Origin of the sequence: Streptomyces sp. NBC_00388, assembly GCF_036061255.1 — a bacterium.
Classification (GTDB): domain Bacteria; phylum Actinomycetota; class Actinomycetes; order Streptomycetales; family Streptomycetaceae; genus Streptomyces.
In genome coordinates this window covers 3,600,001-3,715,343 of the sequence record NZ_CP107948.1, presented here as the reverse complement: position 1 = coordinate 3,715,343, position 115,343 = coordinate 3,600,001, and the positions used below count along the sequence as shown (strand labels likewise).

The 115,343-nt window shown below is 70.8% G+C and carries 94 protein-coding genes, 11 tRNA genes, 1 other RNA gene, 2 pseudogenes and 1 riboswitch (1 of these 109 running past the window's edge); of the genes and pseudogenes, 45 read left to right on the top strand and 63 right to left on the bottom strand.

Features of this window, described 5'->3' with window-relative positions; genetic code table 11:
* Window positions 1-299 precede the first annotated feature (299 nt).
* The 4 genes from OG917_RS16815 to OG917_RS16800 are packed head-to-tail and all read left to right on the top strand — an operon-like array spanning window position 300 to window position 6,107.
* A complete protein-coding gene (locus OG917_RS16815; RefSeq protein WP_328318407.1) occupies window positions 300-1,037 on the top strand; it encodes a response regulator transcription factor in 738 nt (245 codons plus the stop codon).
* 3 nt (window positions 1,038-1,040) lie between these two features.
* A complete protein-coding gene (locus OG917_RS16810) occupies window positions 1,041-2,627 on the top strand; it encodes a sensor histidine kinase (protein WP_328318406.1) in 1,587 nt (528 codons plus the stop codon).
* Between the two features lie 40 nt (window positions 2,628-2,667).
* Window positions 2,668-3,933 (top strand): bifunctional glycosyltransferase family 2/GtrA family protein, encoded by a 1,266-nt coding sequence (locus tag OG917_RS16805; protein WP_328318405.1) that lies wholly within the window; start codon window positions 2,668-2,670, stop codon window positions 3,931-3,933.
* Window positions 3,930-6,107, top strand: a complete 2,178-nt coding sequence (locus tag OG917_RS16800) for a glycosyltransferase family 39 protein (protein ID WP_328318404.1) — start codon at window positions 3,930-3,932, stop codon at window positions 6,105-6,107. Before OG917_RS16805 ends, OG917_RS16800 begins: the two co-directional genes overlap by 4 nt.
* A 273-nt stretch (window positions 6,108-6,380) precedes the next feature.
* On the opposite strand, the gene OG917_RS16795 is transcribed toward OG917_RS16800, so the two are convergent.
* Window positions 6,381-7,223: an endonuclease/exonuclease/phosphatase family protein gene (locus OG917_RS16795; RefSeq protein ID WP_328318403.1), complete on the bottom strand. Its 843-nt coding sequence runs from the start codon at window positions 7,221-7,223 to the stop codon at window positions 6,381-6,383.
* A gap of 164 nt (window positions 7,224-7,387) precedes the next feature.
* On the opposite strand from OG917_RS16795, the gene OG917_RS16790 reads away from it, so the two are divergent.
* Window positions 7,388-8,893: an MFS transporter gene (locus OG917_RS16790; protein WP_328318402.1), complete on the top strand. Its 1,506-nt coding sequence runs from the start codon at window positions 7,388-7,390 to the stop codon at window positions 8,891-8,893.
* Between the two features lie 48 nt (window positions 8,894-8,941).
* The gene (locus tag OG917_RS16785) at window positions 8,942-9,811 is read left to right on the top strand and encodes a TetR/AcrR family transcriptional regulator (RefSeq protein ID WP_328318401.1); all 870 of its coding nucleotides are present in this window, start codon (window positions 8,942-8,944) and stop codon (window positions 9,809-9,811) included.
* Window positions 9,812-9,928: 117 nt separating this feature from the next.
* On the opposite strand, the gene OG917_RS16780 is transcribed toward OG917_RS16785, so the two are convergent.
* From OG917_RS16780 to OG917_RS16765, 4 genes are all read right to left on the bottom strand, one after another.
* Window positions 9,929-10,399, bottom strand: a complete 471-nt coding sequence (locus OG917_RS16780) for a PPOX class F420-dependent oxidoreductase (protein WP_328318400.1) — start codon at window positions 10,397-10,399, stop codon at window positions 9,929-9,931.
* A 175-nt stretch (window positions 10,400-10,574) separates the two neighbouring features.
* On the bottom strand, window positions 10,575-11,393 hold the full coding sequence (locus tag OG917_RS16775; RefSeq protein WP_328318399.1) for a YceI family protein: 819 nt from the start codon (window positions 11,391-11,393) through the stop codon (window positions 10,575-10,577).
* A 144-nt stretch (window positions 11,394-11,537) separates the two neighbouring features.
* A complete protein-coding gene (locus OG917_RS16770) occupies window positions 11,538-14,042 on the bottom strand; it encodes an MFS transporter (protein WP_328318398.1) in 2,505 nt (834 codons plus the stop codon).
* 19 nt (window positions 14,043-14,061) lie between these two features.
* A complete protein-coding gene (locus OG917_RS16765) occupies window positions 14,062-14,553 on the bottom strand; it encodes a MarR family winged helix-turn-helix transcriptional regulator (protein WP_328318397.1) in 492 nt (163 codons plus the stop codon).
* A gap of 222 nt (window positions 14,554-14,775) precedes the next feature.
* On the opposite strand from OG917_RS16765, the gene OG917_RS16760 reads away from it, so the two are divergent.
* Window positions 14,776-14,997 carry a hypothetical protein gene (locus OG917_RS16760; protein ID WP_328318396.1) on the top strand — a complete coding sequence of 74 codons (222 nt, stop codon included), beginning with the start codon at window positions 14,776-14,778 and terminating at the stop codon, window positions 14,995-14,997.
* Between the two features lie 63 nt (window positions 14,998-15,060).
* Here OG917_RS16760 and OG917_RS16755 read toward each other — a convergent pair whose 3' ends face one another.
* The 10 genes from OG917_RS16755 to OG917_RS16710 all read right to left on the bottom strand — a co-directional run bounded on the left by OG917_RS16755 (window position 15,061) and on the right by OG917_RS16710 (window position 21,768).
* Window positions 15,061-15,888 (bottom strand): hypothetical protein, encoded by an 828-nt coding sequence (locus tag OG917_RS16755; protein WP_328318395.1) that lies wholly within the window; start codon window positions 15,886-15,888, stop codon window positions 15,061-15,063.
* 203 nt (window positions 15,889-16,091) lie between these two features.
* Window positions 16,092-16,943: an RNA polymerase sigma factor SigF gene (locus OG917_RS16750; RefSeq protein ID WP_328318394.1), complete on the bottom strand. Its 852-nt coding sequence runs from the start codon at window positions 16,941-16,943 to the stop codon at window positions 16,092-16,094.
* Between the two features lie 211 nt (window positions 16,944-17,154).
* Entirely contained in the window at window positions 17,155-18,114 is a 960-nt protein-coding gene (locus OG917_RS16745) for an RNA polymerase sigma factor SigF (RefSeq protein WP_328318393.1), read from the bottom strand.
* A gap of 225 nt (window positions 18,115-18,339) precedes the next feature.
* The gene (locus OG917_RS16740; protein WP_328318392.1) at window positions 18,340-18,633 is read right to left on the bottom strand and encodes a Dabb family protein; all 294 of its coding nucleotides are present in this window, start codon (window positions 18,631-18,633) and stop codon (window positions 18,340-18,342) included.
* 33 nt (window positions 18,634-18,666) lie between these two features.
* Complete coding sequence (locus OG917_RS16735) at window positions 18,667-18,822, bottom strand: hypothetical protein (protein ID WP_164262696.1); 156 nt, start codon at window positions 18,820-18,822, stop codon at window positions 18,667-18,669.
* A gap of 335 nt (window positions 18,823-19,157) precedes the next feature.
* On the bottom strand, window positions 19,158-19,778 hold the full coding sequence (locus tag OG917_RS16730) for a DUF4232 domain-containing protein (protein WP_328318390.1): 621 nt from the start codon (window positions 19,776-19,778) through the stop codon (window positions 19,158-19,160).
* A 356-nt stretch (window positions 19,779-20,134) separates the two neighbouring features.
* A tRNA-Ser gene (locus tag OG917_RS16725) sits at window positions 20,135-20,219 on the bottom strand.
* A gap of 68 nt (window positions 20,220-20,287) precedes the next feature.
* On the bottom strand, window positions 20,288-20,752 hold the full coding sequence (gene tadA, locus OG917_RS16720; RefSeq protein ID WP_328318389.1) for a tRNA adenosine(34) deaminase TadA: 465 nt from the start codon (window positions 20,750-20,752) through the stop codon (window positions 20,288-20,290).
* Window positions 20,753-20,830: 78 nt separating this feature from the next.
* Entirely contained in the window at window positions 20,831-21,358 is a 528-nt protein-coding gene (locus tag OG917_RS16715; RefSeq protein ID WP_328318388.1) for a tRNA adenosine deaminase-associated protein, read from the bottom strand.
* Between the two features lie 155 nt (window positions 21,359-21,513).
* A complete protein-coding gene (locus OG917_RS16710) occupies window positions 21,514-21,768 on the bottom strand; it encodes a hypothetical protein (RefSeq protein WP_443059083.1) in 255 nt (84 codons plus the stop codon).
* A 164-nt stretch (window positions 21,769-21,932) separates the two neighbouring features.
* Here OG917_RS16710 and upp point away from each other — a divergent pair, with 164 nt between their 5' ends.
* Window positions 21,933-22,568, top strand: coding sequence for a uracil phosphoribosyltransferase (gene upp, locus OG917_RS16705; protein WP_328318386.1), 636 nt, complete (start codon window positions 21,933-21,935; stop codon window positions 22,566-22,568).
* Window positions 22,569-22,765: 197 nt separating this feature from the next.
* On the opposite strand, the gene OG917_RS16700 is transcribed toward upp, so the two are convergent.
* The 4 genes from OG917_RS16700 to OG917_RS16685 all read right to left on the bottom strand — a co-directional run bounded on the left by OG917_RS16700 (window position 22,766) and on the right by OG917_RS16685 (window position 26,520).
* Window positions 22,766-23,398, bottom strand: a complete 633-nt coding sequence (locus OG917_RS16700) for a LytR C-terminal domain-containing protein (protein ID WP_328318385.1) — start codon at window positions 23,396-23,398, stop codon at window positions 22,766-22,768.
* A 267-nt stretch (window positions 23,399-23,665) separates the two neighbouring features.
* Window positions 23,666-23,962, bottom strand: coding sequence for a type II toxin-antitoxin system VapB family antitoxin (locus tag OG917_RS16695; RefSeq protein ID WP_164262735.1), 297 nt, complete (start codon window positions 23,960-23,962; stop codon window positions 23,666-23,668).
* Between the two features lie 188 nt (window positions 23,963-24,150).
* The gene (locus OG917_RS16690) at window positions 24,151-25,740 is read right to left on the bottom strand and encodes a M28 family peptidase (RefSeq protein WP_443058974.1); all 1,590 of its coding nucleotides are present in this window, start codon (window positions 25,738-25,740) and stop codon (window positions 24,151-24,153) included.
* Window positions 25,741-25,875: 135 nt separating this feature from the next.
* The gene (locus OG917_RS16685; RefSeq protein ID WP_328318384.1) at window positions 25,876-26,520 is read right to left on the bottom strand and encodes a TetR/AcrR family transcriptional regulator; all 645 of its coding nucleotides are present in this window, start codon (window positions 26,518-26,520) and stop codon (window positions 25,876-25,878) included.
* A 538-nt stretch (window positions 26,521-27,058) separates the two neighbouring features.
* On the opposite strand from OG917_RS16685, the gene OG917_RS16680 reads away from it, so the two are divergent.
* Entirely contained in the window at window positions 27,059-27,514 is a 456-nt protein-coding gene (locus OG917_RS16680; RefSeq protein WP_328318383.1) for a VOC family protein, read from the top strand.
* 66 nt (window positions 27,515-27,580) lie between these two features.
* Here the strand turns inward: OG917_RS16680 and OG917_RS16675 are convergent, their stop codons facing one another.
* From OG917_RS16675 to OG917_RS16665, 3 genes are all read right to left on the bottom strand, one after another.
* The gene (locus tag OG917_RS16675) at window positions 27,581-28,333 is read right to left on the bottom strand and encodes a sensor domain-containing protein (RefSeq protein WP_328318382.1); all 753 of its coding nucleotides are present in this window, start codon (window positions 28,331-28,333) and stop codon (window positions 27,581-27,583) included.
* A gap of 159 nt (window positions 28,334-28,492) precedes the next feature.
* On the bottom strand, window positions 28,493-29,302 hold the full coding sequence (locus OG917_RS16670; protein ID WP_328318381.1) for an isocitrate lyase/PEP mutase family protein: 810 nt from the start codon (window positions 29,300-29,302) through the stop codon (window positions 28,493-28,495).
* A gap of 228 nt (window positions 29,303-29,530) precedes the next feature.
* Complete coding sequence (locus tag OG917_RS16665; RefSeq protein ID WP_328318380.1) at window positions 29,531-30,091, bottom strand: MarR family winged helix-turn-helix transcriptional regulator; 561 nt, start codon at window positions 30,089-30,091, stop codon at window positions 29,531-29,533.
* 251 nt (window positions 30,092-30,342) lie between these two features.
* On the opposite strand from OG917_RS16665, the gene OG917_RS16660 reads away from it, so the two are divergent.
* The gene (locus OG917_RS16660; RefSeq protein ID WP_328318379.1) at window positions 30,343-31,779 is read left to right on the top strand and encodes an MFS transporter; all 1,437 of its coding nucleotides are present in this window, start codon (window positions 30,343-30,345) and stop codon (window positions 31,777-31,779) included.
* Between the two features lie 231 nt (window positions 31,780-32,010).
* Here OG917_RS16660 and OG917_RS16655 read toward each other — a convergent pair whose 3' ends face one another.
* Window positions 32,011-32,904, bottom strand: a complete 894-nt coding sequence (locus OG917_RS16655; protein ID WP_328318378.1) for a phosphorothioated DNA-binding restriction endonuclease — start codon at window positions 32,902-32,904, stop codon at window positions 32,011-32,013.
* Complete coding sequence (locus OG917_RS16650) at window positions 32,891-34,096, bottom strand: metallophosphoesterase (RefSeq protein WP_443059082.1); 1,206 nt, start codon at window positions 34,094-34,096, stop codon at window positions 32,891-32,893. The genes OG917_RS16655 and OG917_RS16650 overlap by 14 nt, the downstream gene beginning before the upstream one ends.
* 377 nt (window positions 34,097-34,473) lie before the next feature.
* Here OG917_RS16650 and OG917_RS16645 point away from each other — a divergent pair, with 377 nt between their 5' ends.
* Complete coding sequence (locus tag OG917_RS16645; RefSeq protein WP_328318377.1) at window positions 34,474-35,067, top strand: snapalysin family zinc-dependent metalloprotease; 594 nt, start codon at window positions 34,474-34,476, stop codon at window positions 35,065-35,067.
* Window positions 35,068-35,168: 101 nt separating this feature from the next.
* Here the strand turns inward: OG917_RS16645 and OG917_RS16640 are convergent, their stop codons facing one another.
* From OG917_RS16640 to OG917_RS16590, 11 genes and pseudogenes are all read right to left on the bottom strand, one after another.
* Window positions 35,169-35,384, bottom strand: coding sequence for a DUF6243 family protein (locus OG917_RS16640; protein WP_328318376.1), 216 nt, complete (start codon window positions 35,382-35,384; stop codon window positions 35,169-35,171).
* 347 nt (window positions 35,385-35,731) lie between these two features.
* Window positions 35,732-36,829, bottom strand: a complete 1,098-nt coding sequence (locus tag OG917_RS16635) for a hypothetical protein (RefSeq protein ID WP_328318375.1) — start codon at window positions 36,827-36,829, stop codon at window positions 35,732-35,734.
* Between the two features lie 5 nt (window positions 36,830-36,834).
* Window positions 36,835-38,055: an ABC transporter permease gene (locus tag OG917_RS16630; RefSeq protein ID WP_328318374.1), complete on the bottom strand. Its 1,221-nt coding sequence runs from the start codon at window positions 38,053-38,055 to the stop codon at window positions 36,835-36,837.
* The gene (locus OG917_RS16625; protein WP_328318373.1) at window positions 38,052-38,831 is read right to left on the bottom strand and encodes an ABC transporter ATP-binding protein; all 780 of its coding nucleotides are present in this window, start codon (window positions 38,829-38,831) and stop codon (window positions 38,052-38,054) included. The genes OG917_RS16630 and OG917_RS16625 overlap by 4 nt, the downstream gene beginning before the upstream one ends.
* Window positions 38,828-39,247, bottom strand: a complete 420-nt coding sequence (locus OG917_RS16620; RefSeq protein WP_328318372.1) for a hypothetical protein — start codon at window positions 39,245-39,247, stop codon at window positions 38,828-38,830. The genes OG917_RS16625 and OG917_RS16620 overlap by 4 nt, the downstream gene beginning before the upstream one ends.
* A gap of 1,212 nt (window positions 39,248-40,459) precedes the next feature.
* On the bottom strand, window positions 40,460-41,413 hold the full coding sequence (locus OG917_RS16615; protein WP_328318371.1) for a hypothetical protein: 954 nt from the start codon (window positions 41,411-41,413) through the stop codon (window positions 40,460-40,462).
* Window positions 41,414-41,724: 311 nt separating this feature from the next.
* Window positions 41,725-42,603: a hypothetical protein gene (locus OG917_RS16610; RefSeq protein WP_328318370.1), complete on the bottom strand. Its 879-nt coding sequence runs from the start codon at window positions 42,601-42,603 to the stop codon at window positions 41,725-41,727.
* Window positions 42,600-44,660 carry a hypothetical protein gene (locus OG917_RS16605; RefSeq protein ID WP_328318369.1) on the bottom strand — a complete coding sequence of 687 codons (2,061 nt, stop codon included), beginning with the start codon at window positions 44,658-44,660 and terminating at the stop codon, window positions 42,600-42,602. The genes OG917_RS16610 and OG917_RS16605 overlap by 4 nt, the downstream gene beginning before the upstream one ends.
* Entirely contained in the window at window positions 44,657-45,562 is a 906-nt protein-coding gene (locus tag OG917_RS16600) for a hypothetical protein (RefSeq protein WP_328318368.1), read from the bottom strand. The genes OG917_RS16605 and OG917_RS16600 overlap by 4 nt, the downstream gene beginning before the upstream one ends.
* Window positions 45,563-45,695: 133 nt before the next feature.
* Window positions 45,696-46,382, bottom strand: coding sequence for a Crp/Fnr family transcriptional regulator (locus OG917_RS16595; protein WP_328318367.1), 687 nt, complete (start codon window positions 46,380-46,382; stop codon window positions 45,696-45,698).
* A 203-nt stretch (window positions 46,383-46,585) separates the two neighbouring features.
* A pseudogene (locus OG917_RS16590) lies at window positions 46,586-47,105 on the bottom strand (phosphorothioated DNA-binding restriction endonuclease); the annotation flags it as partial.
* Between the two features lie 657 nt (window positions 47,106-47,762).
* Here OG917_RS16590 and OG917_RS16585 point away from each other — a divergent pair.
* The 5 genes and pseudogenes from OG917_RS16585 to OG917_RS16565 all read left to right on the top strand — a co-directional run.
* Window positions 47,763-48,179, top strand: coding sequence for a hypothetical protein (locus tag OG917_RS16585; protein WP_328318366.1), 417 nt, complete (start codon window positions 47,763-47,765; stop codon window positions 48,177-48,179).
* An 89-nt stretch (window positions 48,180-48,268) separates the two neighbouring features.
* Window positions 48,269-49,012: an ATP-binding cassette domain-containing protein gene (locus OG917_RS16580; protein ID WP_328318365.1), complete on the top strand. Its 744-nt coding sequence runs from the start codon at window positions 48,269-48,271 to the stop codon at window positions 49,010-49,012.
* 3 nt (window positions 49,013-49,015) lie between these two features.
* Window positions 49,016-50,272 (top strand): DUF7224 domain-containing protein, encoded by a 1,257-nt coding sequence (locus tag OG917_RS16575; protein ID WP_328318364.1) that lies wholly within the window; start codon window positions 49,016-49,018, stop codon window positions 50,270-50,272.
* A 20-nt stretch (window positions 50,273-50,292) separates the two neighbouring features.
* Window positions 50,293-50,877, top strand: coding sequence for a hypothetical protein (locus OG917_RS16570; protein ID WP_328318363.1), 585 nt, complete (start codon window positions 50,293-50,295; stop codon window positions 50,875-50,877).
* 55 nt (window positions 50,878-50,932) lie between these two features.
* Window positions 50,933-51,553: pseudogene (locus OG917_RS16565) on the top strand (tyrosine-type recombinase/integrase); the annotation flags it as partial.
* 79 nt (window positions 51,554-51,632) lie between these two features.
* On the opposite strand, the gene OG917_RS16560 reads toward OG917_RS16565, so the two are convergent.
* Window positions 51,633-51,717, bottom strand: a tRNA-Ser gene (locus OG917_RS16560).
* Between the two features lie 74 nt (window positions 51,718-51,791).
* Between OG917_RS16560 and ffs the strand changes: the two genes are divergently transcribed.
* The 6 genes from ffs to OG917_RS16530 all read left to right on the top strand — a co-directional run bounded on the left by ffs (window position 51,792) and on the right by OG917_RS16530 (window position 60,650).
* Window positions 51,792-51,886, top strand: an RNA gene (gene ffs / locus OG917_RS16555) — signal recognition particle sRNA small type.
* 47 nt (window positions 51,887-51,933) lie between these two features.
* The gene (locus OG917_RS16550) at window positions 51,934-54,243 is read left to right on the top strand and encodes a DNA polymerase III subunit gamma and tau (RefSeq protein WP_328318362.1); all 2,310 of its coding nucleotides are present in this window, start codon (window positions 51,934-51,936) and stop codon (window positions 54,241-54,243) included.
* Between the two features lie 125 nt (window positions 54,244-54,368).
* On the top strand, window positions 54,369-55,619 hold the full coding sequence (purD, locus tag OG917_RS16545; protein WP_328318361.1) for a phosphoribosylamine--glycine ligase: 1,251 nt from the start codon (window positions 54,369-54,371) through the stop codon (window positions 55,617-55,619).
* 233 nt (window positions 55,620-55,852) lie between these two features.
* The gene (locus tag OG917_RS16540; protein WP_328318360.1) at window positions 55,853-57,619 is read left to right on the top strand and encodes a hypothetical protein; all 1,767 of its coding nucleotides are present in this window, start codon (window positions 55,853-55,855) and stop codon (window positions 57,617-57,619) included.
* A 556-nt stretch (window positions 57,620-58,175) separates the two neighbouring features.
* Window positions 58,176-59,636, top strand: coding sequence for a N,N-dimethylformamidase beta subunit family domain-containing protein (locus OG917_RS16535; protein ID WP_328318359.1), 1,461 nt, complete (start codon window positions 58,176-58,178; stop codon window positions 59,634-59,636).
* Between the two features lie 114 nt (window positions 59,637-59,750).
* The gene (locus OG917_RS16530) at window positions 59,751-60,650 is read left to right on the top strand and encodes a phosphoribosylaminoimidazolesuccinocarboxamide synthase (protein ID WP_328318358.1); all 900 of its coding nucleotides are present in this window, start codon (window positions 59,751-59,753) and stop codon (window positions 60,648-60,650) included.
* Between the two features lie 176 nt (window positions 60,651-60,826).
* On the opposite strand, the gene OG917_RS16525 is transcribed toward OG917_RS16530, so the two are convergent.
* From OG917_RS16525 to OG917_RS16490, 8 genes are all read right to left on the bottom strand, one after another.
* Window positions 60,827-60,899, bottom strand: a tRNA-Gly gene (locus OG917_RS16525).
* Window positions 60,900-60,921: 22 nt separating this feature from the next.
* Window positions 60,922-61,524 carry a response regulator transcription factor gene (locus OG917_RS16520; protein WP_328321952.1) on the bottom strand — a complete coding sequence of 201 codons (603 nt, stop codon included), beginning with the start codon at window positions 61,522-61,524 and terminating at the stop codon, window positions 60,922-60,924.
* 161 nt (window positions 61,525-61,685) lie between these two features.
* Window positions 61,686-63,005, bottom strand: a complete 1,320-nt coding sequence (locus OG917_RS16515) for a sensor histidine kinase (RefSeq protein WP_328318357.1) — start codon at window positions 63,003-63,005, stop codon at window positions 61,686-61,688.
* Window positions 63,006-63,066: 61 nt separating this feature from the next.
* The gene (locus tag OG917_RS16510; protein ID WP_328321950.1) at window positions 63,067-63,810 is read right to left on the bottom strand and encodes an ABC transporter permease; all 744 of its coding nucleotides are present in this window, start codon (window positions 63,808-63,810) and stop codon (window positions 63,067-63,069) included.
* Window positions 63,811-63,980: 170 nt separating this feature from the next.
* Window positions 63,981-64,889 (bottom strand): ABC transporter ATP-binding protein, encoded by a 909-nt coding sequence (locus tag OG917_RS16505; RefSeq protein WP_328318356.1) that lies wholly within the window; start codon window positions 64,887-64,889, stop codon window positions 63,981-63,983.
* Window positions 64,890-65,003: 114 nt separating this feature from the next.
* Window positions 65,004-65,076, bottom strand: a tRNA-Gly gene (locus OG917_RS16500).
* An 86-nt stretch (window positions 65,077-65,162) separates the two neighbouring features.
* A tRNA-Gly gene (locus OG917_RS16495) sits at window positions 65,163-65,234 on the bottom strand.
* A 133-nt stretch (window positions 65,235-65,367) separates the two neighbouring features.
* Window positions 65,368-65,685, bottom strand: coding sequence for a histone-like nucleoid-structuring protein Lsr2 (locus OG917_RS16490; RefSeq protein WP_328318355.1), 318 nt, complete (start codon window positions 65,683-65,685; stop codon window positions 65,368-65,370).
* A gap of 330 nt (window positions 65,686-66,015) precedes the next feature.
* Here OG917_RS16490 and purS point away from each other — a divergent pair, with 330 nt between their 5' ends.
* The 3 genes from purS to purL are packed head-to-tail and all read left to right on the top strand — an operon-like array spanning window position 66,016 to window position 69,223.
* Window positions 66,016-66,267, top strand: a complete 252-nt coding sequence (gene purS, locus OG917_RS16485; protein ID WP_328318354.1) for a phosphoribosylformylglycinamidine synthase subunit PurS — start codon at window positions 66,016-66,018, stop codon at window positions 66,265-66,267.
* Window positions 66,264-66,944 carry a phosphoribosylformylglycinamidine synthase subunit PurQ gene (gene purQ / locus OG917_RS16480; protein WP_328318353.1) on the top strand — a complete coding sequence of 227 codons (681 nt, stop codon included), beginning with the start codon at window positions 66,264-66,266 and terminating at the stop codon, window positions 66,942-66,944. Before purS ends, purQ begins: the two co-directional genes overlap by 4 nt.
* Window positions 66,941-69,223, top strand: a complete 2,283-nt coding sequence (gene purL, locus OG917_RS16475) for a phosphoribosylformylglycinamidine synthase subunit PurL (protein WP_328318352.1) — start codon at window positions 66,941-66,943, stop codon at window positions 69,221-69,223. Before purQ ends, purL begins: the two co-directional genes overlap by 4 nt.
* Window positions 69,224-69,515: 292 nt before the next feature.
* Here the strand turns inward: purL and OG917_RS16470 are convergent, their stop codons facing one another.
* On the bottom strand, window positions 69,516-69,872 hold the full coding sequence (locus tag OG917_RS16470) for a DUF805 domain-containing protein (RefSeq protein ID WP_328318351.1): 357 nt from the start codon (window positions 69,870-69,872) through the stop codon (window positions 69,516-69,518).
* A gap of 207 nt (window positions 69,873-70,079) precedes the next feature.
* Between OG917_RS16470 and OG917_RS16465 the strand changes: the two genes are divergently transcribed.
* The 4 genes from OG917_RS16465 to purM all read left to right on the top strand — a co-directional run bounded on the left by OG917_RS16465 (window position 70,080) and on the right by purM (window position 74,485).
* Window positions 70,080-70,871, top strand: coding sequence for a maleylpyruvate isomerase family mycothiol-dependent enzyme (locus tag OG917_RS16465; RefSeq protein ID WP_328318350.1), 792 nt, complete (start codon window positions 70,080-70,082; stop codon window positions 70,869-70,871).
* A gap of 83 nt (window positions 70,872-70,954) precedes the next feature.
* Entirely contained in the window at window positions 70,955-71,746 is a 792-nt protein-coding gene (locus OG917_RS16460) for an META domain-containing protein (protein WP_328318349.1), read from the top strand.
* Window positions 71,747-71,825: 79 nt separating this feature from the next.
* Window positions 71,826-73,352, top strand: coding sequence for an amidophosphoribosyltransferase (gene purF / locus OG917_RS16455; RefSeq protein ID WP_328318348.1), 1,527 nt, complete (start codon window positions 71,826-71,828; stop codon window positions 73,350-73,352).
* A 32-nt stretch (window positions 73,353-73,384) separates the two neighbouring features.
* Window positions 73,385-74,485 (top strand): phosphoribosylformylglycinamidine cyclo-ligase, encoded by a 1,101-nt coding sequence (gene purM, locus OG917_RS16450; RefSeq protein ID WP_328318347.1) that lies wholly within the window; start codon window positions 73,385-73,387, stop codon window positions 74,483-74,485.
* 207 nt (window positions 74,486-74,692) lie between these two features.
* On the opposite strand, the gene OG917_RS16445 is transcribed toward purM, so the two are convergent.
* Both OG917_RS16445 and OG917_RS16440 read right to left on the bottom strand, forming a co-directional pair.
* The gene (locus OG917_RS16445; RefSeq protein ID WP_164263978.1) at window positions 74,693-74,944 is read right to left on the bottom strand and encodes a DUF3073 domain-containing protein; all 252 of its coding nucleotides are present in this window, start codon (window positions 74,942-74,944) and stop codon (window positions 74,693-74,695) included.
* Window positions 74,945-75,223: 279 nt separating this feature from the next.
* Entirely contained in the window at window positions 75,224-76,360 is a 1,137-nt protein-coding gene (locus tag OG917_RS16440; protein WP_328321948.1) for a Leu/Phe/Val dehydrogenase, read from the bottom strand.
* Between the two features lie 154 nt (window positions 76,361-76,514).
* On the opposite strand from OG917_RS16440, the gene OG917_RS16435 reads away from it, so the two are divergent.
* A complete protein-coding gene (locus tag OG917_RS16435) occupies window positions 76,515-77,375 on the top strand; it encodes a hypothetical protein (RefSeq protein WP_328318346.1) in 861 nt (286 codons plus the stop codon).
* A gap of 491 nt (window positions 77,376-77,866) precedes the next feature.
* Window positions 77,867-78,073 carry a developmental transcriptional regulator BldC gene (bldC, locus tag OG917_RS16430; RefSeq protein ID WP_003949541.1) on the top strand — a complete coding sequence of 69 codons (207 nt, stop codon included), beginning with the start codon at window positions 77,867-77,869 and terminating at the stop codon, window positions 78,071-78,073.
* A 473-nt stretch (window positions 78,074-78,546) separates the two neighbouring features.
* Here bldC and OG917_RS16425 read toward each other — a convergent pair whose 3' ends face one another.
* From OG917_RS16425 to hrpA, 3 genes are all read right to left on the bottom strand, one after another.
* Window positions 78,547-78,714 (bottom strand): DUF6274 family protein, encoded by a 168-nt coding sequence (locus OG917_RS16425; RefSeq protein ID WP_328318345.1) that lies wholly within the window; start codon window positions 78,712-78,714, stop codon window positions 78,547-78,549.
* A 164-nt stretch (window positions 78,715-78,878) separates the two neighbouring features.
* Window positions 78,879-78,953: transfer RNA gene (locus OG917_RS16420), tRNA-Asp, on the bottom strand.
* Window positions 78,954-79,063: 110 nt separating this feature from the next.
* Window positions 79,064-82,999 carry an ATP-dependent RNA helicase HrpA gene (gene hrpA, locus OG917_RS16415; RefSeq protein WP_328318344.1) on the bottom strand — a complete coding sequence of 1,312 codons (3,936 nt, stop codon included), beginning with the start codon at window positions 82,997-82,999 and terminating at the stop codon, window positions 79,064-79,066.
* A 100-nt stretch (window positions 83,000-83,099) separates the two neighbouring features.
* Here hrpA and OG917_RS16410 point away from each other — a divergent pair, with 100 nt between their 5' ends.
* The gene (locus OG917_RS16410; RefSeq protein ID WP_328318343.1) at window positions 83,100-84,176 is read left to right on the top strand and encodes an ABC transporter permease; all 1,077 of its coding nucleotides are present in this window, start codon (window positions 83,100-83,102) and stop codon (window positions 84,174-84,176) included.
* A gap of 75 nt (window positions 84,177-84,251) precedes the next feature.
* On the opposite strand, the gene OG917_RS16405 is transcribed toward OG917_RS16410, so the two are convergent.
* The 4 genes from OG917_RS16405 to OG917_RS16390 form a co-directional block, all read right to left on the bottom strand.
* Window positions 84,252-84,325 (bottom strand) — tRNA-Phe (locus OG917_RS16405).
* 49 nt (window positions 84,326-84,374) lie between these two features.
* Window positions 84,375-84,449, bottom strand: a tRNA-Asp gene (locus OG917_RS16400).
* Between the two features lie 39 nt (window positions 84,450-84,488).
* Window positions 84,489-84,561, bottom strand: a tRNA-Glu gene (locus OG917_RS16395).
* 79 nt (window positions 84,562-84,640) lie between these two features.
* Window positions 84,641-86,230, bottom strand: coding sequence for a metallophosphoesterase family protein (locus OG917_RS16390; RefSeq protein ID WP_328318342.1), 1,590 nt, complete (start codon window positions 86,228-86,230; stop codon window positions 84,641-84,643).
* A gap of 75 nt (window positions 86,231-86,305) precedes the next feature.
* Here OG917_RS16390 and OG917_RS16385 point away from each other — a divergent pair, with 75 nt between their 5' ends.
* From OG917_RS16385 to OG917_RS16365, 5 genes are all read left to right on the top strand, one after another.
* Entirely contained in the window at window positions 86,306-86,656 is a 351-nt protein-coding gene (locus OG917_RS16385) for a metallopeptidase family protein (protein ID WP_328318341.1), read from the top strand.
* Between the two features lie 166 nt (window positions 86,657-86,822).
* Entirely contained in the window at window positions 86,823-87,446 is a 624-nt protein-coding gene (locus OG917_RS16380) for a hypothetical protein (RefSeq protein ID WP_328318340.1), read from the top strand.
* Window positions 87,447-87,630: 184 nt separating this feature from the next.
* Entirely contained in the window at window positions 87,631-89,883 is a 2,253-nt protein-coding gene (locus tag OG917_RS16375; RefSeq protein WP_328318339.1) for a DEAD/DEAH box helicase, read from the top strand.
* Window positions 89,884-90,128: 245 nt separating this feature from the next.
* A complete protein-coding gene (locus OG917_RS16370; protein WP_328318338.1) occupies window positions 90,129-93,098 on the top strand; it encodes an FG-GAP-like repeat-containing protein in 2,970 nt (989 codons plus the stop codon).
* A gap of 148 nt (window positions 93,099-93,246) precedes the next feature.
* A tRNA-Lys gene (locus OG917_RS16365) sits at window positions 93,247-93,319 on the top strand.
* Window positions 93,320-93,505: 186 nt separating this feature from the next.
* Here OG917_RS16365 and OG917_RS16360 read toward each other — a convergent pair.
* Together OG917_RS16360 and OG917_RS16355 are read right to left on the bottom strand one after the other, a co-directional pair.
* Window positions 93,506-94,282: a hypothetical protein gene (locus OG917_RS16360; RefSeq protein ID WP_328318337.1), complete on the bottom strand. Its 777-nt coding sequence runs from the start codon at window positions 94,280-94,282 to the stop codon at window positions 93,506-93,508.
* Window positions 94,279-94,554 carry a hypothetical protein gene (locus OG917_RS16355; RefSeq protein WP_328318336.1) on the bottom strand — a complete coding sequence of 92 codons (276 nt, stop codon included), beginning with the start codon at window positions 94,552-94,554 and terminating at the stop codon, window positions 94,279-94,281. Before OG917_RS16355 ends, OG917_RS16360 begins: the two co-directional genes overlap by 4 nt.
* 167 nt (window positions 94,555-94,721) lie before the next feature.
* Here OG917_RS16355 and OG917_RS16350 point away from each other — a divergent pair, with 167 nt between their 5' ends.
* The 5 genes from OG917_RS16350 (at window position 94,722) to OG917_RS16330 (ending at window position 99,799) form a co-directional block, all read left to right on the top strand.
* Window positions 94,722-95,480, top strand: coding sequence for an MmyB family transcriptional regulator (locus OG917_RS16350; RefSeq protein ID WP_328318335.1), 759 nt, complete (start codon window positions 94,722-94,724; stop codon window positions 95,478-95,480).
* Between the two features lie 175 nt (window positions 95,481-95,655).
* Window positions 95,656-95,729, top strand: a tRNA-Met gene (locus OG917_RS16345).
* Window positions 95,730-95,956: 227 nt separating this feature from the next.
* Complete coding sequence (locus tag OG917_RS16340) at window positions 95,957-97,102, top strand: PP2C family protein-serine/threonine phosphatase (RefSeq protein ID WP_328318334.1); 1,146 nt, start codon at window positions 95,957-95,959, stop codon at window positions 97,100-97,102.
* Between the two features lie 225 nt (window positions 97,103-97,327).
* Window positions 97,328-97,468: riboswitch (cyclic di-AMP (ydaO/yuaA leader) on the top strand.
* Window positions 97,469-97,479: 11 nt separating this feature from the next.
* Complete coding sequence (locus OG917_RS16335; protein WP_328318333.1) at window positions 97,480-98,541, top strand: M23 family metallopeptidase; 1,062 nt, start codon at window positions 97,480-97,482, stop codon at window positions 98,539-98,541.
* Between the two features lie 313 nt (window positions 98,542-98,854).
* The gene (locus OG917_RS16330; protein WP_328318332.1) at window positions 98,855-99,799 is read left to right on the top strand and encodes an aldo/keto reductase; all 945 of its coding nucleotides are present in this window, start codon (window positions 98,855-98,857) and stop codon (window positions 99,797-99,799) included.
* Between the two features lie 81 nt (window positions 99,800-99,880).
* On the opposite strand, the gene OG917_RS16325 is transcribed toward OG917_RS16330, so the two are convergent.
* The 4 genes from OG917_RS16325 to OG917_RS16310 form a co-directional block, all read right to left on the bottom strand.
* A complete protein-coding gene (locus OG917_RS16325) occupies window positions 99,881-101,365 on the bottom strand; it encodes a PrsW family intramembrane metalloprotease (RefSeq protein ID WP_443058973.1) in 1,485 nt (494 codons plus the stop codon).
* Between the two features lie 136 nt (window positions 101,366-101,501).
* Window positions 101,502-102,299 carry a tRNA (guanosine(46)-N7)-methyltransferase TrmB gene (gene trmB, locus OG917_RS16320; RefSeq protein ID WP_328318331.1) on the bottom strand — a complete coding sequence of 266 codons (798 nt, stop codon included), beginning with the start codon at window positions 102,297-102,299 and terminating at the stop codon, window positions 101,502-101,504.
* A gap of 111 nt (window positions 102,300-102,410) precedes the next feature.
* A complete protein-coding gene (gene lhgO, locus OG917_RS16315; protein WP_328318330.1) occupies window positions 102,411-103,733 on the bottom strand; it encodes an L-2-hydroxyglutarate oxidase in 1,323 nt (440 codons plus the stop codon).
* A gap of 166 nt (window positions 103,734-103,899) precedes the next feature.
* Entirely contained in the window at window positions 103,900-105,321 is a 1,422-nt protein-coding gene (locus OG917_RS16310; protein WP_328318329.1) for an MFS transporter, read from the bottom strand.
* A gap of 554 nt (window positions 105,322-105,875) precedes the next feature.
* Here OG917_RS16310 and OG917_RS16305 point away from each other — a divergent pair.
* A complete protein-coding gene (locus OG917_RS16305) occupies window positions 105,876-107,957 on the top strand; it encodes an asparagine synthase-related protein (RefSeq protein ID WP_328318328.1) in 2,082 nt (693 codons plus the stop codon).
* Window positions 107,958-108,036: 79 nt separating this feature from the next.
* Here OG917_RS16305 and OG917_RS16300 read toward each other — a convergent pair whose 3' ends face one another.
* Both OG917_RS16300 and OG917_RS16295 read right to left on the bottom strand, forming a co-directional pair.
* Window positions 108,037-109,992 (bottom strand): sigma-70 family RNA polymerase sigma factor, encoded by a 1,956-nt coding sequence (locus tag OG917_RS16300; RefSeq protein ID WP_328318327.1) that lies wholly within the window; start codon window positions 109,990-109,992, stop codon window positions 108,037-108,039.
* A 275-nt stretch (window positions 109,993-110,267) separates the two neighbouring features.
* Entirely contained in the window at window positions 110,268-111,056 is a 789-nt protein-coding gene (locus tag OG917_RS16295; RefSeq protein ID WP_328318326.1) for a TetR/AcrR family transcriptional regulator, read from the bottom strand.
* A gap of 393 nt (window positions 111,057-111,449) precedes the next feature.
* Here OG917_RS16295 and OG917_RS16290 point away from each other — a divergent pair, with 393 nt between their 5' ends.
* Entirely contained in the window at window positions 111,450-112,772 is a 1,323-nt protein-coding gene (locus OG917_RS16290; RefSeq protein ID WP_328321944.1) for an NAD(P)/FAD-dependent oxidoreductase, read from the top strand.
* A 144-nt stretch (window positions 112,773-112,916) separates the two neighbouring features.
* Window positions 112,917-114,596 carry an ATP-binding SpoIIE family protein phosphatase gene (locus tag OG917_RS16285; RefSeq protein ID WP_328318325.1) on the top strand — a complete coding sequence of 560 codons (1,680 nt, stop codon included), beginning with the start codon at window positions 112,917-112,919 and terminating at the stop codon, window positions 114,594-114,596.
* A gap of 9 nt (window positions 114,597-114,605) precedes the next feature.
* Here the strand turns inward: OG917_RS16285 and OG917_RS16280 are convergent, their stop codons facing one another.
* Window positions 114,606-115,343: the 3' portion of an MFS transporter gene (locus OG917_RS16280; protein WP_328321942.1), read on the bottom strand. Its footprint extends 531 nt past the window's final position; 738 of the gene's 1,269 nt are visible here — the last part of the coding sequence; its start codon lies off the right edge, out of view; the stop codon is at window positions 114,606-114,608.

Below are 115,343 nucleotides of genomic sequence, written 5' to 3'. Positions count from 1 at the left end.
GGGCTTCCGCTGAGGCCGATACGGGAGCCGGGCCACGACGCCCTCGCCATCCGTCGGGATTCCGGATGGAAGCGGGGCAGGCCGCCCAGGCCCGCTGTGGTGACGGCAGCTCCGCCGCCACCCGTCGGGATCCGGATGGGAGCGGGGCAGGCCGCCGAGGCCGGCTGTGGTGACGGCAGCCCCGCCGTCGTACCCACTGTGGGCAGGGCGCCGGGTGCGCGCCCCTGGCGACGGCGATTCTCAGGGATTTCACAGGTTGGGGAAAGAGGTCTCTCAGAGGTCGCCCGGAGGGTGGCCCCATGACTACGACCTCGCCCCAGGGGCGTACCGAGATGTGCAGGCCCGACGGCAGCGCGGTGCGCGTCCTCGTCGTGGACGACGAGGCGTCGCTCGCGGAGCTGCTGTCCATGGCGCTGCGCTATGAGGGCTGGCAGGTGCGCAGCGCAGGTGACGGGGCCGGAGCCGTGCGGACCGCGCGGGAATTCCGGCCCGATGCCGTGGTGCTCGACGTGATGCTCCCCGACATGGACGGTATCGCCGTGCTCGGCCGGATGCGCCGTGAGCTGCCGGATGTGCCGGTCCTCTTCCTGACCGCCAAGGACGCGGTGGAGGACCGGATCGCCGGTCTGACGGCGGGCGGTGACGACTACGTGACCAAGCCGTTCAGCCTGGAGGAGGTCGTGGCCAGACTGCGCGGGCTGATCCGGCGGTCCGGCACGGGGGCTCAGCGCAGTGCTTCGCTGCTCGCGCTCGGCGATCTGACCCTGGACGAGGACAGCCACGACGTGACCAGGGGCGGAACGAACATCCATCTGACCGCGACCGAGTTCGAGCTGCTGCGCTTCCTGATGCGCAACCCGCGCCGCGTGCTCTCCAAGGCGCAGATCCTCGACCGGGTGTGGTCGTACGACTTCGGCGGCCAGGCGAACGTCGTCGAGCTCTACATCTCCTACCTGCGGCGCAAGATCGACGCGGGGCGTACGCCGATGATCCACACCCGGCGCGGGGCCGGATATCTGATCAAGCCCGGGGAGTAGCCGGTGTCGGCGCGACGGCGCTGGTCGCTGCGGACGCGGCTGGTCGTCTCGGCCGTGGCGCTGATCGCAGTGGTGGTGGCCGTGATCGGTACGGTCACCACGATCGCCATGCACTCCAACCTGGAGCAGCAGCTCGACAAACAGCTGACGGCGGCGGCCCAGCGCCCCGACCACGACCCGATGGGCGGCGACCGCTCCATCGTGCAGCAGCCGGGGCTGCCGATCGGGGCTGTCGGCGGGCGCACCGTCGCCGGCGGCGACGGCCTGGTCGACGGGGTGAAGAGCGTCGCAGCGCCGGGCGCGCGGCCCGACAGCGCGCCACTGGCCGCCGATCAGCTCGATGCGCTGAAGTCCGTTCCCAGGGACGGGTATCCGCACACGGTCTCCCTTCCCGGTCTCGGGGATTTCCGGGCGACCTTCTCCCACAACGGCACCTTCGTCCTCGGTTTTCCGCTGACCGGCGTCCAGTCCACCGTCAACACCCTGGTCGTGGTCGAGGTCTGTGTCACGGCTGCCGGGCTTCTCGCGGCCGCCATCGTCGGGACCGCACTGGTCGGGATAGCCCTGCGTCCCCTCAGACGGGTCGCGGCGACCGCGACCAGGGTCTCGGAACTCCCGCTGCACAGCGGCGAGGTGGCCCCGCTGGAGCGGATCCCGGACGCCGAGGCCGATCCGCGGACGGAGGTCGGCCAGGTCGGTGCCGCGCTCAACCGGATGCTGGGGCACGTCGGTTCGGCGCTGGCCGCCCGGCAGGAGAGCGAGACACGGGTCAGGCAGTTCGTCGCCGACGCCAGCCACGAGCTGCGGACCCCGCTCGCCTCCATCCGCGGATACGCCGAACTGACCAGGCGCGGCCGGGAGGAGACCGGCCCGGACACCCGTCACGCGCTGGGCCGTATCGAGTCGGAGGCCCAGCGGATGACCGGCCTGGTGGAGGATCTGCTGCTGCTCGCCCGGCTGGACGCGGGGCGCCCGCTCGCGTACGAGAACACCGATCTCTCCCCGCTGGTCGTCGACGCGGTGAGCGATGCGCGCGCGGTGGGCCGGGAGCACACCTGGCGCCTCGAACTGCCGGACGACCCGGCCGTGGTGCGGGCCGACGGAGCCCGTCTCCAGCAGGTCCTGGTCAATCTGCTGGCCAACGCGCGCACGCACACGCCTCCGGGCAGCACGGTCACGGCCCGGGTACGGCGGGACGGCGGCTGGATGGTGGTGGATGTGGTGGACGACGGTCCGGGTATTCCGCCCGCTCTCCTCCCGTACGTCTTCGAACGGTTCGCCCGCGGGGACGCCTCACGGTCGCGCAACGCCGGTTCGACCGGGCTCGGCCTCGCGATCGTGCAGGCGGTCGTGGCGGCGCACGGCGGCGCGGTGAGCGTAAGGAGTGTGCCGGGGCGCACGGAGTTCGAGGTCCGGCTGCCGTCGGCGCCCGCGCATCCCCCGACCGGCTCCCGCGCTCCCGGGCTCACGGCCGGTTCGCCGGCACAGCCCCCCGGCCCGCCCGGCCCGACCGGCCCGCCCGGCCCGCCCGGCGCGCACCCGGGCCCCCGGCTCACAGCTCCACCGACTCACAGCTCCACCACAGGGTGACCACACAGGGGTGACAGCGCCACTGGCGAGTGTCGTCGGTATGCGAACCGACACTTCTCCGGGCACCCTGCCGGCGCGGGAGCCTCTCCCCGTGACAGCGGCCGACGCCCCCGTGCTCGATGTGGTGATCCCCGTGTACAACGAGGAGAAGGACCTCGAACCCTGTGTGGTGCGGCTCCGTGACCACCTCGCCCGGACGTTCCCGTACAGCTTCCGGATCACGATCGCCGACAACGCGAGCACCGACCGGACGCCCGAGGTCTCCGCGGGACTCGAAGCGATGCTGGACGAGGTGCGGGCCGTCCGGCTCGACCAGAAGGGCCGGGGGCGGGCGCTGCGGAGCGTGTGGTCCGCGTCCGACTCCCCGGTTCTCGCCTATATGGACGTCGACCTGTCCACCGGCCTCAACGCGCTGCTGCCGCTGGTGGCCCCGCTGATCTCGGGCCACTCCGATCTCGCCATCGGCTCCCGGCTCACGCGGAGTTCGCGCGTGGTGCGCGGCCCCAAGCGCGAGTTCATCTCGCGCGCGTACAACCTGATCCTGCGCTCGTCGCTCTCCGCCCGCTTCACCGATGCCCAGTGCGGATTCAAAGCGATCCGCAGGGATGTCGCGCAGCGGCTCCTGCCGATGGTCGAGGACACCGGGTGGTTCTTCGACACCGAGATGCTGGTGGTCGCGGAACGGGCCGGGCTGCGGATCCATGAGGTGCCGGTCGACTGGGTCGACGACCCGGAGTCCACCGTGCACCTGGTGCGGACCGCCGTCGACGACCTCAAGGGCGTCTGGCGGGTGGGGCGTGCGCTGGGTGTCGGCGCGCTCCCGCTCGACCGGCTCGCGCGCCCCTTCGGGGAGGATCCGCGCGACCGCGAACTGCCCGGCGTCCCCGGCGGGCTGGCCCGCCAGCTGGTCGGCTTCTGTGTCGTCGGGGCGCTCTCCACCCTGCTCTATCTGCTGCTGTACTCCCTGTTCCGTACGGGGGTGAGCCCCCAGCTCGCCAACGCGGGCGCCCTGCTGGTCTCGGCGCTGATCAACACCGCCGCCAACCGGAGGCTCACCTTCGGGGTGAGCGGCCGGGACAGCGCCGTACGCCATCAGGCCCAGGGGCTGGTCGTGTTCGCGATCGGCCTCGCTCTCACCAGTGGGTCCCTCGCCGCGCTCGGCGCGGCGTCCGACGACCCCTCGCACGGCACCGAGCTCGCGGTGCTGATCGCGGCCAACCTCGCAGCGACGGTGCTGCGCTTCCTGCTCTTCCGCGCCTGGGTGTTCCCCGAGCGGCGCACCGACGACCCGAGGACTGCACGATGACCACCGCCGACATCCACCAGATCCCAGCCACCGCCGCACCGCCGTCGGGGCGTCCGCGTCCCGCCCGGCTGTGGCGCGGACGCGCCGAGGACCCCCGCTGGGCGCGGCCCGCTCTCCTCGCGCTGCTGCTGCTCACCCTCGTCGCGTACCTCTGGGACCTGAGTGCCTCCGGATACGCCAACTCCTTCTACTCGGCGGCGGCCCAGGCCGGCGGAGCGAGCTGGAAGGCCCTCTTCTTCGGCTCGCTCGACTCGGCCAACGCCATCACCGTCGACAAGCCCCCGGCCGCCCTCTGGCCGATGGCGCTCTCGGTGCGGATCTTCGGGCTGAGCTCCTGGGCGGTCCTCGTCCCGCAGGTGCTGATGGGCACCGGCACGGTCGCGGTGCTGTACGCGGCGGTGCGGCGCCGGTTCAGTGCGGCGGCAGGCCTCATCGCGGCCGGTGTGCTGGCGACCACGCCGGTCGCGGCGCTGATGTTCCGCTTCAACAACCCCGACGCGCTGCTCGCGCTGCTGATGACGGTCACCGTCTACCTGGTGCTGCGGGCTCTGGAGGACGGGCGGACCAAGTGGCTGGTGTGGGCGGGTGTCGCGATCGGGTTCGCCTTTCTGACCAAGACGCTCCAGGCCTTCCTGATCCTGCCGCCGCTGGCCGTGGTGTACGCGGTGTTCGCGCCGGTGCCGGTGCGCAGGCGGCTGGCCCAGATCGGCCTCTCCGCGGGGGCGATGGTCGTCGCGGGCGGCTGGTGGACGGCGATCGTCGAGCTGTGGCCCGCGTCCTCCCGCCCGTACATCGGCGGCTCGCAGAACAACTCGTTCCTGGAGCTCACCTTCGGCTACAACGGTCTGGGCCGGATCAGCGGTGACGAGACCGGCAGCGTCGGAGGCGGTGGCGGTGGCGGCGGTGGCGGCATGGGCGGCGGCTGGGGAGCGACCGGCCTCGGCCGGATGTTCAACTCCGAGATCGGGAGCCAGATTTCGTGGCTGCTGCCCGCCGCGCTGATCCTGCTGGCCGCGGGGGTGGCCATCACCTGGCGGGCCAGGCGTACGGAGACCGCGCGCGGCGCGTTCCTGGTGTGGGGCGGCTCGCTGCTGATGACCGCGGTGATCTTCAGCTTCATGGCCGGGATCTTCCACCAGTACTACACGGTGGCGCTGGCCCCTTACGTCGCAGCCCTCGTCGGCATGGGCGTCACGGTCCTCTGGGAGGAACGCGGCCGATTCGTCTGGTCCGCGGTGCTCGGCGTCACGGTCGCGGCGACCGCGGTCTGGGCGTACGTGCTGCTGGGGCGGACACCTGACTACCTGCCCTGGCTGCGGTGGACCGTGCTGGTCGTGGGTCTCCTGGCGGCGGTCTGCCTCGCGGTGGCGGGCCGGCTCAGCCGACGGCTCGCGCTGGGCGCAGCGGGCGTGGGAATGGTGGCCTCGCTGGCTGCGCCGTTCGCGTACACGGTGTCCACGCTGAACAGCGCGCACACCGGCTCGATCGTGACGGCGGGCCCCGCCGGAGCGAGCCGGATGGGCGGCCCGGGCGGCGGCCCCGGCGGAGGCGGCCGGGGCGGCCCGCGGGCGGGCCAGGCGCCCAACGGGAAGAACGGCAGGACCGGGCTCCCCGGCCGGCCGGGGCAGACCGGCACGAACGGCCCGGCGGGGGCGGCCGGGCAGGCCCCTGGCAACGGCCCCGGCGGGCAGCAGGGGCAGGGCCGGGGGCAGGGCGGCCGGGGCGGGTTCGGTGGCGGGCCGGGCGGCGCGATGGCCGAGGGCGGGTTCGGAGGCGGTGGCGGCATGGGCGGTCTGCTCGACGGCCAGCAGGTCAGCGCCGCGGTGAGGACCAAGGTCAGTGCCCATGCCGACGATTACACCTGGATGGCCGCGGCCATCGGGTCGCAGAACGCCGCGAGTTACCAGCTCGCGACCGAGAAGCCGGTGATGGCGATCGGCGGCTTCAACGGCAGCGATCCCTCGCCCACGCTCGCGCAGTTCAAGCGGTACGTGGCTGCCGGGAAGATCCACTACTTCGTCTCCGGCGGGGGAATGGGCGGCGGTACGGGTCCCGGTGGTTCCGGCAGCGGTTCCGCTTCGAAGATCACGTCCTGGATCGAGGGGCGGTTCGTGAAGGTGACGGTGGGATCGGTGACGCTGTACGACCTGACGCAGGTGAAGAGCGCCGACTGAAGGCGCAGGGCCGGAGGGGCCGGAGGGGCCGGGCTCGGACAGCCGGACCCCTCCGGCAGCGCGGGCCCGGAGAGGCGGGGCGGGGAGCCGGACTCCCCGCCCCGCTTCTTCCGTACCGCCTCTTCCGTACTGCCACGGGCCGGCCCCGGCCCGCCCGGCAGCACGATCCGCCGGAGCCCCGAGCTGTCCGGCCCCGCGAGCCGCGCCCGGCGTCTGCCGCTCAGCCCCGAGCCGCCCGCTGTCTGCCGTCCGGCGCGCTTCCGCGCCCGGCACCTACCGGGTCAGCGACAGATCCGCCACGATCGGCCGGTGGTCGGACGCGAGAGTGTCGGCCACCCCGGCGCCGCGCACCGCGATGCCCCGGGACACCGCCACGTAGTCGATCCGCCGGGCCGGATTCAGGGCGGGGAACGTCGGCCCGCCCGGCTCCACGTCCGTCAGCTCGCGCCACAGCGGCGCCAGCTCCGGTGCGTCCGGGTTCGCGTTGAAGTCGCCCAGCAGGATCTTCCGGTTCGGGTCCTGCCCCATGATGCGGCGGGTGTCGGCGACCTGACTCACCCGTACGGAGGGGTCGGTGCGGTAGTCCAGGTGCGTCACGTACACGTGGAGCGGCACGCCCTTCACCCGCAGCTCGACCTCACCGAAGCCGGGCGCCGGTGCGGGAACCGGGTTCGGGTCCTGGGTGGAGAGGCGGGTGATCTTGTGATTCACGGCTTTCAGGATGCGGTACTTCGAGAGCACGGCCACCCCGAATTCCCGCCCGTCGACGCTGTATATCGGGGCGAAGGACACCTGCATCCCGAGCCGTTCCGCCAGCTCGCCCGCCACATCGCGCCACTCGCTGCGCGCGTCCCAGTGGACGTCGACCTCCTCCAGCCCGATCACATCCGCGTGCAGCCCGCGCAGGGCGGCCGCCTGCCGGTCGAGGTCGAAGACGTTGTCCATGCCGGCGCCCGCATGGATGTTGTACGAGGCGACCCGCAGCGGGACATCACGGCCGTGGGCGCCGGCAGCAGGCTCCTGCACCCGCGCCCGCGCCTGGGCCTGGGGCACGGCAAGCGCCGCCAGGAGACCGGAGACCAGAAGCACTTCAGCAACACGACCAGTCAGCTTCATCGGACGTAACTACCCGCAAGCGGTTCGGCGCAAAACGGCTTTACGCCGTAGAAGGATTTCCTTTACGGTGTAGAACTCCACGGTCGGTCCCGCACCGCCCCGACCGTACGAACGACCACCGAGCCACGAGCCCACGCCCCCGCACCCATGAACCAGGAGCCGGCATGACGGCCACCGCCGCCGAGCACGAGAGCGCCACCACCCGGCACCCCCAGCGCTGGGTGATCCTCGGCGTGATCTGCCTCGCCGAGCTGACTGTGCTGCTCGACAACACCGTCCTCAACGTCGCGATCCCCTCGCTCACCACAGACCTGCACGCGTCCACCGCCGACATCCAGTGGATGATCAACGCGTACTCGCTGGTGCAGTCCGGTCTGCTGCTCACGGCGGGCAGTTCGGCGGACCGCTACGGCCGGAAGAAGATGCTGATCGCGGGCCTCGCGCTCTTCGGGGCCGGGTCGCTCGTCGCCGGGCTCGCCCAGTCCACCGGACAGCTGATCGCCGCCCGTGCGGGCATGGGCATCGGCGGCGCCCTGCTGATGACCACCACCCTCGCCGTCGTCGTCCAGATCTTCGACAACACCGAGCGCGTCAAGGCCATCGGTCTCTGGTCCACGGTCAACTCGCTCGGCTTCGCCGTCGGACCGCTCATCGGCGGCGTGCTGCTCGACCACTTCTGGTGGGGCGCGATCTTCCTGGTCAACATCCCCGTGGCCGTCGTCGCGCTCGGCGCCGTCGTCGCCCTCGTACCGGAGTCCAAGAACCCGTCGGGTGACCGCCCCGACCTGCTCGGCGCACTGCTCTCCACCGTCGGCATGACCGCGGTCGTGTACGCGATCATCTCGGGCCCCGCGCACGGCTGGACCTCCACCCATGTCACCGTCTCCGCCGTCACCGGCGTCGTCTTCCTGGCCGTCTTCGTCGCCTGGGAACTGCACATCCCCTTCCCCATGCTGGATATGCACTTCTTCCGCAACCAGCGCTTCGTCGGCGCGGTCGCCGGCGCGATCCTGGTCGCCTTCGGGATGGGCGGCTCACTCTTCCTGCTCACCCAGCACCTGCAGTTCGTGCTGGGCTACGGGCCCCTGGCCGCGGGCCTGCGGACCGCACCGCTGGCGCTCACCATCGTGGCCCTGAACCTCACGGGGGTCTCCGCCAAGCTGCTGCCCCGGATCGGGACGCCGGGCACCATCGCCGCCGGGATGACCGCGCTCGCCGCCGGTCTCGCGGCCATCGCCCTGCTCGGCGGGCACAGTTACCCCGGCATGCTGCTGGGGCTGGTCGTCATGGGCGCCGGAATCGCGTTCGCCATGCCCGCGATGGCCAACGCGATCATGAGCGCGATCCCGCCGGAGAAGGCCGGGGTCGGTGCGGGGGTCAACGGCACCCTCGCCGAGTTCGGCAACGGCCTCGGTGTCGCCGTGCTCGGTGCCGTCCTCAACTCCCGCTTCGGGTCCCTCCTGCCCGCGGCGCTGGGCGCCGCCTCGCTGCCCGCCGCTCTCGCCGCCGCCGACGGTCCGGGCGAGCGTGGCCGGGTCGCGGACGCTTTCGCCTCGGGGGTGCAGACCAGCCAACTGGTGGGCGCAGCGGCGGTACTGGTCGGCGGGCTCCTCGCTGCCGTACTCCTCCGGCGGGCCGAGCGGGGAGATGCAGGGGTGACAGCGGCCTAACATCGATATCGGTACCGGTGGATCCACATGTTCCGGAGGAGGCGCGCCATGGTGACCGCAGCCGACCGTGCGAAGGGTCCCGCGCGGACCAGTGTCTGGCTGGGCGAGAGGGTGACGCGCACCCGCAGAACGGACCAGCCTGCCGGGCTCGACCTGGGCAAGATCACAGCGGCGACGGTGCGGTTGCTGGACTCCGAGGGCCTGGCGAAGTTCTCGATGCGCCGTCTCGCCGCCGAGCTCGGTGTCACCGCCATGTCGGTCTACTGGTACGTGGACACCAAGGACGACCTCCTCGAACTGGCCCTGGACGCGGTGATGGGCGAGCTGGAACTGCCCGGGACCGGGGCGGATGCGGATGCGGATACGCACAGTGGACCCGACGGCCGGTCCGAAGACGGCCGGTCCGACGACGGCCGGCCCGCGGGGGACGGCGCGGACTGGCGCACCCGGCTGCGCGGCCTCGCCGCCGGGTACCGGAGTCTCCTGGTGCGCCACCCCTGGGTGTCCCCGCTCGTCGGCGTGTTCCTCAACATCGGCCCGAACGCGGTGGAGTTCGCCGCGGCCTCCCATGACGTGATGCGCAGCGCCGACCTCCCGCTGCGCGGCCAGACCGGCGGACTCGCGGCGGTCTTCCAGTTCGTCTACGGGTTCGGCACCGTCGAGGGCCACTTCAGGGACCGCTGCGCACGGGCCGGGATGACCCAGGACGAGTACCACCGGCACGCCATGGGACACATCAGCGAACAGCCTTCACTGCGGCGGACGTTCGAGCAGGCACAGGACGTGATGGCGGCCCGGGGTGGTGACACGGTCGAGGAGATGCGGGAGCGTGACTTCGATTTCGCACTGGATCTGCTCATCGCGGGCATCGAGGCCAAGCGCGGCGAGGGCACGGCCGGGGAGCCCGGCGGCGGGTGACGCGCGCGGCGGCCGTCGCGCGGCGGCTCGCTGCTGCCCGGGCGGGCGGCAGCGCTGCGGCCCGCACCGCGGGTGCCCCGGGGCCCGTGGCGGCCCCGGGTACCGGAGCCACCCGTCTCAGCCGTCCTCGGCCAGCCGCGCCGGGAAGCCGCCGGTCGCGATCGGGCTCCACCGCTCCGGGGTGATCCGGATGATCGACTTGCCCTGCTTGACCATGGCAGCGCGGTACTCGTCCCAGTCGGGGTGCTCACCGGAGATGGTGCGGAAGTACTCGACCAGGGGCTCCACCGATTCCGGGGAGTCGATGACCTCGCCCGCACCGTCGATCTGGACCCACGGACCGTTCCACTCGTCCGACAGCACGATGACGCTCACCCGCGCGTCGCGGCGGACGTTGCGGGTCTTGGCCCGCTCGGGGTAGGTCGACAGGACGATCCGCCCCGCGTCGTCCACTCCGCAGGTCAGCGGGGAGCCCTGGGGGCGGCCGTCGGAGCGGGTGGTGAGCAGGATCGCGCGGTGCCTGGGGCGTACGAAGTCCAGCAGCCCGGGCAGTTCCACGGGGGTGTTGGTCGCGATGTTGGGTGCCATGGCTGCACGATACGTCGCACCGCGACCGGCGGGGGCGGCCGACGCGAGCACGCCGGAGCGGCTCCCGGAGGCCCGGCACACCCGGCTGCGCACAGCAGAACGCCCGGTCCTCGCAGCGCGGAACGCGGCGCTGCGAGGACCGGGCGCGGTGGTCCGCGGGGGACCGTGCGGCAGGTCAGGCGGTCGGCAGGGAGTCGCCCTGGACGGCCTGGATGTCCAGAGAGACCTTGAGCGTGGTGCCGATGGCGGAGATGCCCGCCTGGACGACCTGGTTGTAGTTCATCGCGAAGTCCTCGCGGCGCAGTTCGGCCGTCGCGTGGAAGGCCGCGCGCACGCCGCCCCACGGGTCCGGCCCCGTACCCAGGTAGCTCAGGTCCAGGTCGACCTCGCGGGCGACACCGTGCAGCGCCAGTTCGCCGTGCACCGTCCAGCGGTCCGGTCCAGCGGGGGTGATCCCGGTGCTGCTGTAGGTGATCTGGGGGTAGCTCTCGACGTCCAGGAAGTCCGCGGACTTCAGGTGGCCGTCGCGCATACCGTTGCCCGTGTCGATCGAGGCCGCAGCGATGACCGCCTCGACCCGCGACTTCTCGACGTCCTCGGCGATCTCGATGCGTCCGACGAACTCGGTGAACCGGCCGTGCACGCTGGAGATGCCCAGGTGCTGGGCGACCGCGCCCACCGACGAGTGCGCCGGATCCAGTGTCCAGGTGCCGGGCGGCGGGAGTTCCACGCCGCCCTGCCTGGCCAGTACGACCGTGCCGACGTCGGCACGACCGCTCGCCGTGACGAACGCCGTGGACGCGGCGGGCGCGTAGCCGACGGCCGTCACGATCACGGTGTGCGGGCCGGGTGCCAGGGCCGCGTCGGCGCTGACCGTGCCGTCCTCGCTCACCTGCGCCCGCAGTACCTGGGCACCGGTCATGTCGGTCACGGTCACCACGGCGTGCTGGACCGCCCAGCCGTCGCGCGTCCGTACCTGTGCGCGAAGTCCCATTCCCGTTCTCTCTCCTTCAAAAAAGTGGGCCCCGGGCGGTGGTGGCGGGCCGTCCCCTGCCCGCCACCACCGCGTCCGGGGCTTGAAGGGGCCCGGCCGGACCGGGCCCCGACGTGCCCCGCATCCGCTGGGGCAGCCTGGTGACTACTCGCCCGGGTGGGCCAGTTCGATGTCGTGTCCGTCGATGCCGCTTCCCACGACGCTCAACGAGCCCGCTACAGGCGGGTAACCCGTCGCGATGACCGTGTAGTCGCCCGAGTTGAGGTCGGCGAAACCGTAGGCCCCGTCGGGTCCGGTGGTGGCGGTGGCCACCACGTTGCCCGCGGCGTCCACGAGGGTCACCCGGGCGTCGGGCAGCGGGCGCCGGTCGGCACCGCCGCGTACGACACCCTGGACCAGCGAACCGGACTCCAGCGCGACCTCGATACGGGTCACACCGTGACCGCTGACGTCCACCGGGAGGGCCATCGGCCGGAAACCGGTCGCGTTCACCGCGACGGTCACCGATCCGGGGATCATCTCGCCGAAGGTGAACTCGCCCTGTACACCGGTCTTGCCGGTGGCCAGCACGTCGCCACGCACATCGGTGACGACGACCATCGCGCCCTCGACGGCCTTGCCGCCGTCGGCGGACTTCACGAATCCGGACAGACCGCTCGTACCGGAGAGGAGGATGTCGTACGACAGGGCCTCTTCCCCGACGGAGACCGTGGAGGCCTGCGGCTGGAAGCTGTCGGCGGACGCGATCAGGACGTACGAGCCGGAGCCCGGCGCGTCCACCGCGTAACTGCCGTCGGCCTGTGCCACCGCGCGGCCCAGCTGGCGTCCGGCCAGCGAGATCAGCGTGACGGCGGCCTGGCCGACCGGGGCGCCCTCGGCGCCCCTCACGACACCGTGGATCGTGATACCTGGGGTGGGGGCGGACTGCATCGGCATCGTCTCCTCAGTGGTGGGGCCACTGTCGAATGTAACTGTGGGGTTCGGAACGGTGTGGGCCGGGACTCCGCCGGCGGGCACAGCCGCCACTGGTACGGCCTCGACGGGCGCTTCCTGCTCCGGTGCGCCGACGGCGCGGGTCCGCAGCGGGACCTCCTTGATGAAGAGTGTCACCAGGAAGGCCAGCAGCGCACAGGCCGCCGCGTAGAGGAAGACGTCGGCGACGCCGTGGCCGTACGCACTCTCCATGATGGAGCGCAGCGGCTGCGGCAGGGCGGCGATGTCGGGGACCGAACCGTCGCCCATGCCCTTGCCGGCCAGGGCCGCACCCTTCGGACCGAGGTCGTGGAGACCGTCGGTGACGAAGTGGGTGACCCGGTTGGCGAGCACCGCGCCCAGTGCCGAGACGCCGACCGCGCCACCGAGGGAGCGGAAGAACGAGACGGTGGAGGACGCCGAGCCGAGGTCCTTCTGCGAGACCTGGTTCTGCGTGCAGAGCACCAGGTTCTGCATCATCATGCCGATGCCGAGACCCATCAGGGCCATGAAGATCGCCACGTGCCAGTACGTGGTGTCGTACCGGATGGTGGAGAGCAGGCCGAGCCCGGCAGTCACCAGCACACCGCCGCTGACCAGCCAGATCTTCCACTTGCCCGTCCGGGTGATGAACTGCCCCGAGAGCGTCGACGAGATGAACAGACCACCGATCATCGGGATCGTCATCACACCGGACATCGTCGGCGACTTGCCGCGCGCCAGCTGGAAGTACTGGCTGAAGAAGACGGTGCCGGAGAACATCGCGACGCCGACGAAGAGCGAACCGATCGAGGCGAGCGTGATCGTCGGGTTGCGGAAGAGACGCAGCGGGATGATCGGCTCGGCGGCCTTGGACTCGACGAGCATGAAGAGCAGGCCCAGGACGACCGAACCGCCCACCATGGCGCCCGTCTGCCAGGACATCCAGTCGTACTTGTCACCGGCGAAGGTGATCCAGACCATCAGCAGGGAGACGGCGGCGGCGATGAAGAACGCGCCGCCCCAGTCGACCTTGACCTCCCGCTTGATGACGGGGAGCTTCAGGGTCTTCTGCAGGACGATCAGCGCGATGATCGCGAAGGGCACGCCGACGTAGAAGCACCAGCGCCAGCCGAGCCAGCTGGTGTCCGTGATGACACCGCCGAGGAGCGGGCCCGCGACGGTCGCGACCGCGAAGGTGGCGCCGAGGTAACCGCTGTACCTGCCCCGCTCGCGCGGGGAGATCATCGCGGCCATGACGATCTGCGCGAGGGCGGAGAGCCCGCCGACGCCGATGCCCTGGACGACACGGAAGATGATCAGCGTCGACGAGTTCTGGGAGAGACCGGCGGCGGCCGAGCCCAGAACGTAGATGATCAGCGCTATCTGGACGAGCAGCTTCTTGCTGAACAGGTCGGAGAGCTTGCCCCAGAGGGGCGTGGTCGCCGTCATGGCCAGCAGGGACGCGGTGACGACCCAGGTGTACGAGGACTGGCTGCCGTGCAGATCCGAGACGATCTTCGGCAGCGCGTTGGTGACGATCGTCGACGACAGGATCGCGACGAACATCCCGAGCAACAGGCCCGAGAGGGCCTCCATGATCTGCCGGTGGGTCATCGGCGCACTGCCGTCGGGGGCGGGTGACCCCCCGTGCTTGGCGTGGCCGCCCCGCACACCGGCCGGTGTGGTCGTAGCCATGGAATTCCTTAGTCTCTACTTACGCGGGTGATACGCGGGTTTCTGCGGATGTACGGGTGTGCTCGTGCTGCCCGGTCCAGGCCCGGCAGTCGCCGAAGCTGGCGCGCAGGCGGTCCAGGAGCACGTTGAGCTGCCCGACCTCGTCGTCGGACCAGTCGCTGAGGGTGCGAGCGAGGGCTTCGATGTGGCGCTCGGCGAGCATGCCGAGCATGTCGTTGCCTGCGGGGGTGAGCCGCAGGATGCGGGAGCGCCGGTCGGCGGGGTCCGGGGACCGCTCGATCCAGCCGCGCTCCGCTACGTGTGCGACATGGCGGCTGGTGACCGACATGTCAACGGCGAGCAATTCGGCGAGCCTGCTCATCCGCATCTCGCCGTGCTGGCCCAGCAGGGAGAGCACGGCTGCCGACCCGGGCGGGCATTCCGGCGGGAGGATGCGGGAGAGGCCACGCTTGACGGCGCCGATGGCATTCAGCTGCCTGGCCAGTTCTTCGTACTGACTCTGCGCTGCCACGGCACCTCCCTGTGGGCTGTCTGTGGACGCTCTATGTTGTTGCTTCAGGCAACATTAAAGCCGTTGGTTGCTGCAGGCAAATTAAATGGAGCCACAGAGGGCAAAGGAAAGTCAAAATATTCGCAAGTGTGCGGTCAATGAGGTGACGGAAGGGTGTTCGAAAGGTGTCGCCCTCAGCCCGGGGGTTGGGCGGAACCGCAGGGTTCGCTAGGGTCCTGCCTCATGGCACACAACCCCCAAGCGCCCCAAGGCCCCGAGGGCAACTACGACCCGGCGGGCAGCACCCAGATGTTCCGCGCCTTTGTCGACGACGGTGCACCGCAGGGCGCCACGCGGCCCGCGGCGGCTCCGCAGCAGCAGTCGGGCCCGAGGATCGGCGTGATCGCCGGGGTCATCGCGGTGATCGTGGTGCTCGCCGCCGTCGCGTTCCTGGCGCTGGGCTGACCGCGCCGGCCGCTGTTCCTTCCTCGCAGGCCCCGGCGGGTCCGGAATCCGGCCCGGCCGGGGTCACTTCCAGCTGACGGAGACCTTCCGGGTCTCTATGTGCATCCCCAGTGGCACCCGCCAGTCGTCCACGCAGACGGTGTACGTCTTCGTCCTGGCCCTGCCGGCGGCGATCGGCCCCGGCAGGGGCTGGGACGACGTACGGGTCGCCCAGTCCACTCCGAGCCCGCCGATGATGTGGGTCGAGAAAGTGGCCGTGCCCGAAGTGACCGGTGAACCGCCGGTGTTGCTGAAGCGCACGGTCACTTTCTCGCACCAGCGCTTGTCCGTCGCGGCGCGGTCGGGAGGGCCCGCCTTCAGCAGTGCGGGCCGCGCCGGTGCCGTGGGCGATGTGGTGCCGGGCGGCCCCGAAGGCCCGTTCCCGGAACCGGACTCGGGCGGCTCGGATGTGCCCCCGCCGCTTCCGCTGCTGCCACGGCCGGGCGGGATGGGGGTCCTCGTGCCCGGGGAGGACGGCCCGCCGGAACTCCCGCCTGAATGGCCGGAACTCCCGGTGGAACCAGGAGCCTTCGCCGCGGTGGTGTCCCCCGGGTCCATGGAGTGCGGTGCGGAACCGGACGTGGGAGGGCCCTGCGCGCCCTCTCCGGCTGTGGGGCCGCCAGGCCCTGGCGTTTCCCCATGGCCGTGCCCTGCGGCCGTTCCTGGCCCGTCCAGGGGTGTCAGGGTGACGTTCCCCGAGGGCGGCACCGGTGTCGTGGGCAGCTGCCCGGCGCCCGCGGCGCCGACGGCGGCGTAGCCCTGCTGTGAGCTGTCACCCGCGCAGGCGGCCACCAGGCCACCCAGGCAGAGGGCCGTTGCGGTGGCGGCGATGGCCGCGTGCTGGCGTCGCATCGCGCCAGTGTGTCTGACGGGTCGTCAATTAGTAACCCGGCGGACGCGGAGAACCTGGCCGGACGCGGAGAACCCGGCCGGATGACCGCCGGCCCCGGAGGAGCCGGCCGGAGCGGAGGGCCGTACCGGCGGGGTGAACCCGCCGGCGCGAAGAGGCGGAGGAGTCCGGGGACGGCCGAACCCCTCCGTACGGATCCGGGCGTCTACTCGCCGATCAGCCCTTCCCGCAGCTGTGCCAGTGTCCGTGTCAGCAGCCGGGACACATGCATCTGGGAGATGCCGACCTCCTCGCCGATCTGCGACTGCGTCATGTTGGCGAAGAACCGCAGCATGATGATCTGCCGTTCCCGCGGGGGCAGTTTGGCCAGCAGCGGCTTGAGCGACTCCCGGTACTCGACTCCCTCCAGGGCCGTGTCGTCGTAGCCGAGGCGGTCCGCCAGCGAGCCCTCGCCCCCGTCGTCCTCGGGGGAGGGCGAGTCGAGCGAGGACGCGGTGTAGGCGTTGCCCACCGCGAGTCCGTCGACCACATCCTCCTCCGAAACGCCCAGCGCCAGGGCGAGTTCGGGGACGGTCGGGGAGCGGTCGAGCTTCTGCGCCAGTTCGTCGCTGGCCTTGGTCAGCGCGAGCCGCAGCTCCTGCAGGCGGCGCGGTACCCGCACCGACCAGGAGGTGTCGCGGAAGAAGCGCTTGATCTCGCCGACGATGGTCGGCATCGCGAACGTCGGGAATTCGACGCCGCGTTCGCAGTCGAACCGGTCGATCGCCTTGATCAGACCGATCGTTCCGACCTGGACGATGTCCTCCATGGGCTCGTTGCGGCTGCGGAACCTGGCCGCTGCGTAACGCACCAGCGGCAGGTTGAGCTCGATCAACGTGTCCCGTACGTACGTGCGCTCCGGGCTGTCCGGTTCCTGGGAGGCCAGTACGGCGAGCCGCAGGAAAAGGGAGCGGGACAGAGTGCGGGTGTCGATGGCGCCAGAGCTCGGCAATGCGGAGCTGAGTGTCTCCGGTGCGTCTTTCGTGAGCACCTTCGAGCTGCCCTGTTCTGCGGACATGCCACCCCCTTGAGGTCGCGGACGGTCGCGGCGGGCGCTCCCGTCGGAGGAACGCAGCCTCCACCTGAATACCGGAGGGTGGGCTGCGGCAAACGCGGTTCCAGCAGAATGTCACATGTCGGCAACACGCTGTAGCGCCAAGTCGACAAATCTGCGCTGGAAAGAGGGGGTGTGGGGCATTTCTGCTTCAGATGCGGATCACTCGAACCGGTCAGGCTTCGATCCGATTTGCGGATCGAAGCCGGGCGAAGCTCCTGGCCAGCAATCTGGAGACATGCATCTGGGAGACGCCCAGCTCCTGACTGATCTGTGACTGCGTCAGATTGCTGTAGTAGCGCAGCATCAGGATCCGCTGCTCCCGCTCGGGCAGCTGGACGAGGAGGTGCCGGACCAGGTCGCGGTGCTCGACCCCGGCCAGCGCCGGGTCCTCGTATCCGAGCCGGTCGAGCAGTCCGGGCAGCCCGTCGCCCTCCTGGGCGGCCTCCAGTGACTGCGCGTGGTAGGACCGGCCCGCCTCGATGCAGGACAGGACGTCCTCCTCGCTGATGCGCAGCCGCTCGGCGATCTCGGCCGTCGTGGGTGAGCGGCCGTGCATCGTCGTGAGGTCCTCGGTGGCGCCGGTGACCTGCACCCAGAGCTCGTGCAGCCGCCGGGGTACGTGGACGGTCCGTACGTTGTCCCGGAAGTAACGTTTGATCTCGCCGACGACGGTGGGCATCGCGAAGGTCGGGAACTGCACCCCGCGCTCCGGGTCGAACCGGTCGATGGCGTTGATCAGACCGATGGTGCCGACCTGGACGACGTCCTCCATCGGCTCGTTGCGGCTGCGGAACCTGGCCGCCGCGTAGCGCACCAGCGGGAGGTTCGCCTCGATCAGCGCCGAACGGACCCTGGTGTGCTCGGCGCTGCCTGGTTCGACCCCCTTGAGCTGGCCGAACAGCACCTGGGTCAGGGCCCGGGTGTCCGCACCCCGGGACTTGGCGGGCGGAGTCTCCTCGACCGGCGCCTGGCTGCCGGAGGCCTGGCTGCCCGGGGCCCGCCCGGCTGACTCCTGGTCGCCGCGGTCCTCGCTGCCGCGGTCCTGGCCGTTCTGGGCCTCCGAGGTCTGCGTCGCGCTGTTCTGGGGCAGGGCGGTCTGGGGTGGTACTTCAGGCGCAGTACTGGCCGGCACGGTCACGCCACCCCTTTGTGGTCGACTTTTTGGTCAACTCATCGGTCAAAAGCGGTCATAGCATCACAAGACATGTGCACTGTGTGCAAGCACCGCATAACACCGTGTTGACGGTAAAAAGGCGGTTAAACGTGACTGAACGACGGAAAACCCCCCACCGAGACGGTGGAGGGCGGTACACCCGAAGGGCCCAGCCGGGGGTTCGGGTGTGGCTCGGGGAATGACTCAGAAGGGGTAGTCGGCGATCACCCAGGTGGCGAATTCGCTCCACTGCCCGACGGCTGCCTGATGGGCCGGGTGTTCGATGTACCGCTTCAGTGCGTCGGTGTCCCGGACGGCCGAGTTGATGGCGAAGTCGTAGGCGATGGGCCGGTCGCTGATGTTCCAGGCGCACTCCCAGAACTCCGTCTCCGGGATCAGCCCGCCAAGCTCTGCGAACGCCTCCGCGCCTGCCACGACCCGGGGCTCGTCACGTGTGACGCCCTCGTTGAGCTTGAAGAGGACCAGGTGGCGGATCAAGGCGACTCCCTACGGACGGACGGACGTACGGGCTCAGCTCACCAGTTCGGTCATGAACTGGCCGACGCTCTTGGCGGCGTTGGAGATGCCTTCGAACCCTACCTGGACGAGGTCCGCGGACCTGGCCGGCGAAGTGATGATCGTGTACAGCACAAAGACGACTGCTATATAGAGAATGATCTTCTTCACTGGCACCGTTCGGTCCTGCTTCCCCTGGGGTCCCTGAGCAGACGCGAGAGTCTAACCGGACGGTGCGCCGGGGGATCAAGGGCTGATGGGCGGAGCGGCGTCGGCCCCTGGGCCGCCGGGGCCCCAGGGCGCCCTGCCGGGCGCCGACCGCCGGGGGATACGGGCCCGGTGTGCGCGCAGGGTCGCGGATCACGGCCGGGGCCGCTCACCGCACACATGCCGGAACCGCCCGTGGCATCCGGCTCCCGCACCGCCGCACGCGGTCCCGTTCGGCCGGAGGAGAGCACGGAGGGTCCTCGTCGTCGGGCAGGGGAGCCCGCTGCGGGCGGCGCCGGTTATTTTCCCGCGCCGACCGGGTCGACCGAGATGACGGGAGCTGACTGCGAGGCGGGGATGTTGATGCTCTGGGCGATGGCGTGGGAGTGGGTCTCGTTGGGAGGTGTGACGACCAGGCTGGTGAACGTGACGCCGGAACCACCGGTGTGGTTCGGCGGGTAGTGCAGCGTGAAGCGGGTCTCCTGGCCGGGCGCCACGCTGACGTCGTGCGCGGCGACCTTGCTGCGGGCGGCGCTGACGGTGCCGTCGCGCCCCTTGAGGTCCACACCCGGGAAGCCGTGCAGCGTGCAGGTACCGGATCCGGTGTTCTTGAGGTTGACGATCAGTTCGCCCTCCGCCATGGCGCCCGAGGTGGTGAAGGCGAGGTTCGCGGTCCGGCAGGCGCCCGCGGTGGAGTTGCCCGAGGCCGAGCCGGAACGGCTGGCGATGGTGGAACCCGTACCTGTCCCGGTACCGGTGGCGGAGCCGGCCTGGCTCCGGATCTCCGTACCGGTGGAGTTCGAACTCACGGAAGCGCTCGTGCTGTCGCCGGCCTTGGCGTCGCCCTGGCCGCAGGCCGTGAGCGAGAGGCCGGCGGCCACCGCGACGAGAGTGAGGACCGAGATCTTCTGCATACGCATTGCTTCTCCACAGGTTCGGCGGTTGTCCCTGCCGTGCAGGTCGTTCCGTCTACTCCGATACGGGCACCGGCCGTCGAGTTCACGGAGCGGGCCCACCAGGACACTCCTGTGACACGGGAGTGGGGCGGCCGTGACATACGGCGGAGATTCGACGGGGAATGACCGGCAATGTCCATCCGGACGGGGCTCTCCGTCCGAGGGCGGGACCGGGCGGCTGCGCGTGAGCCGGCCACCGGGGGAGGGCGCGAGCCGCAGCTCGGGGAGGAAGGGAGGGCGGTGCGGGGCCGGTGCGCATACGGCACCGCACGCAAAACACCCCCCTGACTGCGTTTCCGCAGATCAGGAGGGTGTGAGAGCGGTAGCGGAGGGATTTGAACCCTCGGTGAGTTTCCCCACACTCGCTTTCGAGGCGAGCTCCTTCGGCCGCTCGGACACGCTACCGAGAGAGAGCTTAGCCCAAGGTCGGCCGTGGTCAGAAATCGGCTTCCGGGAAGGGCGCAGGACGGGGCCTAGCGGTCCCGGAAGAAGGACGTCAACTGCTCGGCGCAGGCGTCCGCGAGCACCCCGGCGACGACTTCGGGGCGGTGGTTGAGCCTGCGGTCCCGTACGACGTCCCAGAGCGAACCCGCTGCGCCCGCCTTCTCGTCGAGAGCACCGAAGACGACCCGGCTCACCCGCGACTGGACGATCGCACCCGCGCACATCGTGCACGGCTCCAGGGTGACGACGAGCGTGCAGCCGGACAGCCGCCACTCGCCGAGCGAGGCCGCGGCCCGGCGGACCGCCAGGATCTCGGCGTGTGCCGTCGGGTCGCCCGTCGCCTCGCGTTCGTTGTGGCCCGCCGCGATGGGCGCGCCGTCCGGGGCCAGCACGACGGCGCCGACCGGCACATCGCCGGCCGTCGCCGCGTGCGCGGCCTCGGCCAGGGCCAGCCGCATCGGCCCGGCCCAGGGATCACGTAGGGGATCGTTCATCTGCTCGTCTGTTCGATGGTGTGCCCGATGGCGGTGTGGCGGGAGCGGTGTCTCCGGCCGCCGGACACCTGGGGTAGGTCAGCGGACGGTTTCCAGGACCTCGGCGGCGCCCAGTGCGTCGGCGATGTCTGCCAGTGCGTCGGTGCCGAGTGTCAGGAGCTCCTTCTCCGTCACGCCGAGGTCGGCGAGGATCGTGATGTCCCCCAGCGGTCCCGGTGGTACGGCTTCGCTCTCGTCGGCCGGGTCGTCCCCGTCCTCCTCCTGCTCACCGTCCTCCGTACCGTCGAGATCGACAAGTTCTTCCAGGGCGTCCGGGTCCTGCGGGTCCCGGCCCATCAGCTCGTCGGTGAGCAGGATCTCTCCGTACGAGGAACGGCTTGCGGCTGCGGCGTCCGAGACGTAGATCCGTGGATCGTCCTCGCCGTCGACCCGGACGACGCCGAACCAGGCGCCCTCCTGCTCGATGAAGACGAGGACGGTGTCCTCGTCGCCGGAGGCTTCCCGGGCGAGATCGGTCAGATCACTGAGGGTTTCCACATCGTCGAGCTCCGTGTCGCTCGCTTCCCACCCGTCTTCGGTGCGCGCGAGCAGTGCGGCGAAGTACACCGTGACTCTCCCACTGGTCTTAGGGGTGTCTCTTCCAAAGGGCGCGGTGTGCGCCGCCCCGTGGGAATCGTGGCAGAAACATGGCGTTCGCGAGAGGTCTTCGGGCTCAGGTCTCCGTGTGTTGCCTCCACGAGCCGGTAAAACCTTGGCAGCCGCTACCAGCGGAACGTGCGCATACGCATGGCCTGTCGCAGCCTGGCGACCTTGGCGCGCCTGGGCTGCACCCGGTCGCGCAACTCCTTGGCCTCGTTCAGCTCACGGAGAAACTGTGCGCGGCGGCGCCGCCGTTCGGCGGCGGCTTCCGGGGGGGCCCCGCCCGCGCCGCCGGGCTCGTGACCGCCGCCCGGGTCGTGCGCGGGCGCGTTGTCCGGCTCGTGCGCGCGCCTGTTGTGCGCCCGGTTCTCGGGCACGAGAGGGCGCCGGCTCTCGGGCTCGTCGCCGGGCGTGCTGCGGGCCGCGTTCGCGGGTTCGGGCTCGGGCATGGATCACACCACCTCCGTACCGACCCGCCTTCCCGCCGGCCGCCGGGTTGATGCCAGTACGGGCCGGTCCGGGGCCCGGTTACCGTTGTCGTATGCGTATCCACGTCGTCGACCACCCGCTGGTGGCGCACAAACTCACCACGCTGCGCGACAAGCGCACCGACTCCGCCACCTTCCGGCGCCTCGCCGACGAGCTCGTCACGCTGCTCGCGTACGAAGCCACCCGCGATGTGCGCACCGAGCAGGTCGACATCGAGACTCCGGTGACGGCGACCACCGGCGTGAAGCTGTCGTACCCGCGCCCCCTGGTCGTGCCGATCCTGCGCGCGGGCCTCGGCATGCTCGAAGGCATGGTGCGGCTGCTGCCGACCGCCGAGGTCGGCTTCCTGGGCATGGTCCGCAACGAGGAGACGCTTAAGGCGTCCACCTACGCGTCGCGGATGCCCGATGACCTCTCGGGGCGTCAGGTGTACGTCCTCGACCCGATGCTGGCCACCGGCGGCACGCTGGTCGCCGCGATCCGCGAGCTGATCGCGCGCGGCGCCGACGACGTGACGGCCGTGGTGCTCCTCGCCGCGCCCGAGGGCGTCGAGGTCATGGAGAGCGAGCTGGCGGGCACGCCGGTCACGGTGGTCACCGCCGCGGTCGACGAGCGGCTCAACGACCAGGGTTACATCGTGCCGGGCCTCGGCGACGCGGGTGACCGGATGTACGGCTCGGCGGAGTAGCTCCGCGCGCCGGGAGCAGTCGACGCGCGCCGGGCGCGGGCGCCCCACCGGGCGCCGGCCCGGGGCGAGCCGGTCCGGTCCGGTCCTGGTGATGTGTGCTGTCCGGCGCCGGCAGGACCCGGCGGGACGCGTCGGGTCCCGGCCCTGCCCGTTCGGCGCCGCGGCGCCGATGCTGCGCCGTCAGCGCTGCCGGGGTGTCAGCACTTCCCGTTGGACGCCGGTGCGGGGTGGGCCAGCGCGGCCAGCGACTTGGCGGCGTCCTGCTTCGTGTCCAGCGCTTTGAAGCCGGTGCCGATGATCAGGTCGACATCGCCGGTCTTCCGGGTGTCGGTCTTCTGTGTCGCGCCCTTGACCTGCGTACCCAGCACGGAGTACGAGGCGCCCGGGGTCTTGGACGAGCCCAGCAGCAGCGCGGTGCCGGGAACCTTCTTGTCGAAGGCCGCGGGGGCGTTGCCGACCTTGCCGATCGTGAAGCCGCGCTTCTTGAGCTCGTCGGCGGTGGACTTCGCGAGCCCGTCGTGCGGGGTCGCGTTGTACACGTTGACCGTGATCTTCGCGGGCTTCGGCAGTGCCGCCGGGCGCGCGCCGGCGGAGGGCGAGGCGCGGACCTTGCAGTCGTGCTGCTGGCCGGCGGACGACGCCTTGTGGGAATCACCCGTGAAGAGCTGGATGAGCTGCAGGGATCCCCAGCCGACCAGGCCGAGGGCGACAACTGCGGCCGCGATCCCGAGGACGAGGCGGCCACGCCGTCGGGGGCGGTGCATCCGCGGGTACTTGTCGCCCGTGATGCGGTACTTTCCGCCCATGCCGGGGGGTGTGAGCATGCTCATGAGCGCAGCGTAGTGCGGCAGGGCGGTGATGCGAACTTAACGATCATCTGATGACCGCCGGATGAGCGAAAATGGGCCCATAAGGACCAGTCCGTGGCTGTGGCCAGGGTGGATTCCGTGGCTCCCGGCCCTCGATCGTGGGGCGGGCGTGCACGCCGGGGTTCTGCGCCGGTGGCAGGGCCCGTGAGCCGAAGGCGGCCGGTGGTGAGGGCAGGCCGGTGGTGACGGCAGGCCGGTGGCGGGGCGGCGGTGCCGGTCCGTGTGCCGTCAGCCCATGTCGAGAACGCGGGCGTGCAGGACCTGTCGCTGCTGGAGCGCGGCCCGCACGGCCCGGTGCAGCCCGTCCTCCAGGTAGAGGTCGCCCTGCCACTTCACGACGTGTGCGAAGAGGTCCCCGTAGAACGTGGAGTCCTCCGCGAGCAGCGTTTCGAGGTCCAGCTGGCCCTTGGTGGTCACGAGCTGGTCCAGCCGGACCGGGCGCGGCGCTACATCCGCCCACTGGCGGGTGGATTCCCTGCCGTGGTCGGGGTACGGGCGTCCGCTTCCGATGCGCTTGAAGATCACACGGAAAGCCTACCGGGGAAGCGCCTCCGGGCGCAGCCATGGCGAGGCGGCGACAGAGCACGGTAAAGGCCTTATTCAGTGACAAACCGGCAGGGGGGTAGGAGCGGAACCACCCCCTCCGTCGGCCCGGTGGCCACGTGCGGAAGGGGCACGCTCCCGCCGGTCGGCGAGGGTCCCGGCGTCATCCGTCAGGGGGTCCCGGATGTCACGGCCCTGGACAGCAGGGCCTTCGGTGCCGCGGCCTTCGGTGTCACCGTTTTCGACGTCAGGGGGCGCACGTCGGACGCGTACCTCCCGACGGCATCGGCGATGACGGCGATGTTGATGCCGAACGCCTTCATGTTGATGTTCTTCAGTGTGTCGCACGCCAGGTGGTAGCAGGCGTCGAGCGCGACCCCCGCCTTCCCGCCGTACTTCCTGGCCTGCGCGGCGGTCTTGATCTCCTCCGCGCCGGTGAAGGTGCCGCCCGACGGGATGCCCGCGGCGATGAAAGGTCCGTAGTCGGAACGTCCGTCGAAGACCGCGCTCTCGTGCGGCACATGACCGCGGTCCAGGAAGTCGGTGATCCCCTTCTCCAGACTCCCGGAACCTGCCGGGCCCGGACCGGCGCCCGCCGCATCCGAGTTGTCGCCGTCGTAGACGAGCTGGGCGTAGTTCGGTGACGCGATCATGTCGAAGTTCAGATAGAGCGCCAGCTGTTTCCGCTGCGCAGCCGTGAGGCTCCTGACGTACGCGTCGGAGCCCCGAAGTCCCAGCTCCTCCGCCGACCACCAGGCGAACCGCACCTTGTCGGCGGGGTGCCTGCGGGCCCGGGCGAGCTGCTGGGCGACCTCCATGAGTCCGGCCGAGCCCGAGCCGTCGTCGTTGATGCCTGGTCCCGCGGTGACCGAGTCGAGGTGGGCGCCGAACATCACGGTGTGGGCCGGATCCCCTCCCCTGGTCTCGGCGATGACATTGCGGGTCGTCCGCCGCTCCCGCAGCTGACGGATCTCCAGCGAGAGGACCGTGCCCCCGGCCGCCGCAGTGGCCAGTTCCGTGCCGTCGGCCTGCGAGATCCCGCCGGTGGGGATCTTCACGCCCGTGGGGGATTCGAGAGTGCCGGACAGGGCGCCGGCGGTGTTGTTGGCGATGAGCGCGGCCACCGCGCCCGCACCGGCCGCCATCCGCTGCTTCTGGGCGAACGTGCAGCCACCGCGGCGGATCAGCGCGATCCGCCCGCTGAACGCGCCTGCGGCGTAGTCGCCCGCCTCGCATCCGGTGGTGGCGTCCACCGGTACGGCGGCGAGTGCGGCCGTGATGCCGCCTGCCGGGGTGGACGCGGTGTACGACAGCGCCGAGACCGCCAGCCGGCGCCGGACGGGCGCGACGACGGCCAGCTTCTCGGCCCGGGTCTCGATGTACGTGATGGGGAAGGACTGGTACGAGACCCGGTAGCCGGCCTTCCGCAGGGTGTCGTGGACGTACCGCGCGGCAGCCTCGTGGCCGGATGTACCGGCGGCCCGGGTGGAGTGGTGGGCGTCGGCGAGCGACTGGAACGTCCGCAGGTGCCGGTAGGCGCCCCCGGCCGACGAGGCCCGTACGAGTTCCCGGGAGAGCCGCGCGGCCTGCTGCGCGGGATCGGGGTGTACGGGGTGCGGGGCCGCGGTCGCCGGGGCCGCTATCGGCGTCAGGACCAGAGAGACGGCGAGGGCTCCGGTAAGGGAGCGGACGACGGCGGCGCGGCCGGTACGGAGTACGGCGGCGCCGGGGCGGGGCGTACGTCTGCGCGGTGTGGTCACCCGGGATGCTTCCCGCGCCGTCGCTCACGACGAACGCCCGTGTGGCGTTCGGGTGCCGGAGGGGGCGGGCGGCCTGCGCTGCCGCGGGGTGGGGGCGCCGGGGACCGGCCGGGAGCGGCTCGGCCCGGAGCCGGTTCAGCGCACGGCGGGGAGCCCGGCGGCCAGTGCGGAGAGGGTGCGCCGCAGGGTCGGGAGCAGCGCGGGCCGGACGGCGGCGAGTTGCGGCTCCTGGGCGTACAGCTCGGACAGGACGGGCGACGGTGTCGCCATCGGGTAGAGCGTGCCGGCGAGCGCCCCCGCCGTCGAGACCAGGTGGGTGCACTCGCTCTCGGTCAGGCCGGGGCGGGCCCGTGCGACCCGGGTGCTGAGGGAGGCGACGGTCGCGAGCACGGTGTGCTTGTAGGCGCGGGCCGCTTCGAGCGAGATGTTGTGTTCCAGGATCGTCGCGGTCTGGCTGAGCAGATCGCAGAAGAGCGACCGCTCGGCGAGGGTCTCGGCGAGCGCGCAGACGGCCTCCTCGCCCGCGTCCAGCCGCGCGGCCACCGCGCTCTGCCACTCCTGCCAGTCCTCTGCCGCGAGGACCAGGAAGATCTCTTCCCGGGTCCCGAAGTACCGGATGACGTTGGACTTGGCGAGGCCGACTGCCTCGGCGACGCTCCCCAGGGTCACCCGCCGTACCCCGTGTTCCTGCGCAAGGCGGCGGGCGGCCGCGAGAATGGTCTCGCGCCGCTGCTGCTTCTGTTCCGGTCGGCGGGCCCGGAGAAATTCCTCTGCTGGCATGACTCGGTCAGCATACGAGAGCGGGAAAGGCGCCGCCTTCTCCGAATACGTGAACGGCGTTCTGTGAGCGTGCAGTCCGCCGTGCGGGCGGAGGGGTGCTCTCACGTTCGTACGTGAACAGGCCGGACATCCGCTGTCCGAAACTCCAGGGTGCGCTCCGCAGGGACTCAGTGGAATTGTCCCCGCCGTCAGGGATTTCAGGATGCCGCTTCCTGATTCCGCTGCCCGGGGCCTTTCCCACGCGCGGCGGACGGGGGAGGTCATGGCATGCCACCTGCGCTTACGTGCTGACGGACGAGGTCGCGTCAGGGAAGCGGTGTATATATCTACCGCTCGGGGCATATCCAGTCACCGAAGGTGGGCGGTGTGGTGAACCGGGTGGCGCACCACGTAGTGAACCGGCCTGCGGAGGTGCGGGAACGCGCGGTCAACCGGTGGATTCATACGGCTTTTCAATGATCTTCCGGGCGGGCGCGCACTATATTGACGCAGGGGGGTGCCCGGCAGTCGGGGGTGGAGTTCGTGAGAGGGAGTTCCCATGCGCGTGACCGGCTTCGATCACCTTGTGCTCAACGTTGCCGATATCGAGCGCTCGCTTGCGTTCTACTGCGGCCCGCTCGGCCTCGAACCGGTCCGGGCCGAGCAGTGGCGTGCGGGGGAGGCGCCCTTCCCGTCCGTACGGGTCAGCCCCTCGACGATCATCGATATCGTCCGGGCGCCGGAGAGCCCCGGGGCGGGCCGTGCGGCGAGTGACTCCGGCGGGGTCGGTGCGGGGCCGGGTCAGGCGGCGGTGCCGGCCAATGTCGACCACATCTGTCTGGTAGTCGAGCCGCTCGACTGGCAACAGGCCATCGACGCGGGCCGGTTGCCCGGTCTCACGGTGGTGGATGGCCCCGGTGAGCGCTTCGGAGCCCGGGGGCACGCCCAGTCGGTGTACGTGCGCGATCCGGACGGCAACACCGTCGAGCTGCGCTGGTACCCGCAGGACGCCTGACCGGCCTGCCGCGCGGCCGGTCTGCCGGGCGAACAGGCGGCCGCGCGAACAGGCGCTCAGGCGACCTCACTTGCCGAGCAGGGTGCGCACGGCTCCGCGGTCGACGCTCGTCAGACCGTGCACCAGCTTCGGGGTGAGGAAGACGATCGCCAGCCCCAGCAGGGAGAACGCGCCGATCTGGAGCGGGGAGGTGAGGTAGTACGCGTGCTGGGCCCCGTGGGACGTGTACGCGTACACCTGATACCCGGGCCAGCCCACGTACCGCGGGAAGACCCAGTGGTACGCCGGGTAGAGGGCGACGGCCCAGCCGGTGACCAGGAAGGTCAGCGAGAGGACGAAACTGGCCACCCGCCACGGGAACATCAGCAGCTGGAACAGCAGCGCCCGCCAGCCCGCGGCGTCCGTCAGCCGGGCCGAAAGCGCCGGCCACAGGCCGGGGTTCCGTGCCGCAGGAACGCCGGGGGCGGTGACATCCAGACCGAGTTGCATCCGCGCCCGGCCCCGCTCGGCGGCGCCGAACGCCCGTGCCCCCGCCAGCATGCCCGCGGCCACCGGCAGGCCCACCACCGTCACGGCCAGCCCCGCGCTCAGCGAGAACATCGCCACCGCGAAAGCGAACCCGGCGACGGCGACCGGCAGCGACGCGAAGATGTATCCCAGCTCGCGGTACGTCCGGGAGGAGAAGGGGCCACGCCAGAAGCCGGCCGGCCGCGCGGCTCCGGAGCCGGAGCCGGAGCCGGCACCGCTTCCGGTTCCGGCCCTCGTGCCGGGCGCGGAGGGCGGGGTCTTCGACGTACGGGGAAAGGTGCTGGAGCTCATCGTGGGCCTCGGATCATCGCGGTGGGGACGTGCCGTCCTGACGACGTTCACGATCCCGGAACCGCGCCTCCTGCGGCATGGAGTGGCCCGGCCTCTTGGGGATGGTGCCAGCACCCCCAAGAGGAGGCGGGGAAGCTCCACCCGCCCCGCCGGACGCCCTCAGCCGCCTGCGCCGCCGAACCGGTCGGAGAGCGCCTGGGCCTCCCCGTACGAGGGAATGCCCGCGGTCCCGGCCGGGAGCGCCGTGCTGTCCGCCACGGCCCTCGCCGTACTGACCGCTGCGTGCAGGGCCGCCCGGAACAGCAGGGAGCCGCAGCTGATCCGGCGCACCCCCAGCGCGGCGAGCCCCTCGGCCGATGGACCGCCCGGCGCCACCAGGATGTTGAGCGGGACGCCGAGATCCTGGATCAGAGCGGCGATGGTGTGCCCGTCCTGGAGCCCCGGTACGAACAGGCCGTCGGCGCCGGCGCGTTGGTAGGCATCCGCCCGGCGCGCGGTCTCCGACGTGTGCCCCGGCAGCCAGTGGGTGTCGGTGCGGGCGTTCAGGAAGAGCTCGGGAGCCGCGCCTTTCACGGCCCGGATGACCGCGCACTGCCGGTCCTGATCGGCGAGCGTGCCATCGGGCCGTCCGTCCTCGATGTTGACGCCGACGACCCCCGCACCCGCCAACTCGGCTGCCAGCCGGCCCACTTCGTCCGGGTCGGTGCTGAAGCCGCCTTCGATGTCCACGCTGATCAGAGCGTCCATCCGGACGAGCCCCAGGGCGAGTCGCACGGTCTCCGCGCGGGCGTCGCCGGTCGCGTCCGCCTTCCCCGCGGCTGCCGCGGCCCCGAGGCTCGTCGTGCCGATCGCGCGGAATCCGGCCTCCGCGAGGGCGGCCGCCGATGCGTGGTCCCAGGCGTTCGGCAGGACGAGCGGTTCCCCGGCTGCGGGCTCGTGCAGGGCGCGGAACTCTTCGAAGGGGGTCACAGGACGCTTCCTTCCGCCGGGTGCGGGGTGAGGGTGTGCGCGGGCACAGGGTGCGGCTCGGGGGCCGCGGGCCCGGCTGGTTCCACCGTAGGCCTCCGCCCGGCCGGCGCCCGTCGGACAGCGGCGGACGGGACGCCCTGGCGACGGCAGGGCGACGGCAGGGCGAGCGAAGGATGAGGTAAGCGGCAGGAGGGCGGCTCGGCCGGGGGGAGCCGCGCCGGGGGTGAGTCAGGTCCTGATCGCTCCGTCGTAGGCGTCGACGATCCGCTGCAGGAAGGCCGCCACGGTGGCCTGCTCCCCGGGGGACAGTGCTTCGGCGGTGGCGGTGACGCCCTGGACGAGCGGGGCGACGTGCTCGTAGGCCGTCGCCTCCCAGTGCGCGGCCGGGATGATGATCACCTTGCGGCGGTCGGTGGGGTGGGGCTGTCTGGTGACGTGGCCCCCGGCCGCGAGCCGGTCGATCACGAGTGTCGTCGCGGCCGTCGAGGCGTCCAGCCGGCGCGCGAGGTCGGTGGGGGTGGTCGGGCCGGCATGGACGAGATGGTCCATCACCGCGAGTCCGGCCTGGTCCACCTGGAGCCGACGGCTCAGATACCGCTCGAAGCGCTGCTGGTTCAGCGTCAGGAGCCGCAGCTGTTCACGGATGGCGCCGCCGGACCCGGGCGCGGGGGCAGCTCCTGCCGGGGTCTCGGAGGCCTGGCCGGTGACAGCACCGGCTGCGGGGCCCGGCGTCGATCCGGGTGCCGCCCCGGGGTCCGGGGCGGCGGATGCAGGCGGTTTGACGTCCATGGGAAGCAGGATACTCTCGATATTGCTAATAAAATTGGTAATCAAGAGTCTGAGGCACAATGAACGCTGTCCCGGCGGACCAGCCGTCACCGACACCACCGCCGTCACCGACGCCACCGCCGTCACCGACGCCACCGCTGTCACCGACACCACCGCTGTCACCGGCGCGGGCGCCGGGAGAGCCACCCGCGCACGCACCGGCGCCACCGCCACCGTCTCCCTACCGATGGCGGTGGCTGATCCTCGTGGTGATGCTCGTCGCGGAGATCATGGATCTGCTGGACGCGTCGATCGTCAACGTCGCAGGCCCCGCCCTGGAGAAGTCGCTCGGCGCGACGTCCGTCGGCCTCCAGTGGGTGATCGGCGGGTACGCGCTCACGCTCGGCGCCGGACTGGTGCTGGGCGGCCGGCTCGGCGACCGGTACGGGCGGCGCCGGATGTTCCTGATCGGCCTGGGATCGTTCACCGCGGCCTCGCTGCTCTGCGCGACCGCGCCGGGCATCAGCACCCTGATCACCTTCCGGCTGGTCCAGGGGGTGGCGGGGGCGATGCTGCTGCCCCAGGGACTCGGCCTGCTGCGGGAGAACTTCACAGGTGCCGAACTCACCAAGGTGTTCGGGGTCTTCGGCCCCGTCCTGGGGCTCGGCGGGATCGTCGGCCCTGTGCTGGGAGGCGGGCTGATCCAGGGTGACTTCTTCGGTCTCGGCTGGCGTCTGGTGTTCCTGGTGAACGTGCCGATCGGACTCGCGGCCCTCGCCGTCGCCGCGCTGATCGTCCCCAGGAAACCGGGCGACCGCACCGTTGTCGTCGACAGCGTGGGCGCATCTCTGGTGGCGCTCTCCTGCGCCCTGCTCGTGCTGCCCCTGAACCAGGGCCAGGACGCGGGCTGGCCCCTGTGGACCTGGCTCTGCATGGCGGCGTCGGTGGCCGGGTTCGCGCTCTTCGCCGTCCAGCAGCGGCGCACGGCGGCGCAGGGGCGCGAGCCGCTGGTCACGCCCGCCCTGCTGCGCAAGCCCGCGTTCACGGTCGGGCTGGGCGGGATCGCGCTCTTCTTCGGCGGGCTGATCGGGGTGCAGCTGGTCCTGACCCTCTTCCTCCAGATCGGCGAGCGCTACACGGCCGGCGACGCCGGTCTCGGCAACCTGCCGCTGGCCGTGGGTACCGCGATCGGCGGCGCGGTCAGCGGAGCCGTACTCGCCGACCGGATCGGCCGGGCGGTCCTCCAGATCGGCCCGCTCGTACAGCTCGGCGGCGCCGCGCTCCTCTGGTACGAGCTCGACCACCTCGGCAGCGCGTTCTCGATCTGGGACATCGCGCCAGGCGTGGTCGTCTGCGGCATCGGCGCCGGGCTCGTCATCGCCGCCCTCTTCAGCTTCATCCTCGCCGCGGTCGGCGATGACGAGATCGGTTCGGCGTCCGGGGTGCTGTCGGCGGTGCAGTCCATCGGGGGCTCGATCGGGGTGGCGGTCTTCGGCTCCGTGTTCTTCGCGCGCGCCACGACGGGCGACTTCACCACCGGCTTCCACCACGCGCTCCTGGTCCAGGGTGGCCTGCTGGTCGCCTTCCTGGCGATCACGCTCCTGCTCCCGAAGAAGGGCAGGCCGGACGAGTTCGCGGAGCCTGCGCAGGACGAGCCTGCGGAGGGCCGGCCTGCGCGGGACCGGCCTGCGGAGGGCCGGCCTGCGTAGGACGGGGCCTGCGGAGGGCCGGTCGGCGCTGGGGCGTGCGGGGAAGCGTGGCGCGCCGGGGAGTACGGCACCGTGCGGGCGGCCATGGGGGAGGGGCGGACAGGGGCCCGGAGCCTCAGAGCCCCGGAGTGCGGGGGCGCGCGGACCCGGATCGGTGTGCCGGCGGTACGGCGCCCCCGCCCTGCGTGCCGCTGCCGGCCGGGCGACGCGGGCCGCTCCGGCGTACGCCGGTCAGCTGGCGGCGACCGGGCGGGGCGTGCCGTGGAAGACCTGGGCGGTGTGCCAGGAGCGGTGAGCGGCCGCCACGGGAAGGGCCCCGGGCTGAGGGCCGGTGAGGGGGCGGCCGGCGAGGGCTATGACGTGGTGGCGGGCGGCGGCGCTGCGGCCGACGAAACTCTGCGAGACGAGGATGCGGTGGTCCTCGCCGAGTCCGAGGACGCCTTGGTCGAAGAGTTTGTGGTGCAGCGAGCACAGACACAGCCCGTTCTCGACATCGTCGGGTCCGTCGAACGCCCACCAGCGGACGTGCGCGGCCTCCAGCCCGACGGACACCGGGCCGATCCTGCCGTCGTAGCCGCAGAAGGCGCACTGGTACTCGTAAGCGGTCAGGACCAGCTCCCGCATCCGCCGGTCCCGCTGCCTCGGCCCGGCCGGGAGCTGTCCGGTCTCGGCCGGCTCCAGCTCCAGGCCGACGGCTTCGCAGAGTTCGGTGTGGAGCGAGGGCGGGAAGTTCAGATCGAGCAGCACCCGCGCCATGCGCCCGAGCAGCGAGGGTTCCCGCCCGAGCGCCGCCCGCAGCTCCGGCGCCAGCCGTCCGGCGGCCCCCGCTGCCCGCAGCTCCCGAATCCCGGAGCCGGGGCTGCCGGGCCCGCGATCGGTGCGCACCTCCCACACCCCGTCGCTCACGAGGTGGTGGAACGGGTAGGCGGGCGAGGTCCTGTGGGGCGGCCCGTATCCGGTCAGCAACTCCTTGAGGTCGCCCTCGATCGCGCTGTAACGCAGCTCACCTGCGGGGTCCTGCTGGAACCTGCCGAGTGCGTAGAGAAACAGCAGTGGCTTGTGCGGAGCGCGTGTCCCGCTCCGGCTCCACTGCCTCAACTCCGCTGTGCGCTCAAGCCAGTCCATGAGGGGGGATGCTAGTGCGATCTTCCGTCCGCAAGGTGAGCAGTGTGATCTCGCTCGGTGCGAAGACCCGGAAGGGCGGCCCCCAGAATCCGGCGCCCCGGCTGGTGTAGAGCTGCGTCCGCTCGCCGTGCCGGCTCAGGCCCTGCACCACCGGCTGATCGATCCGGACGAGGAAGTTGAACGGCCAGATCTGGCCGCCGTGCGTGTGCCCGGAGACCTGCAGATCGATGCCGGCCGCAGCCGCCTGACCGACGTACTTGGGCTGATGGGCGACGAGCAGGACCGGCCGCTCCGGGTCTGCCCCCGCCAGCGCACCGACCAGGTTCGCACGGTGCCCGGCCAGGCCGGAGGACTCCGCGGTGACGTCGTCCACACCGGCAAGTACGAGGCGGTCGCCGCCGCGTTCGACCACGACATGGCGGTTGTGCAGCGGCTCCCAGCCCAGTTCCGCCATGCGGTCCAGCCAGCCCTGGGCCTCCCCGAAGTACTCGTGGTTCCCCGTGACGTAGACCTTCGCCAGCCGTGACCGGATGGTCCCGAGCGGCGCTGACTGCTCCCGGCGCTGGGCGGGGGTGCCGTCGGCGATGTCGCCCGCGTGGACCACGATGTCCGCGTCGAGCGCGTTGACAGCCTCGGCGACCCGCGTCGACCAGACGGCCCGGTCGATCGGCCCGAAGTGGGTGTCGGCCAGCACCACGACACGGGTGCCGTCCAGACCGCCGCCGAGCCGGGGGATGTGGATGTCCAGCCGCTTCACCCGGGGCACGCGCATGGCCTCGTGGTGCCCCCACGCCAGCAGCCCCGCGGAGACCACGGCGACGGCCACGGCGATGCTCCTGGCCCGCTCGCCGCCGCCGACGCCGAGCCCGGTCAGTACGAGATGCACCAGGGCGCCCAGCGCCGACCAGGTGAACAGCACCCAGACCACCCCGAGGCTGGTGTCCGCGATGCGGGCCGCCCGGTCGGCTCGCCGGTGCCCGTGGCCCGCGGCCATCAGGAAGGGGAAGGAGACCAGCCAGGAGGCGAAGACGACCGTGCCCGCTACGAAGACGGGGAACGGCCAGTGGACGCCGGAAGCGAACAGCGTCCACCAGGGCAGGAAGAACAGCATCGCCAGCACGAGGAGGACCACGGCCCCGCCCAGCCGCCGGCGCAGGGACCGCGGAGGACGCGGGCTGCCTTCCCCGGGCAGGGGGTCCGGTACGGGCTCCGCCCTGTCCCCGTCCCCGTGCTGCGCCGCGGCGGCCGCGATGCTCTCCGGCCCCCCATCGGACGACGACCGGGTTTCCGACTCCGCCCGGATGGATTCGCTGTCTGTCACTGCGCTGCCCCTCACGTCCGCCCCCACTGTCACTACCCATCGTCCGTCACCCGGGGCCCGCGGAACCGCCCGGACCCTGCTGCGGCGCCATCCGGCAGGGCTGACATGACGCCGTTGGCATGGCGGGAGTGGCAGCCGTTGCGGTGATAGCACTCAACTCCCTTTGACTACCGCGTACTTGTGGCACTCCTGATGACGTGGTGCCCTTGTGACTCACGGGCAACCGACGTCAGAGGGGAACGAGTCTCATGATCAGGCGATTAGCAGCTGTGGCGGCACTGATCCCGGCCATGCTGGGCGTGACATCCGGTGCCGCTTCGGCGCACCCGGCGCCGAAGGCGACCGCAGCGGTGGTCACTCTGACCTACGACGCCAGTCGGGCAGGTCAGTGGGCGAGCGCGATCACGCAAGGTGTGCAGAACTGGAACGCGGCGGTACACAACGTGCACCTGCAGCCGGCGAGCTCGTCCGGCTCAGCCAACTTCGTCTACGTGGCGACCAGCGGCTGGCCCCAGACGACGCTCGGGCCGATCGTCCCGGGCGGCAGCAGAGGGCAGGTGCAACTGGGCCAGGAAGCGGTCGACGAGGGCTACGACACCACCCGGATCGCGGCGCACGAGACCGGACACATCCTCGGGCTTCCGGACGACTACAGCGGGCCGTGCGCGGAGCTGATGTCCGGCCATGGCCCCGGTACGTCGTGCACCAATGCCAAGCCGAGCGCGGCAGAAGCGGCGCAGGTCGACCGGAACTACGCGCGCGGCGCGGCGTCGGTGAGCCCGAAGCAGCACCGGGTCGTGATCGACGTCTGGCCTGCACCGGCCCTCGCCGACGCGCACTGACGAGCAGCCGGAATCGGACAGAGGACGACGTGGCAGGGCCCGGACCGTGCGTCACGGTCCGGGCCCTGCCACGTGCGGTGCCGTCCTGCGACGGCGGTGCGTCAGCTCTGTGCGGTGTCGTCGCCCGTCTGCCCGGTGCCCTCAGCCGCGCCTGCCTTCTCACGCATCTTGCGCACCAGCTCGGCCTTCTGGTCGGCTGCGCCCTGGCGGTCGAGGTTCCGGTGCGGACCGTTGTTCTGCCGTTCGGCGCGGGACAGCTTCTTGCGCTGGCCGCCGCCCATGCCCACGGGGTTGTTGATGTTCTTGCTCACGGTCACGGGTTCTCCCGGTCATGATGTGAAGTGATCTACGGATGCATCGGTGGGGGACGGGCGGCGACGTCGGAGGACGTCAGCAGGGGCCCATCACGCGCTCACTCGTAAATCGGCGTCTGGAAGAACATGTCAAAGACGTTACCCGGTTCCGTCGGCCCCGCACACCAACCCTTTCGCTGCCCCGGCACCGGCCGGGCCTTCGGCGAGCGCCCGGGCTCAGAACATGAGCCCGGGCGCTCGCCCGGGCACGGCCCGGGGGTCGGCGCCATGACCCATCGGACGCTGTTGCGGTGCGGGTGCCGGGGGAGCTGCGGTCGGGGCCGGTAATGCCGGGCCCGCGCCGCCGCCCGTCAGGAAGCTGCCAGGAACTGCCCCGGCAGGCTGATGTGCCGGACATCGTCCGGCCCCGCGCTCCCCGCGGCCCCGTCACGTACCACCGCCGCGCCGTCCTGCGGCGACACGACGAGCCAGCCCGCCCGGGTCCGTACGACCTGCGCCGCGTCTGTCAGTCCGGGGAGCGTCACCTGTGCTGTGCGGTGACCGGTTGCCGTGTCGAAGGTGACCAGGATCTCCTTGCCGCCGTGGAAGACGGCTGCCGCGACCGTGCCACCGTCGACCGCCAGTTGGTCGACGCGTCCGCCCACCGCCCGCACCACATCCATGTCATGCCGTCGCTCCATCGAGACCACACCCGATCGGCCCGCGGCGGGCGTGCCCACCACAGGCCGGCCGCCCCGGCAGGCCACTGTCTGCGCCTGCGTCCCTCCTGTGAAGGGGATGACGCGGTCGGTCCTGCCGGTCGCCAGGTCCAGGCTCAGCACCCTGGTCCGTCTGCTTCGCCCCTTCCCCTCATCCTGTGTCACGCACAGTTTGTCGCTGTCCGTCCCGCCGGCTGCCTGCGAGACCGTTCCGTCGACCCGTACCGTGCGTACGGTGCGCCGCAGGTCGGCGCCGTCACCGACGAGCACGGAACTGTGTCCGCCGTCCCCGGAATCGGCCTGTCCCGGCACACCCGCAAGGTAGTGAGCGGACGCGACGATGCCGTGCGCCGCCTCCTCCACCGCGGCCTGCCGGCCCACCGCGCGGTTCTTCGCGTCGAGCACGTACAGCCGGTCCGGTTTGCCACCCTTGCGGCCGACCGCCAGCAGCCACTTGCCGTTCGCGAGGTGCGCGATCTGTGGCGCCAGGGTGTCATCGTCGTCCCCCTGAGCGGGCACTACGGTCAGCGGCTCGGCGCGGTGCTTCTCCGGGTTGATTCCCACCACGGCGAGCTGGCCGCCGATCCGGGACAGCGTGAAGTCCTCGGAGCCCTTCCAGTCGGTGCCGAGGGTGACGCCGTTCGGACCTGAGCAGGAGGTGGTGAGGGCTGCCAGAGCAAGCAGCCCGGCGGCGCCGGCCAGCAAGGCGGAGCGTGGGGGGCGGGCACGCAGGGGTGTCAGCGGTCGCATGGGTGTTACCAGTCCTTCATCGCATCGGTGGGGGAGAGTGCTGCGGCGCGCCGCGCGGGGACCAACGCCCCGGCGACGACGACCAGCACCAGGGCGGCCAGGAGCAGCAGGGCCGTACCCACGCCGGGCAGGGGGGCCGCCCCGTGTATGTACGGCGCCGTGCCCGAGCCGGCCCGTAGTACGGCGGCGGCCACGGCAGATAGGCCGACTCCGAGGACGGCGCCCACGAGCGCGGCGTACACCCCCGTGAGCGCCATCTCGGCGAGCAACAGGCCCAGGACCCGACGGGTGCGGAAGCCGACCGCTTTGAGAATGCCGATCTCGCGGACCCGCTGCCGGGCGAGCGCGCCGGTCACAGCGACGGCCCCGGCGAAGGCGAGCAGTCCGAGAACCACCACCAGTACGCGCCCCACCTGGCGGATCAACTCCAGCACAGCGGGCAGCGCGGTGAGTTGCTGCCGCAAGGTGACTGCCGGGTAGCCGAGGTGCTGGACACGCTGCTGCACAGCTGCCACGTCGGCCGAGCGGTCCGTGACCACGGTCAGCTGCCCATAGCCGACCGTCGCCAGATACGTCTTCGCCGACACCCCCGCACGCTCCGCCGCCCAGCGCACCACGGTCGCGTCGTCCGCGTAGGCGGTGTCGGGGCCGTCGATCTGCCACGCAGGGTCGTACAGACCGACTACCCGTACGGTGTCGTCGTCACCCGTGCCCTGCCCCTCGGCCACGAAGCGGGTGAGCGTGGCGGGCACGGTGCGGCCCAGTTCGGCCTTGAGTGACAGGCCCTGCGCCTTGGCCGGCAGCACGACCTCGCCGGTGCGCAACGGGAAGAGGTGCCTGCGCACGGAGGACGTGACGGGCGGAGGCAGTGCCGGCCGGTACGTCGTCGCGTACAACAGCGCCCCGCTCACCCTGTCGTCCTTGATGCCGAACGATGCCTGCAACCGGTGCTGTACGGACGCGACACCGGGCAGCCGTGCCAGGGACCGCACCGAGGAGGTCGTCAGCGACTTCGCGTCGGGGCCGTCATTGTCCGGCTTGTCCACGGTGATGCTGCGATTCGCAGCGCTCTCCCGTACGCCTGAGTCAGCCGCACCCTGCGCTTGACCCGCGATACCGGACGCGGCCACGCAGACGGCGACCGCGACGGCCACGAGCCCCACGAGCGCGTACAGGCGGCGCCGCAGCGCCCACACGTTGGCCAGGGCGAGTCCCAAAAGGCTCATGCCTCCCGCCTTCCCACGCCGTCGGCGCTGCTGAAGCCCTGACCGCCGTCTGCGGTGTCATTCCCGTCGTTCACGTCGGTGCTGTCCAGCGTGCCGCGCTGCCCGTCGAGGTGGAGCACCTCATCCGCTGTCCCGGCGACCGCCCGGTTGTGGGTCACGATGACGACGGCCTTGCCCTCATCGGCCAGTTCACGGAACAGCCGCAGCATCAGCGCCTCGCTGTCCTCGTCCAGGTTGCCGGTCGGCTCGTCGGCGAGGATGACGGGCGGGTCATTGACCAGAGCCCGCGCCAGCGCCACACGCTGCTGTTCGCCGCCGGACAGCTCACCAGGCCGGTGGCCGGCTCGCGCCGCGAGTCCTACCCGCTCCAGGAGGACGCGTCCGCGTTCTGCGGCGCCGTCACGTGACGAGGCAGGCAGGACGACATTCCGCAGTGCCGAATGCTGCGGCAGCAGGTTGTATGCCTGGAAGACGAAACCGAGCCGGTTCCTGCGCAGATCGGCGCGGGCGACGTCTCCGAGACCGGCCGTGTCGGTCCCGCCAACCAGCACGCGGCCGCTGTCCGGTGGAGTGAGCAGACCCAGGATGTGCATCAGCGTGCTCTTGCCCGACCCCGAACGGCCCATGAGCGCGGTCACCCGGCCGCTTTCGGCGACGAAGTCCACCCCGCGCAGCACGTCGACCCTCTGATCGCGCAACGTGTAGGACTTCACCACCCGCTCCGCCCGCAATGCCGCCGCCCCGGCATATTGTGCGGCCTCATCCGTAATGCTCACTGTTGTCCTCTGTTCGTTCGTTTCCCGGAAGCGGACCCGGACGGCCCGGCTCCCGCCCCCGACCGGCCTGTGGTTTTCGGTACGAGGCCGGGCACCGCGCGGTTCAAGGTCCATACGGCCCAGGTGGTCTTCAGATCACATCCCGGGTCCGTACCGCCTATCCGGTAGAGCCCGGGGAGCCCCGGGCATCCGCGGTACGGGGCGATCTCGTCGTGCGCAGCTCTGCGCAGCGGCGCGTCGAGCCCGCCGCCAAGCAGTACATAGGCCCGTAATACCTGCGCGTAGTCGTAGATGGCGGTGAACCGCTCCGGGTTGCGCGCCCAGGGCTCCAGGGCGCCCCGGGTGATCCAGCCAGGCGGGTTTCCGGCGGCGTGCGTGTCATGGGCCCCGTCGACCAGTGCGGCCGCTGCGGCCACGGACCGCGGAGTGGTGAGCCGCCAACCGGGGGTCCGCGGCCGGGTTTGTGATGCGTCATGGAGAGGCTTGGGCTCCCCGCGAGGGGCAGCCAGGGTGGTTCGGTCGGCGCGGGTGACACGCCTTCCGCGCCCCAGCCGGCTCTGGATGGCGCCTAGGGGCGGCCGGATGCTCTCGGCTAGGCTGGCACGCCCTCCAGTCAACGGAGGGCTCCGTGGGCAGGGTTCGCCGCTCGACCTCGAAGTGACTGACCTGGAACCGCTCGTCACCCTGGAGGCTCTGGGCCGAGCCGGCGGCTCACCCATCAATATGCCGACGTGTCGCTGGTCGACTTGCTCTGTCGGGAGAGGCTCGTCTCCGCCGGGGCTGCCTGCCCGCGTCCTTCAGGATTGGGGCGCCGCTTCGTAGATCCTTCTTGGTCTCGACGGCAGTGAAGTCGGCCTCGATGTCCAGGCGGCTGCCGTCGCCTGGATATGGCTTCCGGGGCGCCGCTCAGGTCGTTCTCGTCGAGGTTCGGACCGCCGTCGAGCACCAACTGCCGCCCACCGGCCTGGAGCGTTGCTCCGGAACGAATCGGCTTGCGGTCGAGAAGCCGTGCCGGCGGCTTCTCCAGGTGGGTCTGCCGAGCTGTGGTCATGTGCCGCGGGCGGCTCGAACTGACCTGCCGGATGAGCAGTTCGTCTGCGTTGCGCTGCTCGGTAGGCGGGCGGCTGTGGTGGAGGGGATGCGCCGCCACTCGTCTGCAGAGGCCGTTGGCTCCGAAGACCGGACGCGGGGTGGAGCTCAGGATTTCGGTCATTCCGCCGAAAAGGGGTGCGGAGAGTGGATCGGTGGCAGGACTGTGGCAGCGAACTGAGGCCAAATCTGAGACCAGGGACGACGAAGGCCCCGACCGGTGCTTGAGTTCCAGTGTTGATCAGTGGGCTGGCCGTCGTTTGCCTCGACCAGTGTCATAGGAGAGGTCACCACTTCGGCCTCTCCACGGGCGGCAAGGTCCAGCCAGGCGATCATCTTGCGGTCTCTCCGCAAGGCGAGGGAGAGGGCCTCACCGTCGAGTACGAAGACTCGCAGCCACCGGCTCGGCTACGAGGTCAGGGATCAGCATGGCTCACCGAGCGGCGCTGATCCCCAGCAGCTCGGCGACGGTCCGTGATCACCGCCATTGTCAGCGCGTCTGTTTCTACTAGGCGTGAACAACGCGTCGAATTCGGCGGCTACCCGTTTGGCTCCATGCTGCCGCTCCCGAGCCACTTTTCACTGATATTGATTGCGGGCTGAATCACCTCAGGATAGCGATCCGCGAGGTATTCCTGTTGAATCTCCTTGCCGGTCCGTCGATCCGTGACGATTTTTACGCCGGATGCCTTCATTTTTTTGAGTGTGCCAATGGATTCCCCCGACACCAGGGCGTTGAATGCCTTGATGGCCTGGGACGACTGCTGAACGCTGTCCCTGCTCACGACTCCACGATTTACATTGATCATGGTATTCGTGTACATGGCGCGAGGGTCTCGTCCGACGAACTCTCGGCTGTCCTCGCCGATGCCGTCGAAGAACAGATCGGCAATGTGCTCAGGCCATACTTCCGTGATGAGCTTATGCGCGACAATCAGCCCCGTCGCGCTGGCGTGGCACTGCTTCCCCTTGCTGACGAGGCGGACGATGTGCTTTTCGTCGACCGGCCACGTCGGGACCATCTCCTGAAGCTGCTCGGCGGTCAGCTTTCCGTTGGTCCACCTGGTCCAATGGAGGCCAGCTGCACGGTTGGCGAGAATCTTCAGCGCGGCAGCGTATACGTTGGCGTTGCTCTGTCGCATCTCGGTGATCTGGGCGACGAAGTCTCCCGCGGAGCGGACGCGGCCGCCGTCGATGGCGGCGAAGCTCTCCGGGCTGAGGTTGTACGTGACTTGAGCGGTCACCGTGGCGCCGGTCTCGATGATGGCAGCGGCGCGGTGCTGTCCATCAATGAGGCAACCGTGCCAGTCCAGCGCGAACCCTTGGTGTGTTGTGCGATAGAGGCCATTCCGAAGAATGTTTTTAAACTTGTCCACATTGGAGCGTTTCAATGGAACGCGGTTACACGTCCTCTTTTCCATCCATGTCGAGCATTTAGCTGGAGTCACCTCGATGATCTCGGTGTATGGATCCTTATTGTTTTCCTTGGTCACGGTCTATTCCTCTCGATTGTGCGTCGATGTTCCAGCGGAGCTGAAGGCGATCCGGCTGCACATTCCGCTCCGCTGTCGGAGATGCTAGAACGGAAGTCGGTGGCTAGCATCGGATGTCGCATTGCTTCCCTTTAATGGGGATTCCGTGGGATGCCTCGACAGTAATTGATCATTTTCATTCAATGTTTTTCGATGATGTTGAACTTCGAGTCAGAGGGAAGTCGCTCGAGTCGCGTCTCAGACCCGACTAGAGTCGCGTGATCCGCCGAGCTGCTCGGCCTTGCTGAGGTGTGAGCGTTATGGCCGTGCCTCTACCCCGCCGTATCGGGGTGGCCGATCCGGCGCAGTACCTCGTCGCCCTGTGGGAGCCCGACATCGCTGAGCACCCGCGCCATGTTGGCGCCGACGAAGCTCCGGTCCTCCGGCGTCAGCGACTGGAGCGCCGCCGCGAGAGTGTGTTCCCAGTCGTTCCGGTCGGAGAGCAGCCCCCGATGGGTCACCGTCCAATCGAGCACGTCCTTCGCCTCTTCCGGCCGGTGCAGCAGCCAGAGGGCCGCAAGGCCCACCGGGCCGCCGGCCACGACTTCCCGATAGAAGCGGTACGCCTCGCGGTGGGCTTCGCCGAAGCCCGACGGAAGAGTCGGTGCCGCGCCGGTACCGGGGGTGGGCAGAAGCGCAGCCGGCGGGTCCAGAAACCAGTAGGTGAGGCCGGAGCCGTCGATCACCCTGGGCCGGCCGGGAGGTTCGACCTCAGTCGTACTCAAGTGGGGTGGTGGCGTGCGTAGCGGGTCGGGCATGCCGGGCAATGTGGCGTTCTCGTTGATGTGACCGACGACCAGCTGCCGGGCGCGCTCCTCGGTGAGCCGGTCCCTGGCTGCGACGACCGGGTTGCTGACCTTCCACGCAACTCCGTAACGGGCGGGGGGTTTGGGCGGTCGGCGCGGGATGTCGACCGAGATCCGTCGCTCCGCGAGCGAGACCCACGCGATGTCGAAGAATTCCCCGTCACGCACCCCGCGCCCGGTGGGCCGGGGGTAGCCCCAGTAGTCGCCCTCCCGGGGTGGCACCATCGCGTCCTCCCCACCGTCCGAGAGGAAGACCAGAGCCCGGCCCTCCGGGGCCCCGAACCGAAGGCGGAACAATTGCCAGGCCGCCGAGGAGTCCAGCGGTGAGATGAGCGGACCAGTCATGAGGCGAGCCTTTCCGTCGAAGCCGTACGGGAACGGTGGTGACGCAGGACGAAGCGCAGGACGCCGCGGTGGTTCCGGGCCGCCGCGGCGAGCGCGGCGAGGACCTGCGGGAAGGCGGTCCGCCGCCGCAGGTCGGGGTCGCCTTCGATCAGCAACAGGCCTGCCGCCATCCCCTCGTGGGTGGCTGGGTCGTCCAGGGCTGCGACCACGATTCCGCGCGCCCGTTCGGGCTGGTCCGTGAGCAGATCGGCGAGCCGTACCCGTCGTATGCCCGGAGCGTTGGGCAGGGGGAAGGAGGCTTTGCTCATGGCTTCGACGGCGTGAACGGCGAAACCATGACAGGGCGTGCCCGGAGCGGCCCCCTGCCACTCGCGCAGGAGGCCGAGGACGAGCACGTGGTTGGCCTCCTCGGAGAGAAGGGTGCTGAGAGCGAACGACACTGCGGTGCGCAACGGGACCTCCAGCTTCTCGTCCGGTCGGTCGAGCACCGTGTCCAAGAGCTTCAGGGCGGCGGCAGGGCGGGCTAGGCCGTAACTGCCCCCACAGGTCTCGGCCACGGTGCAGCGGAGTGGGACGGGGGCTGCCCGGCTCCACTGCCGCAACTGCTCCCGTACTGCTCCGGTGAGGACGGGATGCTGGACCATCTCCCCGAGCGCGTTGGCCACCAGGCGGCGGCGCCAGCGCTGGTCCGACGAGGCGAAGGGGTGCAGCTGCCGGAGGGTGTCCGGTCCGGTCGAGTGGGCCAGCACCTTCCCGATTGCCTCGCCCGCCGCCAGCTCGACGCCGGTGTGATGGGGAGCCTCGCCCAGGCTCTTCCACAGCAGTTCAGCCATGCCTTCGTAGTCCAGCCACAGTGACCGGAGCAGGGCGTCCGACCGGTGCCGTCCGGAGAAGCCGACCGGTTGGACCGGATAGCGCTGCGCCGCTCCGTACCGGGGTGGCAATAGGCGAGCACCGACAGCCGCCAACCGGTCCTCGAAGGCTGGCCCGAGCACGTCGCGCGGGGCAGGTGCCCCCTTGGCCGGCCCGGGTCCCCCGGACACGGCCTGTGCCGGGCCGCCGCGGCCGTCGATGTGGGCACGCAGGACAGTGCTGAACCGCTCGACAACCGTACGGTCCTGGTCGGGCAGCAGGCAGATCGCTGCCATCAGCGAGATCCGGTCGGCGCGGTGCCGTGCTTCCGCGAGCGCTTTGCGCGCCGCCGCGGGACTGCCGGTTCGCAGGTCGGCGAGTACGGACGCGGCTGACTTCCCCACGACGACGAGGTCGCGCAACCCCTGCGCCACCGCCACGCTGTCCCCGGGCAACGGGTGCGCGTCCAAGTGGTCGGAGAACTCCGCCGTAGCGAGGTGCCGCAGCGCTTCGGCCTCCTGCCCGGGGGTGAGTTCACCTGCGTCGGCCATGGTGCTCAGGCGCTTCGCGGCCACCTCGGCGGGCGGTGGCGGGTGGTGTCCGACCCGCCAGGGCAGTGTGTCGCCGGGCAGCGTCGTCTCCACTCGTACGGTGATGACCAGATGGGCGCCCGAGCGGCGCAACAGCGAGGCGAGCGCGGTGAGAACGACTTCACCGAGCAGGCCGGCGGTCTCCGGGGACAGCCCCTGGAGCAGATAGCCGCGCCCTTCCCTGGGGCGCCATCGCGACAGGTCGTCGGGCGAGTCCAGACCGGTGATGCCGTCAGCTCCGTAGCGTTCCTCCAGCAGCGCGAACGCAGCCGTGCCCGCCCCGGTGCCGCTCCCGGCCTGCAGAATCAGGAGGTTGCTGTCCAGCACCTTCCGGCACTGGGCGTGGGTCGGTGGTTCGACGAATCCGTACAGGTGGGCGCGCACGTCGTCCGCAGGGTACGGACCCTCCCGTAAGCGGGGCTTGCCGATGCGCTCGCTGACGTCCTCGTCGGGCTGGACGCCGATGAACACGTTGGCATCGCCCGCGATCCCGCCCATGACCGCGAAGCCCTGGTCCACCCGTTGCTGGTTGTCGCGGTAGGTACTCCCCGCACCGGCACCGCCTTCGGGACCTTCGCCGTCCGGGCCGGGGGAAGTGCCCGCGTCGGCGCTCAACGGGGGGCCCCGGCGCCACCGACTCGCTTGTCGCCCGAAACGTTGTCGCCGCCGCCCCAGTGCTGGTTGGTGCCGTGGTTCGTGGTGGATCCGCCGCTGTACGTGACATCCCGCCCCACGCTCCCCATCACGGCAGCACCCTCACCCACGTGCTGCGTGTTGCCGCTGTATTGCGTGCCGGATGTCGCCGGTTCCTGTTCCCGAGCGGCGGAGGTGTCGGCCGGCGCCGCGGATTCCTCGCGCGGTCGCACACCCGCCTGAACGAGGTTCCCGGACGGCGACGGAACGTAGAGCCATGCCCGCTGCGAGAAGGTCTTCCCCTCCACGGTGGCGGGGACCTCCACACAGCGGTCGGGGTGCAGGCCGGTGTACCCGCTGAGCACGACGTCCTCGTAGACGCGCTGGGAGACAATGGCTGCCAGATGCGTGACCTGCTCGCTCGCTGCAGTCAGGATGGCCTTAACCGGACGGGAGTCCAGCAGCCGGTGTGTGTCGTTGCGTGCGGTTCCGTTGCCGTCGCCGGGGCGGTCCGCATCTGGCAGTGGTCCGACGTGGACGCTGGCACGGAGCCGGATGCGCGGGCCCACGGACTGCTTGTTGTACGCGCCGAGCGTGTCGTCCAGCACGCCCAGGAACGGCCAGAGGACGAAGGGCAGCAACGCCGGATCGAAGCCGAACACCACGCCGTCCCCAGTGTTGGCCAGAAAACGCTTGGCCTCACGGAGTTCGTGGAGTCCGGCCCGGTCCAGCGCCTGGTCGACGAGTTCGGGGATCAACCGGCTCACCGGACCGTGCTGGACAGCGGGAAGACCGGTGAAGTCCTTTGCGTCGACGGCGAACAGGGCACGGTAAGGAGGCAGCGGACGACTCTCGGCGTACGCGGCGGGAACGGGGCTGGACATGCCTGATCTCCTCGTGGGCGGCGGGGCGTTACGAAGCCGATGGCCGGCTGATTCGAGGTTCCGCCGGTTCCGTCCGCCCGACTGCACAGCGCAGGGCAGTTCGCGGGTGTCCCACGTCACAGCGCGGGCGGGTTCACGGAGCCGCGGGTGGTGGGGTCCACGACGCGGGCGTGGTTCCCGATCCGGTCATAGCCCAGTCGCGCAGCATCTTCATGTCCCTGATGACGATCGTCCTGCGGGCTGTCTCCACCGCCCCGGACTCGCGCAGCCGTTGCAGTCCGGTGATGACCGCGTTGCGGGTGACCCCGGTCGCCTGGGCGATCTCCTCCTGGCTCAGACCGGTCAGCCGTACGACCTCCGCTTTGCTCCCGGGCGCGGTGAGCTCGACCAGCCTCAGGAGTGCCCGCGCCAGGCGGGCGACCAGCGGAAGGGTCAGCAGTTCGGTGCGGTGGGCGTCGGACTCCCGCAACCGGGAAAGAGCCTGTCGCATCAAATCCATGACTAGCCCGCGCTGTTCGATGAACCGGCGGAACCGCTCCGCCTCCAGCACGACTGCCGTGCAGGGGGTGAGCGCGACCACTTCCGCCGTGCGCGTGGTGCCGTGGAAGACGGACACCTCGCCCAGCAGGTCGCCCGGCCCCCGGAAGGCCAGCCAGGTCACGGCCCCGCCCGGCTCCCGGCACGCGACCTTGGCGAGCCCGTCGGTGAGGGCGAGTAGATGTGTCCCCGCGGACCCCTGTCTCAGCATCACACTGCGTTCATGGAAGGTGCGGATCGTCCCCTGGGCCCGTAGCTCGCGCCACGTCTCGTCCGACAGCACCCGTCTCCCCCCTACGCCCTGTGCGCGGCGGCCCCGCCCTGCCATGTGCACGGCATCCTGAGCCGCCCGCCCCTATGAGTTCTACGGCGCACCGACCGCTTCCGTCGCGATTCGGGTGACCTTGTCCGATAACGGCTGTCGCCCCGGGCATCGGCACGGGGCCCGGCGATCACGTCCGCGAGGCAGGGCGCGGGACGCCGTGGAAGACCTATCTCTCGCATCCGCCGGTTTCGTTGCCGCCGCCCGCCGAGGGCGGGTACGGATTCCACCGGCTTCAGCGCCAGGCCCACCGCCTCGCGCAGCTCGCCGTGGAGCGACGGCGGGGACTGCTGATCGCGCAGCACCCGGGTGATTCGGCCGCGCAGCGACGGCTCCTGTCGCAGGGCTGCCCGCAGTTCCGGCACCAGTCGGCCTGCCGCACCCGTCGCTCGTAGCTTCAGCACTCCGGCGCCGGGTCTGCCGGGCCTCCGATCGGTTCGGACTTCCCAGGCGCCGTCGCTGACCAGATGGTGAAAAGGGGTAAGCAGTCGTTGTCCTCTTGGCGGGGCTGTACTCGGCGAGCAGGCGCTTCAGATCCTCTTCCACCGTTCTGTACCGCAACTGCCCGTCAGCATCCTTCTGGAACCGGCCGAGGGCGCACAGGAGCAACAAGGACTTGTGCGGATCCCGTATCCCGTTCCCGGTCCATTGCCTCAGCTGCGCCGTGCGCTCGAGCCAGTCCATGACCGGCGATCGTATCGCCGTCATGGGAAGGTGCAGGCAACGTCGAAGGCCCCCGCAGCAAGCTGCGGGGGCCTTCGACGTACTGCCCGGTGAGGGGCAACTGCGGAGGATACGAGATTCGAACTCGTGAGGGGTTGCCCCCAACACGCTTTCCAAATGTTCGTCCGGGGGTCCTGGGGCGTACGGGAACGTCCTGACCTGTGGTGGAGAAGGTAAGGAAGGGACGCCTGAACAGTGCTGTACGGAGGTGAATGCAACCAGAACTGCAACCAGGCCACGGCCGCTCCGAGGGCGACACGCCACAGGTCTCAACCGTTTGCATACGCCGCAGTCGATCCGGTGGCCAAGCCATGCCCCGAGCAGGGCAGGGCATGTAGCCCCTGAACGGGCGCGGCCTGACGACCTGGCAAAAGTGCATGTAGGGCTAGGTTCGATCGGGCAAGAGCCGTCTTATGCAATGTTGTTGACTATCTGTCAGGGGGCGGATGTCCTCCCATCTGCATTCGCTTGCGCAACCTCAGGTGTTCCTCAAATCGAACATAATCGCTACCAGGAGCACGGTGTGTGCGCTTATGATCACACTGCAAAATTCATTCCGTCACGGGGGGCCACGTGCCGTTACCGGTGGTGGAACGTGTTTTAAGACGGAGGGGGAATATGAACAAGTACCGCAAGATCGCCGCAGCCGCCGCAGGTGCAGGAGTCATCAGCCTGATCGCCATCGCGCCCGCCTTCGCGGAGGGCAGCCGTAGCACTCACATCGGTGGATGGGGGACGGGCAAGGAGTCGAGCCACTGGGAGGACAAGAACCTCGACTCGACCTCAACGTCGGTGAAGTTCTCCGGCTGCAACACCGGTTCGACCCCGAACCGGTTCTCGTATGCTTCGCTTCAGCTGAAGAAGGCGCGCGCCGCCCTCCCTGACCCTGTCGTGAACCGGGACAACAACTACTGCGACACCAGTAGCTTTGGGGACAAGGCCGCCGGGACCTACTACTTCAACTACGCGGGGCTCAACGGCACTGACCAGCCGGGGTACAAGCTCAACGTCTCTAGCGTGACCATCAAGTACTGATTTGCAAGTATTGTGCCCGGGCCCGCATTTGAGCGGGGCCGGGCACAATGCCCTTCTCATCTCGTTCCGCCTGACCACCTGGACGTGCTGTGCCGCTCCGCTTCACTGATTGCTCGTTCGCGTACCGCGCTGGAGTCCCGGTGCTCGACCAGCTGACCCTGGAGTTCCCTTCCGGGTGCACCGTGCTGCTCGGCCCCAACGGGTCTGGCAAGTCGACTCTGTTGTCCCTGGGGGCTTCCGTTCGGTCCCCCGACTCCGGCCGCGTCCAACTGGGTCGTCTGGACAGTGCAGAGAAACGGCACCGGAAGGTGTTCCGTCAGAGGGTGGGGTGGCTGCCGCAGCAGATCAAGTCTGTTCCGTCTCTGACGGTGCGAGAGCAGGCCGCCTACGCGGGCTGGCTGAAGGGGCTGTCGAAGTCCGAGGCGTGGGAGCGTTCCGCCCGGGCCCTGGAGCAGGTCCGCCTGACGGAACTAGCACAGCGGCGCAGCCACGAGTTGTCCGGCGGACAGCTGCGTCGGTTGGGGATCGCGCAGTCCCTGATCCATGAGGCGGACGTCGTCCTGCTCGATGAGCCGACGGCCGGCCTCGACCCTGTGCAGCGCGGAGTCTTCCGAGACCTGCTCGCTGAGCTGTCAGGCTCCGTCAGCTTCGTGGTGTCCACACACCAAACCGAGGACCTGGCGGACGTGTACGACACGGTCATAGTCCTGGACCGGGGACAGAACATGTTCCAGGGCACGGTGGGCGAGTTCTTCGCCCGGGCTCCCGAGGATGTGGCGGTCGAGCGGCGCGCGGAGAGCGCCTACCGCGCCATGGTCCGTGGGGAGGTCTGAGTCATGCGGATCAACACGCTGCTGCGGTCAGGCCCGGCTGCCTGGATCGCACTCATCCTCGTTCCCGTCCTGTTCTGGTTCGGCGCACAGAACACCGACTCTGTGATCGAGTACTGGGAGTCTGCAACCACACAATCCCTGATCGTTCTGGGCTTCGTCAGTGCCGCTTGTGGTGCGTGCGCAGCCTGGGAGGCATCAAGAATTCACCGCGCCGGGGTGGATAGCTGGGCACCGGCCCGCACCGGCCTCCAGATCGCGTGGATGCACCTGGCCCCCGTTGCCGTGCTCGGGGCTCTGGGGCTGCTGGCTTCGCTCCTCGCTATCTCCACCGCGGCTGTAGGGGCACCCGGCTTTCCCAGCCTGGGAGTCCTGGTCACCGCCTACACGGTGGTCCTCTCCCACATCGCGCTCGGCTGGCTCATCGGCCCGTTGATGCCGCGGATGCTGGGAGCGGCCGTCATGCTCATCTTCGGCTACCTCTGGGGGTTCTGGCCGGCCGCTCTGGGGGAAGTACCGTGGCTGCGCCACCTCAACGGCCAGGGTGTCGTGGAGTGCTGCGGACTCAACCAGACCGCCTCTGTGCGCAGTATGGCGGCCACGATCACCTTCTCCGCCGGGCTCGTCGGGGCCGCCGTCCTGGCCGCGGTCTTCGGGACAAAAAAGGGCCGTCACCGTGCCTACGTGCTTTCTTCCGTGGTTGTGGGAACAGCCGTCTCGGTCGGGCTGGCGGTTCCGCTGGAGTTCCAAGGAACGCAGGCTCGGGACCACCATCTCCTGAAGTGCTCCGGTGCCCGACCCGCGGTGTGCGTATGGCCAGAGCAGTACGACCGCCAGAAGACAATCTCCCAGTGGGCCCAGGACGCCACGCGTCGCGTTCGCGCAGTCGGCGTTTCCACCGCACCGCGACTGGAGTTCGGCCAGCCCCGGCCGACGGAAAGTAACGTTCGCTCAGTTGCGGCCACCAGCATCCTTCCCCACGAGCCCCCCGCCTGCGCGATGCAGCCCCAGGCCGATTACCCCGGAGATGCCGCCCAGACCGCGATCTACGCGTGGCTCGCGCTGACGGGCGGCGAACCCAAGGCCGATCTCATGCAGCACTGGGTAGGCGGCGCTGTCACCCTTGCCGAGCACGTACGCATGCTGAGCCCCGCACAGCAGCACGCCTGGTTCGAGCGCAACATGCGCTCCGTCCTGGACTGCGCAGTGAAGCCCGACCTCAACCCCGCGTCCTTCCAAACCTTGCCTGCGGGGCCGTCGTGATCTGGTGGCTGCGTGTCCATATGGCACGTACCTACGGCGCTGTTCTGCTCGCGACCTTTGCTGTTGCTCCCCTGCTCGCGGGGTCCGCCTTGCCCATCCCTTCTCTCCTCGGGGGCCTGGGAAGGGGAATCCCCGTCCCCCTTGCCCTCCCCGTAGTGCCTGCCTGCGTGCTCCTGCACGCGCTGAGCAGGGCGCCGTGGGAGCCCGACGCCGTAGCCGTTCGACCCGTTGCGGCGTATCGGACAGCCGTGGTCGCTGGAACCGCTCTGGTAGCTCTGGTCTTTGGGTTCATCGAGATGCGATGGCTCGACTTCGACCTGGCGCCCGGCGTCGCCCGCAACCTGGTCGGGTACATCGGTGTGGGACTCATCGTGCAGAATTTCTTCGGAGCGAGGTTCGGCCCTCTGGCTGTGGCCTTGGTCCCCGTGGGGTGTGCGCTCGTCGGATTGGGCCCCGGCCAAAGGCCGTACCCGTGGGCTTGGCCATTGCACGAGAGCACCTCGGCACTCTCAGCGATCGTAGCGTTCTGCCTCTTCGCGATCGCGGCCTATCTGAGCACGAAGGCCGCGGGGGAGAAGCGCCACGGACGACAGTCCGACATCTGACGTAGTGGGGGCGGACACGGCTTCTCAGCGGAACGCCGCTGATCGGAACGCATCGCGTTGGGACGTGTACCTGGACGCCGGGTACATCCGGATCCGCAAGAACCGCCTCCGCCCGAGGTACGAGCACGGCTGTGGTGACAAGTGCGGCCGGAAACCGGGTTACTGCCCGGACCGCAGGCAGATCCGCCGGGAGTTCAAAAAGACCAAGTCCCGTGCTGGCCGTCGGACCATCGGTCTCCCGATTCCACTGATCAAACTCCTCCGGAAGCACATGGAAGAGCAGGAACGGGAGCGGAAGACAGCCGGTGACCTGTGGGAGGACAAGGGGTACGTCTTCGCGCAGCAGACCGGCGGGCCGCTCATCCCCAACACCGACTACCACCGGTGGAAGCAGCTTCTGGGAGACGCAGGCGTACGGGACGGGCGCTTGCATGATGCGCGTCACACTGCCGGGACCGTGCTGCTCCTGCTCGGAGTCCCCGATGTGGTGGTGGACGCCATCATGGGATGGGAGCCGGGAGGGTCGGCACGGATGAGGGCTCGGTACATGCATGTCACCGGCCCCATGCTGCAGAACGTCGCGCAACAGGTCGGGGACGCGCTCTGGGGGCCCGCCCCCGAGGTGATCGAAGAGGAGGGATGCGGCCCGAACGAGGGTCCCGCAGCCCCCAACTGAGACGGAAACTGAGACGGAAGACCACGAAGGGCCCCGCTGCTGAGCAGCGGGGCCCTTCGTTTGCCCTGATGGGCGGATGCGGAGGATACGAGATTCGAACTCGTGAGGGGTTGCCCCCAACACGCTTTCCAAGCGTGCGCCCTAGGCCACTAGGCGAATCCTCCGCGGCAAACAATACAAGACGTTGGGGAGTGCTAGCGAACTCGATTCCACCCCGGTAGATCAGCTAGGGTGTGGGTCAGCCCCTCACGTGGCGCTATCTGACTGAACTCCCCCAGGGCCGGAAGGCAGCAAGGGTAGGTTGGCTCTGGCGGGTGCGTGGGGGGCCCCTTTGCGTTCTGCGGCGCCGGTTGTCGGTGGGCCCCGATAACCTCGTACATGTGTCGTCCCTTGCGCTGTACCGCCGCTACCGTCCCGAATCGTTCGCCGAGGTCATCGGGCAGGAGCATGTCACTGCCCCGCTGCAGCAGGCCCTGCGGAACAACCGGGTCAACCACGCGTATCTGTTCAGCGGGCCGCGCGGCTGTGGCAAGACCACCAGTGCGCGGATCCTGGCCCGCTGTCTGAACTGCGAGCAGGGGCCGACACCCACGCCGTGCGGTGAGTGCCAGTCCTGCCAGGACCTCGCGCGCAACGGGCCGGGGTCGATCGATGTCATCGAGATCGACGCGGCCTCGCACGGTGGTGTGGATGACGCCCGTGACCTGCGCGAGAAGGCCTTCTTCGGTCCTGCGGGCAGTCGCTACAAGATCTACATCATCGACGAGGCGCACATGGTCACGTCGGCGGGGTTCAACGCCCTGCTGAAGGTGGTCGAGGAGCCCCCGGAGCACCTCAAGTTCATCTTCGCGACGACCGAGCCCGAGAAGGTCATCGGCACCATCCGGTCGCGTACGCACCACTACCCCTTCCGGCTGGTGCCGCCCGGCACGCTGCGGGACTACCTCGGTGAGGTGTGCGGGCAGGAGGGCGCCCGGGTCGCGGAGGGGGTGCTGCCCCTGGTCGTGCGGGCCGGTGCGGGATCCGTGCGTGACTCCATGTCCGTCATGGACCAGTTGCTGGCGGGCGCGGACGACGACGGTGTGACGTACGCCATGGCCACGGCCCTCCTCGGTTACACGGACGGGACGCTCCTCGACTCCGTCATCGACGCGTTCGCCTCCTCGGACGGCGCCGCCGCCTTCGAGCTGGTCGACCAGGTCATCGAGCGCGGCAATGACCCGCGCAGGTTCGTCGCCGACCTTCTGGAGCGCCTGCGCGACCTGGTGATCCTGGCCGCCGTGCCGGACGCGGGCGAGAAGGGGCTGATCGACGCCCCGGCGGATGTCGTCGCGCGGATGCAGGCGCAGGCCTCCGTCTTCGGCGCGGCCGAGCTGAGCCGCGCGGCGGACCTGGTCAACACCGGGCTCACCGAGATGCGTGGTGCCACGTCCCCGCGGCTCCAGCTCGAACTGATCTGTGCGCGGGTGCTCCTCCCGGCCGCCTTCGACGACGAGCGCTCCCTCCAGGCCCGGCTGGACCGCCTGGAGCGCGGCGGCGCCTTCGTGCCCGGTGGGCAGGGACCCGCCATGGGATACGTCCCGGGGGCCGAGGCGCATCCGGCCATGGCCGCACCGTCCGGGCCTCCCGGACCGGGCGGCGGGACGGTCGCGCCCGGTACCGGGCCTGCTGCCGCCCGTGCCGCGGCCCGCGGGGACAACGGGGGCGCGGATGCGGCGGCCGGTTCCGGCGCGGTGGCCGGTTCCGGTGGCTCCGGTGGAGTGCCCGGTGCGGGTGCCCGTGGCGGGGACGCTCCTGCCGTGCAGCCGGCCGACACGGCACGTCCCCCTGCCGCCCCATCCGGAGCGTCCGCTCAGCCGCCGGCCGCGGCACCGGAACCAGCCACCGCGCAGGCTCCCGCCGCCCGGCAGCCCGGCGCCTGGCCCGGCGCTGCCGCCCCGGCAGCCCAGCCCCAGTCCCCACCTCAGCCCCAGCGCGCAGCGGGCAGCTGGCCCTCCGCCGCTGCGCCCGGGCAGGGGCAGCCCGCGCCTTCGGCCCCTCAGACCGGCGCCGCCGGCCCGTCGTCACCGTCCTCCGCCGCACCCGCGCCCGGTATGGCCCAGGGCGCGGCCCAGGTGCGGAACATGTGGCCGGAGATCCTGGAAGCCGTCAAGAACAAGCGCCGCTTCACCTGGATCCTGCTCAGTCAGAACGCCCAGGTCGCCGGTTTCGACGGGACGACCCTCCAGCTCGGATTCCCCAATTCGGGGGCCCGGGACAACTTCGCGTCCAGCGGCAGTGAGGACGTACTGAAGCAGGTCCTCGCCGACCGGTTCCACGTCCAGTGGAGGGTCGACGCGATCGTCGACCCCTCAGGCGGTACGCAGCCTCCGGGCGGCAGCAACCACCCCGGCCCCGGCGGTTCCTCCCCGGCGCCGCAGCGCCCGGCGCCCCAGACGGGGGGAGGAGGTCCTGCCGCACCCGGCCCGGTCCAGCAGCCGCCCGCCCCCGAGCCACCGCAGCGTCAGCGGCCCCAGGCATTCCGGGAGCCCGAGCCGCCACCACCGGCGGACGGGCCGCCGCCTGTCTCGCTGGAGGACGACACCCCTGAGGACGACGACCCCGACCTGGTCGACTCGGCACTCTCCGGCCACGACCTGATCGTGCGCGAGCTGGGGGCGACCGTGGTCGAGGAGTTCACGAACGAGTAGCCGAGCCGCCGACCGCTGCCCGCGCGTCCGTGGAGGAAGCTACAAACACGTGGGGCGCCCCGTTTCGGCTGCCTGCACAAGGCCCGCGCCTGGGCGGAACCGGTGCGCGGGCTAGGCTTCGCCCCGTGAAGGTCCTTGTCATCGGCGGCGGCGCCCGCGAACACGCCCTGTGCCGCTCTCTTTCCCTCGACCCCGAGGTCACCTCCCTGCACTGTGCCCCCGGTAACGCGGGCATCGCGGAAGTGGCCGAACTGCACGCGGTGGACGCGCTCGACGGCGCGGACGTCGCACGGCTGGCGGTCCGGCTCGAAGCCGGGCTGGTCATCGTCGGCCCCGAGGCGCCCCTGGTCGCGGGTGTCGCCGACGCGGTACGGGGCGAAGGCATCCCGTGCTTCGGTCCGAGCCGGGAAGCGGCTGAGCTGGAGGGCTCCAAGGCCTTCGCCAAGGACGTGATGGCAGCGGCGAACGTCCCCACCGCCCGCGCTTACGTCTGCACCACCCCGGCTGAGATCGACGCGGCGCTCGACGCCTTCGGCGCCCCGTACGTGGTCAAGGACGACGGCCTCGCGGCGGGCAAGGGCGTCGTCGTGACCGAGGACGTCGCGGCGGCCCGCGCCCATGCGCTGGCGTGCGGCCGTGTGGTCATCGAGGAGTTCCTCGACGGCCCGGAGGTCTCGCTCTTCGCCATCTCGGACGGCGTGACCGTCCTGCCGCTCCAGCCCGCACAGGACTTCAAGCGCGCTCTCGACGGCGACGAGGGGCCCAACACCGGCGGCATGGGGGCCTACTCCCCACTGCCCTGGGCCGACCCCAAGCTGGTCGACGAGGTCATGCAGACCGTGCTCCAGCCGACCGTCGACGAGTTGCGCCGCCGGGGTACACCCTTCGCGGGGCTGCTCTACGCGGGCCTCGCGATCACGTCACGGGGGGTGCGCGTCATCGAGTTCAACGCCCGCTTCGGCGACCCGGAGACCCAGGTGGTCCTGGCGAGGCTGAAGACCCCGCTGGCCGGTGTCCTGCTGCACGCGGCCAACGGCACCCTCGACACGGTCCCCCCGCTGAACTGGCGCGACGAGGCCGCCGTGACCGTCGTCATCGCCTCGCACAACTACCCGGACACCCCGCGCACCGGCGACCCCATCGGCGGGCTCGACGAGGTGGCGGCCCAGGATGCGCCCCATGCGTACGTGCTGCACGCCGGCACCCGGTTCGACGGCGGTGCGGTGGTCAGCGCGGGTGGCCGGGTGCTCTCGGTGACCGCGACCGGCGCCGATCTGGGTGAGGCCCGTGAGCGCGCGTACACCGCGCTGGACAGGGTGCGGCTCGACGGGGCGCAGCATCGTACGGACATCGCTGCGAAAGCCGCAGCCATCTGACGGCTTCTCGTCAGCACCTTTACCCAAAGCCATTCCATCGGGTGACGGCTCGCCCATCCGGATGACGCTCGCCGGGTCCCCAACTAGTGTGCGGCGCAGGCGTTCCGGCACTTGGCCCACCGGCATTGCGATGTCAGTGGCGGGTGCCACAGTGGGGGAGTGAGCAAAGCCGTCGCAGGGGCAGAGGGGGGTGACGTCCAGCCGTGTCCGACAACCGTGCGAGTGATGCGCGTGTGAACACGCGTGAGAAGCGGGGTGCGCAGGGCGCACGCGCCCATGCGCTGGCCGTGCTGGGGGTCCGGGGCAGAGCCCTGGCCGTCGCGCTGCTGCCGGCCGCGGTCGCGGTCGTGCTGCTGGCCGGTGGTGCCATGGGCCGCCTCAGTGGCGGAAACTGGGACGTGGCGCGCTGGGTCGTGACCGGATTCGCGCTGGTGGTGCTGGGCGCGGCTGCCGTCGTGGGAGCCGTGATCGTCAGGGCCGGGCCCGCCGTCAGCCCGACGGTGGCGCTCACGGAGGCGTCCGCACCGGATCTGCACCGGATGGTGCGGGAGCTCGCGGACCGGCTCGAAGTGCCCGTGCCGTCGGCGATAGCGCTCACGCCTGACTGCGACAGCTGGCTGGAGGACCGCTCGCACCCCGCCGCGCAGTCCATAACCGGCGGCGGGCCGGGCGCGGTGCGCGGGATGCTGTCGATACGTTCCCGCCGGGTGGCGGACGCCCCCGTGCTGGTCATCGGCTCTCCTTTCCTGTGGTGGATGCGGGTGGCCGAGCTGCGGGCGCTCCTCGCGCCGGTCATCGCCGGTACGGGGCCTTCCGCACACCCCGACATCGCGGCCTCGCGCCGGTTCGTCCGGGGCTTGGACGCAGCGGTCGCCGTCGCGTCCAGGGCCGGTCTCGGCCCGGTGCGTCGCGTCGCGTACGGCTTCATCGGCTGGACCGCGCGGCTGCTGCTGCGCAGTTGTCGCGGTCATGCGGCGGAGATGGAGCGCGGTGTCGCCGCCGCGGCTTCGGACCGCGCACAGGCGGTGGATTACGGGCTGCGGATCGTCGCCCAGGAGCAGGTCGGCCTGGCGTACGCGGGCTGGGACCGGCTGCTGACCCGGGTCGCGCTGCCCGCCTGGCGGATGGGGCGCTGGCCCTCCCGGCTCGACGCCGGGGTGGTCTCCGCGCTCACCGAGCTGTCGCGCAGGGACCGGCTGGCCGAGGGCTTCACCTCCCGGCTGGGTGAGCGGCCGGCCTGTGACCTGCTTGAGGAGCCGGGCGCGGTCGACGCGGCCACCTCGCTCCTCGCGGCCAGGCTCTTCCACGGTGGCCCGGCCGACACCGGCCCCGACTGGTCTCCGGTGGACTGGCAGCAGTATCCGGAAGAGGTTGTCGACCGGAAATGGCGTACGGAGGCGGCCAGGCTGCACCGTGTTCTCGACCAGCTCGTACTCGGCCGGTCCGGCCGCCCCGACGCGCACGGCACGGCCGGGCCGGGCCCGGGTGCGGCCGGAGCGAGCCCCGGCGCGGCGGAAGCCCGCCCCGGCACTGCCCCGCGGCCGGGCCCGCGGGTGGACGGGCCGGGAGACCCCACGCTGGCCCGCGTCCTGGACCATCTCGCGGCCGACGACATGGAGGCGCTGGCGGCTGCCGTCACCGCCGAGGTCGCCCGGGAGGAGAGTGCCGCACCGGCGCCGGTGCCGGGCGGCGCCCTGGAGGGCGAGGAGCTCTGGGACACCGGGGCGATCCCGCTCTTCCCGCTCCAGCCGCCCCGTACCGGGCGTGATCTGCTCGCCGACCATGTCACCGCGATGGTGTGTTGCGCGGCGGTCGACACCGCCGGTGCGGCACCCGGCCTTGACTGGCTGGACGGTCCCGCGCTGCTGGTGGGCGGCGAGCGCAGGGCCGACCTGGGCGGCCATGTGATGACCCTGGTGGAGGACGGGGACGGGGAGCCGTTGCGGGAGTGGCTGACGGCGGTGGGAGTGCGCCCCGAGAAGCCGGTTCGGCTGGTCTGAACGACCCGGCGCTTCCCGGCCCTCGGAGCCCCCTCCCCGGCGGAGCCCCCTCTTCTTGTGCCCTCCCGGTGGGCGCCTCTCCGCCCGGTGTGCCCTCCCGGTGGGGCCTCTCCGCCCGGTGTGCCCTTCCGGTGGGCGCCTCTCCGCTGTGACCTCCCCGCTGGGTCCTCTCGCCGGCGCCCCCCCGGCCTGTCCCGGGACGAGGTGTCCGGGCCGGGGGATACGCAGCCGAACGAGAGTACGAGTACCGGCCGGTGATGCTGGGCCCGGACCGGGGACGCCGTGGCCGGGCCGGATGACGGGCCAGGGCCGGGACGCGCCGACAGGGCCAGGGCCGAAGCGACCATGTCGTGACCGGTGTTGCTCGTGCCGGTCCTCGTATGCCGAGCCATGAGCGCCCGGGATCCGGCCTGGACCATTCAACAAATTGGGCACTGTGCGCTCCAATTCGCGACGAACAGTGACGGAGTGAGTGCCTTATGTGATGTGCTGGGGCCGGTCGCTGACAGTCGGTGCATCACTGTTGTGCCTGAGCGGCCGATGGAAGGGGAGCCGCATGGGGGCGGAGCAGATCCGGCGCTGGGAATCGGGGGCACTCGCGCACGCCGTCTCGGATCCGTTCGGACAGGGCCCACTGCCCTGGCTTCGCGGAAGCGAGAACTACTTCGACGACACCGGCCATGTCGTCCCCTGGTACGCCGACCCGGACGCGGCACACCACCGCTCCGGCGGACCACGCACAGCCGACGACGTGAAGAAGCAGATCAAGGGGTTCGCGTCCACCGGGGCCGCCGCCCCGGGCGAGGCCATCGACTTCCACGTCACGGTCGACCCGCCCCAGCAGTTCTCCGTCGACATCTACCGCATCGGTCACTACGGCGGCGACGGCGCCGCGAAGATCACCACCAGCCCGCGGATCTCCGGAATCGTCCAGCCGGCTCCGCTCACCGCCGACCGCACGGTCTCCTGCCACCACTGGTGGCTCTCCTGGCGGTTGCAGATTCCTTCGTACTGGTCGATCGGCGCCTATGTCGCTGTCCTGACCACCGTCGACGGTTACCGCTCCCACATCCCGTTCACCGTCCGGGACAGCCACCCGGCGGACCTGCTCCTGCTGCTGCCCGACGTGACCTGGCAGGCCTACAACCTCTACCCGGAGGACGGGCACACCGGCGCCAGCCTCTACCACGCGTGGGACGGAGTGGGCCGCCTGCTCGGTGAGGAGGACGCCGCCACCACGGTCTCCTTCGACCGGCCCTATGCGGGCGCCGGCCTGCCCCTGCACGTGGGCCACGCCTACGACTTCATCCGCTGGGCCGAGCGGTACGGATACGACCTCGCCTACGCCGATGCCCGCGACCTGCACGCCGGGCGCATCGACCCCACCCGCTACCGCGGTCTGGTCTTCCCCGGTCACGACGAGTACTGGTCGGTGCCCATGCGGCGTACGACGGAGATCGCCCGCGAACACGGCACCTCCCTCGTCTTCCTCTCGGCCAACACCATGTACTGGCAGGTGGACCTCGCCCCCTCGCCGTCCGGTGTCGCGGACCGGCTCCTCACCTGCCGCAAGCGCCGCGGCCCCGGAAAGCCGACGCTCTGGCGCGAGATCGACCGGCCGGAACAGCAGCTGCTCGGCATCCAGTACGCAGGGCGGGTCCCCGAACCGAGTCCGCTGGTCGTGCGTAATGCCGGGCACTGGCTCTGGGACGCGACCGGCGCGGGCGAGGGCGACGAGCTCGCCGGACTGGTCGCGGGCGAGGCGGACCGCTACTTCCCGCGTACCGCGCTCCCGCAGCACGAGAGCCGGATCCTGCTCGCACACTCGCCGTACGAGGACAGCGAGGGGGTCGTGCGGCACCAGGAGACATCCCTGTACCGCGCCCCGTCCGGCTCGCTCGTCTTCGCGTCGGGCACGTTCGCCTGGTCACCCGCGCTGGACCGTCCCGGGCACGTCGATTCCCGGATCCAGCGGGCGACAGCCAATCTCCTCGACCGCATCTGCAAGCGCGACTGACCGGCGGGCCGACCCGTCCGCCGCCCCCGGGCGACCCTGGGGCGGCCCGCACGCAGCGCATACGGGAGAATCGACTCCGACCCCACCGCTTGGACAGAACCACGGGGAGGAACCGTGTCCGGATTCGTAGAAAAGCCCGAGCCGCTTCAGGTGCCGGGCCTGGTACACCTGCACACCGGCAAGGTGCGCGATCTGTACCAGAACGAGGCGGGCGACCTCGTGATGGTCGCCAGCGACCGTATGTCGGCGTACGACTGGGTGCTGCCCACCGAGATCCCCGACAAGGGCCGGGTGCTGACCCAGCTGTCGCTCTGGTGGTTCGACCAGCTCGCCGATCTCGTACCGCACCACGTCCTCTCCACGGACCTGCCGGCAGGCGCCCCCGCCGACTGGGCGGGCCGCACCCTGATCTGCAGGTCACTGCGGATGGTCCCGGTGGAGTGCGTGGCCCGCGGCTACCTCACCGGCTCGGGTCTGGTGGAGTACGAGGCGCACCGCACTGTCTGCGGTCTCGCGCTGCCGGAGGGGCTGACCGACGGTTCCGAGCTCCCCGCGCCGATCTTCACGCCTGCCACCAAGGCGGCCGTCGGTGATCACGACGAGAACGTGAGCTACGAGGAGGTCGCGCGCCAGACGGGCGCGGAGACCGCCGCCGATCTGCGCCGTACGACCCTCGATGTGTACGAGCGGGCCCGGGGTATCGCGCGCGAACGGGGCATCATCCTCGCCGACACGAAGTTCGAGTTCGGTTACGACGGTGACCGACTGGTCATCGCCGACGAGGTGTTGACTCCGGACTCGTCCCGCTTCTGGCCCGCGGCCGAGTGGGAGCCGGGGCATGCGCAGCCCTCGTACGACAAGCAGTTCGTGCGGGACTGGCTGACCTCGGACGCTTCCGGCTGGGACCGCAAGGGTGAACTGCCGCCGCCCGAGCTCCCGCAGGAGATCGTGGACGCGACCCGCGCCAAGTACGTGGAGGCGTACGAGCTGCTGACCGGGACCCCCTGGTCGTAGCCGCCCGCGGCCGTCTCGCCGATCGTCACCCCTCGCGGAGGCCTGCACGGCCGCGCGAGGGATGACGTGACAGCCCGGCCGGCCTGTGCGCACGGAGAAGCCCGAGTACAGAGAAGCCCGCGCACGGAGAAGCCCCCGGCCGGAATCCGGCCGGGGGCTTCTCTTTCCTGCTGCTGAGCGGACGACCAGGTTCGAACTGGCGACCTCAACCTTGGCAAGGTTGCGCTCTACCAACTGAGCTACGTCCGCATGCGCCGTGGCGCGGGCACCACTATACCCAACCTCGCTCCCGTGCGAGACGCACCGCGGTATGACGGTTCTCCGCTCCCAGCTTCGAGGCGGCCGACGACAGATAGTTGCGGACGGTGCCCTGCGACAGGGAGGCGCGGCCGGCGATCTCCGCGATCGGTGCGCCGTCTGCCGCCAGCTCCAGCACCTCCACCTCCCGGGCCGTGAGCGGAGAGTCACCCGCGGAGATCGCGTCGGCGGCCAACTCCGGGTCCACATAACGGCCTCCGGCCCGAACCGTCCGGATGATCTCCGCAAGCCGCTGGGCGGAGACCGTCTTCGGAACGAACCCCTTGACCCCTGCGGAGAGCGCCCGCTTGAGGTGCCCCGGGCGCCCGTGGCTGGTGACGATCATGCAGCGGCACCCTGGGAGTGCGGACCGCAGCGATGTGGCCACGCTCACACCATCGGCCCCCGGCATCTGCAGGTCGAGCACCGCGACATCGGGCCGGTGCGCCCGCGCCATGGCGAGAGCTTCGGGCCCGGACGCTGCCTCGGCCACGACCACCAGATCGTCCTCCAGCCCGAGCAGCGCGGCGAGCGCCCCACGGATGAGGTGCTCGTCGTCCGCGAGCAGCACACGTATGGGCGCGGAGGGCGGCGTGACAACCGGCCCGGGAGCCGGCGGTGTGAGGGGCGCCGGTACCGAAGGGGAGCCGGCGGTGCCGGGTGCGGGGTCCGGTCCGGGCCTGGGGGCCGCTGCCGCTGCCGGGGGACAGGGTGCCGGCGACGGCTCGGTCCTGTCGTTCACGTCGTTGCTCCTTCGGTCGGCTCGGAGGCCGGGGTGCGGGCCGGGGCGTGGGCCGGGGCGCGGGTGGCGCCGGCGCGAGAAGGGGCCGCCGACCGGCCCGGCCCGCCGGTCAGCGGGACCTCCGCGGTCAGCCGGAACCTCCCGCCGGTGGCCGGGCCGGCCGTCAGCGTCCCGTCCACAGCGGTCAGCCGCTCCCGCAGCCCGGCGAGACCCGTCCCCGCGGGGGCGCCGCTTCTGTTCTCTTCGGCTGCCCCGTCGTTCTCGACGGTCAGCGTCACGGTCGATACCGATCCGGCCACCGCGATGGTGCAGCGCCGGGCATCTCCATGGCGCAGCACATTGGTGGCCGCTTCCCGGACGACCCAGCCGAGCGCCGACTGCACATCCGCGGGGAGCCCCTCCGGTGGCCCGGTGACGCCGCACTCGATGCCGGCCGCTTCCAACACGCCCTGTGCTCCGCCCAGTTCCGTGGCGAGGTCCGCTCCCCGGTATCCCCGCACCACCTCACGCACCTCCCGCTGCGCTTCATGCGCCATGCGCTGCACCTCGGTCATCTGTGCCACGGCCTCGGGCCGCCCCCGCCGGGCCAGCTGCACCGCCAGCTCGCTCTTCAGCGCGATCACGGCGAGATTCCGCCCCATCACGTCGTGCAGATCGCGCCCGAACCGCAGGCGTTCCTCCGCGACCGCCAGCCGTGCCTCCACGTCCTTGGCCTCGTGCAGCTTCCACATCACCCTCAGGTGCCATGCCGAACAGCGGGTGGTGATGGCGTACCACGCGGGCCCGCCCACCATTCCGGCCAGGCAGGCCCCGATGAGCCGCCGGTCCCCGCCGAGCAGGGCCAGCGTCCCGCACATGGGGACCAGGGCGCCCAGCTGTACCAGGGCAGTAGTCCGCTTCCGCACGATCAGGCTGTGCGCCATCGTGAACGGCGCCACAGCGGCGCACGGCAGCGCCGCCAGCCCAGGGAAGTGCCGCAGCCCGACACCTGCCGAGAGCACGAGAACGGACGCCAGATCCGTGGTCATCAGTACGGCCCCGAAGGCGACCAGCCGCCGGGGGAGCCTGGCCCGGCCCAGATACTCGGTCAGGCCCCCGGCGAGCAGTGAGGTACAGAACACGCCCTGAGCGACGGCGAGCAGACAGGATCCGGCGATCAGCGCTGCGGGCGCCCCCGAGTGACGGACCGGCCGCGTCACGCTGAACATCACCTGCAGGGCGACGGCCAGCCACAGCAGTGCGTATATGGCCCCCCGCGAGTAGAGATCGGCCTGGGCGAATCCGCCCCGCTTGCGCCATCCCCGCAGCCACTGCATCACGCCCCCCTGAATCCTGTGCCGGCCGGACTTCGGCCCACCCTGAAGCCTCCGGCCGTGGTCAGCGCCGGGGCTCCCAGCGGAACCACCGGCGTACAGCAAACACCGAGAGCGCGGTCCAGGCCACCGTCGTGAGTACATGCCCCACGACGCCGTACACGGACATCGATCCCGTCCAGGCGCCCCGCACCAGCTCCACGACAGGGGTGAGCGGCAGCAGCTCGCACACCGATGCCAGCCGGTCGGGATAGATCTCCAGCGGCACGAACACACCTGAACCCGCCATCGTCACCAGCATCAGCGGGATGATCGTGAGCTGGGCGCCCTCCGCGGACTTGGTGACGCCCGCGGTGGCCGCCCCCAGCGCGGTCAGCATCACGATCCCCAGCGCGAGACCCAGGAACAGCAGGAGCGGCGCCGGCGGCAGCCCCATGTCGAAGACCACCGCACATCCGACCGTCAGGATCGCGCACTGCACCAGCGCGATGATCACGGAGGGCAGCGACGCTCCGGCGAGGATCTCCGCGTCCCGGGCTTCTCCCGTACGCAGCCGCTTGAGCACCAGTTGTTCGCGGCGGACCACCAGTACACCGACCGCGCCGTTGTAGAGAGCGAAGAGCAGGCCGAACCCGATGGCGCCGGGCAGCAGCACCACACCGGCCGACAAGCCCGCCTTGTCCAGGGTGTCCTGGTCCGTCGTCGCCGAGATCACAAAGGTCATCGAGAGGGGCAGCACCAGCATGGTGAAGAGCGAGGCCTTGCTGCGGCCCAGCAGCGTCAGCTCGGCACGTGCCAGCGCGGCCATCCGGCCCGCGCTGAACGTTCGCACCCCCTCTCCGGCCCGCGCCCGGCCCTGCCTCCCGCCCTTCTTCCCGCCCTTCTTCCGGTCGGTTCCCTCGTGTGCGGCCTTTTCGGCGACCGCCACAGCCCCAGCAGCCATGACGCGCGCTCCTGTGCCCCGCTCCCCCGTGGTGCTCACCGCGTGACCTCCTGCTTCTGTGCGATACCGAGAAATGCCTCTTCGAGCGAGGCCGACCGGACATCGAGCCCCCGCAGCTCGATGTCCATCTCCCGCGCCCACAGCAGGAGTTCGGTGGCGGACCGCTGCAGTGCGTCCGTCCGCAACCGGACGACCCCCGCGGTGCGGACGTAACTCCCCAACGGGGGCAGATCGCCGACCGCGATCTCCTCGGGCAGGGAGAAGGAGATCTGAGAGGGCTGTGCGGACACCACCTCGTCCACCCGGCCCTCGGCCGCTATGCGCCCCTCGTGCAGGATCGCCAGCCGGTCGGCCAGCACTTCGGCCTCCTCCAGATAGTGCGTGGTCAGCAGGACCGTCGTGCCGCCGTCACGCAGCCCCCTCACCAACTCCCAGGTCTCCCGGCGCCCTTCGGCGTCGAGGCCGGTCGTCGGCTCGTCGAGAAAGAGGACCTCGGGCCTGCCCAGGAGTGCCATCGCCAGGTCCAGCCGCCGCTTCTCCCCGCCGGACAGCTGCTTCACCCGTATGGCAGAACGCCCGCCGAGCCCCACCATCTCCAGGGCCTCGCCGACCGGCCGTGCCCTGCTGGTGCAGCCCGCCCACATCCGGACCGTCTCGGCCACCGTCAGATCGGGCGGGAAACCGCCCTCCTGGAGCATTACCCCTGTCCGCGGCCGGATGGCGGCGCGCTCGCGGTACGGATCGTGCCCGAGCACGCGCACCCGGCCACCGCTCGGCGGGGCGAGGCCCTCCAGGAGCTCGACCGTGGAGGTCTTGCCCGCGCCGTTCGTCCCCAGCAGCGCGAAGAGCTCCCCGGCTGCCACGGAGAAGGAGATACCGGCCACCGCCTCGTACCCACCGGCGTAGCTGCGCCGCAGGTCTGCGACCTCAATCACATCTGTCATGCATCCAGGCTGCCCCCGTCCCCGGCTCCAGCCCGATGACATATGTCATCAGAGTGGGGACACGGAGAAGCCCCCGGTCGAATTCCGACCGGGGGCTTCTCTTTCCTGCTGCTGAGCGGACGACCAGGTTCGAACTGGCGACCTCAACCTTGGCAAGGTTGCGCTCTACCAACTGAGCTACGTCCGCAGATTGCACCCGACCGGCTTTCACCGGGCGGTGCGAGCACTACTCTACCCGACAGTCCGAGTGGACCGGTCCGGAGAGTGATGCAGAGCGGGTGACAGGAATTGCACACTGCGCCTTCCCCCTGGAAGGGGGATGTTCTACTACTGAACTACACCCGCACGCTGCTTCGAACGGGGCCTTTCGGCCTCGCCCTTCGGCGTGCTCCAGACTCTAGCCGACCAGCAGGGGTGGAATGCAAGTCGGGCGGTCCCGGGGGGAGTCGGCCCCGGCCGCCGGCCACCCCGGAGCGGGTCAGCCCGCCGCGTTGAACGCCTCGTAGACCTTCTTGGGGATGCGGCCCCTGGCCGGCACCTCCATCTTGTTGGACCGGGCCCAGGCGCGGACCGCCGCAGGATCCGGGGCCACCGAGGTGTGCCGGTAGGCCTTGCCGGACTTCGACTGCTTTCGGGCCACCTCCAGGAAGGGGGCCAGCGACTTGCGCAGTTTCTTTGCATTGGCGGTATTGAGGTCGATCTCGTACGACTTCCCGTCGAGACCGAAGGTGACCGTTTCCGCCGCTTCTCCGCCGTCGATGTCGTCGGAGAGCGTGACCACTACTCGCTGAGCCACGGACTTCGGTCCTTTCCTTCGACATCACTGCGCCTGCGCGGTGTCACGCGGGCGTGCCGCCGTGCTGACGTGCTGTGATGTCGGCCTTGCGGCTGATTTTGAGTTACGCCAATTCCTTTGTACAGCGGAAGGCGTCGCATTGTGAAGCCCACCCAATTACATGCGCGTGTCCGAGTGCAATCCGCTAGGCGGATTTTTTCGAGGATTTTCCTTCGGTGTTGTCCCGGCCGATATCTGAACGTGATCGGGCCGGTCTGATATCTACCCGCGTAGATTCTCTGGACAGGTAGTCTGACAGGACCGCCTTCGCACCACACACCGGGAGTGCCAGTGGCACGCGTCGTAGTCGACGTCATGCTCAAGCCGGAGATCCTCGACCCGCAGGGACAGGCGGTGCAGCGTGCACTGCCCCGTCTCGGCTTCGAGGGAATCGCCGACGTACGTCAGGGAAAGCGTTTCGAGCTGGAGGTCGACGGGCCGGTTGATGACGCCGCCCTCGCCCGTATCAACGAGCTCGCCGAGACGTTCCTCGCCAACACCGTCATCGAGAACTTCACCGTGAAGGTGGAGGAAGAGAAGTGACAGCTCGTATCGGAGTCGTCACCTTTCCGGGCACGCTCGACGACCGGGACGCTCTGCGCGCCGTGCGCGTCGCGGGTGCCGAACCGGTTTCGCTCTGGCATCGCGACAAGGACATCCAGCAGGTCGACGCCGTCGTCCTCGCGGGTGGTTTCTCGTACGGCGACTATTTGCGGGCCGGCGCCATCTCCCGCTTCTCGCCGGTGATGGGGACGATCATCGAGCAGGCGAAGGCCGGTCTCCCGGTCCTCGGTATCTGCAACGGTTTCCAGATCCTGACCGAGTCGCATTTGCTGCCGGGCGCGATGCTCCGGAACAACCATCTCCACTTCATCTGCCGCGATCAGAAGCTGCGCGTCGAGAACGCGGAGACCGCCTGGACCGCCGACTACACCGCCGGCCAGGAGATCTCCGTACCCCTCAAGAACATCGACGGCCGCTACGTGGCCGACGAGCGGGTGCTCGACGAGCTGGAGGCCGAGGGCCGGGTCGCCTTCCGGTACCTCGACGGCAATCCGAACGGTTCGCTCCGTGACATCGCCGGCATCACCAACGCCGCCGGCAACGTGGTCGGCCTGATGCCGCACCCCGAGCACGCCGTGGAGCCGCTGATCGGTACGGGGCGCACCGACGGCCTCGGATTCTTCTCCTCGATCCTGAAGAAGCTGGTCAACGCATGACGACTGCACAGAACGAGAGCGCCGCCAAGGGCCGCCTCGACACCGTCGAGCACGCCGCGGCGACCCCCGGGGCCGAGCAGCCCTGGAAGGAACTCGGCCTCAAGGAGGACGAGTACGCGCAGATCCGCGAGATCCTCGGCCGCCGTCCGACCGGCGCCGAGCTCGCGATGTACTCCGTGATGTGGTCCGAGCACTGCTCGTACAAGAGCAGCAAGGTCCACCTCAAGCAGTTCGGCGAGAAGGTCCCGGACAACGACGCGATGCTCGTCGGCATCGGTGAGAACGCCGGTGTCGTGGACGTCGGCCAGGGGTACGCGGTCACCTTCAAGGTCGAGTCGCACAACCACCCCTCGTACATCGAGCCCTACCAGGGCGCGGCGACCGGCGTCGGCGGCATCGTCCGCGACATCCTCGCCATGGGCGCCCGCCCGGTCGCGGTCGTCGACCCGCTCAGGTTCGGCGCCGCGGACCACCCCGACACCAGGCGCGTCCTGCCGGGCGTCGTCGCCGGCATCGGCGGTTACGGCAACTGCCTGGGGCTGCCGAACATCGGCGGCGAGGTCGTCTTCGACCCCTGTTACCAGGGCAATCCGCTGGTCAACGCGGGCTGTATCGGTGTGATGAAGCACGAGGACATCCACCTTGCGCAGGCTTCGGGCGCCGGCAACAAGGTCATCCTGTACGGCGCCCGCACCGGCGGCGACGGCATCGGCGGCGTCTCCGTGCTGGCGTCCGAGACCTTCGAGTCCACCGGCCCCGCGAAGCGCCCTGCCGTCCAGGTCGGCGACCCCTTCCAGGAGAAGCTCCTCATCGAGTGCACCCTGGAGATCTTCAAGGAGAAGCTGGTCGCGGGCATCCAGGACCTCGGCGGCGCCGGGCTCTCCTGTGCCACCTCCGAACTGGCGAGCGCCGGTTCCGGTGGGATGCGGGTGGAGCTGGACACCGTCCCGCTGCGCGACTCCTCGCTCTCGCCGGAGGAGATCCTCATGAGCGAGTCGCAGGAGCGCATGTGCGCGATCGTCGAGCCGCAGCACGTCGCGCGGTTCATGGAGATCTGCGAGAAGTGGGATGTCATCGCCACCGACATCGGTGAGGTGACCGAGGGCTCACAGCTGGAGATCTTCTGGCACGGCGAGCAGATCGTGGACGTGCCGCCGCGTTCGGTCGCCCACGAGGGCCCCACGTACAACCGGCCCTACGCACGCCCCGACTGGCAGGACGCCCTCCAGGCGGACGACGCCGGCAAGCTTCCCCGCCCGGCCACCGCGGCCGAGCTGCGGGAGCAGGTCCTGAAGCTCGTCGCGTCGCCGAACCAGGCGTCGAAGGCGTGGATCACCGACCAGTACGACCGTTTCGTGCAGGGCAACACGGTGCTCGCGATGCCCGAGGACGCGGGCATGGTCCGGATCGACGAGGAGTCGAATCTGGGCGTGACCATGGCGACCGACGGCAACGGCAGGTTCGCGAAGCTGGACCCGTACACGGGTGCGCAGCTGGCGCTGGCCGAGGCGTACCGCAACGTCGCCACCACCGGTGCGAAGCCGCTCGCCATCTCCGACTGCCTGAACTTCGGTTCGCCCGAGGACCCGGCCGTCATGTGGCAGTTCGCCGAGGCCACCCGCGGGCTCGCGGACGGCTGCCTGGAGCTGGGGACGCCGGTCACCGGCGGCAATGTGTCGCTGTACAACCAGACGGGCGACGCGGCCATCCACCCGACGCCGGTCGTGGCGGTCCTGGGCGTGATCGACGACGTCAACCGCCGTACGCCGATGGCGTTCGCGGAGGAGGGCCAGCTGCTCTACCTGCTCGGGGACACCCGTGAGGAGTTCGGCGGCTCGGCGTGGTCCCAGGTGGTCCATGACCACCTCGGCGGTCTGCCGCCCCGGGTCGACCTGGGGCGCGAGAAGCTGCTCGCGGAGATCCTGATCGCGGCGTCCCGCGACGGCATGATCGACGCGGCGCACGACCTCTCCGACGGCGGCCTGATCCAGGCGGTGACCGAGTCCTGCCTGCGCGGCGGGAAGGGGGCGCGGCTGGTCGTCCCCGACGGTCTGTCCGCCTTCACCTTCCTCTTCTCGGAGTCGGCGGGGCGCGCGGTCGTCTCGATCCCGCGCAGCGAGGAGCTCCGCTTCAACGACATGTGCGGGGCGCGGGGCCTGCCCGTCACCCGCATCGGTGTGGTGGACGGTACGGAGATCGAGGTGCAGGGCGAGTTCAGCATCGCGCTGGGCGAGCTGAAGGACGCTCACGAGGCCACGCTCCCGGCGCTGTTCGCCTGAACCGTGACACGGGCGGTGGCCGCCCCGGTGAGGTGATCCCGGACGAGTGACAGGCCGGCCCTCAGGCTCCATCGGGGGCCTGAGGGCCGTTCCTGTCTCCGCGGGCCGTCGAAGGGCCGGAGCCACTACGGCCCGGATCCGTCTGCTCCTGCGTCAACCGACCGCCGTGAGGCCGTCGGGGACGGCCGGGACGGGCAGCAGGAGTGCCTCCCGGGCGTCCCCCGCTGCTGGTAGTGCCGGCCGCCCGGCCCTGCGGGCGCGGGCGGCCGTACCGGGGCGTCTGCTGCCCGGATCAGTAGCCCGCGACCGCCTTCGGGTCGGGGCCGTGGGAGTTGCTCTGGTGCTCGCCCTCGATGACGAGGAAGACGAGCAGCACGATCCAGCCCACGAGCGGGACGAGGGCGATGAAGATCCAACCCCCCGACCTGCCGGTGTCGTGCAGGCGGCGCACGGTCACGGCGAGGGTGGGCAGCAGGACGGCGAGGCTGTAGATGCCGCTGAGCCAGTTGCTGTCGAGCACTGCCGCGGAGATGATCGCCAGCACGATGCTGATGATGACGCTGAACAGCGTGAACATCCAGTACTCCTGGCGGCGTGCACGCCCGCTGAAGCCCACGTAGTTCTTGATTACGTCGAGATACCAGTTCACTTCGGTCCCCCCAAAGTCATGCCGAACGGCCCGTCACGATTGCCGGGCCGGACGGTAGAACGTATGTGGCTTGAAGTGGACGGGTCAAGGTATGTCGGGCGACGCACGGGTGACCGGACGCGGACGGACACGTTCCGGGGGTTCCGCGGCCATGCCCCGGGGGGTTCGGCGGCCGCACTGTCGGACCCGCCCTCTACGCTCCCTCTCATGCCCCCGTCCCAGAAGCGCGCCCGCCGCTACGACTTCGCCACGACCCGCACCGCGGTGCTGGCCCAGTGCGAGTACGTCAGGAACGCGGTGCGCTCCCTCGCACCCGGCCAGCTCGCTCTGCCCACCCGGCTCGGGGACTGGACCGTGCGTGAGCTGGCCGCGCATCTCGCCATGGCCGTCGGGAGCGTCAGCCGTTTCCTCGACGAGGAGGCCCCGGCCGTCCAGGAACTGACGCTGCTGGAATGGCCGTTCGCCACAGCCCCGGTCGCGGACCGTATCTCCGAGGACGTGCGGGCGCTCGCCGCCGCCTCCGACCCGGTGGAGCTGCTCGACCGGGCGGTCGCCGCGCTCGCCGAGCGGCTGCCCGGCGCCGACGGTGAGCGGCTGCTCGCCACCCGCGTCGGGGCCATGCGGCTCGCCGACTATCTGGTGTCGCGCTGTGTGGAGCTGGTGGTCCACACGGACGATCTGAACGCGGCGGTGGGTCTGGAGATCCCGTACGACCCCAAGGCCCTGGCCGCCTGCACCCGCCTCCTCGCGGACGCCCTCGCGGCCAGAGCCCCCGGCGCTTCGACGGAGGTGCGGATCCCGCCCTACGCCGTCGTGCAGTGCGTCGAGGGCCCCCGCCACACCCGCGGCACTCCGCCGAACGTCGTGGAGACCGACCCCCTCAGCTGGATCCGGCTGGCCACCGGGCGCACGCAGTGGCAGCAGGCGGTGGACGGCGCCCTGGTCGTGGCAGGCGGTGAGCGGGCCGATCTCTCGCACCTGCTCCCCTTGATGGGCTGACGGGCCGCCCCCTCCGGCCCATCACGAGGGGAAGCGGCACCCGGCCGGGGAACCGGACACCCCACTCGTCCCGTCCAACCGCCATGCACACGCAACGCACCGCCGTCGCCGCCCTGGCCCTCTTCACACTGGCCGCCTGCGGCACGGACAAAGGATCAGCGTCGAGCACCCCGGCAGAGCCGGATGTCCCCCTCACCGGGACCGGCTGGACCGTCGACAGTGTCTCGGCCGGCGGCACCGTGCGGAAGGCTCCGGCCGGTGCCGGCATCGCATTCGAGAAGGGACGGGTGAGCGGCTCGTCCGGCTGCAACCACTTCAGCGCCCCGGCCACCGTCAAGGACGACACCCTCACCGTCGGAGCCGCCACCAGCACGCTGATCGGCTGCCCGAAGAACCTCCAGTGGTACGAGACCGCCCTGCACAAGACCCTCACCGGCAAGCTCGCCGTCCGTCTCAGCGGCGGAAAGCTCACTCTGCGTACAGGCAAGGGAGACTCCGTGACGCTCACCCGCAAGCCCGCGGAACAGCCTGCTCCGCTCACCGGCACCGCATGGAAGGTGGACGCGCTCGTCGACGGAGCGAGCATCTCCACGCTGCCGCGGGGCACCGCGGGCACGGCGCACCTGACCTTCGGCAAGGACGGTTCCGTGCGCGGGAACCTCGGCTGCAACAGGGTCAGCGGTATGGCGAAGGTCACGGATGGCACCGTCACCTTCGGGCGTCTCACCACCACGCGCATGATGTGCAAGGCGCCCGCGATGACGCTGGAGAGGAAGCTGCTCACGGTGCTGCACGGGCCTGTGCGCTACGGAATCGAGCACCGCGTCCTCACGCTCACGGCCGCCGACGGGACCGGAATCCGCGCCACCGCATAGCACCGCGTATCGGTCAGGACCGGCGCCGGCGCCGATCCCCAATTCGGACCAGTGGTCGATCTCGCCTACACTCGGTGGCGTGCCTCGTGGTGATGGACGACTCAACCACGACCTGCTCCCCGGAGAGAAAGGCCCCCAGGACGCTTGTGGCGTCTTCGGTGTCTGGGCTCCGGGTGAAGAGGTCGCCAAGCTCACCTATTTCGGACTGTATGCCCTGCAGCACCGTGGACAGGAGTCCGCGGGCATCGCAGTGAGCAATGGGTCCCAGATCCTGGTCTTCAAGGACATGGGTCTGGTCTCACAGGTCTTCGACGAAACCTCTCTCAGCTCTCTCCAGGGCCATATCGCCGTGGGCCATGCCCGCTACTCCACCACCGGAGCCTCGGTGTGGGAGAACGCGCAGCCCACCTTCCGTGCCACCGCGCACGGATCGATCGCCCTCGGTCACAACGGCAACCTGGTCAACACGGCTCAGCTGGCAGCGCTCGTCGCCGAGCTGCCGAAGGAGCACGGCCGCTCCACCCAGCTGGCCGCGACCAACGACACCGATCTGATCACCGCTCTCCTCGCGGGCCAGACCGACGGCGACGGCAAGCCCCTCACGATCGAGGAAGCCGCCCCCAAGGTGCTGCCCGAAGCCAAGGGCGCCTTCTCGCTGGTCTTCATGGACGAGCACACCCTCTACGCCGCCCGCGATCCGCAGGGCATCCGCCCGCTGGTCCTCGGCCGGCTGGAGCGCGGCTGGGTGGTGGCCTCCGAGTCCGCCGCCCTCGACATCTGCGGCGCTTCCTTCGTCCGCGAGGTCGAGCCCGGTGAGCTGATCGCCATCGACGAGAACGGTCTGCGCAGCACACGATTCGCAGAAGCGAAGCCCAAGGGCTGCGTCTTCGAGTACGTGTACCTGGCGCGCCCCGACACGGACATCGCCGGCCGGAACGTCTACCTCTCGCGCGTGGAGATGGGCCGGAAGCTGGCCGCAGAGGCCCCGGCGGAAGCCGACCTGGTGATAGCGACGCCCGAGTCGGGAACGCCCGCGGCGATCGGTTACGCCGAGGCCAGCGGGATTCCGTACGGCTCGGGCCTGGTCAAGAACGCCTATGTCGGCCGGACCTTCATCCAGCCGTCCCAGACGATCCGCCAGCTCGGTATCCGCCTCAAGCTCAACCCGCTCAAGGAAGTCATCCGCGGGAAGCGCCTGGTCGTCGTCGACGACTCGATCGTGCGCGGCAATACCCAGCGCGCCCTGGTCAAGATGCTCCGCGAGGCGGGCGCCGCCGAGATCCACATCAGGATCTCCTCCCCGCCCGTGAAGTGGCCCTGCTTCTTCGGTATCGACTTCGCGACCCGGGCCGAGCTCATCGCCAACGGCATGTCCGTCGACGAGATCGCGACCTCGATGGGGGCCGACTCGCTCTCGTACATCTCCATCGACGGCATGATCGAGGCGACGACCATCGCCAAGCCGAACCTCTGCCGGGCCTGCTTCGACGGCGAGTACCCGATGGAACTGCCCGACCCCGAGCTGCTCGGCAAGCAGCTGCTGGAGACCGAACTCGCGGCCGGACCGGCGAGCACCGCCGCCGCTGAAGCGCTCCGTCGCCCGTAAGCCCCGCAGTACGACACGAAAGTCCCAGAACCATGTCTGCTGAATCTTCCGAGCGCGCTCCGCACCGGACCGCCGGTGCCAGCTACGCGGCCGCCGGCGTCGATATCGAAGCCGGTGACCGCGCCGTCGAGCTGATGAAGGAGTGGGTGAAGAAGACGCAGCGCGCCGAGGTCGCGGGCCTGGGCGGGCTGGGCGGATTCGCCGGGCTCTTCGACGCATCGGCCCTGAAGCGGTACGAGCGGCCCCTCCTCGCCTCCGCCACCGACGGCGTGGGGACCAAGGTGGACCTCGCCCGCAAGATGGGCGTGTACGACACCATCGGCCACGACCTCGTCGGCATGGTCGTGGACGACCTGGTCGTGTGCGGCGCCGAACCGCTCTTCATGACCGACTACATCTGCGTCGGCAAGGTCTTCCCCGAGCGTGTCGCCGCGATCGTGAAGGGCATCGCCGAGGGCTGTGTGCTGGCCGGCTGTGCGCTGGTCGGCGGCGAGACCGCCGAACACCCCGGCCTCCTCGGTGAGGACGACTTCGATGTCGCCGGAGCCGGCACGGGTGTGGTCGAGGCGGACCGGCTGCTGGGCCCCGACCGGATCCGTGAGGGCGACGCCGTCATCGCGATGGCTTCGTCCGGACTTCACTCGAACGGGTACTCGCTCGTCCGCCACGTAGTCTTCGACCGGGCCGGCTGGGCGCTGGACCGGGAGATCGCGGAGTTCGGCAGGACGCTCGGCGAGGAGCTCCTGGAGCCGACCAGGATCTACTCGCTGGACTGCCTGGCCCTGACCCGTACGACCGAGGTGCACGGTTTCAGCCACATCACCGGCGGCGGCCTCGCCAACAACCTGGCCCGGGTGATCCCGGACCACCTGTACGCCACGGTGGACCGGTCGACCTGGACCCCCGGCGCGGTCTTCGACGTCGTCGGCACGGCCGGACAGGTCGAACGCCTGGAGCTGGAGAAGACCCTCAACATGGGTGTCGGCATGATGGCCGTCGTCCCGGGCGAGTCCGTGGACGCGGCGCTCGCGACCCTTGAGGACCGGGGTCTGGACGCCTGGGTCGCGGGGGAGATCACCGGACGCGGCGACCACGCCATGGGCGCCGGACTGACCGGGGACTACGCCAAGTAGGCGGCGGAGCGCGGGGCAGGGCAGGGACGGGCCCGGGCAGGCCGTCGGGTGGCGCGCCGGGCCGGTGCGGACCGGGCGGCCCGCCCGCTGTGCACCGGTCGGCCTGCGGACAGCACTGAACCCGGTCCGAGGCCGGGAGCCCTGGACCGGGTCAGTGTGACAGCGCTGCCGGAGACGGCGCTGGGAATGCTGCTGAGGTGGTGTACGTCAAGCGCCGCGGCGCTGAGACGAAGGACCGGACTCGTCGTCCTCGTCCTGATCCTCGTTATAACGATCCGCGTACTGTGCGTACGGGTCATCTTCCTCTTCGTCGTCCTCGAACGGCTCCGCGTTCGGTGGCTGACTCGTAGGAGATGCGCCCAGCTCATTGGCCAGACGTGACAGGTCTGTTCCGCCGCTGCTGTACTTCAGCTGGCGGGCGACCTTCGTCTGCTTGGCCTTTGCCCGGCCGCGCCCCATGGCTCGACCCCCTCGGTGACGGGGCTCGACGGCCCCAGAGTCTTGACACCCGTTCATGATTCGGAACGGACTCTCCGTGAAGAGTCCGGTCCGTAGGGCTTCAACGGTACCTGCTTCCGCGGCCATACGGTACGCCGCCCGCAGGAAGCGCCGCTTCACAGAACCAGCGAGGAGCCCTGTCCTCGCTGGTCAGCTGCGATTTTAACCTCTTCTTGGCGGCCGACCCGCCGACGGGGGTGAGTCACGTCTCCCCGACAGCGGGTCAGTACGCGCGCACGGTCAGTGGCCGGGCCCCCGCCGGGCCGCCGCCATGCGCTGCTCGGCGATCCGGTCGGCGGCCGCAGCCGGCGGAATGCCGTCTTCCTTTGCTCGTGCGAATATTGCCAGCGTCGTGTCGAAGATCCCTGCGGCCTTCTTCTTGCAGCGGTCGAAGTCGAAACCGTGCAGTTCGTCGGCGACCTGGATCACCCCGCCGGCGTTCACCACGTAGTCGGGGGCGTAGAGGATCCCCAGATCCGCGAGATCCTTCTCGACGCCGGGATGGGCGAGCTGGTTGTTGGCCGCGCCGCACACCACCTTCGCGGTGAGGACAGGTACCGAGATGTCGTTGAGCGCGCCGCCCAGGGCGCACGGCGCGTAGATGTCGAGCCCCTCGGTGCGGATCAGCGCAGCGGTGTCCCGGACCGTGGTGACGCGGCCCGGGTGGGCTTCGGTGACACGGCGCAGGGAGTCCTCCCGTACGTCGGTGATCACCACCTCCGCGCCCTCGGCCAGCAGGTGCCCGACCAGATGGTGGCCGACCTTGCCGACGCCCGCGACGCCGACCCTGCGGCCGCGCAGCGAGGGGTCGCCCCACAGGTGCTGGGCGCTGGCCCGCATGCCCTGGTAGACGCCGAAGGCGGTGAGGACCGAGGAGTCACCCGCGCCACCGTTCTCGGGGGAGCGGCCGGTGGTCCAGGCGCACTCGCGCGCCACCACGTCCATGTCCGCGACGTACGTGCCGACGTCGCACGCCGTCACGTACCGACCGCCGAGCGAGGAGACGAACCTGCCGTAGGCCAGCAGGAGTTCCTCCGTCTTGATCAGCTCGGGGTCGCCGATGATCACGGCCTTGCCGCCACCGTGGTCCAGACCGGCCATGGCGTTCTTGTACGACATGCCGCGGGCGAGGTTCAGCGCGTCCGCGACGGCCGCCCCCTCGTTCGCGTACGGGTAGAAGCGCGTGCCGCCGAGGGCCGGGCCCAGGGCGGTGGAGTGGAGGGCGATCACGGCCTTGAGGCCGGAGGCGCGGTCCTGGCAGAGGACGACCTGCTCGTGCCCGCCCTGGTCCGAGTGGAAGAGGGTGTGCAGCACATCGGCAGGGCCGTCCGGGATGGCGGGGACGACGGCGACGTCGGGAACAGTAGCGCCGGTCATATCGGTCACGGTGGTGACTCCCAAGTACGAGGCGGCGGCCCTCTTACGGGTGGAGAGGGCCGGATGGCAGCAGATTAGGCCCTGCGCGTCCGAGGATCAGGCGCAGTGCCGAGGATCACCCCCTCGTGGAGCAGTGACATGGGACGATTCACCTATGGCGGTGGTGTCCTCAGTGATCGTCCCCTATACGTCCTACCTGCGGGTGTACGAGCCCTTGGCGGCCTTCCCGGAGGCCGAGCGCGACCACTGGGCCCGCTATGCGCGGCGCAGCGACCTGCCGACGGCGCAGGACGAGCTGCGGCGCGCGCTGGCGGATCTGCTGCCGACGCCCCCGGTGGCCGTTCCGGTGCATGAGAGCGCCGACGCGTTCGTGGCCGAGCTGGACGGCGTGGTCTGCGTCTGCCCCTGGCGGACGAGGCTGCGCGGCTGGCAGGCGCTGGAGGCGATGGCGGAGCAGTACCCGGAGCCGGTGCTCGATGTGGTGCTGCCGCCGGTGGTGCGGCTGCAGGCCGCTGCCGACTACGAGCACTGGCTGGAGCGGAACCCGGACGCGCGGCCGTGGATCCGGACCACGGTCTGGCATGTCCCGGTGCGCTGGTTCACGCTCTTCGACGACGCGGAGCGCGAGTACGAGAAGGCCGGCCCCGCCGATGGTGAGGCCGCCGGGACGCCGCCGGTCATGCGCTACCGGACCCCGATGGTGCAGGCGAGGCGCCGGCTGGCCCGGTCGCTGAAGACGCTCAGGGAGCACTTCGAGGAGGGACCGCTCACCGAGGGGCTGGTCGACGTCGGCAAGTGGCTTGAGGAGTTCCACCCCCGGTCGCTGGTCGAACTCGATTACGGCGGTCTGGTGCACGCGCTCTCCGGTGAGCAGTTGGAGGAGGACCGTTCGGCCGCCGATGTGGCCGCGGCGGTCGCCGCGCTGCGCTCGGGGGACGAGGAGACGGCGGACGCGGCCTACGAGCGGCTCGCGGACCGCTGGCGCGCCGTCCGGGCCCGGCAGACGGCCAACTGACGGGGGCGTCCGTCAGGGGGTTCGGGACCCGGTGCGGAGCCGGTCGGGGACCTAGGTCCTGATCCGGGCCTTTACGTCAAGCGTGACGGACCGCACTAACCGGGGCCTTGCGCCCATCCCCCACCCTCGTGTCAAAATAGGACAAGGAGCCCGGGGAGGGCTCCGTCCGTCCAAGTAAGGGCGGATTCCTCGGCATTGCACTCTATGGGGGGTCTGATGACTCCTGATGACCATGTGACTGATCGTCACTGCGGCGTGACTGTCCGCTATGGCATGGTCCATCGGGCTTCGGCCGTTGATGAGCGCCTGAGAGGGCAATTCCATCGGTTTGGCCGACGTGGCTGGACGGATGGTGTAGTTGTAGTGCCGAAGACAAGCCGTTCGTCCTATAACCGACTCGGCCCGTGTCCCCTATTTCGGGCAACACGGGTCAAGGTGCAGAATTTAGAGGAAAGAACCGAGATGGTTCGGTTCTCCCGAGGAGGCCGCTCATGACCGCTCGCACCCCTGATGCCGAGCCGCTGCTGACCCCGGCTGAGGTTGCCACGATGTTCCGCGTGGACCCGAAGACGGTCACCCGCTGGGCGAAGGCGGGCAAGCTCACGTCCATCCGAACGCTGGGTGGACATCGCCGGTACCGCGAGGCAGAGGTCCGTGCTCTGCTCGCGGGTATTCCGCAGCAGCGCAGCGAGGCCTGAACAACCTAATAAATCGGGCGTTTTCGGGTCCCCCAACCCGATTCGGCCCGATATTGCTCCACTTGACGGCTGTCCGCCCCAACGGACTTCTGTCTTTGATCGCGCTGGACTCCGCCGGGTCCAGCGCGATCTTTTTTCTGTCCTGACCGGTCCGGGGCCGTGCGGGCCCGCGCCGGGCCGGTCGCCGGGGATGCCTCGGGGGCGCCGCGCGAGGCCGCCTGCCGGGCCCCCAGGGGCCGTTGGGGGGCGTCCGATTCCGCCCTGTCGTCCCGTTGTCGGTGCCGTTCCGGAGGCTCAGCGTGTGCCACCGGTTACGTCTCGCACAGCAGTGCAATTGCACATATTAAATGGGACCGTTGTAGGGAGGGGTTAAGTTCAGCACTTCTCAAAACTCATTCCGTGACACCCGTCACATGCCGGGGGACTTGCCAAAACCGTGCGCCGTCACTGAAAGACCCCCGCGGGCGGCGGGATCACCGGCCTGCGGCCGCACCGTCCTCGTCGGCCGCCGGCGGCTCCATGGCGAGCTTCAGCAGCCGGTGACAGACCGCACAGTGCCGGGTGAGGTGGCGATGGCCCACGGCGGCCGCCAGATGGGCGCGCAGCAGCGCCCGCGTCTCGTGTCGCGCCACAGCCGCCATGCGCCGACCTCCTGCCGTCCCACTGCCCCGGGAGCTCCTGCTGTCTGAAGTACCCGCGCGCGGGACACGCCGTCAAGACACGTGCGGGGAGGCGCTGGACGGAAACGGCAGAAGGGCCCGCATCCGGTGAGGATGCGGGCCCTTCTGCCGTGCTGCTTTCACTGCGGTCCTGACGGGATTTGAACCCGCGGCCTCCACCTTGACAGGGTGGCGAGCACTCCAAACTGCTCCACAGGACCAGGCTTCGCAGCCCTGCCGGTCGAGAGACTCGCCCGGTGTCGCTTGCGCTTGGCTGCGAGACAGACTGTACAGGAGGTCGGGCCCCCTGGTCGAACTGGTTGTGGGCCGCTCAGCGGACCGCCGCGACCACCGCGTCGATCGCCTTCACGATGCGCTTGTCCGACACGGTCTGGGCGGTGCCGAGGGCATGGGCGAAGTAGCTCACCCGCAGCTCCTCGATCATCCAGCGGATGTCGAGCACCTCCTTGGGCACCGGCCTCCCCTGCGGCAACTGCTCAAGCAGCCACGCGTACTCGTCCTGCATCTCGTGGATCTTCTCCATGCGCGTGGTGTCGCGCTGCACCGCCGTCGGCATCTGCTGGAGGCGGCGGTCGGCGGCGACCATGTAGCGCATCAGGCCGGGCAGCCTGCGCAGCCCGGTCGCGGTGACGAACCCCGGCTTGATGAGCGTCGCCAACTGGCTCCTCACGTCCGCCAGGTTGGCGACCAGCACCAGGCTGGTGGTGGCCTTCAGACGCCGCTCGGCGGCCTGCCAGGCCGCCAGGATCTGCTGGACCTGGTCGACCGTCCTGATGGTCGTCTCGACGAGATCGGCGCGCACCTTCTCGTACAGCCTGCGGTACGACTCCTCGTCCCAGGCGGGCCCGCCGTGGTCGGCGATCAGCTGATCGGCGGCCGCTGTCGCACAGTCCTCGAAGAGCGCCTGGACCGAGCCGTGGGGATTGCGGGACAGGGCGAGCTTCGCCTGGTTGGAGAGCCGGTCCGAGGCGAACTTGGCCGGGTTCACCGGGATGTTGAGCAGGATCAGCCTGCGGGTGCCCCGCCACATCGCCTGCTGCTGCTCGGCCTCGGTGTCGAAGAGCCGTACGGACACGCTCTCTCCCGCGTCGACCAGTGCGGGGAAGGCGCGGACCGGCTGCCCGGCCCTCCGGGTCTCGAAGACCCGGGAAAGGGTGCCGACCGTCCAGTCGGTGAGGCCGGTCCGCTCGACCGACTCGCCGGCCGGGCCCGCCGTCGCGGCCGCCGCCTTGGAGATCGCCTGGCGGGCCTTGGGGCGCAGCCTGAGCCTGAGTGCTTCCAGGTCCTTGTCCTCGGCCACGTTGCGGCGCCGCTCGTCCACGATCCGGAAGGTGATCTTGAGGTGGTCCGGCACCCGGGAGAGGTCGAAGTCCTCGGGGCTGACCGGGACCCCGACCATGCGCTGGAGTTCCCGGGCGAGTGTCTGCGGAAGCGGCTCCTGGAGGGGCACCGCGCGGTCCAGGAAGGCTCCCGCGTAGTTCGGCGCGGGGACATAGTGGCGGCGGACCGGCTTGGGCAGGGAGCGGATCAGCTCGGTGACCACCTCTTCACGCAGCCCCGGGATCTGCCAGTCGAAGCCCTCCGGCGTCACCTGGTTGAGCACCTGGAGCGGGATGTGGACCGTCACCCCGTCCGCGTCGGCGCCCGGCTCGAACTGGTACGTCACCCGGAACTTCAGCTTCCCCTGCCGCCAGGAGTCCGGATAGTCGTCCTTGGTGACGGCTCCGGCCTTCTCGGTGATCAGCATCGAGCGTTCGAAGTCGAGCGCCTCGGGCTCGTCCCGCTGCTTGTGCTTCCACCAGGAGTCGAAGTGCGCGCCGGAGACGACGTGCTCCGGGATCCGCCCGTCGTAGAAGTCGAAGAGCGTCTCGTCGTCCACCAGGATGTCGCGGCGCCGCGCGCGGTGCTCCAACTCCTCGACCTCGGCGAGGAGTCTGCGGTTGGCCGCGAAGAACTTGTGGTGGGTGCGCCAGTCGCCCTCGACCAGAGCGTTGCGAATGAAAAGCTCCCGGCTGGTCTCCGGGTCGATCCGGCCATAATTGATCTTGCGCTGGGCCACGATCGGGACGCCGTACAGCGTGACCCGTTCGTACGCCATCACCGCGGCCTGGTCCTTCTCCCAGTGCGGCTCGCTGTAGGTGTGCTTCACCAGGTGCTGGGCGAGCGGTTCGATCCACTCCGGCTCGACCTTGGCGTTGACCCTGGCCCACAGCCGTGAGGTCTCCACCAGCTCGGCGGACATGATGAAGCGCGGCTGCTTCTTGAAGAGCGCCGAGCCGGGGAAGATCGCGAACTTGGCGTTCCTGGCGCCCAGATACTCGTTCTTCTCGGTGTCCTTGAGCCCGATGTGCGACAGCAGGCCGGCGAGCAGCGAGGTGTGCACCGCCTGTTCGGGCGCGTCCTCCTCGTTCAGCCTGATACCCATGGTCCTGGCGACCGAGCGCAGCTGCGCGTAGATGTCCTGCCACTCACGGATCCGCAGGAAGTTCAGGTACTCCTGCTTGCACATCCGGCGGAAGCTGGAGGAGCCGCGCTCCTTCTGCTGGTCGCGGATGTAACGCCAGAGGTTGAGGAAGGCCAGGAAGTCGGAGGTCTCGTCCTTGAAGCGGGCGTGCTGCTGGTCGGCCTGCGTCTGCTTCTCCGCCGGGCGCTCGCGCGGGTCCTGGATGGAGAGCGCGGCGGCGATGACCATCACCTCGCTCACACAGCCGTTCCGGTCGGCCTCCAGCACCATCCGGGCCAGTCGCGGGTCGACGGGCAGCTGGCTGAGCTTGCGGCCCTCATCGGTGAGCCGCCGCTTGGGGTCCTTCTCCTTGGGGTCGAGCGCGCCGAGTTCCTGGAGCAGCTGGACGCCGTCGCGGATGTTGCGGTGGTCCGGCGGGTCGATGAAGGGGAACTTCTCGATGTCGCCGAGGCCGGCCGCGGTCATCTGGAGGATGACGGACGCCAGGTTCGTCCGGAGGATCTCCGGGTCGGTGAACTCCGGGCGGGTGAGGAAGTCGTCCTCCGCGTACAGCCGGATGCAGATCCCGTCCGACGTACGCCCGCAGCGGCCCTTGCGCTGGTTGGCGCTGGCCTGCGAGACCCGCTCGATGGGCAGCCGCTGGACCTTGGTGCGGTGGCTGTAGCGGGAGATCCGGGCGGTGCCCGGGTCGATCACGTACTTGATGCCGGGCACGGTCAGCGAGGTCTCCGCGACGTTGGTGGCGAGCACCACCCGTCTGCCGCTGCCTGACGGGCGCTGGAACACCCGGTGCTGCTCCGCGTGCGACAGCCGCGCGTAGAGCGGCAGCACCTCGGTCCGGCGCAGAGCCCGCTTGTTCAGCGCGTCGGCGGTGTCCCGGATGTCGCGCTCGCCGGAGAGGAAGACCAGGACATCGCCCGGCCCCTCGTTCTGCAGCTCGTCGACCGCCTCGCAGATCGCGGTGATCTGGTCCCGGTCGCCCTCCTCGCCCTCCTCCTCCAGGAGCGGGCGGTAGCGCACCTCCACCGGGTACGTACGGCCGCTGACCTCCACGACCGGAGCGTCGCCGAAGTGCCGGGCGAACCGCTGCGGGTCGATGGTGGCCGAGGTGATGACGACCTTCAGATCCGGCCGCTTCGGCAGCAGCTGGGCCAGGTACCCCAGCAGGAAGTCGATGTTGAGCGACCGCTCGTGTGCCTCGTCGATGATGATCGTGTCGTACGCGCGCAGCTCGCGGTCCGTCTGGATCTCGGCGAGGAGGATGCCGTCCGTCATCAGCTTGATGAAGGTGGCTTCCTGGTCGACCTGGTCGGTGAAGCGGACCTTCCAGCCGACCGCCTCGCCCAGCGGGGTGCTCATCTCGTCGGCGATGCGCTCGGCGACGGTCCGCGCGGCGATCCGGCGGGGCTGGGTGTGGCCGATCATCCCCCGGACACCGCGCCCCAGCTCCAGGCAGATCTTCGGGATCTGCGTGGTCTTGCCGGACCCGGTCTCACCGGCGACGATCACCACCTGGTGATCCCGTATCGCCTCGGCGATCTCGTCCTTCTTCCGGCTGACCGGGAGCTGGTCGGGGTAGCTGACCGCGGGCACCCGGGCAGCCCTGCGCGCCATGCGGGCCGCGGACCTCTCCGCGTCGGCGGCGATCTGGTCCAGTGCGGCCTGCCGGGCCTCTGGTTTGCGGATACGGCGGGCGCCCTCCAGGCGTCGGCCGAGCCGGTGCGCGTCGCGCAGCGACAGCTCGTTGAGCGTGGCCTGGATATCAGCGAAGGAAGTAGACATACCTGATCCAGGATCTCACCCTGCGCAACCCGCTGGCGAACGGATTTGACGACGCCCTTCTGAGTGCGTATGTCCGTCATGTGTGGTTTAGCTTGGTTCCATGTCCGACGAGACGGAACACCACGGCGCTCACAGCGCCCACGGCAGGCGCCCGACCGGGGGCGAGCGGTGGGAGGCGTTCCGGAAGTCGCCCTTCGTGCCGGCCACCGTCCTGCTGTTCATCCTGTCCGCCGCCGCCGGACTCTTCGCCGGCTCCTACACGTACTTCATGGCGAACCCGACCCCGCACCGCGTGCCCACCGCCGTCGTCGGCGCGTACGGATCACCCGCCGGCAAGCGTTTCATCGACGGGATGGAGAAGGCGCTCGACGCCTCGCTGAACCTGCGTGTGTACGGGACGAACGCCGAGGCGCGGCGGGCCGTGGACCAGCAGAAGGTCTTCGCGATCGTGCATGTGCGGGGCGGCGCGGTCCAGCTGGACGTGTCCGGGGCCTCGGGCGCCTCGGTCGCCCAGGTGCTGGTGGAGTCCGCGCCCAAGGTGTCGAAGGCGACCGGTGTGCCGGTCCGGGTGAAGGACGTCAACCCCCTCCAGAAGGGTGATCCGCGAGGGCTCGCGCTCTTCTACATCTCCCTCGCCGCAGTGATCGTCGGCTTCGTCGGCGCGATCCAGCTGTCGGTGCACGCCCGCGGCCTGAACCCGGCCGAACGCATCGCGTACATCGTGGCCAACGCGCTGCTCGGGGGCTTCGCCATCGCGGCCGTCGCCGACTGGCTGCTGGGGGCGCTGGATCTGCCGTTCGTGGAGTCGTGGCTGATCCTGGCCTTCACGATGTTCACGTCCGGCATGGTCTTCACGATGTTCAACACCCTGATCGGCCGCTGGGCCATGCTCCCCACCTGGGGTCTCATGGTGCTGCTCGGGAACCCCTCGTCGGGCGGCGCGGTGTCCTGGCCGCTGCTTCCCTCGACGCTGGGCCACATCGGCCAGTGGCTGCCGCCGGGTGCCTCGGTCAACGCCCAGCACACCGCCGTGTACTTCGGCGGCTACCAGCACGCGTTCCCGTTCCTGGTGCTCGCGGCGTGGTCGCTGGTCTCGTGCGCGGTCTTCTGGATCTGGCGCCACCGGCATCCGGGCGGGCGTACGGTGCTGGGCGGCCGGCGGGCCCAGGGGGTGTAGGTGCTCCGGACACGTGGTGTGGGAACGCTCCGGACATGCGAAAAGCCCCGACCGGGGTCGGGGCTCTCGTAGCCGTGGCTGGGGCCGGGATCGAACCGGCGACCTATCGCTTTTCAGGCGATCGCTCGTACCAACTGAGCTACCCAGCCATAGGGCACCCCTCGCTCGCAGAGCTCGGGGAAGCAGCCTGAGCTGCAGCGGTCCTGACGGGATTTGAACCCGCGGCCTCCACCTTGACAGGGTGGCGAGCACTCCAAACTGCTCCACAGGACCAAGCAATGTGCGAGAAATATTCTCGCACACAGTTGTGCGTGCCCCCAACGGGATTCGAACCCGTGCTACCGCCTTGAAAGGGCGGCGTCCTGGGCCACTAGACGATGAGGGCTAAGGGCCCGCCTGGGCGCTTTGCAGCGCGTCGGGGACGTCCGAAGCATATGGGATGGCGGCGCGGTTCGCCAAAACGGTTAGCGGGGAGCGGGCGAGGGGCGCGCTCCGGGCAGGTTGTCCTCCGGGAGATGCCGGCTGACCTCGGCCGTGGTCAGGCCGAGCCCGCCCAGGGTGATCTCGTCCCAGGCCTGCAGCCGTCTGGTCGGCCGGTCCAGGTAGAGCACCGAGGCGAGCACCTTCTCCGGACGCTTGTTCTGCACCGCGCGCAGCCCGCCGCCGCCCGTCGAGCCCTCCACCTTCAGCCGGGTGCCGAGGGGGAGCATCCGGTTCTCGCGGTGGTGCACATGCCCGGCGAGCACCAGCGGGACCGTGCCGTCCGTCTCGCTTGCCGCCGGGGGCTCGTGCGCCACCGCGATGTCGACGGGGGTGCCGGCCTTCCGCTGGTCACGGATGGCGGAGGCGAGCCGGATCCCCGCCAGCCGCTCCGCCGCGTCCCCGCCGGGCACGACCGAGCGGTCCGGGGTGAACTGCGGGTCGCCGGTCCCCGCGATCCGCAGGCCGCCCACCGTCACGGCGCTGCCGTTGTCGAGCACGTGCACGTTCCTCAGGTGCTTCAGATACTTCTGGGTGGTGGCCGAGTCGTGGTTGCCGCGGACCCAGACGTACGGCGCCCCGAGGTCCCGCACCGGGTCGAGGAAGGTGTTCTCGGCCGCGCTCCCGTGGTCCATCGTGTCGCCGGAGTCGATGATCACGTCGATCTTGTACTGCTTCACGAGCGAGCCGATGATCTGCCACGACGCCGGGTTGAGATGGATGTCGGAGACGTGCAGGACGCGGATGGTGCCGGGGTCCGGCTGGTAGGCCGGGAGGGTCGATGTGGCGTCGTACAGCTTCGTCACATTGGTGACGAGACGGGCCAACTCCTCCTGGTAGACGTTGAAGTCGGTGACGATGGAGCGCGCGTTGCCGACCACTTGCGGAGCGGACGAGAGCAGCCCGGAGAACTTCGGCTCAAGCAGCGACTTGGGGTTCCAGGTCGCGTACGCGGTGGCGCCCGAAGCCGCGAGCAGGGCGAGCGCGAGGCCTCCGGCCGCCAGGGCCCGGCGCGGCCTGCGGTAGACGACGAGGCCGAGCGTGGTGGCTCCGATCACCACGGCGGCGCAGGAGCGTGCGGCCAGGTCGAGGGTGCTGTGCTCGACGTCGTGGGCGATCTCGGTCTGCAGGCCTGAGATCCGTTCGGGGTGCTCCACCAGGGCCTGGGAGCGGACCGGGTCGAGGCGGTCCACGTCGACGTCGAGCCGGAGGGGAGCGCTGTGCGAGTCGAGTGCGAGCGCACCCAGCGGCGAGACGTCGATCCTGGTGCCGCCGGTGAGGGAGGGCCGCAGCGTCATCGTGGTGTCCACCGGGCCGACCTGCGAACGGACGTTGCCCACGACCAGCAGCCCCAGCCAGGCGCCGAGCAGCACGACGGCCACCATGACGAGCCCCCGGGCCCAGGGATGCGGGCGCGGGGCGAGCGACAGCTCCTGCGGTGCGGTACGGGTGCCGCGGGCACCGCCCGTGCCCGGCCGCCCGGCACGTGGCCCCCGGAACCGGGGACGGCGCGCGCCCACTGCCCGGACGGCGCGCAGCGCCCGTGAGTGCCGTAGTCGGTCGGCGGCGGCCATCTGTGCGGTATGCCCAGGAGGCGGAACTCCCATGCGGACCCGGCGCATACGGGGGAACTACGGGACAATGAGCGGGTGCTGGAGATGACGCGTGAGGAGTTCGAGGAACTGGTCGCGGAAGCGCTGGACCGGATCCCGCCGGAGCTGACCCGGCTGATGGACAACGTCGCGGTGTTCGTCGACGACGAACCCGCGTCCGACGACCCGGAGCTGCTCGGTCTCTACGAGGGGACTCCGCTGACGGATCGCGGCGAGTGGTACGCGGGGGTCCTGCCCGACCGGATCACCGTCTACCGGGGGCCGACGCTGCGGTTGTGCGCCTCGCGCGAGGAGGCGGTGGCGGAGACCGAGATCACCGTGGTGCACGAGGTCGCACACCATTTCGGGATCGATGACGAGCGGCTGCACGCCCTGGGGTACGGCTGAGCCCGCGGCGCCCGGCCCGTGTGCGCCCGGCTCGTGTGCGCTCGGCTCATGTGCGTTCGGCCGGGCGCCGCCGCGGTACGGGTGAGCCGGTGGGCGTGTCCCTTCCGGGCGCAGGGGAGTTGGGCAGGGCGGTCCGCCCAGTCCGCTCCCTCCGGAGGTGCGCCCCGTGCGCCAGTTGCCTGTCCCCGCCCGGTTGATCGCCGCCGTGATGACGGTGGCGGCGACGGCGGGCTGTATGAGCATCACCGACCACCCCGGCAGGCCCGCGCCGTCCGCCACGAAGGGGACGCAGCGCACGGACGCGCAGTCGGACGGCACGGTCGCCGCGCCGGACGGCGGCGGGCGCGACCGGGTGCACGGAGCGGCCGGCGGCGGTGACGGGGACCGGGACGGGCAGCCCGGGCACGGGAAGTCCGCCCGCAAGGGCGGGGGCGCGGCAGGGGGCGGCGGGAAGAGCGGCGGCGCTGCGGGGTCATCGGCGGGTCCCCGGGCGCCCGGGGACCCGGGGGCGCCCCGCCCTGGCCACACCCGGCACGGACGCCCGCCGGGGCCGGGCGGCAGGCCGTCCGGTCCTCCGGTGCCGCCCGTCACCAGCCCCGCGCCGCCCGGGCAGCCGTCGGACCCGCCGCACACGAGCCCGGTGCCCGACCCCGGAGACTCGCCGCCCGGGGCCACGACGGCCCCGTCCGTGGGCCCCGCCAAGCGGTCCGACGTGATGCTCATTCCGCTGGCATCACCGCAGGCCGAGCCGGTGCGGCAGGCCGGGTTTGCCAGGAAGGGGGAAGGGTGAGTATGGTAGTAGATCGTTTGATCCCATTGCCCGGCGCCACTGTGTCTCTTGATCAGCAAGAGGCGAAGAGCGCCCCGAGGCGCGTTCTCTCCCTTACCGTGACTGGTCCGCATTGAGGCGGTCGAAATAGCGATTCACGGAGTTATGGGCGCGTGCCGAGACTCCGGAAGGTTTCGCATTTCGCATGTCCAATTTCAGTTCTGACCACGCCGTCATGCCCGAGAACGACGAGATTGTCGCCGACGCCGAGGCTGTCGTGGTCGAGGTCGAAGAGGCCGTCGCCGAGGCCGTAGCCGCCGAGGACACCGCCACCGAGGCCGCAGTCACCGCCGAGATCGCCGACGGTGAGACCGTCACCGCCGAGATCACCGCCGATGCCGAGCCCGCCGAGCCGACCGTGACCTTCGGGTCGCTGGGTCTGCCGGAAGGCATCGTCCGCAAGCTCGCCCAGAACGGCGTCACCGCGCCCTTCCCGATCCAGGCCGCGACCATCCCGGACGCCCTGGCCGGCAAGGACATCCTCGGCCGTGGCCGCACCGGCTCCGGCAAGACCCTCTCCTTCGGCCTCCCGCTGCTGGCGACTCTCTCCGGCGGACACACCGAGAAGAAGAAGCCGCGCGGCATCATCCTCACCCCGACCCGTGAGCTCGCGATGCAGGTCGCGGACGCTCTCCAGCCGTACGGCGACGTGCTCGGCCTGAAGATGAAGGTCGTCTGCGGCGGTACGTCGATGTCCAACCAGATCTACGCCCTGGAGCGCGGTGTCGACGTCCTCGTCGCCACCCCGGGCCGTCTGCGCGACATCATCAACCGCGGCGCCTGCTCGCTGTCGAGCGTCCAGGTCGCCGTACTCGACGAGGCCGACCAGATGTCCGACCTGGGCTTCCTGCCCGAGGTCACCGAGCTGCTCGACCAGATCCCCGGTGGCGGCCAGCGCATGCTCTTCTCCGCCACCATGGAGAACGAGATCGGCACGCTGGTCAAGCGCTACCTGACCAACCCGGTCAGCCACGAGGTGGACAGCGCCCAGGGCAACGTCTCGACCATGTCCCACCACGTCCTCGTCGTGAAGCCGAAGGACAAGGCGCCCGTCACGGCCGCCATCGCCGCCCGCAAGGGCCGCACGATCATCTTCGTGCGGACCCAGCTGGGCGCCGACCGGATCGCCGAGCAGCTCGTCGAGTCGGGCGTCAAGGCAGACGCCCTGCACGGCGGTATGACCCAGGGCGCCCGTACCCGCGTCCTTGAGGACTTCAAGAAGGGTTACGTCAACGCGCTCGTCGCGACCGACGTCGCCGCCCGCGGTATCCACGTCGACGGCATCGACCTGGTCCTGAACGTGGACCCGGCCGGTGACCACAAGGACTACCTGCACCGCTCGGGCCGTACCGCCCGCGCCGGCAAGTCCGGTGTCGTCGTCTCGCTGTCGCTGCCGCACCAGCGCCGCCAGATCTTCCGGCTGATGGAGGACGCGGGCGTCGACGCCGCGCGTCACATCGTCCAGGGTGCCGGGGTGTTCGAGCCCGAGGTCGCCGAGATCACCGGTGCCCGTTCGCTGACCGAGGTCCAGGCCGACTCCGCGAACAACGCCGCCAAGCAGGCGGAGCGCGAGGCCAAGGACCTCACCCGTGAGCTGGAGCGCATCCAGCGCCGTGCGACCGAGCTGCGCGAGGAGGCCGACCGCCTGGTGGCGCGTGCCGCACGCGAGCGCGGTGACGACCCCGAGGCCGCTGTCGCCGAGGTGCTGCAGGCCGCCGAGGCCGAGATCGCGGCCGCCGTACCGGAGCAGCCGAGGGCGGAGCAGCGCGAGGAGCGCCGCGACGACCGTGGCAGCTTCGGCCGGCGTGACGACCGGGGCGGCGACCGTGGTGGATACCGCGGCGGCGACCGCGGTGGTGACCGCGGTGGCTTCCAGCGCCGTGACGACCGTGGTGGCAACGGTGGCGGCTTCCGTCGTGACGACCGTCCGTCGGGTGGTTCCGGTGGCGGTTTCCGTGGTGGCGAGCGTCGTGACAATGACCGTCCGTCCGGTGGCTTCCGTGGCGGCGACCGCCGTGACGACCGTGGTGGCAACGGTGGCGGCTTCCGTCGTGACGACCGTCCGTCGGGTGGTTCCGGTGGCGGTTTCCGTGGCGGCGAGCGTCGTGACAACGACCGTCCGTCCGGTGGCTTCCGTGGCGGCGACCGCCGTGACGACCGTGGTGGCAACGGCGGCGGCTTCCAGCGTCGTGACGACCGCCCCGCCGGCGGCCACCGCGGCAGCGACCGTCCGTTCAACCGCGACCGCCGTGACGACCGCCCCACCGGTGGCTTCCGCTCCGGCAGCAGCGACCGCCCGACCGGCCGCCGTGACGACCACCGCACGACCGGTACGGGTACCGGCACCGGTTCGTTCGGCCGCCGTGACGACAAGCCGCGCTGGAAGCGCAACGGCTGAGTCCGACTGAGAGGGCTGCCCCGGACGACGGTTTTCCGTCGTCCGGGGCAGCCTTTTTCTGTGCCCCCGTACGGGGCGCCGCTGATAAACTCCCTTCACTCGCAGAGCAGTTCGACACCAGGGCCCCACACCTGCCGCGCCTCAGCGCCCTTCCGGCGCGCGCGGATTCCACGTTGGGGGAGTTCCTTATGGCCCGTACGCGCCGTCCTTCCGTGCCACTTCGCCGAAGACTCCGGCGTACGGCGGTGGCCATCGGCGCCGCGGCAACCCTCACGGGCACGGTGAGCCCGTTCACCGCCGCGGCCGCTACGCCCCCCGGGGCAGTGCTCACGGCGCCGGGCAGAACGGTCAGTCCGGGGTACGACACGGTCGCAGGCCGGACCGGCTTCGCGTATACCGAGGACTCGGGCGCCCGCTACCGGTGGACGGACTACGCCACCGGCGCGACCACCGGCCTGGCGCTGCCCGCGGGGGCAGTCGGCGTCGCCAACACCCGGTCGGACCTGGTCGTCCACCAGGCAGGCCCCGGCGACTTCCGGCTGGTCGATCCGCATACGGGCGCGGTGCGCACCATGCGGGTGCCACCGGAGTACGGCGTGCCCAGATTCCACGGCGAGACGGCGGTGGCCACCGCGGCAGGCGAGTGCCACCTCCTGCGCCTCGAAGGAACGGCACTGACCGACCGCGAGGTCACCGGTGTGCCGGGGCGGACGAACTGCACTCCGGCCTCCACGCTGAGGGGCGGATCGGGCGACGAGTCCACCGAGCTGGTGACCTACCAGGCCGGCGGTGCGCGCCACTTCGGTCTCGTCGATCTGGGAACGGCGGTACTCACCGCTCTGCCGTTCTCCGGGAACCAGCAGGACGTCCGGGTCACCGCGGACTACGTGAGCTGGCACGACATCCAGGCCAAGGCCATCAAGGTGCTCTCCAGGCAGCGTCCGCAGGACCCGCCGCGCAGCCTGCCGGTCAGCTCCAGCGGGGGTGTCCGCCAGTTCCTGGTCGGAGACCATGTGCTCTGGGGCGACTCAGGAAACGGCCCGCTCCTCGACATCGCGCCGGACGGCAGGAGCACCACGCTGCTCTCCTTCGCCTACCTGACCAGCGCGCTGCCCGGTCCGGACGGCAGCTTGCTGATCGTGGGCAAGGGGCCCGGCGGTGACTACGCGGTGGACCGCTTCACCGCGGGCCCTGACGGCGCGCCGGTGCGCAGCGAGGTACTGGCGGTCCCCTGGCATCCCTCCCACAGCGCCGGTCTCGCGCTCGCGGGCAACGAACTCATCAGTGACGAGGCGTCGTCCACTGGCGCCGACCTCGGCTTCTACCACCGGCAGCTCGCTCTCTCCGGATCTCCGGCCGTCGTCGCCCAGAAGTATCTGGGAGCCGCGCCCGGCTCCGCCCCGTGCGAGGCGTACCAGAACTGCCCGGAACTGTTCCCGGCAGCCGACGGACGTCTGGCATACGTCACCTCCACCGGCTCCGGGTACCGGCTGAACATCGTCGACGACTCGTCGGTGAAATCCGCGCAGCAGGTCGTCCTGGGAACCGTCGAGCCCACGGTGTACGGGGTCTCCGGCCGTTACATCGCGTACGGGACCGGCAGCGGCGCGCAGTCACGGACCGAGGTGCGGGATCTTGGCACGCACGCCGTCGTACGTACGGCGCCCGCCGGCCCCTCCGCCCTCTGGGGCGGCACGCTCTGGCAGGCGTCCGCCGGCGGCAAGCTGACCGCGACCGATGTGTCCACGGGCGCCGTGACCCGCACTCTCAGCACCGGATCGTCGTGCGTGGTGCACACCCTGCAGGCTTCCGCGCGGTACCTCTACTGGGAGTGCGGCACGGGCCCGGCCACCGCCGGGGTCGTGGACATCGCCGCGGGAAAGGCGAGGACCGTCGCGGTGGGGGCCACGCCGGGCAGGCTCGGTGACGGTTTCCTGGTGTGGCTGGACAAGGACCGGCGGGTGACGGTCACCGACCTGACCGGAGCAGGATCTGTCGTGCGGGTACTGGGCACGGCAGGCTCCCCGGTCCCGGGTGTGGGCTGGGCTGCCGGCCCGTCCAGCGGTCTGGTGGCGTACAGCGGCGAGGACCAGCAGGTGCATGTCACGCCGGCCGGGGCGGTGTCCGCCCCGCTCACCCTGACCGACGCGCAGGTCCCGGCGACCGTGAACGCCATGGACGAGGGGCGCCCGTGGACCCCGGTGTGGTGGCTGTCGAAGCCCGCGGTGTCCTGGAAGGTCTCGCTGAAGAACAAGGCCACCGGGGCCGTGGCGGCCACCCTGACCGGTGGCGAGGCCCGCGGCGCGCTCGCGGCCACCTGGGGTGGGCTGCTCTCGGCAGGGCGCCCCGCTCCGAGCGGCACCTACACATGGACCCTGGCAGCCCAGCCCGCGGACGGTACGGGCGCGGCGCTGACGGCGTCCGGGACTCTGCGGCTCACCGGGGGCGCCGCAGTGGCGCGGGACTACACGGCGGACGGCGTCGGTGACGTGCTGACCCTGAACTCCAAGGGCGAGTTCACCTTCCAGCACGGTGACGGGGCCGGGAAGTTCTCCGGCAAGACCACCGGCGGCGGGTGGGCGACGACAGCGGTGGCCGTCCCGTTCGGGGATCTCGACGGGGACCTGTCCAACGATGTGCTGGTCCGGTGGCGGGACGGCTCCCTGCGGGGCTACCGCCCGGCGTACGGGGAGCCGATCAGGCCGACGACCCCGTACACGAAACTCGGCACGGGCTTCGAGGCGTACAAGACCCTCACCTCTCCCGGCGACCTGACGGGCGACGGCCGGGCGGATCTGCTCGGCTGGAAGACGTCGACCGGTGACCTCTACCTCTTTGCCTCGAAGAGCGACGGGACGCTGGCGGCAGGGCGGAAGATCCGCTCGAAGTGGATGTACAGCAAGGTGATGGGCGTGGGCGACCTCAACGGTGACGGGTACGGAGATCTGCTCGCCCGTGACAAGGCCCATGTGCTGTGGCGTTACGACGGCACGGCTGCGGGGCAGTTCAAGGAGCGGGTGCAGGTCTTCAAGGACTGGGGCGCCTCCTACGACACGATCGTCGGCGCCGGCGACATCACCGGGGACGGCAAGGCGGACATCGTCGAGCGGGACGCCGCGGGGAACCTCTACCGCAACGCGGGCAACGGCAAGGGCTCCTTCGGGGGCCGGACGCTGATCGCCACCGGCTGGCAGGGGTACAAGGGCGTCTTCTAGGCCCTGTCTCGAACGCCCACGCGGTGAGCAGGACCGCCGCGCCCGTGTCCCCCGGGACACCCCGGGGGACACGGCCGACGGGCCCGGTGACGGATACCCGATCGGCTGCCGGGCAGGCTCCCGCTATGCTCGGGGGGTGCTTCGGCACGGACCGTTAGCTCAATTGGCAGAGCAGTGGACTTTTAATCCATTGGTTGTGGGTTCGAGTCCCACACGGTCTACCGGGAGCGGGACGGGTTCACCCCGTCTGACCTGCTACGCAGCGCCTCGACCGGTTTCATCCGGTCGAGGCGCTGCTGTGTTGTCGGACTCGTGCGTGAGCATGCGCGAGCGGATACGCCAGTTTCCGTAGGGATTCCTTGAGAGCCACTGGCCGACCTCTTGCAGGGCCGGGCAGTGGCTGGGGTCTACGGCTCTGCGTCAAGGACCAAGGCGGCTTGGCGCGGGTCCATGAGGTTGGACCAGGCCTGCTCGGCGGGGAGCAAGTCCCGCTCGGGCAAGGCATATTCCGGGTACCAGCCGTCGGCTTCGCAGCCCGGGACGTTACGCAGGATCAAGGTGGTGAGATTCGCAGGGACGGAGCCCGTGATACGCACCGCGACATAGGTCTCGTGACCGTCGTCGGCGCGAACCTGCAGGCCGAGGGTGAAGGTGTCGAAGTCGACCGTGTGCTCCTGGCCGTCCCTGAGGGTGGAGCGGCTGAGCTCCAGCAGCGTGACGCGCAATCTCCGCACAAACCGGACACCGGCTTCCGCGGTGTACCGAACGTGATCCTCACGAGCCGGGAGCAGAGGGCCGGTGTAGGTCGCGGTCCTCAGCGCATCGGCGTGCTCGGCGTTGTAGCGGGCTCGAGCGGCCTTCCCGTTCGCTTCGAGGCCGGCGTAGAAGTCTTCGCTCGAGCCGTCTTCGCGGCGACCGGCTGCCACCAGCCAGGGCAGGTCGGCGTCCGACCAGACGGCTCCGCGCCAGCGCTGCACCTTCACTTTGAACAGCACCTGGTCATCGATCGCACGGATACGTTCATGCTTGGCGTCATTCACCGCGAACTGCTCGGCAGTCTTGGCGAGGAGCGGGTGACTCGCCTCGTCCAGCGGGACCGTGACCGGTGGCACGGGCAGGCCGAGGTCCTCGCGTAAGCACCGAAGGGTGGGACGGGGCGGTCGCATCGCCGGGGTTTCGCTCACTCGTCGATCCCACCCACCGCGTCGATCTCCTCTGCGGTCAGGCCGGTCAACAGCATGACATCGGACTTCAGCGAGCCGTCCAGCACGCTGAGGGCATCGACCATGCCCACGCGCAGATCTTCCCTGCGCTGATCCAGGTAGACCCGCACGGCCTCGGCGACCAGGTCCTTCTTTGTCAGTCCCAGAAAATGTGCTCCCTGGCTGATCAGTTTGTCTGTTGCCGGATCCACTTTGAGCGGAGCCTGTCGGGCGGGCTTGGCAGCTGCAGTCATGACGATCACCTCCCTCACCATGGTACCTAAGTACCTCATGGTGTGAATGGACTCGTGGCGCGTGTAGTACTCCACGCTGATACCGGCCAGCCGGGCGGCAGGGCGAACTCGGCCGGGTCGAGAGCGGCCCGCCGGGCCTTCAGGAACGCGCTGATCTCCGGATCCGCATGCATCGGGCCATCCTCATCGAACAGGGCCGCGGCGGAAACGTCTCCCCGGACGTGCTGGACGCCCTCGCCCGCGGGCTGCGGCTGACCGCGGCCGAGTACGAGTACCTGCGGAACGTGGCGCGCCGGGCGGCGCGTGGCGGGGCGGCCGGGCGGCCGGCCGAGGAAGCACCACAGGTCGTACGGCCGGGCCTGCGGGTCCTGCTCGACGCGATGGACGGCGTCGCGGCCGTCGTCTACGGACGGGCGATGGACGTCCTGGCGTGGAACCGGGCCGGCGGCCGGCTGGGGTGCGACTTCGCGGCCCTGGCCCCTGCGGAGCGCAACCTCGCGCGGCAGATGTTCCTCCGCCCGGACGCGGAGGATGCCCACCCGGAGGTGGCGCAGATCCGCCGTGAGGTCATCGCGGTGCTGCGTGCCGAGGCCGGGCGCACGCCGGACGGCGTGCGGCTGCGCGAGGTGGTCGGCGAACTGCTGGAGCGCAGCCCGGAGTTCGCCGGCCTCTGGCAGGCGCAGGACGTCGAGGAGAAGGGGTACGGCATCAAGCTGGTCAACCATCGGGAGCACGGGCTGCTGAAGCTGCACTTCCAGGCGATGCGGCTGCCGCCTCCGGACGAGGAGCTGACGCTGCTGCTGTACGCGGCCGAGGCCGGATCGCGGTCCCAGGCGGCCCTGCGCGCGCTCTCGGGCGGGGCCGGGCACGAGACCGGGCACGAGGCCGGGTACGACGCCGAGGAAGCCGCCGCAGCTGCCGGGTAGCGCTCCGGACATCGCGGGCCGGCCCATGCCGGCGCCGCGCGTGCCGGTGCGGCCCGTCCCGTGCTCCGCCGTCGTGTGCGGGCTGTGCGGGCTGTGCGGCAGAGGGGCCGTCGGCGTCTGCCGGGGGAAATGGTCCTGAGCACCCCTGGGGATGCCGTAGAGTTGTGTTTACCGACGCGGGGTGGAGCAGCTCGGTAGCTCGCTGGGCTCATAACCCAGAGGTCGCAGGTTCAAATCCTGTCCCCGCTACTCAGGACGAAGGCCCAGCACATCATGTGCTGGGCCTTCGGTCGTTTCCCGGCCCGCCCTCGGCTCGCTCCCCGCCCCCGGGCCTGCCCGGCCGGGATCTCGCGCCCGGCAGCGCCCGGCCGGGCTTCCCCCAGTTGGCGGGCGCCGAATCGCACTCGGCCGTGGTTGCCGCCAGCCTGGTGGTGCGCGGTACCGTCCGCCGCTTTCGGACCGGGCAGGAGGCAGGGGTGGGGCAGGGAGAGGACATGGGCTGGGTGCGCCGATTCGTCCGGGCGCTTCCGGCCGCGCTGATTGTGGGCGGCGTGATCTTCGACCAGTTGACGCCCCGCGGATTCACCGCGGCCCCGTTCTTCTCCGCCGCCCCTGTGATCGCCGCCCCGTTCTACTCGTTCCGGGCCACGCTGGTCACGGGAGTCATCGCGATCCTGGCCATCGCGGGGCTGCACGTCTACGACGACACCTCGGAGCAGGGCTCGGCGATCACCGAGCTGATCACGGTCATCACCGTGTCCGTAGTCGCGCTTCTCATCAACCGGGTGATCCGGCTCAGCGGCGAGGAGCTCGCGTCGGCGCGGGTGGTGGCGGAGACGGCGCAGCGTGCCGTGCTGCCGGTGCCCGCCGAACGGATCGCCGGGCTGCACATCGCGGCACGGTACGAGGCGGCGCAGGCGGGGACCTTCATCGGCGGCGATCTCTTCGCCGTGCAGGACACCCCGTACGGGGTCCGCCTTGTGGTGGGCGACGTGCGGGGTAAGGGGCTGGGCGCCGTCGAGGCCGTGGCCGTGGTGATCGGGGCCTTCCGGGAGGCCGCCGAGCAGGAGGTCACGATCGAGCGGGTCGCGCAGCGGCTGGAGCATGCGCTGACCCGTGAGGGGGTGCGCCGCGAGGGGCTCGACGCCTTCGAGGGCTTCACCACGGCGGCTCTCGCCGAGATCCCGCGCGAGCAGGGAGTGATCCGCCTGCTCAACCGGGGCCACCCCGAGCCGCTGCTGCTGTACGCGGACGGGGGCATCCACGTCCTGGCGCCGACCGATCCCGCGCTGCCGCTGGGGCTGGCCGATCTGGCGGCCTGGCCGGACCGGGCCGACGAGACGGAGTTCCCGCCGGGGGCCACGCTGCTGCTCTACACCGACGGGCTGTCCGAGGCACGGAACGCGGAAGGCACCTTCTACGAACCGAAGGAACGGCTGCGCGGCCGGATCTTTCCGGGGCCCGAAGAGCTGCTGACGGCGGTGACCGACGACGTGCGGCTCCACACGGGCGGGCACACCACGGACGACATGGCGCTCCTCGCGGTGGGCCGCCCGCTCCGGGGGCAGCCGTACCGGCGCAGAACGGTGGAGATCATCCACCGCGACCGGCACAATCCGTAGCCGAAGGGCACCCCTCCGCATAACAGTTGACGCACTTTCAGGAGATGGATGTTTCCCGGCGGCTTCTGAGGGCAGGTCAGGTCGCCCGAATATGCCCCTATATGCGGTGAAAAGCGCAGGCCAGGGCCGTTAACGATCAGTCGGAACAGCTTGGAATCCAGCCCTCGCGTCTATTAACGTTCGATAACGCAGCGCGGTTGTCCCAGTCGTCGCAAGAGGCGGCACCGTGCGCACGCGCCGAATCCCGCAAGGGAACCGGGGAACCACCAATTGGGGTGAATCGGGCTGCTCCGTAAGGGACGCCCGTAGGAGACCTTCCTGCTCCGAACCCGTCAGCTAACCCGGTAGGCGGTAAGGAAGGAAAGGAGTGCGCCTCCGTGGCGTCCAACAACCCTGCCCCCGAAACGCTTTACTTCCCGAACGACGATGCTCTCGGTTTCGGCGGTGAGGACGGCGGTTCGTTCGACGAGTGGAACCCCACCGAGGATTCCCTCCGTCCGGTCCGCGGCAAACACCGGGTCGCCAAGCAGCGTGGCGGTCTCGCCCGCAGCTCGACGGTGCTCGGCGTCGGCGTGATCGCAGCCGTCGGCGCGGGCGGCATGGCCAGCGCCCAGAGCAAGCCGCCGGTCGCCATCTCCCTCCCCGACCTCCCGCAGTCCGTGAAGGACAAGCTGCCCGAGGCCGAATCGCTGCCCGGTGTGGGGACGCTGCTCTCCGACCTCGGCGGCTCGCCGGACCACGGGAGTACGGCGGCGGACGCCACCAACGCGGCGCTCACCACTTCCGCGGCCACCGGCAAGGGCGGTGCGGACGCGGGCGAGGCACTGCGCGCCCGGATACTCCAGCAGGCCGAGCAGCAGCAGGGCGCGGTCGAGGACGAGGCCAAGGCGGCAGCCGAGAAGGCAGCGGCCGAGAAGGCGTCGGCGGAGGCGGCCAGGAAGCAGGACGAGGCAGCGGCCAAGGAGAAGGCGGCCAAGCAGAAGGCCGAGGCGGAGGCCAAGGCGAAGGCCGAGAAGGAGCGGCTCGCCAAGCTGGCGGCGAGCTACTCGCTCCCCGTCTCCTCGTACACCCTCACCTCGCGGTTCAACGACGGCGGTTCGATGTGGTCCTCGGGCCACCACACCGGCCTGGACTTCGCGGCCCCGACGGGCACCCCGATCAAGGCCGTGCACAGCGGCACGGTCAAGTCGGCGGGCTGGGCCGGGGCTTACGGTTACCGCACGGTCCTCACCCTCGACGACGGCACCGAGCTGTGGTTCTGCCACCAGTCCTCCCTCTCCGTCAGCGCCGGCCAGAAGGTCAGCACCGGCGAGGTCATCGGCCGCGTCGGCGCCACCGGCAACGTCACGGGGCCGCATGTGCACCTGGAGGTCCGCCCCGGCGGCGGCGACCCGATCGACCCGATGACCTGGCTCCAGGGCAAGGGCCTCACCCCGTAGGGAGCCGGTACGGGACCGGACGCCGCGCGGCCCGGTCCCGCACACGGTGTCCGGATCCCGGCTGCGCCCGGTACGCGGCCCGCACAGGGGCGCACCCGGTCGGCGTACTCGTGCGGCCCCGCACAGGGGCGTACGGGCAGTTGAACGTACGTCTTCCCCAGCTCCGGCAGTCCTGACGGCACCCCCCCGACGCCAGGACTGCCGGTTCGACGTGTCCGGCGTCCGGCCGTGTCCGCCGTCCCGCCGTGGCCGGTCCCACCCGTCCGGACGGTCCGCCGGAATAGTGCGGAGCCGCCCGGGGGTTGATCACGGTATGACTTCTCTGCGCGCACTCGGCTCATCCGACCTCAAGGTCTTCCCGCTCTCCCTCGGCGGCAACGTCTTCGGCTGGAGCGCCGACGAGGAACAGTCCTTCGCCGTGCTCGACGCCTACACCGCGGCCGGGGGCAACTTCATCGACACCGCGGACACCTACTCGTCGTGGGTGCCCGGCAATGAGGGGGGCGAGTCCGAGACGGTCATCGGCAACTGGGTGGCCGCCCGGGGGAACCGCTCCGACGTGGTGATCGCCACCAAGGTCGGCGCACACCCCCAGTACAAGGGGCTCTCCGCGGCGAACATCAAGGCCGCGGCCGACGCGTCGCTCCAGCGGCTGCGCACCGACCACATCGACCTCTACTACACGCACTTCGACGATGTCTCCGTCCCGGTCGAGGAGATCATCACGGCCCTCGACGACCTGGTGAAGGCCGGCAAGGTACGCGCCATCGCCGCATCCAATCTGAGCGCCGAGCGGCTCGAAGCCTCCCTGGCGTTCTCCGAGGCCGAGGGGCTCGCCAGGTACGTCGCCCTCCAGCCGCACTACAACCTCGTCTCCCGCGACACGTACGAGGGCGAACTCCAGGATGTGGCGGCCCGGCACGGTCTGGCGGCCGTGCCGTACTACTCGCTGGCCAGCGGCTTCCTCACCGGTAAGTACCGGCCCGGGGTGGACGTCGACAGCGTGCGGGCCGAGGGTGCGGCCAAGCACCTCGGGACCGAGCGGGGGCCGAAGGTCCTGGCCGCGCTCGACAAGGTCGCCGCGGCGCACGGGGCCGAGGTCGCGACCGTCGCTCTGGCATGGCTGGCCGCACAGCCGACCGTCGTGGCGCCGATCGCCTCGGCCCGTACGGTCGGGCAGCTGCCCGCGCTGACGGCTGTCGCCGAGCTGAAGCTCACCGGCGCCGAGGTGGCGGAGCTGACCGCGGCCTCCGCCTGAGACCCCGGTGCCCGGTGACAGCCGGGCGCCAGCAGGCCGGCCGTGCCCGGCCGGGCCACCGTCCCGGCCGCGCCCGGCCGGTCAGTGCTGGTACGGGTTGTAGCCGCCGTAGTGCAGATGCGGCGGCGGCACCCGTACCCGCCCGGTCGCCTGCGCCGCGTACAGCAGGGCCGGCCCGGCGATCTCCTTGCGCTGCCAGAGGTGGTGCAGCAGCTCCTGCTCGCGTGCCTCGAAGTCCGGGCCCACCGCACCGCGCTGGGCCCGGTGCCGCAGGAAGGCGAGGGTGGTCGCGAACGCCTCGTACTCGGAGACCGCGCGGGAGGCCGCCCTGGCACGGGACTTGGCATCGGCGTGCGCGGGCGGCCGGTGGTAGGGAGCCTGTCCGTACGGGCCTGAGCCGTTCGGGCCTGAGCCGTACGGGCCGCCCGGCGCTGGGGACCAGGGAGCCGGGTGCGGGCCGAGATGCGGGCTGGTCGCGCCGAATCCTCCGGCGAACGTACGCGCGGCGAAGCTGCGCGCCATGGCCCGCGCCCGCATCGACGAGAGCGCCGGCGGTTCCGCCGGGGAGAGCCAGCCCGCCGCAGCGTACGCGGGCAGTTCGGCCGATATCGTGCGCAGCTCCCGCTGGCGGGTCCAGACCGCCAGCCAGGTGAGCACGCCGAAGACCGGCAGCATGAACGCGCCGTAGACCAGATAGAAGCCGTAGGTGCCGAAGGCCGACGAACTGTTCCACAGGGCGTGCATGCCCATGGCGCAGAGTAGGCCGAGCAGCGGCGGCAGGGTCCTGCGCAGCCGCTGGCGCTCGGCGGCTGCGGCCGCGACGCCGAAGCCGATGCCGGTCAGCACGGTGAACAGCGGATGGGCGAACGGCGAGAGGACCACCCGGACGAAGAAGGTCGCTGCCGTCACGGCCGGAACACCCGTGAAACCGAGGGTCTTGTCCTCACCGAAGGCACTGCCCAGGTACAGGATGTTCTCGGTGAAGGCGAAACCGGTCGCGGTGAAGCCCGCGAAGACCACCCCGTCCACGATGCCGGTGAAGTGGCGCCTCCGGAAGAGGAAGATCAGCATGATCGCCGCTGCCTTCGCGCTCTCCTCGACGATCGGCGCCACCACTCTCGCCCCGAGGTTGTCCGCACTCGTCGGGTCCGCCGTGGCGGTCGCTATCCAGTGCGTGGCGAAGGAGTTGGCGATGATCGCGACGAGGGCGGCGGCGCACGCACCCCAGGCGAAGGCGAAGATCAGGTTGCGCCAGGGGCCCGGATCGACCCGGTCGAGCCAGCGGAAGGCCGCCATGAGCAGCGGCACCGGCAGCACGGCCAGGCCGATGCCGACCAGGAACCCTTCGGTGCCGGTCTGCTCCCGGACCAGCGAGAGGATCAGGAGGCCGCAGATGGCGAGGACGATGATCACGGCGGAGGCGCGCAGCGCCTTGCTCCGCCAGAAGTCCCTGCGCGGGGCGTACCGCCAGTGCGCACGCGGCGGAACGGCGTCGAAGCGCGGCTGCTCCTCGTACACCGGGACCACCGGATGGACCGCCCCGGGCGGCACGCTCGACTCGTACACCTGATTGAGCCTAACGAGCGGTACCGACAACCGCGACGCCGTACTGGGATTCCGTGCCGGGCCCGGCTCGATCCCGCCCGTCGTCGAAGGGTTCCGGAGGACCTGCGGCCCCGGGGATGCGGGGACCGCGGCAGGGTTACCGGTGGTCGCTCGGGCGGTCGTTGCGGCGGAACAGCAGATCGTGCACCGCGTGGCCCTTGTCCAGCCCCTGGCCCTCGAACCGGGTCAGCGGACGGAAGCCGGGCCTCGGCGCGTAGCCGCCGTCCGGCTCGGTGTTCTCGAAGCAGGGGTGTGCGGTGAGCACCTCCAGCATCTGCTCGGCGTACGGGACCCAGTCGGTCGCGCAGTGCAGGACGGCGCCGGGTGCGAGCCGGGCCGCGGCGAGGTCGAGGAACTCGGGCTGGATCAGCCGCCTCTTGTGGTGGCGGCTCTTGGGCCACGGGTCGGGGAAGTACACCCGCAGCCCGGTCAGCGCGTCCGGCTCGATCATCTCGCGGAGGAGGATGATCGCGTCACCGTTGGCCACCCGGATGTTGGACAGTCCGTTCTGCTCCGCGAGACGCAGCAGGTTTCCCTGTCCCGGGGTGTGCACATCGGACGCGAGGATCCCGGTCGCCGGGTCGGCGGCTGCCATCTGCGCGGTGGCCTCGCCCATGCCGAAGCCGATCTCCAGGACCACCGGGAGGCCGTCGAAGAGGGCGGGCAGATCGAGGACCCGCTGCCCGTCGATGTCCAGACCCCAGTGCGGCCACAGCCGCTCCAGGGCGTCGGCCTGGCCGGTCGTGACACGGCTGCGGCGGGGCTGGAAACTGCGGATCCGGCGCTCGTGGTGCGAGCCTGCGGGGTCGGCCGCAGGACCACCGGGGAAGCGCGGCTCGCCCTTGGCGCGGCGGGGCGGCGAGGGCTCTGGCGGGGGGTTCAGGACATCGGACACAGTGCCTCCGATTCTACGGTCCCGCCGGTGGCCCGTGCCCCGCCTCGCTCCTCGTGCCTGTGCCCCCGAGGCCCTCGCTCCTCGTGCCTGTGCCCCCGAGGCCCTCGCTCCTCAGGCCCGTACCCCCACCGTCGCCAGTGCTCTGCGGGCGATCTCGCGGCCGATGGGCAGGGCCGCCGTCGCGGCCGGGGAGGGAGCGTTCAGCACATGGACCGTGCGCGGTGCCTCCCTGATCAGGAAGTCGTCGACCAGCGTGCCGTCCCTGAGCACTGCCTGAGCCCGCACGCCGGCGGGCGACCGGAGCAGATCCCTCTCCTCGACAGCGGGCAGCAGCCGCCGCACCGCGTCGGTGAAGGCACGCTTCGACAGCGAGCGGTGCAGCTCGCCCGCCCCGTACCGCCAGTGGCGGCCCGCTATCCGCCACGTGCCGGGCCAGGCCAGCGTCGTGCCCAGCTCGGTGGGGCGCACGGTGCCCCAGTCGTACCCCTCACGGGCCAGGGCCGGTACGGCGTTCGGCCCGACGTGCACGGTGCCGTCGGTGCCGCGGGTCAGATGGACGCCGAGGAAGGGGAAGGCCGGATCGGGAACCGGGTAGACCAGACCGCGCACCATCCCGGGGCGGGCCACGGTGTAGTACTCCCCGCGGAAGGGCACGATGCGCATGCCCGGGTCGTCGCCCGCGAGCCGGGCGACCCGATCGCAGTGCAGTCCCGCGCAGTTGACCAGTGCCCGGGCCCGTATCACCGCCCCGTCCGACGTGGCGACCGCCACGCCCTCCGGGCGCCGCGCTATGCGGACGGCCTCGGCGCCGCACCGGATCTCCGCCCCCGCGGCCTCGGAGAGCGCTGCGAGGCGTGCGGCCACTGCGCCGTAGTCGGCGATCCCGGTCGTGGCGACGCGGATCGCGGCCAGCCCGCGGATCCCGGGCTCGGCGTCGGCGATCTGGGCAGGTCCCAGCTCGCGCACGGGGATCCCGTTCTCCCGGCCGCGCTGGGCGAGGGCGTGCAGCCGCGGCAGCTCCTCCCGCTCCGTGGCGACGATCAGCTTGCCCGTCACCTCGTACGGCAGGGAGTGCTCCGCGCAGAACTCGGTCATCTCCGCAGCTCCGCGCACCGCGAACCGTGCCTTCAGGGAGCCGGGCCGGTAGTAGATGCCGCTGTGGATGACCCCGCTGTTGCGGCCCGTCTGGTGCCTGGCGGTGCGCTGCTCCTTCTCCAGGACCACGACCCGGGTGCCCGGCGCCGAGCGCGTCAGGGCGTACGCCGTCGACAGGCCGACGATCCCGCCGCCGACGATCAGCACGTCGCAGTCGAAATCACCGCCGTAGCCGCGGCTGCGCCTGCTGCGGGCATCGCTGCCGGCCCGGGCGGCGCCGTACTGAGCGCCGCTGTCGTGAGCACTGCCGCCGGCAGCGCCGCTGTTCCCGAAAGACATCGCACCTCCTCCCACCCCGATAGTGCACTGGCCCACTGACAATGCCCTCAAACCAGGGGGGAGGCCCGTTCTGCGCGGGCGCCACCAGAAGTGGTCCGGCTTCTGCGCGGGCGCCACCAGAAGTGGTCCGGCTTCTGCGCGGGCGCCACCAGAAGTGGCCCGGCTTCTACGCGGGCGCCACCAGAAGTGGTCTGGCCCGCTCGCGTAATTCCACCACTCTCGGCTCGTCGCCGTACGGTTCCAGGCGGTGCAGCAGATCCCGTACGTACTCGGTGGTGCGCGCCGACGAGATCCGTCCCGCGACCTCCACCGCCCGGGTGCCCGCCGCGCACGCCGCGTCGAGATTGCCGGACTCCAGCTCCGCCACCGCGCTCACCACCAGCCGCAGCCCGTGCGAGCGGACGAACTCCTCCGTCGGCTTCGACAGCGCCTGCTCGGTGAAGCGCCGCACCTGACGCGGGGCCTTCAGGTCGTGGTAGCACTCCGCGGCGTCGGCGGCGAAGCGGTCGTACGAGTAGAAGCCGAGCCAGGAGGGATCGGCGTCGCCGTCGCGCGAACGCTCCAGCCAGCCCTCAGCTGCCTTCAGCGCCGCGCCTGCCGCCGCCGAGTCACCGGCGCGCGCGTGCGCCCTTGCCTCGACCAGCCGGAAGAAGCTCATGGTCCTGGCCGTCGCGAGGCCCCTGTTGCGTTCCACGGCCGCCTGGGCGAGGTCCACTCCCTCGTCCCCGAAGCCGCGGTAGACCGCCTGGAGCGACATCGAAGCCAGGACATATCCCCCCAACGGGACGTCCGCGGCGGCGCGCGCCAGCCGCAGCGCCTGGATGTAGTAGCGCTGGGCGGCCTCCTGCTGGCCGGTGTCGAACGCCATCCACCCGGCCAGCCTGGTCAGTTCGGCGGTCGCGCCGAAGAGCCCGCGGCCGACCTCGTCCGAGTACGAACCGAGGAGCAGCGGGGCCGCGTCGACCCGCAGACACTCGGGGACCATCGAGGAACGCCAGTCCCCGCCCCCGTACTTCGAGTCCCAGCGCCTGGCGTCCTCGGCTGCCTCACGCAGCTTGGTCACATCGCTGTGGCCGACGCGCAGCACCGCCGGGTCCGCCAGCTCCTCGGCTCCCCGTTCCACCGAGGAGTCGGCGGGGGTTATCAGCCATCGCGAAGCGGGCGTCGCATATGCCGTGACCGCGAACGACCCGGCGAGGGACTGCCATATCCCGCCACTTCCGGCCCGGCGGCCCGCGAGGTCCAACCGGTACAGATCGGTCGCCGACACCACGGCGGAGCTGACGTCGCGGTGGAAGGCGAGTCCGACCTCGGGAGCCGGATCCGCGTCCGCGAGTCCTATCTCGTGCAGCGGTACGGGCCGGCCCAGCTTGGCGCCGATCGCCGCCGCGATCAGATGGGGCGCGGCGCCCTGCGGCACCATGCCCTTGGACACCCACCTGGCCACGGAGGTCTTGTCGTACCGAAGCGTCAGGCCGCGCTGGGCGCCGAGGTCGTTGACCCGTCGCGCCAGTCCGGCGTTGCTGATTCCCGCGAGGGCGAGAACGGTGCCGAGTTTGTCGTTCGGCCCGCGTAGCTCCCTGGACATGCGCCACCCCTCGACACACAGACGGCCGCCGCGTCGCGGCATAGGCGCGCGGCATTCGTAAACCCAGCGTAGTTCGCCGCATCCCTACCGTTAAGGGGTGATGTTCCGGATGGCGGGATTGTTGCCCGCCCGGAGCGCTCTCCGCCCGCGGCCCGTGCTCCCGTTGTGTGGCTGTGCGCCCGGCCGTGCGCTCTGGCCCGGCCGCCGGTGAAGGTCTTCCATGTGGAGTGCGTGGGTCGGCCCGCTGCACAGGATCCAGTGGGCTGGGGGATGCGGCCGCCTCAATCCCCGCGGGCGGCCGGCCGGTCCGGGAGGCGCGCGGCGCCTCCCGGACCGAAGCACCGTACGGCCCCGCGATCACCCTTCCCGCACAGATGTCACTCCGCCAGAATGGCCGGATGACGACCCTTGCCGTGCAAGGCCGAATGGCCTTTGCCGGGGGCGCATTCGTATATGGGTGCGCGCTTCCATACCCCCTCTGGTACGCCGTTGTCATGGCAGCATGGTCCTGAACGCCCCGGGCGTTCAGTTGTCCACAGCCTGTGGAGGTGTCGATGCGGTGGTTGGTGGGGTGGAGCAGCACCGCCGCGAGCTTCGGCACGGCCGGTTCGGTGGGCGGGCCGGACGAGGGCCGGACGGTCCACCCCGTCGGTTCCCAACTGCTGTGGGGCGACCCCGACCCCCTCTGGGCGGTGGGTGACTGGCGCCCCGACGAGGTGCGCGTCATCTCCGTCGACCCCTTCACCCGCCTCGCGGTACTGGGCTGTTGCGCCGCGACGGACGAGGAGCTGCGGGTCGGCCTGTTCGCCGCGCGCGGGGGAGCCCTGCGCCATCTCACCGCCTGGGCGGGCAGCTACACGGTCGTCGTGCAGTCCGGGCGCCGCGTCACCGTCATCGGCGACCTGGCCGGTGCGCGCCCTGTCTTCCACACCCCCTGGGCCAACGGCACCGCGTACGCCACCGCGGCCCTCCCGCTCGCCGACCTCATCGAAGCCCAGCTGGACATCGGCCACTTGGCGGCGCTGCTCGCCTGCCCCGACGTCCCCGAAGCGCTGCGCGACTCGACGCCCTACGCCGGGGTGCGGCGCATCCCGCCCGGCCACGCGCTCATCCTGCGGGAGGGGTCCCGGGAGATCACCGGGTACGAGCAGGTGGCCTCGCTCGCCGTGGCCGCCGCCCAAGTCGACCCCGACCGGGCCGTGGACGGTGTACGGGACGCGCTCGTCGAAGCCGTACGCGCCCGGCTGACCGCGCCGCGGCACGCCCCCGGGACACTGCCGCCCGACCCCGGGCCGGTCCCCGGCATGGGCCCGGCCGAACGGCGTGCGGCCCGCGGCGCCCCGGCGCCCGCTCCCGGCATCGGCGCCGACCTCTCCGGAGGCAGCGCCTCCGCCACTCTCACGCTGCTCGCCGCCGGACTTCCCGGGGTGCCAGGCACGATCCTCGGCCATGGCACGGGTGCGGGGGAGCGCCTGCTCGCCGTCACCTTCAACGACCTCTCCGCGCGGGGCCACGGACCCGAACTGGAACGGGCCGGCGCCATCGCGGCCAACCCGCGGCTGCATCACGTGGTGGTCGCCGGCGGCGAGGAGGCCCTGCCCTACGCCGACCTGGAGTCGGGGCCGCTGACCGACGAACCGGGCCCCTCACTGATCGCCTCGGAGCGCCACCGTCTGCGGCTCACATCGGGCAGCGCGGACCACCTGGTGGGCGACGGCGCACGCCAGGTGCTCGACGCCCACCCCGCGCGCCTGGCCGACCTTTTGATGGACCGCCGCAGACGCCATCTGGTCAAACCCGTCGCGGCGCTGGCCAAGGCGGACGGCTCGGTCCTCATCCCCTTCACCGTCTACCGCGCCGCGCGGCGACTCGCCCGTACCCCGTACCGCGCGGGCATCGAAGCGGCGGCCGTGCTGCTGCGCGACCGCGACGTCCAGCACGCCGCCGAAGGCTCCACGCTGGACGCCTCGCTGGCTGCCCTGACCTGGTCACGGCCGGGGCCCGCGGCCCGCTGGCTGACCGGTGAGGCGCTCGCCGAAGTCTCCGTACGCCTCCAGGAGTCGGCGCTGCGCCCCACCTCGGTGCAGCGCCCCGGCGAGGCCCGCGCCCGCGCCGCGCTCGCCCGGTACGCATCGGACCACCGGGTCTTCGAACAGGCGGCGGAGGTACGGAGCCAGCGGCTGCACGCACCGTTCCTCGACAACCAGGTGGTACGGGCGGCCCGGCTGCTCCCCGAATCACTGCGGGTCCAGCCCGGCGCACGGGCCGAGATCCTCCGTACGGTCCTTGCGGGGGCCGGCATCCACGAGCTGCCCGCCGGCTGGGGCGCCCCTTCGCACTCCACCGCGAAGGCCGCTTTCCACCGGGGGCTGCGCGCCTCGCTGCCCTCGCTGATCGCGCTGTTCGACGCACCGCTGCTCGCCGACGCCGGACTGATCGAGGCGCGGGTGGTCCGCAAGGCGCTGCGCGCAGCCGCGGAGGGGGAGCGGCTCCCGCTCGACGGGCTCGCCGACCTGATCTCCACGGAGCTGTGGCTGCGCAGGCTGCTGTCCCGGCGCGGCAGCTGCTGGACCGGGACAGCGGCACCGAAGCAGCGGGCGGTGGCGGGCGGCGTCGTACCCCGGCGGAGCCTCTAGACCCGGCCCGGGGCCGTGCCCCGGCGGAGCGCCTGGGCCGACGGGCCCGGATCGGTCGCTCCGTTCCGCCGCTGTGCGGTCACCGGCAGCTGATCCGGGACTGTGCCCAGTCGGCCACCGCGACCGAGCCGAAGGGGCCGCTGCGCTCGACCACCAGGCGGAGGGTCCGGTGCCCCGCGATCCCGACTTGCACGGGCACGGCAGGGTCCCCGCCGTGCACCACGGGCGAGCTCCACAGCCGGGACGAGTCCCCGTACACCGAGAAGCGCACCGCACCGAGCCCGAGTGACATGTCGTCCACCCCGGCCAGCGCCTGGTAGGTGGAGCACCGCCGGTTGAGCTCGATGGTCACGCTGGAGGGGGCGTGCACGCTGATGCCCCGGTCGTACTGCGTCCCGTCGACCGCCATCCGGTGGCGCTGCCACACCGGCCCGCTGTCCTTGAGGCTGAGCTCGGGCACGGTGTGGTCGCCGAGAAGCGAGTACGCCAGGGCGGCGACCTGGTAGACGGCGGGCACCGGAGGGGGCGGTGGCTTCGGGGTCGGGGTCGGGGCCGGCTTCGGCGGGGGAGTGGGTTTCGGCGTCGGCGCGGGGGCCGGCGGCGGGGCGGGCGCCGGCGGTTTCGGTGTGGTCCTCGGGGGTTTCGGCGTGGGCGTGGGCTTCGCGGCCGGCTTGGGCGCGGGGGCGGGGGGAGCGGGCGGCTTCGGGTGCGGGCGCGGTGGTGTGGGCCCGGGCGGTACGGCGGGGTGCGTGACGGGGGGCGCGGCGTGCGGCTCCGGTGCGGGGGCGTCGCTGCCCGACAGGGCGAACGCCAGACCGGCGGCCGCCGCGACGACGACGCCGGCGGCGATACCGGCCTTGGCGGGGAGGCCGAGACCTTCGGAGGCTGCGGCCCCACCGCCGGCCGAACCGCCGCCCGACGCTGCGGCAGCGCCTGCCCCTGCGGCCCCGGCAGCGCCGCCCGCGACGAGCCCGGCGGCCTTGAGGGCGGTGCCACCGGCGAACCAGCCGATGACCGCGACAGGCACGAGCGCCGGAATCCCGGAGTTGACGTCCTTGAGCTCACCCGCGGCGAGGCGGCACTTGGCGCACTCCTCCAGATGTTTCCGCAGCCCCCGCTCGGCCCGCATCCGCAGCCCGCCGCGGGCGTACGCGCCGAGCCGGTCGGCGTACTGCGCGCAGTCGCCGCCCGCGGTGAGCGTCTGGCTCACATGGGCCTGCAGGTAGGCCTGCTTGAGCCCTTCACGGGCCCGGCTGGCCAGGACCGCGGTGGCATTGGCCGTCAGCCCGAACAGCGGGGCGACGTCGCTCGGGGACTCCTCCTCCACGGTCGTGTGCCACAGGACCGCCTGCCAGCGCTCGGGCAGTGACCGGAATGCCTCCATGGCCAGCGACTTCTCGGCGATCTGCATGGCCCGGACGTCGGCGCCCAGGTCGAGCGTGTCCTGGTCGGACATCTCCGGGGACGACGACCTGGCCGCCTGGTCGGCGAAGAGGGCGAAGTCCTCGACGAGTTGCTCCCGTTTCGCGGTCTTCGTCCAGGCCGCGGCGACCCGGCGCACCGTGGTCAGCAGATACGCCCGCACCGCCTGCTCGGGCCCCGCCCCGCCCCGCACCGCCTGCAGCGTGCGCGCGAACACCTCGGCCGTCAGGTCATCGGCGGTGTGCGCGTCGCGGCAACAGGTACGGGCATAGCGGCGCACCGCGTCGGAGTGCCTGCGGAACAGCTCCTCGTAGGCACTGTCGGTGTCGTCGGCGCCCTCCCGCATCTGCGCGATCAGCTCGGCGTCCGACGGCGGCAGGTCCAGCGAGCGCGGCGGCGGAAGAACACCGCTGCCGCCGTCACGCTGCTGGGGCACGCTGGCCGACCACTCGCCGCCCGCAGCCCCGCCCTGCCCGGAGTCCCGGACGGGAGGCCGGCCCGGCACCTGCCCGGGGGACTGCTGCCCGGGGGACTGCTGCCCCGGGCCCCGGCCCGGCAGCCGCTGCGCTCCGCCGGCCTCGCCGAGTGGCTCGTCCCGCCCGTCAACGCTCATCGCGGAAAGCCCCCGTACACACCCTCGGACCCGAACACCGGCCAAGACTGACACAGAGCGGGCCACAGCCGGCCGCGTGCGACCAGCAACCACTCGTCCGGGGAGTTTTCCCGGAACGGAGCACTAACCCTCACCCTTTAGGGGAAGGATCAACTACTTGTCCCGGGTGGCCCGATGAGCGCCGCCGAGCCCCGCCCGGCGGAGCGAGGGGTGCCGCCGGGAGAGCTGCCGACAGGCGGTCCCTGCCCGGCGAGCCCTCCACCGGCCCCGTCACGTCACGCGGGACGCGAGCGCAGCCCCTCCAGCAGGATGTCGAGCAGCCGTGAGGACGCGGCCGCCTGCTGCACCGAGTCGGGCAGAGTCGGGGCAGCCGTGGCTATCACCAGCAGTACGTCCGCCACGGTGACGTCCGTCCGCAACTCACCCGCCGTGTGCGCCCGGTCGACCAGCCGGCCCACCACCTCCAGCAGCTCCACGGCCCCCGTGCGGTCGTCCGGGAGGCCGGGCACCGCACCGGCCTCCGGAGTCTCGTCGCCGGCGCGGGGCGCCGACCGCTGCTGAGGCACCCGCGTCTCCTCGGGGGAGCCGCCAGGCTCACCGAGCAGTGCGTCCCCGCCGAGCAGGCCGTCGCCGGCCCCGGTCGCCTCGGACACCCCGACACGCAGCACCTGGGGCGGCAGCAGCCGGCCTGCCCCCGAAGCCACCGACGTACGCAGGAAGCGCGAGAGCGCGGACCACGGTTCGTCCTCCTGCCCGAGCGCCGTGCGTGCCTGCTCCGTCAGTCGGGAGGTCTCCTCCTCGGCTATCCGGCTGACCAGCACGTCCTTGCTCGGGAAGCGGCGGTACACCGTGCCGACGCCGACGCGCGCCCGGCGCGCCACATCCTCCATCGGCGCCCCGTACCCGAGCTCGCCGAACACCTCGCGGGCGGCCCGCAGTACATGTTCGAGATTGCGCTGTGCGTCCACGCGGAGGGGCGCCGAGCGCGTGACCGTGCCCGCACCCGCCCGTCCGCTGTTCTCGGCCGGAGCAGCGGCCTGCCAATGAGCGTCCTGAATGTGCATATGCGATCCCCCGGTAATGATGTCTCCCCCCGGAGACTCCCCGCCTGGCCCCGCCGGGGACCCAGACCCGACACCCCGGCGAACTACGAACATAGTTGAGCAAGGGGCGATTCAGAAGGGGGTAGTTCCGCACGGAGCGCCCCCCGATCGGAGTATGAGCCTGGACTCTCCCTATTCCACCCCGGTGCCGGCCGGCCGTCCTCAGCGCTGACCTGCGGACCTTCGCTTCACGTGGGGGAACGCCCCGCTACGGCGCACCGGTGATCTCCGGTCACACAATTTGTCGGGCCTGTGGACAAAGTCGATCGCCCGTTGCCTCATGGGACAGTGACTGTTCCCCTCTCCCACGAGACGAACGCCGGGCCGGACCAGGGGCCCAGGGCCGGCACGCGCATCCTCGTCGTCGGCGGCGGCTACGTCGGGCTGTACACGGCGCTGCGTCTCCAGCGGAAGCTGAAGGGCGGCGAAGCAGAGATCACCGTGGTCACTCCCGACCCCTATATGACGTATCAGCCGTTCCTCCCGGAGGCCGCCGCCGGGTCGATCTCGCCGCGCCATGTCGTCGTCCCGCTCAGACGGCTCCTCGACAAGTGCCGGATCGTCATCGGTGAGGCCACTGCCATCAACCACGCCGAGCGGACCGCGACCGTCACCACGCTCGCCGGCCCCGAGGACGGCAGCGGCGCGACCCGGATCACCTACGACGAGCTCGTACTGGCCCCCGGCTCCGTGTCCAGGACCCTGCCCATCCCGGGGCTCGCCGAGTACGGCATCGGCTTCAAGAGCATCGAAGAGGCCATCGGCCTGCGCAACCACGTCATCGAGCAGATGGACATCGCCTCGTCGACCCGCGACCCCGCGGTCCGCGACGCCGCGCTCACCTTCGTGTTCGTCGGCGGCGGCTACGCGGGGGTCGAGGCCCTCGCCGAACTGGAGGACATGGCGCGCTACGCGTCCCGCTACTACCACAACGTCGAACGCGACGACATGAGCTGGATCCTGGTGGAGGCCGCCGACCGCATCCTCCCCGAAGTCGGCGACGAGATGGGCCAGTACGCGATCCGCGAGCTCCGCAACCGCAACATCGACGTACGCCTGGAAACCCGGCTGGACAGCTGCGACCAACGGGTCGCCGTGCTGAGCGACGGGGCACGCTTCCCCAACCGGACCCTCGTCTGGACCGCGGGCGTCAAACCGAACCCGGTTCTCGCCGCCAGCGACCTCCCGCTCGACGACCGCGGCCGGCTGCGCTGCACGGCGCAACTCGCAGTCGAAGGGACCCCGCACGCCTGGGCGGCGGGTGACGCCGCAGCCGTCCCGGATCTGACGGCGGACGAGCCCGGCAGACTGACCGCGCCCAACGCACAGCACGCCGTCCGGCAGGCCAAAGTCCTCGCCGGGAACATCGTGGCGTCCCTGCACGGCAGGCCGCTCAGCAACTACGAGCACGCGTACGCGGGGTCCGTCGCCTCACTCGGTCTGCACAAGGGTGTCGCGCACATCTACGGGCGCAAGGTGAAGGGCTACCCTGCCTGGTTCATGCACCGCGCGTACCACCTCAGCCGCATACCCACCTTCAACCGGAAGGCCAAGGTTCTCGCCGAGTGGACGCTCGCCGGACTCTTCAAACGCGAGATCGTCTCGCTCGGTTCGCTGGAACATCCGCGGGCCGAATTCGAATGGGCCGCCGGCGGCGACCGCCCGCAGCGGGACTGACGCCGAGAGTGCCGCCGGTCACACTGGACGTGTGACCATAGGTGGGCTCAGACCCGCACAGAACCCCCCGTACGACCCGGATCCCCGGCCGGGTGAGCAGCAGGTCCCAGACGTCCCGCCACGACAAACGAGGCTTGAAAAGCAGTGAACTTCACGCGCTGGAGCGCCCGGCTCCCCGGAACACAGCGCCGCGCCGCCGCGCGGACCGACCTCAGTTCCGTGCCAGCAGCCCGCGGTGAGTCCTCCCAGCCCCCGGGCCCGGAAGCCGAGTTGGCCGCTGACCCCGCGCACTCCGCCGCGCTGGACGAGCTCTCCGTCCGGGAAATCCTCGGCAGCCTGCCCGCCCTGGTCGCCCTCGTGTACGGGACCGAGCACCGCCTCGCGTACGTCAACGACGCCTGGACGGCGGCGTTCGGCCCTCGCGCCACCGGCGCCTGCGCCGCCGACGCGATGCCCGAACTGGCCGAGCTGGGGCTCCTGCCTCTGATGGATCAGGTGCTGCGCAGCGGGACCCCCCGTACCGTGAAGTCCCGTCGCGTGCAGGCAGGTCCGGGCGCAGGTTCGTACACCGTGACCTGCACTCCGGTCGCGAACCTGCCGGAGGACGGCGGGGTTCTCGTCTTCGCCGCCGATGTCACCGACCACGCCGAGGCAGCCGAGCGGCTGCGGACCAGCGAGCGCAGACAGCGCGAGACGGCCGTCACCCTCCAGCGTTCGCTGCTCCCCCAGGAGCTGGAGCAGCCCGACGATCTGCGGATCGCGGCCACCTACCAGCCGGGCGGCACGGACGCGGCCGTGGGCGGTGACTGGTACGACGTGATCACCCTCGGCGCCGGACGCACCGCCCTGGTCATCGGCGACGTCATGGGCCGCGGGGTCCGGGCCGCCGCGGTCATGGGCCAGCTCCGCACGGCCGTCCGGGCCTACGCACGGCTCGACCTCCCCCCGCACGAGATCCTCCAGCTGCTGGACGGTCTCGCCTCCGAGATCGACCCCAACCAGATCGCCACCTGCCTGTACGCGGTTCACGACCCCAACGAGGGCCGTCTGGTCTACGCGTCGGCGGGCCACCTGCCGGTACTGGTCAGGGACGAGGACGGCACGGTACGCCGCGCCGCCGACCCGACCGGCCCCCCGCTCGGCACGGGCGGCTGGCAGCACACGTCGGACTCGATCGCCCTGCCGCCCGGCTCCGCTGCCGTGCTCTATACCGACGGCCTGGTGGAGCGCCGGGGCGAGGACATCGACGAGGGGGTGGCCGCTCTGGAACGCGCGCTCTCCGGTGCCTCAGGCTCGCCGCAGGTCGTCTGCGACCGGCTGATCCGCTCGCTGGGAGTCACGGCCGAGCACGACGACGATGTCGCGGTCCTGGTCGTCCAGCACCCGGCACGTACGGGTCCGGCCGCCGAGCTGTTCCACAATGCGGCACTGGACCTGCTGGGCGGGGTGGAGGCCGCCCCACGGGCGCGGGCCTTCGCCTCGGGCGTGCTGACGTCCTGGAGGTTTCACGTGGAACTTCACGACGTGGGGGTCCTGGCCGCCAGCGAACTCGTCGCCAACTCGCTCCAGCACGGCACCCCGCCGATGCGATTGCGGCTGCGCAGGACCGACCGCAGGCTGATCATCGAGGTGACGGACGGCGACGACCATCTCCCCCGCCGCCGTCGTGCGGAACCGGCGGACGAGGCGGGCCGCGGCATCTCGATCATCGCGACGATCGCCTCGTCCTGGGGCTCCCGCCGCACACCGGGCGGCGGGAAGGCCGTCTGGTGCGAGTTCGCCCTCCCCGAGAACACGACGGACCGGCCGGCTCCGCTCTCTTAGCCCTAGCTGTCAGTGCGGCGCAGCCGCGGGCTCCGGCAGGTGCGTCGCCACGACCCGCGAGGTGTGTCCGAGTGACGGATTGTCCTGTACGGGGGTGAGCTGACGCCCCAGCCGCAGCGCCAGCGTGGTGATCCCGAGGGAGAACACCACGAAGGTCGCGATGTAGAGCACCGCTGTCGAGGCCCCCAGCGGCCCGCCGACCGCAGGTCCGATCGCCAGCGCCAGCTGTTTGACCAGTGCGAAGGCCGAGTTGTACTGGCCGACCATCGACTCGGGCGCCAGATCGGCGACCAGCGGTGCGACGGTCGGGGACAGCATGGACTCACCCAGCCCGAACAACGCGTACGTGGAGATGAACGCGGCCGTCGCCATGGCCTGGCTGCCGTGCCCCAGCCCGGCGTACCCCGCGATGACCCAGGCCAAGGCCCAGATGAGCCCCACACCGGCGATCACACGCGAGCGCCGCCGCTTCTCCACGACCTTGAGCACCACGAACTGCGCGACGACAATCACGGCGGTGTTCGCGGCCAGAGCGATTCCGAGCGTCGACGGCTGAATTCCGGCCGCTTCGGTCCCGTAAGCGGCAAGCCCGGACTCAAATTGCCCATAACAAGCGAAGAAGACAACAAAGCCGAGCACGCAGAGCTGCACCATGGCGCGGTGCCGCAGCAGCGCGCGGACTCCGCCGCCCCTGGGCTGCGGAGCGAGCTCCAGCCCCGGAGCACGCGGCAGCCGGACGGAGGCCGC

Excerpts from the sequence above, each read along its gene's own strand:
- OG917_RS16815 (WP_328318407.1), top strand. The coding sequence starts at position 300 with ATGACTACGACCTCGCCCCAGGGGCGTACCGAGATGTGCAGGCCCGAC.
- OG917_RS16805 (WP_328318405.1), top strand. The coding sequence starts at position 2,668 with ATGCGAACCGACACTTCTCCGGGCACCCTGCCGGCGCGGGAGCCTCTC.
- OG917_RS16800 (WP_328318404.1), top strand. The coding sequence starts at position 3,930 with ATGACCACCGCCGACATCCACCAGATCCCAGCCACCGCCGCACCGCCG.
- OG917_RS16795 (WP_328318403.1), bottom strand. The coding sequence starts at position 7,223 with ATGAAGCTGACTGGTCGTGTTGCTGAAGTGCTTCTGGTCTCCGGTCTC.
- OG917_RS16790 (WP_328318402.1), top strand. The coding sequence starts at position 7,388 with ATGACGGCCACCGCCGCCGAGCACGAGAGCGCCACCACCCGGCACCCC.
- OG917_RS16785 (WP_328318401.1), top strand. The coding sequence starts at position 8,942 with ATGGTGACCGCAGCCGACCGTGCGAAGGGTCCCGCGCGGACCAGTGTC.
- OG917_RS16780 (WP_328318400.1), bottom strand. The coding sequence starts at position 10,399 with ATGGCACCCAACATCGCGACCAACACCCCCGTGGAACTGCCCGGGCTG.
- OG917_RS16775 (WP_328318399.1), bottom strand. The coding sequence starts at position 11,393 with ATGGGACTTCGCGCACAGGTACGGACGCGCGACGGCTGGGCGGTCCAG.
- OG917_RS16770 (WP_328318398.1), bottom strand. The coding sequence starts at position 14,042 with ATGGCTACGACCACACCGGCCGGTGTGCGGGGCGGCCACGCCAAGCAC.
- OG917_RS16760 (WP_328318396.1), top strand. The coding sequence starts at position 14,776 with ATGGCACACAACCCCCAAGCGCCCCAAGGCCCCGAGGGCAACTACGAC.
- OG917_RS16755 (WP_328318395.1), bottom strand. The coding sequence starts at position 15,888 with ATGCGACGCCAGCACGCGGCCATCGCCGCCACCGCAACGGCCCTCTGC.
- OG917_RS16750 (WP_328318394.1), bottom strand. The coding sequence starts at position 16,943 with ATGTCCGCAGAACAGGGCAGCTCGAAGGTGCTCACGAAAGACGCACCG.
- OG917_RS16730 (WP_328318390.1), bottom strand. The coding sequence starts at position 19,778 with ATGCGTATGCAGAAGATCTCGGTCCTCACTCTCGTCGCGGTGGCCGCC.
- tadA (WP_328318389.1), bottom strand. The coding sequence starts at position 20,752 with ATGAACGATCCCCTACGTGATCCCTGGGCCGGGCCGATGCGGCTGGCC.
- upp (WP_328318386.1), top strand. The coding sequence starts at position 21,933 with ATGCGTATCCACGTCGTCGACCACCCGCTGGTGGCGCACAAACTCACC.
- OG917_RS16700 (WP_328318385.1), bottom strand. The coding sequence starts at position 23,398 with ATGAGCATGCTCACACCCCCCGGCATGGGCGGAAAGTACCGCATCACG.
- OG917_RS16685 (WP_328318384.1), bottom strand. The coding sequence starts at position 26,520 with ATGCCAGCAGAGGAATTTCTCCGGGCCCGCCGACCGGAACAGAAGCAG.
- OG917_RS16680 (WP_328318383.1), top strand. The coding sequence starts at position 27,059 with ATGCGCGTGACCGGCTTCGATCACCTTGTGCTCAACGTTGCCGATATC.
- OG917_RS16675 (WP_328318382.1), bottom strand. The coding sequence starts at position 28,333 with ATGAGCTCCAGCACCTTTCCCCGTACGTCGAAGACCCCGCCCTCCGCG.
- OG917_RS16665 (WP_328318380.1), bottom strand. The coding sequence starts at position 30,091 with ATGGACGTCAAACCGCCTGCATCCGCCGCCCCGGACCCCGGGGCGGCA.
- OG917_RS16660 (WP_328318379.1), top strand. The coding sequence starts at position 30,343 with ATGCTCGTCGCGGAGATCATGGATCTGCTGGACGCGTCGATCGTCAAC.
- OG917_RS16655 (WP_328318378.1), bottom strand. The coding sequence starts at position 32,904 with ATGGACTGGCTTGAGCGCACAGCGGAGTTGAGGCAGTGGAGCCGGAGC.
- OG917_RS16645 (WP_328318377.1), top strand. The coding sequence starts at position 34,474 with ATGATCAGGCGATTAGCAGCTGTGGCGGCACTGATCCCGGCCATGCTG.
- OG917_RS16635 (WP_328318375.1), bottom strand. The coding sequence starts at position 36,829 with ATGCGACCGCTGACACCCCTGCGTGCCCGCCCCCCACGCTCCGCCTTG.
- OG917_RS16630 (WP_328318374.1), bottom strand. The coding sequence starts at position 38,055 with ATGAGCCTTTTGGGACTCGCCCTGGCCAACGTGTGGGCGCTGCGGCGC.
- OG917_RS16610 (WP_328318370.1), bottom strand. The coding sequence starts at position 42,603 with ATGACTGGTCCGCTCATCTCACCGCTGGACTCCTCGGCGGCCTGGCAA.
- OG917_RS16600 (WP_328318368.1), bottom strand. The coding sequence starts at position 45,562 with ATGTCCAGCCCCGTTCCCGCCGCGTACGCCGAGAGTCGTCCGCTGCCT.
- OG917_RS16585 (WP_328318366.1), top strand. The coding sequence starts at position 47,763 with ATGAACAAGTACCGCAAGATCGCCGCAGCCGCCGCAGGTGCAGGAGTC.
- OG917_RS16575 (WP_328318364.1), top strand. The coding sequence starts at position 49,016 with ATGCGGATCAACACGCTGCTGCGGTCAGGCCCGGCTGCCTGGATCGCA.
- OG917_RS16570 (WP_328318363.1), top strand. The coding sequence starts at position 50,293 with ATGGCACGTACCTACGGCGCTGTTCTGCTCGCGACCTTTGCTGTTGCT.
- OG917_RS16535 (WP_328318359.1), top strand. The coding sequence starts at position 58,176 with ATGGGGGCGGAGCAGATCCGGCGCTGGGAATCGGGGGCACTCGCGCAC.
- OG917_RS16515 (WP_328318357.1), bottom strand. The coding sequence starts at position 63,005 with ATGCAGTGGCTGCGGGGATGGCGCAAGCGGGGCGGATTCGCCCAGGCC.
- OG917_RS16510 (WP_328321950.1), bottom strand. The coding sequence starts at position 63,810 with ATGGCCGCGCTGGCACGTGCCGAGCTGACGCTGCTGGGCCGCAGCAAG.
- OG917_RS16505 (WP_328318356.1), bottom strand. The coding sequence starts at position 64,889 with ATGACAGATGTGATTGAGGTCGCAGACCTGCGGCGCAGCTACGCCGGT.
- purL (WP_328318352.1), top strand. The coding sequence starts at position 66,941 with ATGACGACTGCACAGAACGAGAGCGCCGCCAAGGGCCGCCTCGACACC.
- OG917_RS16465 (WP_328318350.1), top strand. The coding sequence starts at position 70,080 with ATGCCCCCGTCCCAGAAGCGCGCCCGCCGCTACGACTTCGCCACGACC.
- OG917_RS16460 (WP_328318349.1), top strand. The coding sequence starts at position 70,955 with ATGCACACGCAACGCACCGCCGTCGCCGCCCTGGCCCTCTTCACACTG.
- purM (WP_328318347.1), top strand. The coding sequence starts at position 73,385 with ATGTCTGCTGAATCTTCCGAGCGCGCTCCGCACCGGACCGCCGGTGCC.
- OG917_RS16445 (WP_164263978.1), bottom strand. The coding sequence starts at position 74,944 with ATGGGGCGCGGCCGGGCAAAGGCCAAGCAGACGAAGGTCGCCCGCCAG.
- OG917_RS16440 (WP_328321948.1), bottom strand. The coding sequence starts at position 76,360 with ATGACCGGCGCTACTGTTCCCGACGTCGCCGTCGTCCCCGCCATCCCG.
- OG917_RS16435 (WP_328318346.1), top strand. The coding sequence starts at position 76,515 with ATGGCGGTGGTGTCCTCAGTGATCGTCCCCTATACGTCCTACCTGCGG.
- bldC (WP_003949541.1), top strand. The coding sequence starts at position 77,867 with ATGACCGCTCGCACCCCTGATGCCGAGCCGCTGCTGACCCCGGCTGAG.
- OG917_RS16425 (WP_328318345.1), bottom strand. The coding sequence starts at position 78,714 with ATGGCGGCTGTGGCGCGACACGAGACGCGGGCGCTGCTGCGCGCCCAT.
- hrpA (WP_328318344.1), bottom strand. The coding sequence starts at position 82,999 with ATGTCTACTTCCTTCGCTGATATCCAGGCCACGCTCAACGAGCTGTCG.
- OG917_RS16410 (WP_328318343.1), top strand. The coding sequence starts at position 83,100 with ATGTCCGACGAGACGGAACACCACGGCGCTCACAGCGCCCACGGCAGG.
- OG917_RS16390 (WP_328318342.1), bottom strand. The coding sequence starts at position 86,230 with ATGGCCGCCGCCGACCGACTACGGCACTCACGGGCGCTGCGCGCCGTC.
- OG917_RS16375 (WP_328318339.1), top strand. The coding sequence starts at position 87,631 with ATGTCCAATTTCAGTTCTGACCACGCCGTCATGCCCGAGAACGACGAG.
- OG917_RS16355 (WP_328318336.1), bottom strand. The coding sequence starts at position 94,554 with ATGACTGCAGCTGCCAAGCCCGCCCGACAGGCTCCGCTCAAAGTGGAT.
- OG917_RS16350 (WP_328318335.1), top strand. The coding sequence starts at position 94,722 with ATGCATCGGGCCATCCTCATCGAACAGGGCCGCGGCGGAAACGTCTCC.
- OG917_RS16330 (WP_328318332.1), top strand. The coding sequence starts at position 98,855 with ATGACTTCTCTGCGCGCACTCGGCTCATCCGACCTCAAGGTCTTCCCG.
- lhgO (WP_328318330.1), bottom strand. The coding sequence starts at position 103,733 with ATGTCTTTCGGGAACAGCGGCGCTGCCGGCGGCAGTGCTCACGACAGC.
- OG917_RS16310 (WP_328318329.1), bottom strand. The coding sequence starts at position 105,321 with ATGTCCAGGGAGCTACGCGGGCCGAACGACAAACTCGGCACCGTTCTC.
- OG917_RS16305 (WP_328318328.1), top strand. The coding sequence starts at position 105,876 with ATGCGGTGGTTGGTGGGGTGGAGCAGCACCGCCGCGAGCTTCGGCACG.
- OG917_RS16300 (WP_328318327.1), bottom strand. The coding sequence starts at position 109,992 with ATGAGCGTTGACGGGCGGGACGAGCCACTCGGCGAGGCCGGCGGAGCG.
- OG917_RS16295 (WP_328318326.1), bottom strand. The coding sequence starts at position 111,056 with ATGCACATTCAGGACGCTCATTGGCAGGCCGCTGCTCCGGCCGAGAAC.